At 62.8% G+C, this 107,025-nt stretch carries 94 protein-coding genes; 45 read left to right on the top strand and 49 right to left on the bottom strand.

All coding sequences use genetic code 11. The features are described 5' to 3' along the window. Positions 1–134: 134 nt before the first annotated feature. The 5 genes from ABDB81_RS19995 to ABDB81_RS19975 form a co-directional block, all read right to left on the bottom strand. Complete coding sequence (locus ABDB81_RS19995) at positions 135–1,100, bottom strand: tripartite tricarboxylate transporter substrate binding protein (protein WP_249359405.1); 966 nt, start codon at positions 1,098–1,100, stop codon at positions 135–137. Positions 1,101–1,245: 145 nt separating this feature from the next. Next, positions 1,246–2,739: an NAD(P)/FAD-dependent oxidoreductase gene (locus ABDB81_RS19990; protein ID WP_346813078.1), complete on the bottom strand. Its 1,494-nt coding sequence runs from the start codon at positions 2,737–2,739 to the stop codon at positions 1,246–1,248. After that, positions 2,736–3,044 (bottom strand): (2Fe-2S)-binding protein, encoded by a 309-nt coding sequence (locus tag ABDB81_RS19985; RefSeq protein ID WP_346813075.1) that lies wholly within the window; start codon positions 3,042–3,044, stop codon positions 2,736–2,738. Before ABDB81_RS19985 ends, ABDB81_RS19990 begins: the two co-directional genes overlap by 4 nt. After that, the gene (locus ABDB81_RS19980) at positions 3,028–4,170 is read right to left on the bottom strand and encodes an FAD-binding oxidoreductase (protein ID WP_346813072.1); all 1,143 of its coding nucleotides are present in this window, start codon (positions 4,168–4,170) and stop codon (positions 3,028–3,030) included. Before ABDB81_RS19980 ends, ABDB81_RS19985 begins: the two co-directional genes overlap by 17 nt. Before the next feature lie 177 nt (positions 4,171–4,347). Further along, entirely contained in the window at positions 4,348–5,244 is an 897-nt protein-coding gene (locus ABDB81_RS19975; protein WP_346813069.1) for a LysR substrate-binding domain-containing protein, read from the bottom strand. A 157-nt stretch (positions 5,245–5,401) separates the two neighbouring features. Between ABDB81_RS19975 and argH the strand changes: the two genes are divergently transcribed. Further along, positions 5,402–6,904: an argininosuccinate lyase gene (gene argH, locus ABDB81_RS19970; RefSeq protein ID WP_346813065.1), complete on the top strand. Its 1,503-nt coding sequence runs from the start codon at positions 5,402–5,404 to the stop codon at positions 6,902–6,904. Positions 6,905–6,920: 16 nt separating this feature from the next. Here the strand turns inward: argH and ABDB81_RS19965 are convergent, their stop codons facing one another. Next, the gene (locus tag ABDB81_RS19965) at positions 6,921–8,015 is read right to left on the bottom strand and encodes a hypothetical protein (RefSeq protein ID WP_346813062.1); all 1,095 of its coding nucleotides are present in this window, start codon (positions 8,013–8,015) and stop codon (positions 6,921–6,923) included. Between the two features lie 109 nt (positions 8,016–8,124). Here ABDB81_RS19965 and ABDB81_RS19960 point away from each other — a divergent pair, with 109 nt between their 5' ends. The 15 genes from ABDB81_RS19960 (at position 8,125) to ABDB81_RS19890 (ending at position 27,518) form a co-directional block, all read left to right on the top strand. Beyond that, positions 8,125–9,447, top strand: coding sequence for an FAD-binding oxidoreductase (locus ABDB81_RS19960; RefSeq protein WP_346813059.1), 1,323 nt, complete (start codon positions 8,125–8,127; stop codon positions 9,445–9,447). 230 nt (positions 9,448–9,677) lie between these two features. Continuing rightward, on the top strand, positions 9,678–12,359 hold the full coding sequence (gene tssI, locus ABDB81_RS19955) for a type VI secretion system tip protein TssI/VgrG (RefSeq protein WP_346813058.1): 2,682 nt from the start codon (positions 9,678–9,680) through the stop codon (positions 12,357–12,359). Between the two features lie 7 nt (positions 12,360–12,366). After that, positions 12,367–13,647, top strand: coding sequence for a hypothetical protein (locus ABDB81_RS19950; protein ID WP_137925563.1), 1,281 nt, complete (start codon positions 12,367–12,369; stop codon positions 13,645–13,647). A gap of 24 nt (positions 13,648–13,671) precedes the next feature. Further along, positions 13,672–14,946, top strand: a complete 1,275-nt coding sequence (locus tag ABDB81_RS19945; protein ID WP_346813054.1) for a type VI immunity family protein — start codon at positions 13,672–13,674, stop codon at positions 14,944–14,946. A 251-nt stretch (positions 14,947–15,197) separates the two neighbouring features. Then, positions 15,198–16,466 (top strand): MFS transporter, encoded by a 1,269-nt coding sequence (locus ABDB81_RS19940; protein WP_346813099.1) that lies wholly within the window; start codon positions 15,198–15,200, stop codon positions 16,464–16,466. A 264-nt stretch (positions 16,467–16,730) separates the two neighbouring features. Further along, positions 16,731–17,741, top strand: a complete 1,011-nt coding sequence (locus ABDB81_RS19935) for an ABC transporter substrate-binding protein (protein WP_160473828.1) — start codon at positions 16,731–16,733, stop codon at positions 17,739–17,741. A gap of 3 nt (positions 17,742–17,744) precedes the next feature. After that, positions 17,745–18,590: an ABC transporter permease gene (locus ABDB81_RS19930; RefSeq protein WP_346813050.1), complete on the top strand. Its 846-nt coding sequence runs from the start codon at positions 17,745–17,747 to the stop codon at positions 18,588–18,590. 3 nt (positions 18,591–18,593) lie between these two features. Continuing rightward, positions 18,594–19,415, top strand: a complete 822-nt coding sequence (locus ABDB81_RS19925; protein ID WP_137925568.1) for an ABC transporter ATP-binding protein — start codon at positions 18,594–18,596, stop codon at positions 19,413–19,415. Between the two features lie 2 nt (positions 19,416–19,417). Further along, positions 19,418–21,220: an allophanate hydrolase gene (gene atzF, locus ABDB81_RS19920; RefSeq protein WP_346813097.1), complete on the top strand. Its 1,803-nt coding sequence runs from the start codon at positions 19,418–19,420 to the stop codon at positions 21,218–21,220. A gap of 45 nt (positions 21,221–21,265) precedes the next feature. Further along, on the top strand, positions 21,266–22,363 hold the full coding sequence (locus ABDB81_RS19915; RefSeq protein ID WP_346813047.1) for a BMP family ABC transporter substrate-binding protein: 1,098 nt from the start codon (positions 21,266–21,268) through the stop codon (positions 22,361–22,363). 63 nt (positions 22,364–22,426) lie between these two features. Continuing rightward, positions 22,427–23,545: an ABC transporter permease gene (locus ABDB81_RS19910; protein ID WP_346813046.1), complete on the top strand. Its 1,119-nt coding sequence runs from the start codon at positions 22,427–22,429 to the stop codon at positions 23,543–23,545. Beyond that, positions 23,538–24,464 (top strand): ABC transporter permease, encoded by a 927-nt coding sequence (locus ABDB81_RS19905; RefSeq protein WP_346813044.1) that lies wholly within the window; start codon positions 23,538–23,540, stop codon positions 24,462–24,464. The genes ABDB81_RS19910 and ABDB81_RS19905 overlap by 8 nt, the downstream gene beginning before the upstream one ends. Before the next feature lie 29 nt (positions 24,465–24,493). Then, the gene (locus ABDB81_RS19900) at positions 24,494–25,183 is read left to right on the top strand and encodes an isochorismatase family cysteine hydrolase (protein ID WP_346813043.1); all 690 of its coding nucleotides are present in this window, start codon (positions 24,494–24,496) and stop codon (positions 25,181–25,183) included. 5 nt (positions 25,184–25,188) lie between these two features. After that, on the top strand, positions 25,189–26,787 hold the full coding sequence (locus ABDB81_RS19895; RefSeq protein WP_346813042.1) for an ABC transporter ATP-binding protein: 1,599 nt from the start codon (positions 25,189–25,191) through the stop codon (positions 26,785–26,787). Next, positions 26,784–27,518, top strand: coding sequence for a GntR family transcriptional regulator (locus ABDB81_RS19890; RefSeq protein WP_237380520.1), 735 nt, complete (start codon positions 26,784–26,786; stop codon positions 27,516–27,518). Before ABDB81_RS19895 ends, ABDB81_RS19890 begins: the two co-directional genes overlap by 4 nt. Before the next feature lie 23 nt (positions 27,519–27,541). On the opposite strand, the gene ABDB81_RS19885 is transcribed toward ABDB81_RS19890, so the two are convergent. From ABDB81_RS19885 to urtA, 9 genes are all read right to left on the bottom strand, one after another. Then, positions 27,542–28,873, bottom strand: coding sequence for a HipA domain-containing protein (locus ABDB81_RS19885; protein ID WP_346813039.1), 1,332 nt, complete (start codon positions 28,871–28,873; stop codon positions 27,542–27,544). Further along, a complete protein-coding gene (locus ABDB81_RS19880; protein ID WP_137925575.1) occupies positions 28,870–29,157 on the bottom strand; it encodes a helix-turn-helix transcriptional regulator in 288 nt (95 codons plus the stop codon). The genes ABDB81_RS19885 and ABDB81_RS19880 overlap by 4 nt, the downstream gene beginning before the upstream one ends. Before the next feature lie 146 nt (positions 29,158–29,303). Further along, positions 29,304–29,570: a zinc ribbon domain-containing protein gene (locus ABDB81_RS19875; protein ID WP_346813094.1), complete on the bottom strand. Its 267-nt coding sequence runs from the start codon at positions 29,568–29,570 to the stop codon at positions 29,304–29,306. A 75-nt stretch (positions 29,571–29,645) separates the two neighbouring features. Beyond that, positions 29,646–30,875, bottom strand: a complete 1,230-nt coding sequence (gene fmdA / locus ABDB81_RS19870; RefSeq protein ID WP_137925577.1) for a formamidase — start codon at positions 30,873–30,875, stop codon at positions 29,646–29,648. A 54-nt stretch (positions 30,876–30,929) separates the two neighbouring features. After that, positions 30,930–31,619, bottom strand: a complete 690-nt coding sequence (gene urtE / locus ABDB81_RS19865; protein WP_137925578.1) for an urea ABC transporter ATP-binding subunit UrtE — start codon at positions 31,617–31,619, stop codon at positions 30,930–30,932. Positions 31,620–31,649: 30 nt separating this feature from the next. Further along, positions 31,650–32,393 carry an urea ABC transporter ATP-binding protein UrtD gene (urtD, locus tag ABDB81_RS19860; RefSeq protein ID WP_346813034.1) on the bottom strand — a complete coding sequence of 248 codons (744 nt, stop codon included), beginning with the start codon at positions 32,391–32,393 and terminating at the stop codon, positions 31,650–31,652. Positions 32,394–32,401: 8 nt separating this feature from the next. After that, positions 32,402–33,541, bottom strand: coding sequence for an urea ABC transporter permease subunit UrtC (gene urtC / locus ABDB81_RS19855; protein WP_346813091.1), 1,140 nt, complete (start codon positions 33,539–33,541; stop codon positions 32,402–32,404). Between the two features lie 37 nt (positions 33,542–33,578). After that, positions 33,579–34,493 carry an urea ABC transporter permease subunit UrtB gene (gene urtB / locus ABDB81_RS19850; RefSeq protein WP_137925581.1) on the bottom strand — a complete coding sequence of 305 codons (915 nt, stop codon included), beginning with the start codon at positions 34,491–34,493 and terminating at the stop codon, positions 33,579–33,581. Positions 34,494–34,516: 23 nt separating this feature from the next. Then, positions 34,517–35,779 (bottom strand): urea ABC transporter substrate-binding protein, encoded by a 1,263-nt coding sequence (gene urtA, locus ABDB81_RS19845; protein ID WP_160473818.1) that lies wholly within the window; start codon positions 35,777–35,779, stop codon positions 34,517–34,519. A 106-nt stretch (positions 35,780–35,885) separates the two neighbouring features. Between urtA and ABDB81_RS19840 the strand changes: the two genes are divergently transcribed. The 5 genes from ABDB81_RS19840 (at position 35,886) to ABDB81_RS19820 (ending at position 45,801) form a co-directional block, all read left to right on the top strand. Beyond that, positions 35,886–39,275, top strand: a complete 3,390-nt coding sequence (locus ABDB81_RS19840; protein ID WP_346813029.1) for an ATP-binding protein — start codon at positions 35,886–35,888, stop codon at positions 39,273–39,275. Further along, entirely contained in the window at positions 39,259–40,206 is a 948-nt protein-coding gene (locus ABDB81_RS19835) for a response regulator (RefSeq protein WP_346813027.1), read from the top strand. Before ABDB81_RS19840 ends, ABDB81_RS19835 begins: the two co-directional genes overlap by 17 nt. Before the next feature lie 96 nt (positions 40,207–40,302). Then, positions 40,303–41,982, top strand: a complete 1,680-nt coding sequence (locus ABDB81_RS19830; protein WP_346813023.1) for a site-specific integrase — start codon at positions 40,303–40,305, stop codon at positions 41,980–41,982. A 102-nt stretch (positions 41,983–42,084) separates the two neighbouring features. Next, positions 42,085–42,963: a flagellar brake protein gene (locus ABDB81_RS19825; RefSeq protein ID WP_137925585.1), complete on the top strand. Its 879-nt coding sequence runs from the start codon at positions 42,085–42,087 to the stop codon at positions 42,961–42,963. Between the two features lie 228 nt (positions 42,964–43,191). Continuing rightward, positions 43,192–45,801, top strand: a complete 2,610-nt coding sequence (locus ABDB81_RS19820) for an autotransporter outer membrane beta-barrel domain-containing protein (RefSeq protein WP_346813019.1) — start codon at positions 43,192–43,194, stop codon at positions 45,799–45,801. Positions 45,802–45,809: 8 nt separating this feature from the next. Here the strand turns inward: ABDB81_RS19820 and ABDB81_RS19815 are convergent, their stop codons facing one another. Then, positions 45,810–46,403, bottom strand: coding sequence for a TetR/AcrR family transcriptional regulator (locus tag ABDB81_RS19815; RefSeq protein WP_346813016.1), 594 nt, complete (start codon positions 46,401–46,403; stop codon positions 45,810–45,812). A gap of 77 nt (positions 46,404–46,480) precedes the next feature. On the opposite strand from ABDB81_RS19815, the gene ABDB81_RS19810 reads away from it, so the two are divergent. From ABDB81_RS19810 to ABDB81_RS19800, 3 genes are all read left to right on the top strand, one after another. Next, positions 46,481–47,281 (top strand): SDR family NAD(P)-dependent oxidoreductase, encoded by an 801-nt coding sequence (locus ABDB81_RS19810; RefSeq protein WP_346813013.1) that lies wholly within the window; start codon positions 46,481–46,483, stop codon positions 47,279–47,281. A gap of 403 nt (positions 47,282–47,684) precedes the next feature. Then, entirely contained in the window at positions 47,685–48,068 is a 384-nt protein-coding gene (locus ABDB81_RS19805) for a hypothetical protein (protein WP_346813011.1), read from the top strand. Beyond that, positions 48,065–48,523, top strand: a complete 459-nt coding sequence (locus ABDB81_RS19800) for a DUF2846 domain-containing protein (protein WP_346813010.1) — start codon at positions 48,065–48,067, stop codon at positions 48,521–48,523. The genes ABDB81_RS19805 and ABDB81_RS19800 overlap by 4 nt, the downstream gene beginning before the upstream one ends. A 267-nt stretch (positions 48,524–48,790) precedes the next feature. On the opposite strand, the gene ABDB81_RS19795 is transcribed toward ABDB81_RS19800, so the two are convergent. Both ABDB81_RS19795 and ABDB81_RS19790 read right to left on the bottom strand, forming a co-directional pair. Next, positions 48,791–49,360 (bottom strand): hypothetical protein, encoded by a 570-nt coding sequence (locus ABDB81_RS19795; protein WP_346813009.1) that lies wholly within the window; start codon positions 49,358–49,360, stop codon positions 48,791–48,793. Between the two features lie 70 nt (positions 49,361–49,430). Then, positions 49,431–50,108: a VIT1/CCC1 transporter family protein gene (locus ABDB81_RS19790; protein ID WP_137924385.1), complete on the bottom strand. Its 678-nt coding sequence runs from the start codon at positions 50,106–50,108 to the stop codon at positions 49,431–49,433. 180 nt (positions 50,109–50,288) lie between these two features. On the opposite strand from ABDB81_RS19790, the gene ABDB81_RS19785 reads away from it, so the two are divergent. Continuing rightward, positions 50,289–51,800: a transporter substrate-binding domain-containing protein gene (locus ABDB81_RS19785; protein ID WP_346813008.1), complete on the top strand. Its 1,512-nt coding sequence runs from the start codon at positions 50,289–50,291 to the stop codon at positions 51,798–51,800. Positions 51,801–51,884: 84 nt separating this feature from the next. Here ABDB81_RS19785 and ABDB81_RS19780 read toward each other — a convergent pair whose 3' ends face one another. Continuing rightward, positions 51,885–53,276 carry an FAD-binding oxidoreductase gene (locus tag ABDB81_RS19780; RefSeq protein WP_346813007.1) on the bottom strand — a complete coding sequence of 464 codons (1,392 nt, stop codon included), beginning with the start codon at positions 53,274–53,276 and terminating at the stop codon, positions 51,885–51,887. A 321-nt stretch (positions 53,277–53,597) separates the two neighbouring features. On the opposite strand from ABDB81_RS19780, the gene ABDB81_RS19775 reads away from it, so the two are divergent. After that, positions 53,598–54,188 carry a cold shock and DUF1294 domain-containing protein gene (locus ABDB81_RS19775; RefSeq protein ID WP_160473807.1) on the top strand — a complete coding sequence of 197 codons (591 nt, stop codon included), beginning with the start codon at positions 53,598–53,600 and terminating at the stop codon, positions 54,186–54,188. Between the two features lie 474 nt (positions 54,189–54,662). Here ABDB81_RS19775 and ABDB81_RS19770 read toward each other — a convergent pair whose 3' ends face one another. The 8 genes from ABDB81_RS19770 to ABDB81_RS19735 form a co-directional block, all read right to left on the bottom strand. After that, the gene (locus ABDB81_RS19770; protein WP_137924383.1) at positions 54,663–55,754 is read right to left on the bottom strand and encodes a porin; all 1,092 of its coding nucleotides are present in this window, start codon (positions 55,752–55,754) and stop codon (positions 54,663–54,665) included. A gap of 149 nt (positions 55,755–55,903) precedes the next feature. Next, entirely contained in the window at positions 55,904–56,341 is a 438-nt protein-coding gene (locus tag ABDB81_RS19765; protein WP_137924382.1) for a nuclear transport factor 2 family protein, read from the bottom strand. A 24-nt stretch (positions 56,342–56,365) separates the two neighbouring features. Beyond that, positions 56,366–57,337, bottom strand: a complete 972-nt coding sequence (locus tag ABDB81_RS19760) for a tripartite tricarboxylate transporter substrate-binding protein (RefSeq protein WP_346813006.1) — start codon at positions 57,335–57,337, stop codon at positions 56,366–56,368. Between the two features lie 66 nt (positions 57,338–57,403). Continuing rightward, the gene (locus ABDB81_RS19755) at positions 57,404–57,973 is read right to left on the bottom strand and encodes an NADPH-dependent FMN reductase (protein WP_137924380.1); all 570 of its coding nucleotides are present in this window, start codon (positions 57,971–57,973) and stop codon (positions 57,404–57,406) included. 5 nt (positions 57,974–57,978) lie between these two features. Next, positions 57,979–58,848 (bottom strand): fumarylacetoacetate hydrolase family protein, encoded by an 870-nt coding sequence (locus ABDB81_RS19750; protein ID WP_346813005.1) that lies wholly within the window; start codon positions 58,846–58,848, stop codon positions 57,979–57,981. An 87-nt stretch (positions 58,849–58,935) separates the two neighbouring features. Continuing rightward, positions 58,936–59,397, bottom strand: a complete 462-nt coding sequence (locus ABDB81_RS19745) for a cupin domain-containing protein (protein ID WP_346813004.1) — start codon at positions 59,395–59,397, stop codon at positions 58,936–58,938. Further along, positions 59,394–60,068, bottom strand: a complete 675-nt coding sequence (locus ABDB81_RS19740; RefSeq protein WP_346813003.1) for a polysaccharide deacetylase family protein — start codon at positions 60,066–60,068, stop codon at positions 59,394–59,396. The genes ABDB81_RS19745 and ABDB81_RS19740 overlap by 4 nt, the downstream gene beginning before the upstream one ends. Further along, positions 60,065–60,757 carry an FCD domain-containing protein gene (locus ABDB81_RS19735; protein WP_346813002.1) on the bottom strand — a complete coding sequence of 231 codons (693 nt, stop codon included), beginning with the start codon at positions 60,755–60,757 and terminating at the stop codon, positions 60,065–60,067. Before ABDB81_RS19735 ends, ABDB81_RS19740 begins: the two co-directional genes overlap by 4 nt. Here ABDB81_RS19735 and ABDB81_RS19730 point away from each other — a divergent pair. From ABDB81_RS19730 to ABDB81_RS19715, 4 genes are all read left to right on the top strand, one after another. After that, entirely contained in the window at positions 60,756–61,040 is a 285-nt protein-coding gene (locus tag ABDB81_RS19730; protein ID WP_346813001.1) for a hypothetical protein, read from the top strand. The two genes, ABDB81_RS19735 and ABDB81_RS19730, sit on opposite strands and share 2 nt — an antisense overlap. A gap of 865 nt (positions 61,041–61,905) precedes the next feature. Further along, positions 61,906–62,190: a YMGG-like glycine zipper-containing protein gene (locus ABDB81_RS19725; protein ID WP_346813000.1), complete on the top strand. Its 285-nt coding sequence runs from the start codon at positions 61,906–61,908 to the stop codon at positions 62,188–62,190. A 647-nt stretch (positions 62,191–62,837) separates the two neighbouring features. Beyond that, positions 62,838–63,071 (top strand): hypothetical protein, encoded by a 234-nt coding sequence (locus ABDB81_RS19720; RefSeq protein WP_137924364.1) that lies wholly within the window; start codon positions 62,838–62,840, stop codon positions 63,069–63,071. A gap of 127 nt (positions 63,072–63,198) precedes the next feature. After that, positions 63,199–64,161, top strand: coding sequence for a MipA/OmpV family protein (locus ABDB81_RS19715; protein WP_346812999.1), 963 nt, complete (start codon positions 63,199–63,201; stop codon positions 64,159–64,161). Positions 64,162–64,219: 58 nt separating this feature from the next. Here ABDB81_RS19715 and ABDB81_RS19710 read toward each other — a convergent pair whose 3' ends face one another. Further along, the gene (locus tag ABDB81_RS19710; RefSeq protein ID WP_346812998.1) at positions 64,220–64,600 is read right to left on the bottom strand and encodes an EF-hand domain-containing protein; all 381 of its coding nucleotides are present in this window, start codon (positions 64,598–64,600) and stop codon (positions 64,220–64,222) included. 599 nt (positions 64,601–65,199) lie between these two features. Between ABDB81_RS19710 and ABDB81_RS19705 the strand changes: the two genes are divergently transcribed. Then, positions 65,200–66,534 carry a HAMP domain-containing sensor histidine kinase gene (locus tag ABDB81_RS19705; protein WP_346812997.1) on the top strand — a complete coding sequence of 445 codons (1,335 nt, stop codon included), beginning with the start codon at positions 65,200–65,202 and terminating at the stop codon, positions 66,532–66,534. A gap of 2 nt (positions 66,535–66,536) precedes the next feature. Next, complete coding sequence (locus tag ABDB81_RS19700) at positions 66,537–67,214, top strand: response regulator transcription factor (RefSeq protein ID WP_346812996.1); 678 nt, start codon at positions 66,537–66,539, stop codon at positions 67,212–67,214. A 386-nt stretch (positions 67,215–67,600) separates the two neighbouring features. On the opposite strand, the gene ABDB81_RS19695 is transcribed toward ABDB81_RS19700, so the two are convergent. From ABDB81_RS19695 to ABDB81_RS19685, 3 genes are all read right to left on the bottom strand, one after another. Beyond that, positions 67,601–69,028 (bottom strand): ISNCY family transposase, encoded by a 1,428-nt coding sequence (locus ABDB81_RS19695; protein ID WP_346812995.1) that lies wholly within the window; start codon positions 69,026–69,028, stop codon positions 67,601–67,603. Positions 69,029–69,216: 188 nt separating this feature from the next. Next, a complete protein-coding gene (locus ABDB81_RS19690; RefSeq protein ID WP_346813088.1) occupies positions 69,217–69,435 on the bottom strand; it encodes an FCD domain-containing protein in 219 nt (72 codons plus the stop codon). Next, entirely contained in the window at positions 69,432–70,397 is a 966-nt protein-coding gene (locus tag ABDB81_RS19685) for a LysR family transcriptional regulator (RefSeq protein ID WP_346812994.1), read from the bottom strand. The genes ABDB81_RS19690 and ABDB81_RS19685 overlap by 4 nt, the downstream gene beginning before the upstream one ends. Before the next feature lie 185 nt (positions 70,398–70,582). Here ABDB81_RS19685 and ABDB81_RS19680 point away from each other — a divergent pair, with 185 nt between their 5' ends. After that, positions 70,583–72,097: a CoA-acylating methylmalonate-semialdehyde dehydrogenase gene (locus ABDB81_RS19680; protein ID WP_346812993.1), complete on the top strand. Its 1,515-nt coding sequence runs from the start codon at positions 70,583–70,585 to the stop codon at positions 72,095–72,097. A gap of 88 nt (positions 72,098–72,185) precedes the next feature. Here the strand turns inward: ABDB81_RS19680 and ABDB81_RS19675 are convergent, their stop codons facing one another. Both ABDB81_RS19675 and ABDB81_RS19670 read right to left on the bottom strand, forming a co-directional pair. After that, the gene (locus ABDB81_RS19675) at positions 72,186–72,551 is read right to left on the bottom strand and encodes a cytochrome c (RefSeq protein ID WP_346812992.1); all 366 of its coding nucleotides are present in this window, start codon (positions 72,549–72,551) and stop codon (positions 72,186–72,188) included. A gap of 11 nt (positions 72,552–72,562) precedes the next feature. Further along, on the bottom strand, positions 72,563–73,735 hold the full coding sequence (locus ABDB81_RS19670) for a molybdopterin-dependent oxidoreductase (RefSeq protein ID WP_346813085.1): 1,173 nt from the start codon (positions 73,733–73,735) through the stop codon (positions 72,563–72,565). A gap of 290 nt (positions 73,736–74,025) precedes the next feature. Between ABDB81_RS19670 and ABDB81_RS19665 the strand changes: the two genes are divergently transcribed. Next, positions 74,026–74,538, top strand: a complete 513-nt coding sequence (locus ABDB81_RS19665; protein ID WP_137927208.1) for a cupin domain-containing protein — start codon at positions 74,026–74,028, stop codon at positions 74,536–74,538. Positions 74,539–74,630: 92 nt separating this feature from the next. On the opposite strand, the gene ABDB81_RS19660 is transcribed toward ABDB81_RS19665, so the two are convergent. After that, entirely contained in the window at positions 74,631–75,425 is a 795-nt protein-coding gene (locus ABDB81_RS19660) for an SDR family oxidoreductase (RefSeq protein ID WP_346812990.1), read from the bottom strand. A gap of 353 nt (positions 75,426–75,778) precedes the next feature. Between ABDB81_RS19660 and ABDB81_RS19655 the strand changes: the two genes are divergently transcribed. Continuing rightward, complete coding sequence (locus ABDB81_RS19655) at positions 75,779–78,421, top strand: EAL domain-containing protein (RefSeq protein ID WP_346812989.1); 2,643 nt, start codon at positions 75,779–75,781, stop codon at positions 78,419–78,421. An 88-nt stretch (positions 78,422–78,509) separates the two neighbouring features. On the opposite strand, the gene ABDB81_RS19650 is transcribed toward ABDB81_RS19655, so the two are convergent. The 6 genes from ABDB81_RS19650 to ABDB81_RS19625 form a co-directional block, all read right to left on the bottom strand. Beyond that, on the bottom strand, positions 78,510–79,547 hold the full coding sequence (locus tag ABDB81_RS19650; protein ID WP_346813082.1) for a porin: 1,038 nt from the start codon (positions 79,545–79,547) through the stop codon (positions 78,510–78,512). 128 nt (positions 79,548–79,675) lie between these two features. Next, the gene (locus ABDB81_RS19645) at positions 79,676–80,674 is read right to left on the bottom strand and encodes a tripartite tricarboxylate transporter substrate binding protein (RefSeq protein ID WP_137927211.1); all 999 of its coding nucleotides are present in this window, start codon (positions 80,672–80,674) and stop codon (positions 79,676–79,678) included. Positions 80,675–80,766: 92 nt separating this feature from the next. Further along, positions 80,767–81,936 carry an acyl-CoA dehydrogenase gene (locus ABDB81_RS19640; protein WP_346812988.1) on the bottom strand — a complete coding sequence of 390 codons (1,170 nt, stop codon included), beginning with the start codon at positions 81,934–81,936 and terminating at the stop codon, positions 80,767–80,769. 9 nt (positions 81,937–81,945) lie between these two features. Further along, positions 81,946–83,142: an acyl-CoA dehydrogenase family protein gene (locus ABDB81_RS19635; protein ID WP_346812987.1), complete on the bottom strand. Its 1,197-nt coding sequence runs from the start codon at positions 83,140–83,142 to the stop codon at positions 81,946–81,948. Then, the gene (locus ABDB81_RS19630; RefSeq protein WP_346812986.1) at positions 83,135–83,854 is read right to left on the bottom strand and encodes an enoyl-CoA hydratase/isomerase family protein; all 720 of its coding nucleotides are present in this window, start codon (positions 83,852–83,854) and stop codon (positions 83,135–83,137) included. Before ABDB81_RS19630 ends, ABDB81_RS19635 begins: the two co-directional genes overlap by 8 nt. Then, positions 83,851–85,080: a CoA transferase gene (locus ABDB81_RS19625; protein ID WP_346812984.1), complete on the bottom strand. Its 1,230-nt coding sequence runs from the start codon at positions 85,078–85,080 to the stop codon at positions 83,851–83,853. Before ABDB81_RS19625 ends, ABDB81_RS19630 begins: the two co-directional genes overlap by 4 nt. A 193-nt stretch (positions 85,081–85,273) precedes the next feature. Between ABDB81_RS19625 and ABDB81_RS19620 the strand changes: the two genes are divergently transcribed. The 4 genes from ABDB81_RS19620 to ABDB81_RS19605 all read left to right on the top strand — a co-directional run bounded on the left by ABDB81_RS19620 (position 85,274) and on the right by ABDB81_RS19605 (position 90,042). Further along, positions 85,274–86,230 carry a LysR substrate-binding domain-containing protein gene (locus ABDB81_RS19620; protein ID WP_137927215.1) on the top strand — a complete coding sequence of 319 codons (957 nt, stop codon included), beginning with the start codon at positions 85,274–85,276 and terminating at the stop codon, positions 86,228–86,230. Positions 86,231–86,430: 200 nt separating this feature from the next. Then, entirely contained in the window at positions 86,431–87,684 is a 1,254-nt protein-coding gene (locus tag ABDB81_RS19615) for an alkyl sulfatase dimerization domain-containing protein (protein WP_346812983.1), read from the top strand. Between the two features lie 7 nt (positions 87,685–87,691). Beyond that, positions 87,692–88,702 (top strand): tripartite tricarboxylate transporter substrate binding protein, encoded by a 1,011-nt coding sequence (locus tag ABDB81_RS19610; protein ID WP_346812982.1) that lies wholly within the window; start codon positions 87,692–87,694, stop codon positions 88,700–88,702. A 41-nt stretch (positions 88,703–88,743) separates the two neighbouring features. Continuing rightward, positions 88,744–90,042 carry a DUF1254 domain-containing protein gene (locus ABDB81_RS19605; RefSeq protein ID WP_346812981.1) on the top strand — a complete coding sequence of 433 codons (1,299 nt, stop codon included), beginning with the start codon at positions 88,744–88,746 and terminating at the stop codon, positions 90,040–90,042. A gap of 46 nt (positions 90,043–90,088) precedes the next feature. Here ABDB81_RS19605 and ABDB81_RS19600 read toward each other — a convergent pair whose 3' ends face one another. From ABDB81_RS19600 to ABDB81_RS19575, 6 genes are all read right to left on the bottom strand, one after another. Further along, complete coding sequence (locus tag ABDB81_RS19600) at positions 90,089–91,090, bottom strand: tripartite tricarboxylate transporter substrate binding protein (protein WP_346812980.1); 1,002 nt, start codon at positions 91,088–91,090, stop codon at positions 90,089–90,091. A 56-nt stretch (positions 91,091–91,146) separates the two neighbouring features. Continuing rightward, positions 91,147–92,010 carry an isocitrate lyase/PEP mutase family protein gene (locus ABDB81_RS19595; protein ID WP_346812979.1) on the bottom strand — a complete coding sequence of 288 codons (864 nt, stop codon included), beginning with the start codon at positions 92,008–92,010 and terminating at the stop codon, positions 91,147–91,149. Between the two features lie 46 nt (positions 92,011–92,056). Then, complete coding sequence (leuD, locus tag ABDB81_RS19590) at positions 92,057–92,662, bottom strand: 3-isopropylmalate dehydratase small subunit (RefSeq protein ID WP_346812977.1); 606 nt, start codon at positions 92,660–92,662, stop codon at positions 92,057–92,059. Further along, positions 92,659–94,062: a 3-isopropylmalate dehydratase large subunit gene (gene leuC / locus ABDB81_RS19585; protein WP_346812975.1), complete on the bottom strand. Its 1,404-nt coding sequence runs from the start codon at positions 94,060–94,062 to the stop codon at positions 92,659–92,661. Before leuC ends, leuD begins: the two co-directional genes overlap by 4 nt. A gap of 53 nt (positions 94,063–94,115) precedes the next feature. Then, positions 94,116–95,111 (bottom strand): tripartite tricarboxylate transporter substrate binding protein, encoded by a 996-nt coding sequence (locus ABDB81_RS19580; protein ID WP_346812974.1) that lies wholly within the window; start codon positions 95,109–95,111, stop codon positions 94,116–94,118. Positions 95,112–95,204: 93 nt separating this feature from the next. Further along, the gene (locus ABDB81_RS19575) at positions 95,205–96,179 is read right to left on the bottom strand and encodes a 3-hydroxyacyl-CoA dehydrogenase (protein WP_346812973.1); all 975 of its coding nucleotides are present in this window, start codon (positions 96,177–96,179) and stop codon (positions 95,205–95,207) included. 270 nt (positions 96,180–96,449) lie between these two features. Between ABDB81_RS19575 and ABDB81_RS19570 the strand changes: the two genes are divergently transcribed. From ABDB81_RS19570 to ABDB81_RS19550, 5 genes are read left to right on the top strand one after another with little or no spacing between them, the layout of a single operon-like run. Further along, positions 96,450–97,409 (top strand): tripartite tricarboxylate transporter substrate binding protein, encoded by a 960-nt coding sequence (locus ABDB81_RS19570; protein ID WP_346812972.1) that lies wholly within the window; start codon positions 96,450–96,452, stop codon positions 97,407–97,409. 11 nt (positions 97,410–97,420) lie between these two features. Beyond that, entirely contained in the window at positions 97,421–98,557 is a 1,137-nt protein-coding gene (locus ABDB81_RS19565) for a TauD/TfdA family dioxygenase (RefSeq protein ID WP_346812970.1), read from the top strand. Continuing rightward, a complete protein-coding gene (locus tag ABDB81_RS19560; protein ID WP_346812969.1) occupies positions 98,557–99,441 on the top strand; it encodes an isocitrate lyase/PEP mutase family protein in 885 nt (294 codons plus the stop codon). Before ABDB81_RS19565 ends, ABDB81_RS19560 begins: the two co-directional genes overlap by 1 nt. After that, entirely contained in the window at positions 99,438–100,664 is a 1,227-nt protein-coding gene (locus ABDB81_RS19555) for an MFS transporter (protein WP_346812967.1), read from the top strand. The genes ABDB81_RS19560 and ABDB81_RS19555 overlap by 4 nt, the downstream gene beginning before the upstream one ends. A 55-nt stretch (positions 100,665–100,719) precedes the next feature. After that, the gene (locus ABDB81_RS19550) at positions 100,720–101,511 is read left to right on the top strand and encodes a GntR family transcriptional regulator (protein ID WP_346812966.1); all 792 of its coding nucleotides are present in this window, start codon (positions 100,720–100,722) and stop codon (positions 101,509–101,511) included. Positions 101,512–101,524: 13 nt separating this feature from the next. Here ABDB81_RS19550 and ABDB81_RS19545 read toward each other — a convergent pair whose 3' ends face one another. Genes ABDB81_RS19545 through hisD form a run of 3 tightly spaced genes read right to left on the bottom strand, consistent with a single transcriptional unit; the run spans position 101,525 to position 104,672 of the window. Then, entirely contained in the window at positions 101,525–102,580 is a 1,056-nt protein-coding gene (locus tag ABDB81_RS19545) for a LacI family DNA-binding transcriptional regulator (protein ID WP_137927229.1), read from the bottom strand. Then, complete coding sequence (locus tag ABDB81_RS19540) at positions 102,577–103,347, bottom strand: SDR family oxidoreductase (RefSeq protein WP_249359612.1); 771 nt, start codon at positions 103,345–103,347, stop codon at positions 102,577–102,579. The genes ABDB81_RS19545 and ABDB81_RS19540 overlap by 4 nt, the downstream gene beginning before the upstream one ends. A 2-nt stretch (positions 103,348–103,349) precedes the next feature. Further along, complete coding sequence (hisD, locus tag ABDB81_RS19535) at positions 103,350–104,672, bottom strand: histidinol dehydrogenase (RefSeq protein ID WP_137927230.1); 1,323 nt, start codon at positions 104,670–104,672, stop codon at positions 103,350–103,352. Positions 104,673–104,903: 231 nt separating this feature from the next. Between hisD and ABDB81_RS19530 the strand changes: the two genes are divergently transcribed. Beyond that, positions 104,904–106,838 carry a kelch repeat-containing protein gene (locus ABDB81_RS19530; protein ID WP_346812964.1) on the top strand — a complete coding sequence of 645 codons (1,935 nt, stop codon included), beginning with the start codon at positions 104,904–104,906 and terminating at the stop codon, positions 106,836–106,838. Positions 106,839–107,025 lie beyond the last annotated feature (187 nt).

The following is a 107,025-nucleotide window of genomic DNA, read 5'->3' as shown; positions in this document are numbered from 1 at the left end:
GCTGGAGGCACTGGAATTGCGTAACCTGAAGATGCCGGAACGGATATTTGTGAGGAAGGTTGTGGGATCTTGAATACAGCGGGTAAAAAAGCGGGCGCCCTTCGGCGCCCGGATAGTACAGCCTCACAAATCACTCAGTCGAGCTTGATGCCGACGGTCTTCACCACCTTTTCCCATTTCTGCGAATCCTTGTTCACCATCTGAGAGAACTCGTTCGGCCCCAGCGCGCTGGGTTCCATGCCCTGCTTGGTGATGGTCTCGCGGATGTTGGGTTGCGCGAGTACGGCGGCAATCTCCTGCGCCAGACGATTGACCGTCGGCATGGGCGTGCCGCCCGTGGTAAACACGCCGTACCACGACACCACTTCATAGCCCGGCACGCCGGATTCCGCCACGGTGGGCACGTTCGGCATCGTCGCCACGCGCTTGGCGCTGGTCACGGCCAGGATGCGCACCTTGCCGCTATCCACACCGGCCTTGGCGGACGGCAGGCTCGCAAAGGTCATCTGGGCCTGGCCGGCCATCACGTCCTGCATCGCCGGGGCGTCGCCGCGATACGGGATGTGGGTGATGAAGACTCCAGCCATGCTCTTGAACAGTTCGGCGGACAGGTGCGAGATCGTGCCGTTGCCAGGCGAGGCCACGTTCAGTTCGCCGGGATGGGCCTTGGCATAGGCCAGCAACTCCTGCACGTTCTTGACCGGCAGCGCGGCGTTGACGACCAGCGCGTTGGCGGATTTCGCCACGAGCGACACGGGCTGCACCCCCTTGACCGGGTCGTAGGGCAGCTTGCTGTAGACGGATGGCGCGATGGCTTGTCCGCCTACCGAGCCCAGCAGCAGCACCGAACCATCGGGCTTGGCGCGCGCCATTTCGGCCGTGGCAATAGTGCTGCCGCCGCCGGGCTTGTTCTCCACCACCATCGTCGTCTTGGTGTTGATCTGGAACTGCGTGGCGACGGTGCGTGCGATGGCATCGTTGCCGCCGCCCGGCGCAAAGCCGACCAGCATGCGGATGGGGGCAGGGGGCAGTTCCTGCGACAGGGCCTGCGTGGCAAACAACGCCAGTGCAACAGCGGGAACGATCTTGTAAAACGACATGGTTGATCCTCGATGCAGATTGCAGATAAGTGGGAGAGTCCTCTCGGGGGTGTCGCTGTGCTGGATGGTGGGTGAGATGCCCGGGCGCTGCGTCAGGTCTTGTGCCTGGCTGTCACCGTCCGGGTCTCGCTTCAGTCTCCGTCCTTTATTTTTTGAAACGTACTACGGCTTCGCGCGATGCCTGCGTTTGCGGCAACGTTGCGATCTCGCCAAGCGTCACCGGCTTGGTCGGGAAACGCAGGCGGTAGTAACCAACGTCGCGCGGATGGCGCTGTTGCTCATCGGCGATCAGTTCGGTCACCGTCAGTCCGCAGAACCGGCCCTGGCAGGGGCCCATGCCGCAGCGCAGGAATGCCTTGAGCTGGTTCGGCCCCTGGCAACCCATGCGAGCGGCTTCTCGCACTTGCTCGGCGGTCGCCTCTTCGCAGCGGCAGACGATGGTGTTGCCCACCGGTCGCCGAAATTGCGGCTGCGGGCGATACAACACTTCGAAGAATTCGCGGCCACGCGTAGCGCGGGCGAGGGCGAGCCGATGTGGCGCGGCCTCGCGGTCGCGTGCTGCGCTGTCCAGGCGGCCCAGCGATGCGGCGGCCTGGATGGCGGCGAGTCGACCGCGATGCTCTGCAGCCATCGCACCCGCAATGCCCGCACCATCGCCGGCGATAGTCAGGTGCGGCACCGATGTGGCGCCCCATGCATCGACGGCAGGTTCCCAGCAGTCCTGGCGCTCGTTCCATGCATGTTCCGCACCCACGGCACGAGACAGATTCGTGTTGGGCACCACGCCCTGGTGCAGCAGCAACTGGTCGACGGCCATCGTGCGAGGTTGACCATCGGCCGTGTAGCGCAGTTCGGCTACCTGCCCGTTGGCACCGGCCACAGCTTCGAGCGCCGTCACGCCACTGATGATCGGCACGGCCTTGCGCACCGCGCGCAACATCTTCAAGCCCTTCCCGAGATAGGCCGAGCGCAGGAATCCCCAGGCGTGGGGCAGTGCCTGGAGCCACTGCGTGGAGGCCGTCGTTTCGAGGATCGCGTCGATCTTCACGCCGGCATTGAGGTACTGATAGGCCAGCAAATACAGCAGTGGGCCGCCACCGGCCAGCACCGTGCGGCCTTCGGGCACCACGCCGGATGTCTTCAGCAGGATTTGCGCGGCACCGGCCGTGATCACGCCGGGCAGCGTCCAACCGGGAATCGGGAAGGGGCGCTCCTGCGCACCAGTGGCCAGGATGATGTGGCGGCAGTGAAGCAGTCCCGCTTGCGGATCGGCACTGGCGCCGGTCACCGAGTAAGCCACTTCGAAACCCAGGCCATCGGCTTCTGCATCGCGCGGATTGATCGACCACACCGTGGCCGAAGCCAGGTATTGCGCGCCGCTGCGCTGGAATGGCGTTAGCAAGTCGAGCCCGTGCCAGTAATCGGCACCGAGAATGTTGCGCTCCTGCACTGGCGTCGTGCTGATGGCGCGATAGATCTGGCCACCCGGTGCGGGTTGTTCATCGAGCAGGATCGTGCTCAGTCCCAGTTCGGCGGCACGCGTGGCCGCAGCGAGACCGGCGGGTCCGGCACCGACGACGAGCAGGTCGCATTCGAGCATGTCAGATGTTTCGAGCGGAGGCAGGTTCGTCATGGTCATACGGCCACCTCGCGTGCGCCGAGTTGGCGTTCCACGCGCATGCCATCGCGCACGCGCGTCATGCAGGCTTGCGGGTTGGGACGGCCATCGATGCTGACGAGGCAGTCGTAGCAGACGCCCATCATGCAGAAGGGTCCGCGCGCAGCGCCCGATACGGCGGTGTCGCGACAGGCCGCAACGTTGGCGGCGAACAGGGCGGCGGCGACGGTATCGGTCTCGCGGCATTCCAGCGTGGCGCCGTCCACGGTGACGCGCACCGTGCGGCCGGCGGCCTGCGCGGCGGTGGCGTCAAGTCTTCTGAACATGGAATCTCCGGGTCGAAAAAATGTCCAGCTCCGGCGGCAGCGCGCCAGCGGCGATCATCGGGGCGAGGGTCTCTGCATGGGCGGCGGCCAGCGTCACGCCGCTATGGCAGGTGACGATGAACGCGCCGGGATGGCTGGTGGACTGCTCGTAGACCGGAAAGCCATCCTGTGCGCGTACGCGCAGCGCCGACCACGCTCGCACCGCGCGGACATCACGCAGGGCGGGCAACGTACGCACGGCACGGTCGGCCAGCGTAGCCAGGATCGGCAGCGTGGTGATCTGGTCGGCGTAGCCCGCATCCTCCTGCGAATCGCCAACCAGCCAGCTACCTTCGTCGTTCTGGCGCAGGGTCACCAGTGGTGTATCGAGCAGACGGCGCGTACGTTCGAGCACGAGGATCTGACCGCGCTGCGGCGCCATGGGCAGGTCGATGCCGACCATCGCACCCAGTTCGCCGTTGCGCAAACCCGAGGCCAGCACGATCTTGCGGGCGCGCACCGTGCCATTCGGCGTGCTCAGCGAGAACTCGCCCGATGACGACTGCACGATGGCGGTCACGCCGTGGAAAGGCAGGTACTGGACATCGCCCCGGCTAAACGCCGTATGAAAGGCGCGAAGCAGCTTGAGCGGATTGACGATGCCGTCGTGCGGCGTCCAGATGGCGCCGGTCACGTCTGGGCCGAGTCCGGGCACGAGCGATGCGGCTTGATGATGATCGAGCAGCTTCCACTCGTACGGTTCCACGCCGGGCTGGGCCATGAGTTTTTGGACCCAGGCGAGGCGCGCTTCCACTTCGTAGTCGCCCATCAGGGGCGTCAGGCCGCCTTTCTGTTCGAGCGCCACATCGATGCCGGTTTCCTTCTGCAAACGGTCTGCGAGTCCAGGCCAGAGACGCGTGGAACCAAGCGTCCAGCGGCTGTACGCACCCATGCCGAAGCCCTTGCTCTGCAGCCAGACCAACCCGAAATTGCCCCGCGAGGCACGCAGCGCAACGTCGCCCTCGTCGAGCACGGCGATGGAGCCGACGCGGTCGCGCAGTCCGTAGGCGATGGCCGAGCCGACCAGGCCACCGCCAACTACGGCAACGTCGAAGACCGGCAGGGCGGAAGTGGAGGCGCCGGCCATCAGTTGGACCTCCGGAGAAGGGGGAGCGGGTGAAGCGGGCTTTGGGCCCTGTTATGCGTCATGGGGGGACTCGTCGCAATCGTTCGGACGAGTATGCGGAGCCGCCCCGACTTGCGCAAATACGAGTCTGTCAGGCGTCCATACGAAAACCGTATGGGGGGAGGATCAACACAGGTTTCAGCCCGGCAGCGCGGCGGTTTCCGTGGCGAGGACTTCGATCATCCGCGCGTTGAATCGCTCCACCAGTACGTTGGCAGGCCGGTTGCGCGCCAGCAACAGGTAGCTGACAAACGGAATGCGGGGCGCAAAGGGGCGAATGACGAGGTCGTTGCCATGCATCCGCGCCACGAGCGGGTTGACGATGCCCACCCCCATGCCTAGCGCGACCATCCGGCAGATGGTGGCGCCATAAGGCGTCTCGAAGTGCATGATGCGCCGGTCGTCATCGGCAAACGCGGCGTCGATGGACGCACGCAGGCCGTCGCCATGCGTCATCGAGATAAAGGATTCCCCGGCCAGATCGGCCGGGGTGATCACGTCGAGACCCGCAAGCCGATGCCCGTGCGGCAGCACGCAACAACCCGCCACATCGGCGATGGGCTGGGCTTCGGTCACGGCCGCAGGCGGCAGGTAGGACACCAGGCCGAGGTCGCAATAGCGGCTCCCCACCCAGTCGGCCACCAGTTGCGTGCTGCCGGTTTCCATCGCCACGTAGACATCGGGATGATCGGCGTGAAAGCGCTGCAGCACGGTGGGCAACACCGTCATGGCCAGCGATGGCACCGTGGCAATCCGCAGCCGTCCCTTGCCGAATTGGCGGATATTGCGCGCTGCGTCCTTGAGCGCATTGAGACCAACGAAGGCGCGATCCACTTCGCGCAGGAACGCGAGTCCTTCCTCGGTCGGGGTCAGGCGACCCGCGCTTCGCGTGAACAGCGTCAGGCCGGTGGTAGTTTCGAGCTGCGCAATCAGGCGGCTGACATTCGGTTGCGACGTATAAAGCTCGCTCGCGGCGGCGGTCATGGAGCCCGAGCGCATGACTGCGCGAAAGGCGTCGATTTCCTTGAATTTCATACCGTTTGTGGGGTGGGGGCGTTCGGCAATCGTTCGGCAATGATGGGCCGATGGTATATCAAATCCGTATGGTCACCCGCGATATTGTGATTTGACGGTATGGGCTGCCGATTCCGATACTGGTTTCCATCGCACAAGACGAACAGGAAATCGCCCCATGGAATCGAAAGTCAGCCGTCGCCTGACCCAGCCAACTGCCCCCGAGGTCTGCCAATTCATCTACCAGCCGCGCCTTGACCGGGACTTCGCGCCAGGCTTCCGCTATCTCACGGATATCAACGCGGCGCATTTGCTGATGCTGGACGGCGCCGGGCTGATCCCGTCGGACGTGGCGGCGACACTCGCCCGCGCATTGCACCGTATGACGGAGGAAGGTCCGGAGACCGTGGCACTCGATCCGCAACGCGAGGACGCCTACTTCAACTACGAGGCTCGCCTGATGGAAGTAGCAGGTGCCGATGCAGGCGGACGCCTGCACGTAGCCCGCAGCCGCAACGATATCCTCGCGACGCTCGATCGACTGCGTGCCCGTGACGCCGTGCTCGAACTCTTGTCGACGATGCTCGACACACGCGAAACGATACTGGAGAAGGCCGCCGCCCATGCCGATACCGTGATGCCCGGCTACACGCATCTACAGGCGGCGCAGCCGATCACCTATGGCTATTACCTCTGCGGTATTGGCGAAGCGCTCGGTCGTGACATCGCCCGGCTGCACCGCGCGCTGGAATCGCTCGATGCCTGCCCGCTCGGCGCCGGCGCACTGGCCGGCACGGCGTTTCCGATCGATCGCCATGCCACGGCCCGCTGGCTAGGGTTCTCGCGTCCCGCCCCGAACGCGCTCGACGCCGTGGCCTCGCGCGACTTTGCCTGGGAGATTCTCTCCGCGATCACGATTGCCGCAGTCACCTGGGGCCGCGTCGCGCAAGACCTCTACGTCTGGGCCACGCCGGAATTCGGCCTGATCGATTTCCCCGACAGCGTGGCGGGAACATCGAGCATCATGCCGCAGAAGAAAAACCCGGTTGTTCTCGAATACCTGAAAGGCAAGGGAGGCCACATGCTGGGCCTGCTGACCGGCGCACTCGGCGCGCTGAAAGGCACCCATTTCACGCATTCCGGCGACGGCAACCGCGAAAGCATGCGCGGATTCTGGGACGCTGTGGAAGAAGGCAGGCGCTGCGCCAGCTTGTTGAAACTGGTGCTGGAGCATGCCGAACCGCAGCGCGTGAACATGCTGACAAAGGCGCGGCGCGATTTCTCATCCGCCACCGATCTCGCCGACATGCTCGTGCGTGACGCCGGCATGTCGTTCCGCGAGGCGCATCACGTAGTCGGTGCCGTAGTGCGCGAAGCACTCGATCGACACATCCCCGCCTGCGAAATCGACAGCGACATGGTGGACCGCGCAACGCTCAACGTCACTGGCCGTGCAGTGCGTGTGGAGGCGGAAGCGGTAACGCGCTGCCTCGATCCGGAGCAGGGGGTGGCGGCGCGCTTGTCGGAGGGTGGACCTGCTCCGATGCGGGTGCGCGAGCAGGTGGCGGTACAACGCGATGAACTGGCGCGGGATCGGTGCGCTATCGAAGTCGTGGTGAATCAGGTTGCTGCAGCACGGGAGGCGATGCAGGAGGCAATGGGGGCGCTTGGTGGCAAGTAAATCCGGTGGGAGGCGATTAGGGTCCGATGTACCGGCTGCAATCGGGCATTGGCGAATCCGGCGCATAAACTCCGCGATCGTCTAGCCGGAAGGTGCGTGTGAAGCTGCAGACGGGGTCGATGACGTTGGCGTCGGCGCCTTCGCGTTGATTGGTTGCCTTCGCTGTAGCACTCTCTGTTGGCAAGGGGCTGCCGGAATCCTTCGATGCTTCCGTGTCGTAGACCAGTTGCGGAAAGCCGGATTCCACATTGCGATCCAGTGTCAGTGTCGAAAAAAAGTAATGGTCCGGGCAGGCTTTCTTGCGCCGGTCCTCGGCACTATCCGATTTGCAGTCGGGAAATCTTCGTATGACCGCGCTGGGAAGCGTCAGGATTTCCCGGGACTGGAACGTTGTGCCGCGCCGTGTGATCCGGAAGAGATGCGTTTGCCAGGTGCGATCCCTCTTGTCCCACGTCACGTAAATGTCCGACGTGATGGCGCGCAAGCCCACCACGATGCTGTTGTCCTTGCTGTCTGTGCGAAGGACGGTAGCCCATGGCAAGGCCGACACTGCGCCTTTGCTCGTTGAAGCGGTGGGGAACTTGAACCGATACGTGGCGGGATTCGTCCCCGCATACCGGATCTCGACCCATTGCCATGCTTCGTCGAGATCTGCCTTGGGCGAAACGCGAACGCAGAGTTGCTGGTCTGGTGTACAGCCCTCCAGCAATGGTGCATCGGGTACACCTGAGCTGTTGTCGATCAAGGGCTCCATCCGGTTACCCGCACGATCGGTCTTCACGGCGAACTGAAAGCTCTGCAATTCGGCGATCCGCGCCTGGTAGAGCGCCTCCAGACACGCGACGTCCTGCCCACAGTGGCTCCGCTTCTCCATCCATTGCCACTCGGAGGATGGATCGAGGGCCGGGCCGAATACGCTTTCCGATGCCGCTTTACGAGCTTCGGCCATCTCGCGCTCAAGCTTGGGAAAATCTGCGGCGATGCAGGCTGCCTTTGCAGATTCCGACGGCTGCTTGTTGCAATCGATCCAGGCTGCGTGCGCGCCCAGTGAGAGGATCGAGAGCGCGCAACACGCACACGATAGAAGCAGTATTTTGAAGCGACGACGCATGACGATTTCGAAGGCAGGTTGTGGCACCGGCTGAAATCATAGGTCTATCGTCCGTGCAAGGCGGCCCCATCAGATCAAACAAAAACGCCGCCGCGCTAAAATCCCGCCCATGCATTCCATCCGCAAACGCCCCGCCATCGACGGCCAGCTTGGCTGGTTTGAGACTTCTGCCTCCCGTCACACTTCCATCGGCCAGCGCCTGACAGGTCAGCATCGGTTTGATTTCGCCGTGATTGGTGCCGGATTTACCGGTGTCGCGCTGGTGCGTCGGCTGGCCGAGTTGCATCCGCAGGCGCGTATCGCGTTGGTGGAGGCGCTGGAAGTGGGGCAGGGCGCGTCGGGGCGCAATGCCGGGTTCATCATCGATATTCCGCACAACGTGGATGGTGGCGACGCGGATGCCGCGTCGAGCCGCAAGCTGCATGCGCTGAACATGTTCGCGATTGACCGGCTGCGTGGGCTCAAGGATCGCTTTGGTATCGACTGCGCCTGGCAAGAAGCGGGCAAGTACATGTCGGCGCATGAATCCGCGCATATCGGCGCGCTTGAAACATTTGCGGAAGGGCTGAAGGCCGCGGGATTCTCGTACGAGTTCGTGGAAGGCGCGGCCCTTTCGCAGCGGCTCGGTACCGACTACTACAAGGCGGCGATCTACACGCCGGGCAATGTGCTGGTGAATCCTGCATCGTTGGTGCGAGGATTGGCGGCATCGTTGCCTGAGAACGTCAGTGTTTTCACGGGAAATCCGGTGACGGCTTGCCAGTACGGTGCGCCGCATGTGCTGGCGTTTGCCGATGGCACGCTGCGCGCGGACAAGCTCGTCCTCACAGTGGGCAGCTTCAGCGAGGCATTTGGCCGCGTGCGCAACCGGCTGGCTACGCTGTTTACCTATGCCAGCCTGACCGAGCCCTTGAGCGATGCCGAGCACGCCGCGCATTTTGCCGAGGTGAAACCATGGGGCAGCACCTCCGCGCATCCGGCTGGCACCACGGTGCGTTACACGCCGGATCGCCGCATCTTCGTGCGGAATACGTTCCACTACCGTCCGTCGCTGCATGCGAGCGATGCCGACCTGCGTGCCGCCGCCGCGCATCATCGCCAATCGTTCGAAGCGCGTTTTCCGATGCTGGCGCGCAAGCCATTTGCGTATACATGGGGCGGGTTGATCAGCATGACGCTGAACCACCATTCGGTGTTCCGCCGGGAATCGGACAACCTGTTCAGCGTGGTGGGATGCAACGGGGTGGGCGTGGCCAAGGGCACTTACCTCGGGCATTACATGGCCGAGTTCATGGCTGGCATGCCGAGCGCAGCCATCGATGACATCGCGGCCGGCAGCCATCCCAACTGGATTCCGCCCGAGCCCATTCGGGGGATCGGCGCGGCCATGCGGTTGCGGCGCGAACTGGCGGGGGCAGGCGGAGAGGTCTGATACCTGTCTGCGATCCGTCTGACATCGACTCGGAAATCAGCGGATGGCGTCGGGGCAACGGTTGGATTTCGCCGGTTGGCTCGCAATCTTTTGATCACGCAGATCGCGTCTTTTTTAGGATTTGTGTGATAGAAAACACGTCGCTTGCCGGGTAGCTTTCTTGCTGCCTCGCGAGCCATGAAACAGCTTTGCTGGTCTCGCGGTTGTGTTCAACCCGAGACGTGTCTTTCATGGTATCGCGCGACCAGTACTCCTTTTTTGCGGCGCGTCGCCGCACGGTAAGCCTCGTAAGCCGGGCATTGCCGCAGCTTCCCATCGATGATCCTTGTCTAACCTTTGTTCACCTGGAGGGTGAAGAAGCACTCGGGGCGGAGTACGCCTACGACATCTCCGCGCGTTCCCCGGACAATCCATTGGCGCTAGCGGCTGCCAGCAGCTTGAATTTGCAGGCGCTCGTTGGTACGGAACTGGGCGTCGCTATTGAGCTGGACGGGATTGGAACCGGGCTGTCAGGCGGGATAGGCGCGGGAACGCGCCACTTGAGTGGCGTCGTCACGCAAGCACGACGCGTCCACAGTGACGAGCGTCACATCACCTATCAGTTTCGTATCGAGCCGTGGCTGGTGATAGCCAAACGCGCCAGTCACTATCGGCGTTTTCACGGCAGTACCGCACCGCAGATTATCGAAGCAGTGCTGTCGGACTACATCTTTCCGGTGGAGTACCGTCTCTCCGAGATCTATCCCGTTCGCGACTATCAGTGCCAATACGGCGAGACCGACTACGACTTTGTGGTCCGGCTGATGCAGGAATGGGGAATCACGCACTATTGGGAGCACGGTCTCGACCGTCACCGGCTGGTACTGGTCGATGGCATGGGCGCTTTTCGGCGGAATGACAGCGCTGCCTACCACACGCTACGCATGTACCCACCGGGTGTGCGTATCGATGAAGAACATCTGAACCGATTCGCGCTGACGGAGACGCTGCGATCCGGCGAGTGGGTAACGAGCGACTATGACTTTACGCGTCCCAAGGCCGATCTGACCACGCGCGATGGCGCCCCGCGTGACACGTCGCGCGCCAGCTATCCGCGCTATGAATGGCCCGGCGATTATCTGAACGCTGGCGATGAAGATGGTGGGATGCGCGCCCGGATGCGCATGCAGGCGCAGCGCTGTCTTGGGCAGCGAGCCAATGCCTGCGGCAATCTGCGAGGCGTCACCACCGGTACGACGTTCCTGCTGGCGGGTCATCCGATGGACAGTCATAACGGCGAATACCTTGTGACCCGAAGCCGCACCGAATTACGTGAAACGGGCGAAGAATCCGGTGCTGCCGATTCGTGGCTGTGTCATGTCGAGTTCGAGGTGCAGCGCACGTCCGAGGTGTTCCGGCCTCAACGCACCCTTGAAAAGCCGCGCGCAAGAGGGCCGGTGCCAGCTACCGTGGTCGGACCCGAGTCGGCGGCGGAACATTGGACCGACCAGTACGGACGGATCAAGGTGCAATTCCCGTGGGACCGTGTGGGAACGTTCGATGCCGATTCGTCGCCCTGGATGCGGGTCAACTACTCGAATGCCGGGAATGGTTTCGGCGCCGTGGAAGTGCCGCGCATCGGTCAGGAGGTCATGGTTGCCTTCTATAGCGACGATCCGGATCGTCCCGTGGTGGTGGGTCGCGCCTACAACGCACTCAATATGCCGCCGTGGGAGCTGCCCAACGAGGCGGTGCTATCCGGCATGCGCTCGAAGGAAGTCGGCGGTAGCCGCGCTGGTCATCTGCTATTCGACGACACGCAGCAGCGCATTCAGACGCAACTCTCCTCGGACCACCTGCTGTCGCAAATCAATCTGGGGCATATCCGCCGTGTCTCTGATCAGAGCGGAAGGCAGGAAAAGCGCGGCGAAGGGCTGGAAGCCCGCACCGACGGTCATGCCGCAGTGCGGGCGGCGCTTGGCCTGTTGCTGACAACTTTCTCGCGCGCCCAAGCAGAGGGCGAGATGATGAACGTGCGGGATATCGTTCATCAGATGCAGCAGGCACTGGATGTGACAACGACACTCGCAGAGAGCGCTGACGCCGCGCAGGCACAAGCCGGCGAGCAGCAGGACATCGCAAGGACGCTCAAGCAGCAAATTGCCGAGATCGAAGGCGGCGGCGAGCTTCAGGATTTCAGCGTTCCGCATGTCGTTGCAGCCAGCCCGGCAGGGGTCGTTTGCACCGCTGGCACATCTACCCACATTCATAGCGCTGACCACACGCAACTTACGACGGGTAAGCACCTGTCGGTCAGTACCGGCAAGAGCCTGTTCGCCAGTGTTGCGGACACCGTGCGCGTAATGGTGCACCGAGGCGGAATGAAATGGTTCGCCCGGCGAGGCAAGGTTCAGATCCAGGCACAGGATGACGCCATCGAGTTGATCGCAAGAAAGGTGATTCAAATCACGTCCACAGACGACTGGGTGGAGGTGATGGCGCGCAAGGGCATTCGCCTGCATGTCCAGGGCACCGAGATCTGCATTACCCAGGAAGGCATCCAGAACATCATCACGGGTCAGTGGATTGTCTTTGCGGCGGATAGGGATTGGGAGGGGCCCAAAAAAGCGGCCGGCGAACTGCCGACCTTGCCAGTGACAGGCAAGCATCAAGAGTACGTCGTGCTGCGTGATGCGGATACCGGCAAACCGCTGGCGAACTACCCGTATCAGATCACCACGCCGGATGGCGCCACATTGACTGGCAGATCGGACGCCGCGGGAAAAACGAGCGTCGTCCGTACCGATGATCCGCAGCCCGTGCGTGCAGAGCCGTTACCCAATCCGGATCTGCTGGAGATCGTCGAGGGTTGCTATTGGGATCAGGGCACTGCCCATCCGCTGGATTTTGTGAAACCCAGAAAGACTATCTGAACCTCCTATGGCGAAACAACCGAAGAAAACCGGAGAGCCTGCCCTTCCCGGCATCAATACGACGACGAAACCGAAAGCGCAGGGAGAAATCCTGCCGGTCACTGACCCAATTGACCTTTGGTATCTGTGCGAGAAGTGCAGCTATGCGCAGCAACACCCGTTACGCAACAAGAACGGCGTGGCGATGTATCAACGGTCCGTCACGCGATGGGTGCGCAAGGATGCCAGGAATTTCGATTTCCGCTTCCCGTATCACGGCGAGGTCGGCTTCGACATGACCCAATCGCCACCGAGGGCGATCATGAGCAAGACCGAAAGCTGGAGACCATCGATGTTTCCGCTATCGCGCTATTCGGAAATCCGGCGCGGCTATCTGCCCTTGAACGGTATCGACGTGCCGACCGAGTTTCGGACTGAAGAGGCACTGGTATCGAAGGACGAACTGGAGCGGACGCTGGACCCGAGAATCCGAGAGGGGAAGATGGTGAGGGTCAATGGCATGTCTCAACCGCTTCTGCGCATTCCGGATGTGCTGCGGGTCAAGGACGTCAATAGGACAGGCGCTGAAAAGTATCGACAGGACAATCTCGAGTTCGTCATCGAGATCAAGTTTCCAGGCGATCGATTCAGGGAAGGCCAATTGAGGGCCTACCGGCAAATTGCAGGCCCAAAGCATGCCACCACCCTGCGACTGCTCGATCCCCGCGTCTGCTCAATGCGGCGGCGTAAGGCGCGTGACTGGATTCGAACCAGCCAGCGCGAGCCCGTCTACAAGCCGCTGTCCAGAGTCATGGAACAGGTCGAGCAGCGGCGCAATAGCCTGGCATTTATCCCGGAATACCAATTGCTGATCGACGCAATTGACCGGGAGCACGAGGAAGTTCGGCGCATTCTGACGCCAGCGCCCATGCCAGCCGATACACCGGTCATAAAACCCATCTATCCCATTCCGTCATATGAGTTGGACCGGCGCGAGCGACAGTTCAGAAAACAGATGGAGATGACGCTTGCTGCGCCATTTATGGTCGCCGGGGCCATGACGTTTGCTGTGGGCGCGACGGGATTGCTGGCGGCCGACGCGCAGATCGGCCTTGCCCTGGGTGCGGCGCGCAACGCGGCTGGTCAGGCCGCCAGGATCATTCCATTCCCACGTGTGTTGCGGCCCATAGCGGCCGGCAGCGCCGCAGCCGCTGCCACGGAAAAGCTGGCGGCGCAGGTACAGCGCAACCGATCGGCGCGGGAGACGGAACGTGAAGTACAGGTGCAGTACCTGTACTGGCCGGACTAAACGGAAAACGAGGAGCTGAATATCATGGATTTTTTCGAACAATTCGACGATGCAAGCTGGGAGTTCACCATCGGGGATCACCATGAACCCGAGAAAAACGTGCTCCAGGTGGGGCTGGTGGGGGTGTTCTTTATCGAGATGGGGCAGTCGCTCGCCGACAAGCGGTACGGCATGCGACACGTCATCGAGCGGTACTGCCAGTTGTACGGGGATAACCTGCGCTGGGGCATCGTCCACGATAGCAACAGTAATACCTCGTATGACTACGAGGGGCAACGCGAAGCGGCCGACTATCTGGACATCGTGACGCAGCAAATGGATGCCGCCATGATGTTGAAGTGGATGTCAGGACCCGGTGATTCTTATGCCGATAGTGAACTCATTTCGGTTTATTCGGATGCGGACTGGTATCAAAAAGTGCATCGAACCATGTCGAGCATCTGCTTCTTCCTGCCGATTGAACGGCTCAAGGGCGGTGGCAAGTCGACATTCGAGCGCTTCCTGACCGAGATCTGCGATGCCGTGCAGCCCTTGCATGGCTATGCCGGGCTGGGAGTACAAGGCAGCAACGAACAGTACAACTATCAGCATTTGGAGTTTGGCATCGCCCGTGATTTTCTCGGTCTGGATGCGGCTCCGCGTATGTCGTTCCTGCTGGCCGAAGAGTTTCTGAAGGCGGGCTTCAAGACGATCAACTGGTACACCTTCCTCGACAAGAAGTGGGTCGATCAACTGGGTGGCGTGGAACAACTCCGCTCTCAACTGGACGATCCGCGCATTGTCTTTCTGCCCAATCGGCACGGCCTGGGCATCCGCGCGGGTGACTGGCCGGAACTCGGGTGGGTCCAGCGCAATCCGTATCCAGAGTTGTATGTCAAGGTCAATGGCGCACTCGAACCGGTGCGCGCGCCGGAGGTCGGTGGCTTCGCGTTTGGTTCAATCGGGGGAGAAACGCGCTTTACACATGAGACCAGCAATCTCTGGATGCGTCGTTTCGATGCGCCGGGCATCTGGCCGCCGCCCTGGTTGCAGTCTGGTAGCGACGCGTCACAAGTGCCGGCGGTTCTCGCCGCGGTGCCAACGCCGTCAGAGGAATCTGATACTGACTCGGCAAATCAGGAGAGGGTGCTGCCGGTTCATGCCGGTCAACCGTGTCCGCGCACGGGATGGTGGTTGGCCCGTGCCCTGTCGGCCAGGAGGGAGTTTGTAGAGGTCGGAGAGGTCATGCCGGGACCGGCAGCCAGCGCGGGGGGCAATCAGGTGATCTGGTACTGGTTGGGTATGACCCAGCAGAACTAGGACAACGAGCAGGATACAAGTGGCGAGGTTTGACGTTTCTCAGCAATCCCGCCAGCGTCCGGGCCGGATTCCCCGGGATTCCTTTGAAGCAGCGCAAAAACTGCGCATGACGCCGCAGAATCTCACTGTTTTTTGGCAGGCGGATTGAATACCATCGGGACCTTTCGTGGCAGGGGCGGTTCGCCTCTTCCTACGCATTGCCCATACCCAGCACCGAAGGAGTCCCCTTGCACCACGCCACATCTCCGGCCATCGCCCCTGAACCTGCGCCTGCCCGCGTGACATCCCATTCATGGCGTGTGATTGCCGCGGCTTCCATCGGCAATGCGCTGGAATGGTTCGATCTGGTGGTCTACGGTTTCTTTGCTGTCACCATTGCCACGCTGTTTTTTCCGGCGGAGAGCGACACCGTTTCCTTGTTGATGACGCTTGGCACGTTCGGTGTGTCGTTCTTCATGCGTCCGCTCGGTGCTGTCGTGCTTGGTGTGTATGCCGACAAGGCGGGGCGCAAGGCAGCCCTCACGTTGTCGATCCTGCTGATGATGGTGGGTACGCTGATGATCGCGGTGATGCCGACGTATGCCTCGATTGGTGTGCTGGCGCCGGTGGGCATCGTGATCGCACGCATGATCCAGGGCTTCTCTGCAGGCGGCGAGTTTGGTAGTGCCACGGCCTTTCTGGCCGAGCATGGCGCGTCGCGACGCGGCTTCTTCTCAAGCTGGCAGGCGTCCAGCCAGGGACTGACCACGGTGCTGGCCGCATGCTTTGGCGCGTTCCTGACTTCGGCACTCACAGCCGAGCAGATGCTCGATTGGGGTTGGCGGATTCCGTTTTTCTTTGGCCTGCTGATTGGTCCGGTGGCGTTCTATATCCGCAGGAACATCGACGAAACGCCTGAGTTCCTGGCCACGGAAACCTCGCAGCGTCCGTTGTCCGATACCTTCTCCAACCAACCGGAGCGTCTGCTGCTGGCGATAGGCGCGGTGGTGGTCGGCACGGTGGCGTCGTACCTGATTCTCTATATGCCGACTTACGCGGTGAAGCAGCTTGGCATCCCGCCCTCGGCGGCATTTGCCGCGACCATCGCCACGGGCGTGGTGCAAATGATTGGCGCGCCCATCTTCGGTCATTGGTCGGATCGCGTGGGCCGCACCGGCATCATGCTCGGCGCGGCGCTGTTGTTCCTGGTGCTGGCGTATCCGGCCTATGCGCTGCTGGCGGCATATCCGACGTTCGGCATGATGATCGGCGTGCAACTGTGCATCGGCGCCATCATCAGCGCGTATTTCGGCGTACTGCCGGCGCTGCTGACCGAGTTGTTCCCCACGGCGACGCGTACCACAGGGATGTCCCTCGGCTATAACATCGCGGCCACGCTGTTCGGTGGTTTCGCACCATTCATCGTGACCGGGCTGATCAGCGTAACCGGCAACCCGCTCGCCCCAAGCTTCTACCTGAGCGCCGCCGCAGCCATCAGCGTTGCAACCTTGCTCTTGATCAGGCAGCTCGGCTTGCGCTAGTTGGTGCGCAACCTGCACCAGCGTCGGGCCGCGCGCTGCGGCGGTGCATCAAAGCCGGCGCGATGCGTGAGTTCGATGTCATGTAAAAAACCTCCAGTACTGCTGGAGGTTTTTTATTTAGTGGGTTGATTTTCAAGGAGATTTGCTTTCCTTGGCTGTTCGTGACGGACGGCGAATGTTCCATGGCACAGCCTTTGCTGTACTCGCACAAACCATCTTGTATTCAAGATTGGATGCGAGTCGAACATTCACGAGGAAATGCCCATGTCCAAGCTGCCCCCTTTCCGTTCCGAGGTTTCCGCCACGCGCCGACGCCTGCTCAAGACGTCTGTCGCCGCTGCCGCTGCACTGTCCGCACCGGCCATCGTCCGCGCACAGGGCACCCCGAAACTGCGCGTCGGATTCTGGCCCGTGGCGTCGGCATTGCCGTTCTTCGCAGCCATCGAAAAGGGCTATTTCAAGGAAGCCGGGCTCGATGTGGAACCGCTCAAGTTCGCCAGCGCGCAACAGGTGATCGAGGCGATGATCGCTGGCCGTTGCGACGGTAGCGCCAATGGCACCGCCTCGGCGGCGCTGGCACTGGGCGAGATCGCGCAACCGGGCCTGCTCAAGATTTTCTGCACGAACCCCACCAACGCCAAGTTCGTGCTCGAAGAGTTCATCGTGGCCAAGGACAGCCCGATCAAGTCCGTGGCCGAGTTCAAGGGCAAGCGCGTGGCGTGCGGCCCCGGCGTGCAGAACGTGGTGCTCGCCAAGACCATGCTGGAACGCGCGGGAGCAGGGCAGATGAGCGTGACCGAACTGCCGATCGGTCAGCACGTGGCGGCACTGGCCGCTGGCCAGGTCGATGGCATCTACACGCTGGAGCCCACCGGCACGGTGGGGCGCCTCAAGGGCGTGACGCGCACGCTGGAAGCCGGCGTGGTGGCGCGCTACATCCTCGGTGACCCGATGGCGCCGTGGCATGGCGGCTCGGCCAGCCTGACGGCCGAATTCCTCGCCAAGCAGCCCGATGTCGCCAAGCGCTACATGGCGGCCTATCGGCGCGGTGTGAACCTCGTGAAGCAGCAGCCGCAGGAGGCACGCCCCTTCCTCAAGGGTTACACGGCCATCGAAGGTCCGCTCACGACCGAGGTGCCGATGTCCGATTACCTGTTCTACGACGAGTTCAAGGCCAGCGACGTCGCCTACTTCCAGCAGTTCTACAACCTGTTCTCGGACAAGGGCATCTTCTCGCGCAAGGTGGATGTCAGCACCATGCTCTACAAGGGGTAAGTCATGTCCGAAGCCTCCACTTCCAAGGTGCCCGCTGCGGGCATCGCCCAGCAGCCGTGGTCGCCGCCGGCGTCAGCCGATGCCGCACCGCGCCGGCCTTTCACGGATCGTTTGCTTCCCGCTGTGGGCCCGCTGGTGTTGCTGATCATCTGGGATGCCGTGGTGCGTCTGGGCTGGATCAAGGCCATTCTGCTGCCGAGTCCTGCTGACACGATTGCCGCGTTGATGACCGGCCTGGCCGGTGGTCCGCTGCTGACCGATTTTGTGGTCACGGTGTCGCGCACGTTGCAGGCGTTTGCGATTGCCGCCGTGATTGGCATGCCGCTGGGCGTGCTGCTGGGCAGCAATGAACGCGCCTATCGCAGCGTGGAGTTCGTGATCGATTTCTTCCGATCCACGCCGTCGTCCGCGCTGATTCCGCTGTTCCTGCTGATCTTCGGTGTCAGCGATATCAACAAGATTGCCATTGCAGCATTCGGCGCCATGCTGATCGTGGTGTTCAACAGTGCCTACGGTGTCATCAACGCCCGCAAGCAGCGCGTCATGGCGGCGCGTGTCATGGGCGCCTCGCGCTGGCGCGTGTTCCGCGACGTGCTGATCTGGGAAAGCCTGCAGCCGAGCTTTGTGGGTTTGCGTTCGGCGGTGTCGATGGCACTGGTGATCGTCATCGTGGCCGAGATGTTCATCGGCTCGGAGAACGGTCTGGGCCACGCCATCATCGACGCGCAGCAGGTGCTGAACGTCAAGACGATGTACGCCGCGATTCTGGCCGCAGGTGCGCTGGGCTATCTGCTCAATATCGTGTTTCTTGTTGTGGAACGACGCATCGTCCATTGGAGCGGGAGGTAAATCATGAGCGCAATCCAGACACCTGCCCGTCATGTCGACGTTCCCGTGCCGGCGTTCCGGCCGGGGCCGCCGGGCACCCACATCACCATTCGCGGACTCACCAAATACTTCGCGGGCTGGCCGCTGTACGAGAACTTCGATCTCGATATTCCGAAGGGCCGCATTGTCTCGGTGTTCGGTCCCAACGGCTGCGGCAAAAGCACGCTGATCAACATGATTGCCGGCCTGATCCCGATCGATCGCGGCGAGATCCTGTTCGATGGCAAGACGCTCAAGGACACGCGCATCGGCTACGTGTTCCAGAACTACCGCGAGGCACTGTTCCCGTGGATGCGCACCATCGACAACATCGCCTATCCGCTGCTGCTCGAAGGATGCAGCAAGGTAGAGGTGGATCGCCGCATGGCCGAACTGGTGGCGTCCTTCGACGTCAAGTTCGACCTGAACCGCTATCCGTATGAACTGTCGGGCGGACAGCAGCAGACCGCGTCGATCATGCGCGCGCTGGCGCCCCGGCCCGAAGTGCTGTTCTTGGACGAGCCGTTCTCCGCGCTCGATTTCGAGATGACGCTGTTCATTCGCGAGAAGCTGCAAGAGGTGTTCATGCAGACCGGCACCACGATGCTGCTGGTCTCGCACGATCTGGAAGAAGCGGTGTATCTGGCCGACCAGATCCTGCTGCTGACCAAGCGCCCCACGCGCGTGGCGGAAATCCTTGACTACACCGACGCGCGGCCACGTACCGTCGATACGCTATCCCAAGCCAGCTTTGTTGAAGCCAAGCGACAAAGCCTGGAGATTTTCCAGCGCGAGGTGCGCCGATGATGATGACGATTGCCGATTTGCACGCGCGCTATGCGCGAGGCACGCTCGATCCGATGGCGTGCGCCACGGAAGTGTTGCGCCAGATCGAGTCATTCGACCGCCCCGAGGTATGGATCCATCGCGTGCCGGTCGAAACGCTGATGGCGAAGGCGCAAGCCTTGAAGGCGATGCTCGACCAGGAAGGCGAGGCCATCCTGCAGCGCCTGCCGCTGTTCGGCGTGCCGTTCGCGGTCAAGGACAACATCGACGTGGCGGGGCTGCCGACTACGGCAGCGTGCCCCGCGTTCACCTACGTGCCTCAATCGACGGCGTTCGCCGTTCAGCGACTGCTCGACGCCGGCGCGCTTCTGGTCGGCAAGACCAACCTCGATCAGTTCGCTACCGGGCTGGTGGGCACGCGTTCGCCTTACGGCGCGGTGCGGCACAGCACGTCGCCCGCGTATGTCTCGGGAGGCTCCAGTTCGGGATCGGCGGTGGCTGTGGCGGGCAACTGCGTGGCGTTCTCGCTCGGCACTGACACCGCAGGATCGGGACGTGTGCCGGCTGGCATGAACGGACTCGTCGGTTTGAAGCCGTCGCTGGGTCTGGTGAGCAAGCGCGGCGTGGTGCCCGCGTGCCGCACGCTCGATACGATTTCAGTGTTCGCGCATGATGTGGCCGATGCCTGGCGCGTGCTGGAGCAGATCGGGGCTTACGATGCCGCGGATAGCTACTCGTCACGCGTGCCGATGCTGGGACTGCCGCGTGCGTGGCGCGTGGGCTTGCCCGATGCATTGAGCTTCGAGAACGATGCGCAGGCCGAACAGGCGTTCATGGCCACGCTCGACCGATTCGGTTCGCGGCTCGGTATCCAGACCGAAACCATCGATTTCACGCCGCTGGCGCAGACATCCGCGCTGCTCTACGACGGCCCATGGGTGGCCGAGCGTCGTGCTGCGGTGGGCGATTTTCTGGTCACGCATCGCGATGCAATGGATGCAACCGTCGTGACCGTGATCGAAAAGGCCAACCAGTTCAGTGCTGCCGATGCGTTCAACGCGCAGTACCAGTTGGCCGATCTGAAGCGCCAGGCCGAGGGGCTGTTCGCTCGGATCGATGTGCTGGTAGTGCCAACCGCGCCGACGCATCCGACCATCGCCGCCGTGCAGGCCGATCCCGTGGTCGAGAACAGCAAGCTCGGGCGCTATACGAACTTCGTGAACCTGCTCGACCTGTGCGCGCTGGCGATCCCCGGTCTGCCGCGCGCCGATGGGCTGCCTGCTGGCATCACGCTGATCGGGCCTGCTGGTGCGGATCATCGATTGGCGGTGCTGGGTGCAAAGATCGAAGCGAGCCTGCGCGGCACCGCAGACGTTCTGCCGGAACCGCTGCCGCTCAACGAGCCATCCGTGGCGCTGGCCGTGGTAGGCGCACATCTGCGCGGTCAGCCGCTGAACTGGCAACTGCAGGAAGCGGGCGCCCGATTCATGGAATCGACAACCACATCGCCAAGCTATCGGCTCCATGCACTGGCCGGAACGGTGCCACCCAAGCCAGGACTGGTGCGTGACGATGCTGGCGCGGCCATCGAAGTGGAAGTCTGGGACGTACCCCTGCGCCAGTTCGGCAAGTTCGTGGCCGATGTGCCCGCCCCACTTGGTATCGGCTCGGTCGTGCTGGCCGATGGGCGGCAGGTCAAGGGCTTCATTTGCGAGCCCTTTGCCGTGGCGGCTGGCAGCGGCGCACGAGACATCACCGCGTTTGGCGGCTGGCGGGCGTATCTGCGCAGCGTCGAAGCTGCCGAGCCAGCCGTTGCCGCAAGCTGAATTGCCACATCGCACTTCTCTCCATCCTATCCATCGGACCTTGCCATGACCCAACGTCGTGATTTTCTGAAACAGGCCAGCGCGCTGACGCTTGGCTCCATCCTGCCGTTTGAATCGCTGCTGGCCGCCGAGAACGTGACGGTGGGTGTGCTGTACGTCGGCGCGCGCGGCGACTTCGGCTACAACCAGGCGCAGGCCACGGCCACCAGCGTGATTCGCAAGCTGCCCAACGTGAAGCTGGTGGAGGAAGAGAACGTGCCCGAGACCATCGCGGCGCAGAAGACCATGGAGGCCATGATCCAGCAGGACGGGGTCTCGCTGATCTTTGCTACCTCGTTCGGTTATTTCGATCCGCACGTGCTGAAGGTCGCGGCCAAGTACCCCAAGGTGCGGTTCGCGCACTGCGGGGGACTGTGGAAGGCCGGCAACCCGGCAAATATCGCCAGCTACTTCGGCTACATCGACGAATGCCAGTATCTGGACGGGGTGATCGCCGGGCACATGAGCAAGTCGAAGAAGCTTGGCTTCGTGGCGGCCAAGCCGATTCCGCAGGTGCTGCGCAACATCAACGCGTTCACGCTTGGCGCGCAGTCCGTCGATCCGTCCATCACGACGCGGGTGATCTTCACGGGTGACTGGTCGATGCCGGTCAAGGAAGCCGAGGCAGCCAATAGCCTGATCGACCAGGGCTGCGACGTGCTGACCTGCCATGTCGATGGTCCGAAGGTCATCGTCGAGACCGCCGAGAAGCGCGGCGTCATGAGCTGTGGGTATCACGCCAGCCAGGCAGCGCTGGCACCCAAAGGCTATCTGACCGGCGCCGAATGGGATTGGGCCACGCCCTACAAGGCGATTGTTGCCAATGCCCAGGCCGGCAAGGTACAGCCCAATCTGCTGCGCGGCGGGCTCAAGGAAGGCTACGTGAAGATGTCGCCGTACGGGGCAGGGGTCAGCACGGCAGCGAAGCAGAGCGCGGATGCCATCAAGGCGAAGATGGTGGCCGGCGACTTTGTGATTTTCAAGGGGCCGCTGAAGGACAACAAGGGTGGCGTCGCAGTGCCCGCCGGCACCAGGCTGGTTCAGACGGACTACGCGCTCGAATCCATGAACTACCTGGTGGCGGGCGTGGTGGGGCAGGGCTGACGAACGACGAACCCCGCCGAACCCCGCCGAATCCGTGGATCGACGTTGCCTCAGGAGCTTCCCATGCGCATCCCCGCCAGCACTGCCACGCTGACGCTGGCCGTCCTGCCCGCGTTGCCTACCTTGCTGGCCGTGGCCAGCGCGTTGTTGCTGTTCTCGTTGTTCCTGCTGCTGCAGGGGGCGCCGGTGCTGGAGGCGATGCAACTGATCTTCCAGGGCGCGTTCGGCACGCCGTTTGCCTGGCAGAGCACGCTCACGCGCGCTGCGCCGCTGATGCTGACCGCGCTATGCGTGGCGTTGCCGGCGCAGGTCGGCCTGATCGTGATCGGCGGCGAAGGCGCGTTGGCGCTCGGCGGCCTGGCCGCCGCGCTGGTGCCCCAGTACGTGCCTGCGGTTACCCCGTGGTGGATCGTCATGCCAGCGATGGCCGCTGCGGGCATGCTGGCAGGAGGTTGCTGGATCGGTGCAGCCGGTGCACTGCGGCAACGGCGCGGAGTCAATGAAACCATCAGCAGCCTGCTGCTGGCTTACATCGCCATCGCCGTATTCAAGCATCTGGTAGAGGGGCCATTGCGCGATCCCGCCAGCCTGAACAAGCCCTCCACCGTACCCGTTCCGGATGCATGGATGGTCGGCACGCTGCCGGGCATCGACGTGCACTGGGGCTTGCTGGCTGGCGTGTTGGCCTGCGCGGCGGCGTGGCTGATGGTGCGGCGCTCGACGTTCGGATTTGCCATGCGGGTGACGGGCGGCAACGCCCGGGCCGCCCGGCTGGTAGGGCTGCCGGTGGGCCGTCTCACGCTGGCGGCCTGCGTGCTGGGCGGTGCGGCAGCGGGCCTGGCAGGCATGTTCGAGGTGGCGGCAGTACAGGGCAGCGCCAACGTGGCACTGCTGGCGGGGTACGGGTACAGCGGCATCCTGGTGGCGTTCGCGGCCCGGCAGAATCCGCTGGCCATCGTTGCCTGCGCACTGATGATCGGCGGCATCGAGAACAGCGGCAGCCTGCTGCAGCGGCGGCTGCATCTGCCCGATGCCACCACGTTTGTACTGCAGGGCCTGCTGTTTGCCAACCTGCTGGCGTGGGAAGCCATGGGCGGTGCGCTTTCCAGCTGGCGCGTGAAATTGCAGGACATCGCCCTGGCCGGCAAGGTGCCGGCAGAACTGGAGACCCGCCATGCATGAGGCTTCGTCGACGTGGCTCGTGCTGATACTGTCGCTGGTCACGGGCGCGATCCGCGTCAGCACGCCGTACTTGTTCGTGAGCCTGGGAGAGTGCCTGACCGAGAAGGGCGGGCGCGTCAACCTGGGGCTGGAAGGCATTCTCGTGTCGGGCGCCATGAGCGGCTACGCGGTGTCCTACCTGTCCGGCTCCCCGTGGCTGGGTGTGCTGGCCGCCGCAGGCGTGGGCCTGCTGCTGGGTGGCCTGCATGGGCTGGTGTGTTCGCTGCCCCGCGTGTCTGACATCGCCTTCGGCATCGCGCTGATGTTGCTGGGAACCGGGCTGGCGTTCTTCCTCGGCAAGCCGTTCATTGCACCGCAGGCGCCCGGCCTGCCATCGATCGAGCTGGGTGCCTGGTCGGCCTCGCTGCAGGTGCAGCAACTCCTGCGCATCAACGTGCTGTTCCTGATCGGCGTGGCGCTGGCTTTCGCGCTGCAATGGGGCATGCGTGCCACGCGCTGGGGGATGGTGCTGCGGCTGGTTGGCGATCACGGCGAGACCGCGCGCGCCATGGGCTACCCGCTAACACGCATCCGCATTGCGGCCACGGCCGTGGGCGGCTTGCTGGCCGGCGTGGGCGGCGCCTACCTGTCGCTGGTCTATCCGGGAAGCTGGAACGAGGGACTGTCCAGCGGGCAGGGGCTCATGGCCGTGGCGCTGGTCATCTTCGCGCGCTGGCAGCCCATGCGTTGCCTGTGGGCGGCGCTGCTGTTCGGTGCGGCTGGCGCGCTGGGCCCGGCACTGCAGGCCATCGGCATCACTGGCGGCTACTACCTGTTCAATGCGGCGCCGTATGTATTGACGCTCGCGATCATGACCATCAGCTGCCGCCCCAACCGTGCACTGGCCGGGGCGCCGGGCGAACTGAGCCTGACCCGCTGACCCGCCGACTCAATTCCATCAAGGACAACATGAACCGAACCATCGACGCCAGGCCATATCCCTGGCCCTATGACGGCAACCTTCGCGCCGACAACACGGCACTGGTCATCATCGACATGCAGACCGATTTCTGCGGTTTCGGCGGCTATGTAGACCGCATGGGCTACGACCTGTCCATGACCCGCGCCCCGATCGAGCCCATCCGCCGTGTGCTGGCCACGATGCGCGCCCAGGACTTCACGATCATCCATACGCGCGAAGGACACCGGCCGGACCTGTCGGACCTGCCCGCCAACAAGCGCTGGCGCAGCCGGCAGGTAGGTATCGGCGGCGTGGGCATTGGCGACGAGGGCCCCTGCGGCAAGATCCTGGTCCGGGGCGAACCGGGCTGGGAAATCATCGACGAACTGGCACCGCTGCCCGGAGAAATCGTGATCGACAAGCCCGGCAAGGGCTCGTTCTGCGCCACAGATCTGGAATTGATCCTGCGCACGCGCGGCATCGTGAACCTGATACTGACCGGTATCACGACCGATGTCTGCGTGCACACGACAATGCGGGAAGCGAACGACCGGGGCTTCGAGTGCACGATTCTGGCGGATTGCTGCGGGGCGACCGATCAGGGCAACCATGATGCGGCGCTCCACATGGTCACCATGCAGGGTGGCGTGTTCGGTACGGTATCGAACTCGCAGGCCCTGCTGGCCACGCTGGGTTAGCCGCCATGGCTGGCGAGGCACTTGGACTGGAAGTCATCGGCGCCACGAAATCGTTTGGCGCGTTCCGGGCGCTCGATGACGTATCGCTCAAGATCGCGCCCGGCACCATTCACGCATTGCTTGGCGAGAACGGCGCGGGCAAGAGTACGCTCGTAAAAGGGCTGGTCGGCTATGCGCCGCTGGATGCCGGGCAACTTGTTGCCGACCGGCGCGAGGTCCGTATCGATTCCCCGCGCGCCGCGCAGGCGCTGGGCATCGGCATGGTCTACCAGCATTTCACGTTGGCCGAAGGGATGTCCGTCGAGGAGAATCTGCTGCTCGCACGCGGGTCGCTGCCATGGAAGCTGGACTGGGCCGCCGAACGGGCCGCGCTAGACGCCTTCATGCAGGAAATGCCGTTCCGGCTGCCTCTGGACCGCCGGGTACGGACACTGGCCGCCGGCGAAAAGCAGAAGCTGGAAATCCTCAAGCAGCTCTATCTGCGGCAGCGTTTCCTGATCCTGGACGAGCCCACCTCCGTGCTGACCCCGCATGAGGCCGACGAAGTCCTCGGGCTGATGCGGACGCTGACGTCGCGCGGCGAACTGACCGTGCTGATGATCACCCACAAGTTCCGCGAGGTCACCGCCTACGCCGATGACGTGACAGTGCTGCGCAAGGGGCGCAGGGCCGGCGGCAGCGCCGTAGCCGATACCAACGTCGGGCAGCTTGCGGGGTGGATGATGGGCGCGGGCGATCTGGCCGGTACCGTTGTGGATACCGAAGCGTCAGCGGCAGCCGGCGCACGCCGCGTGACGCGGACACCAACTGAAGCCGACGCGGCGGTGCGCTTGCGGGTAACCGGGATGACCGTCAGCGACGATCGCGGCCATGCCGCCGTGCGGGATCTCGCTCTGGCAGTCAGGGCAGGCGAGATTCTTGGTATCGCGGGCGTATCGGGCAACGGCCAGCGCGAACTGGTGGATGCACTGGTTGGCCAGCGGCCGCTGGCAGCGGGCACGATGGAGGTATCCGGACTGCCGTATCGCGCCACGCGTGCGGAGATGACCGCGCGGCGGTTGTTCGCGATTCCCGAGGAGCCACTCAGGAACGCCTGCGTAGCGGGCATGAGCGTCGCGGAGAACCTGGCGCTGCGAACGTTCGACCGTGCACCGTTGCGGCGCCTGGGTGGCTGGCTGGACCGTGGCGCCATGCGCACGCGGGCGGTGGATCTGATCACCCAGTTCAATGTCCGTCCACCGCGTCCCGAACAGCAGATCGGGACCCTGTCCGGCGGCAACGTCCAGCGCGCGGTGCTCGCGCGCGAGCTTGGCCAGCCGGTGGACGTTCTGATCGTGGCCAACCCGGTCTTTGGGCTGGACTTTGCTTCGGTAGCCGATATCCACGCCCGGCTGCTGGCCGCGCGCAACGCCGGCGCCGCCGTGCTGCTGATCAGCGAGGACCTGGACGAACTGCTTGAACTGGCCGACCGCATCGCGGTGATGGCCGAAGGCACCATCGTGCACGAAGGTCCGGCCGACGCTGCAGACAGGACGGAACTGGGCCGGCACATGGCCGGACACGCAAGCCTGATTGATATCCCTACGGTCGCGGGCGCACAATGACGGCCATCGCAACGATTTCCGACCCACAACGTATGGACGCAACGTCGAATGCGCCGAACGCGATGGCGGAGCAGGTTTACCTGCGCATCAAGCAGGATATCTTCAACTTCCTGCTCTGCCCCGGTGACCGCTTCGCCGAACTGGCGATTGCCGCGCACTACGGCGTATCGCGTACGCCGATGCGCGATGCGCTGTTTCGCCTGCAACGCGAAGGCTATCTGGAAGTTGGTTTTCGGCGTGGCTGGAAGGTCTTGCCGGTGAACTTCGATCAGCTCGACCAGCTTTACGATTTGCGGATCGTGCTGGAGTTGGCCGCTATCGAGCGTATCCAGCATGTGGAGGGTGGGCAGGCAGCCATCGACGCACTGCGCGCTATCTGGTGCGTGCCGGAAGATCAGCGGGAGAGCGATCCGGCGACGATGTTCGAGATGGACGAGGATTTCCATCGTCGGCTCGTCGCCGCCATCGGCAACAACGAGATGCTGCGCGTCCATAACGACGTGACGGAGCGCATCCGCATCATGCGCCGGCTCGACTTCCTGAAACCGAAGCGCACCAGCGCCACCTACGAGGAACACAGCACGCTGCTGGAACTGCTGACGCGGAATCGCCACGCCGAGGCGGCAATCCTGCTGCGTGCGCACATCACGCAAAGCAAGCTTGAAGTGCGCAAGATCACGCTGTCGATGCTCGCCGATGCGCGCAATCAAAAGCTTGCATTTGTCAGCTGAGGCGGTGCGGTGCATCACGCGCATCACGACGCCTTCTTCCCGGCTCTCCCGACCTTGGCGAGCGGCAGGTTTGCCAGCCGTTCGGTGATCACATCGCGCACCGCTTGCGACGCATCCATGGTCTTCAGAAGATCCGGCCAATGGGTCTGGGCCATGGAGACGGCTTCCTTGACGGCTGCCGTAGCGATCCGCTTCGGGATACCGGCCTTGTCCGCGATCACTTCATAGAGTTCCAGCGTTTCCTTGCGCTGGAACTCGTCAATCGCCACGTTCTGGCCGTAGGACGTGAAGTTGGGCAGGGCGGAGACACACACGATGTCGTAGGCGGGCGAAAGCTCGGGCAGCTTCCGATCGTGGTAGATCACCGAGAAGTTCTTGAGATGCGCGTCGCTATTGCCGATCAGCGTATTGACCGCCTGACGCGTGAAGAACTGTCGAATGTTCTCCAGTCCGTTCGGACTCAGCCGGTACAGGGCCGCCACGAGCCGGATGTACTCCTCAACCTTGGCGTACTTCCTGCTGGGCATCCGGGCGAGCAATTGACAGCCGTCCTCCGCATGGATGCAGGCACCGTCGCCGGTGCGATCGAAGCGTTCCACGGCGAGGTAGTGCAGGCCCTGGCCCATCGAGTCCGCGAGGTCCGGTACATCGATGCTCGACATCGGAAGCACCTGGATCGGGGCGATGTTCACACCGGCTGCCGCTGCGAGGTGCATCGACACGTATTCATTGAGCACCTGGGAGTCGTCGTTCTTCGCTGGCAGCTTGGCGATGATGTCCGATATCCTGGTCTTGGTCGGCAGGGTGTAGCGCTCGCCCTTTCGCATGGTCGAAAGCGCCAGCTTGTTCTGCACGCCCGAGACCGACGCCGCGCCTTCCGTGGCGCCTTCGACGACAGCGATTTCAAGGTTGTCCGCACCGCCTGTCACGCCGTAAGTGCGCACGTATTCGGGCAGCGCGCGCGTGTCGGCAGGTTTCACCACGATGGCGCCCGGCAAATCGTTGCCAGCGGAGGCCAGCACGCCGAAATCGTCTTTGTCCTCGGGGTTCTTTCGCGTGGCTTCCAGACGCTTGCGCAGTTCGCCTTCGGGCAGCAGGCCGGCAAAGTACGGCGGGAGTTCGCCGCCCGTGTTGTAGATCGCGGGGTGGAACGCGTTGTCGAAGACTTCCGACGTGGCTTCACGCCCAAGGTCGGTCGGCAGCGTAATGGACAGGCTGAGCGTGTCGCGGTCGTTGTTGCCCCGGTATTCCTCCGTGGGGACGAAGCGCGTATTCCCGCCCGCCTCACAGAGAAAGCCGCAGAGCCGATCATGAAGATGAACCTCCAGGTAGCGGGGGTGCAGTTCAAAGCTCATGATTGGCCCAGCAGGTGGTCTATCGTGGAGCGGGCCGTGCGGTCGGGGCCGCTGCCTTTGCCATCGAGAACCTGGCGCACTTCGGTCAGTTTCTCCTTGGGCACCATGACCCATTCGGCATCCATCGCCCCCGCCAGAGACTCGAAAGTCGAGGCACGGCTGTCTTTCTCACCGCGAAGGATGGCAGACAGGTTCTGATGCGCCATACCGATCAGGCGTGCCAGATTGGAGATCGAGATCTGGCGGCGACTGCGCATCGCCTGGGACTCAGAGAGTAATGACATAGCATGCATCCGCAGCAAAATAGCTGCGATAGTATGCATCACGCCCTGAGTGCATTCAAGTCGTATCGCATGTTATCGCATGTATTTTTATAAAAAGTAATGCGATAAAATGCAGTTTGGCGCGGAAGTCTACGCTTCGCGGGCACTTAGTGACTGATCATCCACGGCCTGCCGCTGGGCTGTTTGATTGCGTTGGGGGAGGTCGGCAGCTTGACCGGGCTGCAACACCCGCATCCCGCACCGTGCAAACGACTCTCTTTGGGCGCCGCCGCGCTGCGCTCGTTGGTGGCATGCGCGGCGCGCGAAGCCGTACTCAAGGTGCCGAGCGACGGCGCCGCCACCAGCGCCCGGGCCGCCGCCGCGCCGCAGTCGGGACAAGCCGCTGGCTCGTCCCGCCGCGACATCGGGCGCATCACGGTGAACACACCACATCCGTGGCATCGGTAATCATAGGTGGGCATGGCGGCTCCGGTGACTCGCGATGTGGATTAAAGATCGGGCGAGAGCGGCAGGTCCACCGTGCCCTGGATCATCTTGGTCGGGCCGCTCGCGCTGGGGCGGATGTCGAAGTCGAAGATCTGCGTTGGCAGCCAGAGCGTGGCGCATGCGTTCGGCACATCGACCACACCGCTGATATGACCCTGCACCGGCGCTGTGCCGAGGATCGAGTACGCCTGCGCACGGGAGTAGCCGAACTTCGTCATGTATTCGATGGCGTTAAGGCACGCCTGGCGATATGCAACATTCACGTCGAGGAAATGCTGCTTGCCCGATTCATCGACCGAGATGCCTTCGAAAATCAGGTAGTCGTTGTAGTGCGGCGTGATGGGGCTGGGCTTGAAGATCGGGTTCTTGACGCCGTACTTCGCCATGCCGTCCTTGATCAGCGTGACGCGCATATGCACCCAGCCGGCCATTTCGATGGCGCCGCAGAACGTGATTTCGCCATCGCCCTGGGAGAAGTGCAGATCGCCCACGGACAGGCCGGCACCATCCACATACACCGGGAAGTACACCTTGGCACCGCGCGACAGATCCTTGATGTCGCAGTTGCCGCCGTGTTCGCGCGGCGGCACGGTGCGTGCGCCCGTGGCCGCGGCCTCGTTGCGCGCATCGCCTTGCAGTTTGCCCATGTGCGCCGTGGCCGCAAACGGCGGGTTGGCCAGTGCGGGGACGCGGTTCGGGTCGGTCGCCAGCAAATCGGCTTCGCGCTGATTCCACGTCTCCAGCATTGCCTTGTCCGGCAGGCAGCCGATCAGGCCCGGATGGATCAGGCCCGCAAAGTTCACGCCGGGAATATGGCGCGACGACGTGAACATGCCGTGGAAATCCCAGATCGACTTCTGCGCCTGCGGGAAATGATCGGTCAGGAAGCCGCCGCCGTTCTGCTTCGAGAAGAAGCCATTGAAGCCCCATTGGCTCTCGGGTTTGGCGCCGATGTCGAGCAGGTCCACCACGAGCAGGTCGCCCGGTTCCGCGCCTTCCACGCCGACGGGTCCGGACAGAAAGTGAACGATGGACAGGTCGATGTCGCGCACGTCATCGGCGGAATCGTTGTTCTTGATGAAGCCGCCCGTCCAGTCGTAGGTCTCCAGGATGAAATCGTCGCCGGGTTTGACCCAGCAGGCCATGGGGATGTCGGGGTGCCAGCGGTTGTGGACGTTCGGGTTCTCGTACGGCGACTGGGCCAGATCGACCTGGATCAGGGTATCGGTCATGAGATTGACTCCTGGATGCGTGCAGGGGTGGTGATGAAAACGAGTGAGGGATGGCTAGACGGAGAGGTATTCGCGGATGTGCGCGACATCGGTGCTATGACGCTGCGTTTCGTGGACAAAGCGCCCGCCCTCGATGACGAACAGGCGATCCGCCACCTCCATTGCGAAGCTCAGTACCTGTTCGGAGAAAACGATCGTGATGTCGCGCGTGCGGCGGATCTCGTTCAGCGCGCGCGCGATGTCCTTGATGATCGACGGCTGGATACCTTCGGTCGGTTCATCCAGCAGCAGCACCTTGGGGTTTGACACCAGCGCCCGGGCAATGGCCAGTTGCTGTTGCTGCCCGCCGGACAGGTTGCCGCCCTTGCGGCGCCGCATATCGAACAGCACGGGAAACATGGCGAAGATCTCGTCGGGAATGCGCCGCGTCTTGCCCTGTTCCATGCCAGTGAGGATGTTCTCTTCAACGGTCAGGTGCGAAAAGATCATGCGGCCCTGCGGCACATAGGCAATGCCGGCACGCACGCGGCGGTAGCTCTCGTCGTGCGACACGTCCTGGCCATTGACGCAGACCTGTCCGGCGCGCAGCGGCAGCATGCCGATCATCGCCTTGAACAGCGTGGTCTTGCCCATGCCGTTGCGGCCCATGATGGCGACGGTCTCGCCCTGTGCGGCGGCGAACGACACGCCGTGCAGCGCCTCGCTCTGGCCATAGTTCACCACCACGTTATCGACGGTCAGCATGCGATGTGCTCCTTAGCTGTGGCTCGGGGCTCAGTGGCCCAGGTAGACGTCGATGACGCGCGGGTCTTTCTGTACTTGCGCCATCGATCCTTCGGCCAGGATCTTTCCCTGGTGCATGACGGTGACCTTGTCTGCGATCTGCTGCACGAAATCCATGTCGTGCTCGATCACGATGACGGCGCGTCCCTTGCTGATGCGCTTGAGCAGTTCGGCTGTCAGCTCGCGTTCGCGCACGCTCATGCCGGCAATGGGCTCGTCGAGCATCAGCAGTTGCGGTTCCTGCATCAACAACATGCCGATCTCCAGCCATTGCTTCTGCCCGTGCGACAACTGCGCGGCTTCGCGTTCCAGCGTATCGGCCAGTCCGATTTCCGTAGCGACATCGGTGACGCGCTGACGTACCTCGTCGTCGGTACGAAAGGCGAGGGCGCCGAACACACCACGTCCGCGCGGGAACGACACGGCCAGGTTCTGGAACACGCTGAGGTTTTCGTAGATCGAAGGCGTCTGGAACTTGCGCCCCACGCCGGCGCGCACGATCTCGTATTCGGGCAGGCCGGTCATCTCGCGATTGACAAACTTGATGCTGCCGCCGCTGGCGCGTGTCTTGCCACACACCAGATCGAGCAGCGTGGTCTTGCCTGCGCCATTTGGGCCGATGATCACGCGCAGTTCATCGCGGTCCACGTACAGCGTCAGGTTGTCGATGGCCTTGAAACCATCGAACGACACGGACAAGTCCTCTACGGCCAGCATGAAATCGGTATTGCTCATGGTCGCTCCTATGCTGTCTTGCCGGGGACGTTGCTGGCCGCCTCGCCGGACTCACTGCCACGACGGCGCCGGGCCATGAACTTGTGATAGAGACCCGCGAGACCTTCGGGGAAGGCCACCACCACGCCGATAAACAGCGCGGCCATCAGGAACAGCCACAAGTCGGGGAAGCTCTCCGAGAAGTACGTCTTGCCCGCATTGACCAGTAACGTGCCCCACACCGCACCGACGAGACTCATGCGTCCACCCACTGCGGCAAAGATCACCATTTCGATCGATGGCACGATGCCGACAAACGACGGCGACATGAAACCCACCTGCAGCGTGAACATTGCACCGCCTACCGCAGCGAGCGCCGCCGCCAGGCAGAACACGAAGACCTTGAACATCGCCACGTCATAGCCGGAGAAGCGCACGCGGTCTTCCTTGTCGCGCATCGCCAACAGCAGCACGCCAAGCTTGGTGCGCTGAATCCAGCGGCACAGCAGCATCGTGCCGAACAGCAGCGCCACGTTGACGAAGTAGAGAATCATCTTTGCGCTGTCGGTACGGATATCCCAGCCGAGCATGGTCTTGAGATCGGTGATGCCGTTCACGCCACCTGTATAGCCTTGCTGGCCGATGATCAGCACGGAGAGAATCAGCGCCACGGCCTGCGTGATGATCGCGAAATACACGCCGCCAACGCGGCGCCGGAACATGGCGAAGCTGACGACGAAGGCCAGCAGCACCGGCACGGCGATCACGCCGATCAGCGCGAACGGCAAGTGCCGGAACGGCTCCCACCACCATGGCAGTGCGGTGAGCTGGTTCCAGTCCATGAAATCGGGAATGCCGGGCGTGGACTGGATGGCCGTACTCTTCGGGTCCGAGGCTTCGAGCTTCAGGAACATGGCCATCGCGTAGCCGCCCAGCCCGAAGAACACGCCTTGCCCAAGACTCAGTACGCCGCCGTAGCCCCACAGCATGACGAGTCCCACGGCCACGAATGCGTAGCTCAGGTACTTGCCGATGAGGTTCAGGCGGAAGACGTCGAGCGCGAGCGGCAGCACGACGACCAGCGTCAGCCCGAGCAGCGCATAACCGGCCCATTCGCCGCCCAGGGCGCGCAGCCGTTGCGGTAGCGGTAGCGTTTTTGTGGGAGACATCATCGAACTCCGTGATCAAGCAGGTAAGCCGGGGACATCAACGTCGCACCGCCGGTGCAAACAGTCCCTGCGGACGAATCATCAGGATCGACACGATCAGCAGCAGCGTCAGCACGCGTGCCATCGAACCCGTGAGGAAGAACTCGCTGATCGATTGCATTTGCGCGATGCCGAAGGCAGACGCCACGGTGCCCGCCAGACTTGCCGCACCGCCAAACGTCACCACCAGGAAGGAATCGACGATATAGAGCGCGCCGCTCGTAGGGCCGGTGGAACCAATCGTCGTGAACGCCGCGCCGGCCACGCCTGCAATGCCGCAGCCGATGGCAAAGGTCAGTCGATCCGTGCGCTTGGTGTTGATGCCCGCCGCATTGGCCATGGCGCGATTGGCCGTGGTGGCGCGTACACGCAAGCCCCATCGTGAGCGATACAGTGCCAGCCACACCAGCCCGGCCACGGCCAGCGTCAATGCCATTACGAACAAGCCGTTGATCGGAATATCGAGTCCGGGGGCGGGTGCCCACGAACCCATCAGCCATTCGGGCAGCGTGGGGCTGACTTCCTTCGGCCCGAAGGTCGAGCGGAACAGCTGCTGCATGCCGAGCGAGAGACCCCATGTCGCCAGCAAGGTATCGAGCGGACGCTTGTATAGATGCCGGATCAGCGCCCACTCGGCCAGCCATCCCGCAGCGAACGCGAACACGAAGGCCGCGCCGATTGCCAGCGGGAAATACCAGCCCATCCATGACGGCGCCAGGCGTTCCACCGTGGTGGAGGCCAGGTAGATCGTGTAGGCGCCGATGGTCATGAACTCGCCATGGGCCATGTTGATGACGCCCATCTGCCCAAAGATGATTGCCAGTCCCAATGCCATCAGCAGCAGGACCGAGAACAGGCTGAGGCCGGCAAAGCCTTGCATCAGGCCAATATTCAGCATGTCGGAGAGATTCATGACCGTGCTCCCGCGTGGATGGATTACTGGTAGCCCTTGGGGAACGGGTTCGGCGGAATCAGTTGCGGCGATTCCGCTACCACCTTGAACTGGCCGTCAAGCTGCGCCAGTCCCACGCGCGTCTTGCTCCAGAGGTGATGGTTCGTATCGACCTTCACGTAGCCCTCGGGCGCGGTCTTGAGTTCGATGCCGGGCGATGCCGCCACTACCTTGTCGATATCGAAACTGCCAGCCTTTTCCACGGCGGCCTTCCACAACCATGGGCCAAGGTAGCCTGCCTGCGTCACATCGCCGATCACGGACTTTGCGCCGTACTTGGCCTTGAAGGCATCCACGAACTGCTTGTTGTTGGGGTTGTCCAGCGACTGGAAGTACTTCATGGCCGCGTAGAAGCCAGCGATGTTCTCGCCGCCGATGCCCAGCACTTCGTCTTCGGTCACGGAGATCGTGAGCAGGAACTGCTTGTCCGCCGTGATACCCGCTGCCTTGAGTTGCTTGTAGAACGCCACGTTCGAGCCGCCCACCACGATGGCGTAGATGCAATCGGGCTTGGCGATCTTGATCTTGTTGATCAGCGAGTTGAAGTTGGTATGACCCAGCGGGTAGTACTCCTCGCCCACCACCTTGGCCTTCTGGAAATTCTCGATGTGCTTGCGCGCGATCTTGTTCGACGTGCGCGGCCAGATGTAGTCCGAACCAATCAGGAAGAAGCTCTTGGCGTTCTTCTGCTTGGCGGCCCAGTCCAGACCCCAGATGATCTGCTGCGTGGCTTCCTGACCCGTGTAGATAACGTTCTTCGACTGTTCCAGCCCTTCATAGAACGTCGGGTAGTACAGCAGGCCGTTCTCTTTCTCGAAGACCGGCAGCACGGCTTTGCGCGATGCCGACGTCCAGCAGCCGAACACGGCGGCCACGCGATCGTTGACGAGCAGCTTCTTCGATTTCTCGGCGAAGGTGGGCCAGTCCGAGGCACCGTCTTCCTTGATCACCTTGATCTTGCGGCCGAGAACGCCGCCTGCTGCGTTGATCTGATCGATGGCAAGTTGCTCGGCCTGGATCGAACCCGTTTCAGAAATCGCCATCGTCCCCGTGGCGGAATGAAGCTGGCCGACGATGACTTCGGTATCGGTCACGGCGAGCTTGGTTGTATTGACCGCGGAGGTCGGCAGGTTGGCGCCGTGCGCCTGCGCAGTCATGCCAGCGAGCGGCAGTGCGGGCAGGGCGGCCAGCCCTTGCATCAGGCGGCGGCGATTCGACGATAGCGGCTGGTCTTTGTTGTCACGCATGTTCAACGCTCCTTGGCGGCAGGTGAGGGTGGGTGCTGCGTTGAGCGGATCATGCGGCGCACCTGCGTAGCGCGATATACGTCATTCAACGTACGCACGGCAAGGCATGCGTCTTGCATCCCCGGTCGGGTTCGACCTTGTCCGCCTCCACGCCATGCCGATTGCCTCCCAGCCCGTTCAGCGCATCAGCAAGATCCGGCGCGACTACAACCGCTGGGTTGCCGACGAGACGCTGGAGGACTACGCCCTGCGCTATGCACCACGGTCGTTCCGGAAGTGGAGCGCGTTTCGGGTGGCCAATACCGCTTTTGGTGCAGTGGCGTTCCTGGCGCTGGAAGCGATTGGTGCGGCCATCACGCTGAGCTATGGCTTTACCAATGCCATGTGGGCGATTGCCGCCGTGAGCCTGGTGATCTTCCTGACCGGCCTGCCCATCTCCTACTACGCCGCGCGCGATGGTCTGGACATGGATCTGCTGGCGCGCGGCGCGGGCTTCGGATATCTCGGCTCCACGATTACCTCGCTGATCTATGCGAGCTTCACATTCATCTTCTTCGCGCTGGAAGCGGCCATCATGGCGCAGGCATTCGAGCTGCTGTTCGACATGCCACGCTGGCTCGGCTACCTGCTGTCATCGGTGATCGTGATTCCGCTGGTGATGCATGGCGTGACGCTGCTGTCGCGCATCCAGCTCTGGACGCAACCGTTGTGGCTGTTGTTGCTGGTGCTGCCTTACGCATTGATCCTCTGGCGCGAGCCGCAGCACTACAGTGCGTTCCTGACACTGAACGGACGGCTGGCCGATGCGGATGGCTTCTCATGGCCCGCCTTCGGTGCGGCTGCAACCGTTGCGGCCGCATTGATCGGCCAGATTGCCGAACAGGTGGACTTCCTGCGCTTCATGCCGCCGCTCACGCGCAGCAATCGCGTGCGCTGGTGGAGCGCGTTGATTGCAGCAGGCCCGGGCTGGATTGTGCTGGGTGCGGCCAAGATGGCGGGTGGTGCGTTCCTCGCGTTCATCGTGCTGCAGGCGGAATTGCCGATCGCGCATGCGCTGGAACCCACGCAGATGTATCTCGCCGGTTTCGCGCGCGGATTGGGCGAAGGCTGGCCCGCGTGGCTGCCCGTGGTGCTGACGGGCCTGCTGGTGCTGGTCTCGCAAACCAAGATCAACATCACCAATGCGTACGCCGGATCGCTGGCCTGGTCCAACGTGTTCGCGCGGCTGACGCATAGCCATCCGGGCCGCGTGGTGTGGCTGGCGTTCAATGTGCTGATTGCCGTGATGCTGATGGTGATGGGCGTCTTCGAGGCCATGGAACAGGTGCTGGCGTTGTATGCGCATCTTGCCGTGGCGTGGGTGGGTGCGATCTTCGGCGATCTGGTGATCAGCAAGCCGTTGGGGCTGTCGCCGCGTCATGTCGAGTTCCGGCGTGCGTACCTGTTCGATATCAACCCGGCGGGATTTGGCAGCATGGCGCTGGCGTCGGCGTTGTCCTTGTTGATGCACCTGGGCGTCTTCGGCGATACGCTGCGGCCCGCGTCAATTGGTCTGGCATTGTTGCTGTCAACGGTGCTTCCGCCGCTCATCGCACTGGTTACGCAACGCCGCTTCTTCATGGCGCGCGTGCCAGTGGATTTCGGCGCACGCCACGCGGTGATCCGCTGCATCATCTGTCGCAATCGTTTCGAACGAGAGGACATGGCCGGTTGCCCGGCGTATCGCGGCCCGATCTGTTCCCTGTGCTGCACGCTCGATGCGCGATGTGGAGACCGTTGCAAGCCGGGAGCGAGTGCGCCCGAGCAGATTGCCACGGCACTCGCGCGGCTGCTTCCGGCCGGCACGCCACCCGTGACGGCGCGGCGTATCGGCCAGTTCGTACTGGTGCTCGCCGGGATGGTGTTCGCGTTTGGCACATTGCTATGGCTGTTCTATACGCAGGAACAGTTGTCGAACCCGCTGGCGATGGCGGGCACTAACGGCGGTGCGCTGTTCCTCAAGATTGGCGCGGGACTCACGTTGTTCGCGGCAGTGGCGGCATGGTGGCTGGTGCTGGTCAACGAGAGCCGCACGGTGGCGCAGGAGGAATCGGAGCGCCAGAACGTGCTGCTGCAGAAGGAAATCGATGCGCACCGTCAGACCGATGCCTTGCTGCAGCATGCGAAGGAAGTGGCGGAAAAAGCCAACGTGGCCAAGAGCCGCTTCATTACCGGCATGAGCCATGAGATGCGCGCCGGTTTGAACTCGATTCTCGGCTATTCACAGTTGCTCTTGCGGGCACCTTCACTACCAGGAACATATCGTGAGGATGTGCGCACGATTGGCCGTGCGGGCGAACACCTGTCCAGTCTGGTGGACGGATTGCTGGAGCTGTCGCGCATCGAGGCGGGCAAGCTGCGGCTCGAACAGGAAGCCGTCTCGCTTGAATCCCTGTTCGGCGATCTCGTGCGCATGTTCCGTCCATTGGCCGCTGCGCGTGGCCTCGCGTTTCACTACCGCGTGGTGGGCAAGCTGCCGCCGCATGTGCATGGCGATTCCAAGCGGCTGCGGCAGATCGTCATCAACCTCGTCAGCAACGCGATAAAGTTCACTGATCACGGCTCGGTGACGCTGACCGTGCAGCATCAACGCGAACTCGCCACGATTCGCGTCAGCGATACCGGAGCGGGAATCCCGCCCGAGGATCAGGCGCGGATCTTCGATCCATTCGAACGTGGCACGCCGCATGACGACCGCGAAGGTATCGGTCTGGGGCTGGCCATCGTGCGGCTGCTGGCGGACCTGATGGGCGGAGACATTCGCGTGCATAGCCATCCGGGCGAAGGCAGCGAGTTCCGCGTGCGTCTCTATCTGCCAGCCGTCGCGGCGGTGGTAAGGCCACGCAAGGCCATGCCGTCCGAACCGTTGCCTGCGGATGCGCGCGTGCTGATCGTCGACGATCGCGCCGCCCATCGCGCCGTGCTGCGCGGCTTTCTCGCGCCATTTGGATTGACGGTGCAGGAACTGGATGAGGGCGCAGCCGTGTTGTCCGTGGTTCGTGAATGGCGACCGCATCTTGTATTGCTCGATCTGAATTTGCCCGATGCGTCGGGCTGGGATCTGTGCCGACTGATTCGCGCCGAACAGCCGCCGCCCCAGGTGGTGATCGTTTCCGCCAATGCGCACGAGAACACCGAGGAAGCGCGGCAGTTGCATGGCTACCTCGGCTTTGTCAGCAAGCCGGTGCGCGAGGCGGAACTGATCGAGATCGTGCATCGCGCGCTGACAGCGGTGCCAACGCTGTCGTCGGTGCCGCCAGCGCCCGACACGTTACGCGAACTGCTGGCGATGGGCGCCACGGGGCGCCTGCGCGCGGCGGAAGCATATCTCACGGAACTAGTGGAAGGCGGCGGCAACGTGGCCGTGTGGGCGCAGCAGATGCTGACGCTCGCACGCACCGATGCGGCGGCACTGACTGCATCTCTTGGCGAGGCTCTTCATGCAAATCGAACCTGATCTCCAACTTGCTTCGAACGCCGTCGAAACGCGTGTGCTGGTGGTGGACGACAGTCCGGACGCGCGCGGCTTTCTCACCCGCGCGCTCGGTGCGGAATCCATGCTTGTGCATGAAGCATCGAGCGGCAACGCAGCACTCGATGCACTGTCGTTCTTCGCACCCGATGCGGTACTACTCGATGTGGACATGCCGGGCATGGATGGCTTCGCCACGTGCGAGGCGCTGATGGATCGTCACGCAGACCTGCCAGTGATCTTCATGACGGGCCTGGGCGATACGGGACACATCGTGCGAGGCTTTGAAGTCGGCGCCTGCGACTACGTCACCAAACCCATCGCCATTGCTGAGGTCATTGCGCGGGTGCGTGCCCACAGCAGCAAGGCAAGGTTGGCGCGCAGTGCGCGCGAGGCGCTGATGCGCAGCGAGACACCCATGTTCGCAGCGGGCTCCGATGGCCGCTGGCTCTGGAGCAATGCGAAAGCCACGCAGCTTCTGACTGCGCAAGGCTGGCAGACGCCGGCGCCGGGCATGGCGTTGCCGCCGCCTCTGATCGACGTGATGCAGACGCTCAAAGGCACGGGGCAGTGCGAGATCGACCATCTGCATCTGCGCCGTCTGACGGGAGAAACTTCCGAATGGACGGTGGTGGAACTTGGCAACCCCACCGCGACAGGCACCGAACCGTCGCCGGCATCCGCACCATCGCTCACCACGCGCGAGGCCGAAGTCATGGCCTGGGTGGCACGCGGCAAGACCAACCGCGACGTGGCCGAAATACTCGGCATGAGTCCGCGCACTGTTAACAAGCACTTGGAGCACATCTACGAAAAGCTCGGCGTGGAAACACGCACGGCAGCCGTGGCGGCAGCGCAGCGGCAGGTGCGGCCGATTGGGGTATCGATCGAGCGGGACACTCAGGCTTTTTCCTGAAGCGCTTCCGTGCGCGACGAGTTGTCAGCGATGGCAAGCATATTGCGATAAGAAAAGTTATCGCAATACATATGGTCGGGTGATAATATCCGGCGGATGCAAAGCCGCCCAAATCCCCATCCATTCGATTTCCCCGACGCTGCCGAACTGGCGATGCTGCGCGCCTGGCATGCCGGGTTGTCCACGCGGGCGGCGGTGGCGCAGTATCTGGATGCGGATCGGCTTCAGGGGCAGTCTTCGCGCGGGATTCTCGGCGGTATTCGTCGGCAGCTTGCCGCGTATGCGCGATACCGGCTGCGCGAGGATCTGGCGGTGCTGTTCGAGATGTCGGCGTCGGAGCGATCGGAGAAGGGCAGGGCTGCCAATCAGGCGATCGAGACCTTGCGCAAACTGCCGCCGCCGCTGCCGGCGATCTCCGACGATATCGGGCTGTGGCTCGCGTCGGCTGCTGTGGAGGCGCTGCGTGCGCAGGACATTCATACGCTGGCGGACCTGACTGTCCGCATTCCACGCCGCAGGCAGTGGTGGGCCACGATTCCGGGGCTGGGGCCGAATGGCGCGCGACGTATCGAAGCGTTTTTTGCCGATCATCCCGAGTTGACTGCGCGGGCACGCGCGATGATTGCCGCCGAACCACGCGGGATGATCGTGCCGTGGGAGCAGATGGGGCGTCTGCCGCATGAAGTGGATGGTTCGCTGGGCCAGTTCCGCGCGCCGCGCGAAACCTCTTCGCTCTCTGCGGACAACGATTACGCGGCGGTGCAGGCATGGCTGGCCTTGCACGAATCGCCGGCCACGCAGCGCGCGTATCGCAAGGAAGCCGAGCGGCTGATTCTGTGGGCCATCATCGAGAAAGGCCGTCCGCTTTCATCGTTGACGACAGAAGATGCCACCGCTTATCGGAATTTCCTGCGTGAACCGTCGCCACGCGAGCGCTGGGTGGGACCGGCCCGGCCACGTAGCGCGGCGGACTGGAAACCGTTCACCGATGCCGTGTCACCGCGATCCGCTGCCTATGCGCTGCAAGTCATCGGCGCGTTATTCCGATGGCTCGTTCAGCAACGCTATGTGCTGGCCAATCCGTTCGCCGGCCTGAAAGTGCGCGGTGGCGCCAAGACCGCCGCACTCGACGTCTCGCATGCGTTTTCCGAAGGCGAGTGGATGATCACGCGCAGCATTGCCGATGGGTTGGAGTGGTCGTACGGTTGGGATGCACCGGCTGCGCAGCGGCTGCGTTTTATCCTGGACTTCACGTATGCCACGGGGTTGCGCGCCAGCGAACTGGTGGGGGCCACATTGCGCGGTATCGAAACCGATGTGCATGGCGATCACTGGCTGCATCTGGTCGGCAAGGGGGCCAAGGCCGGCCGCGTGGCGCTGCCGCCGTTGGCGCGCAATGCGCTGGATCGCTACCTCGTCGAGCGGCAACTCCCGGTCACCCGGGCGTTGTGGGAGCCCGCTACGCCGTTGGTCAGCAGCCTCGGTCCCGATGAAAGCGGCGGCATCACCGGTGCGCGCTTGTGGATGGTCATGAAGCGCTTTTTCGCCACGGCGGCGGAGCAGCTCGAAGCCGAGCGCCCGGCTACTGCCGAGAAACTGCGCAAGGCCAGCCCGCACTGGTTGCGCCACACCCACGCCACCCATGCACTGGCACGTGGTGCGGAACTGACGACGGTGCGCGACAATCTGCGCCACGCCTCGGTCTCCACGACCTCGCTGTATCTGCACGGCGACAGCGTCAAGCGTGCGCGCCAGATGGAATCGGCGTTCGGCTGATTAAAACGCGCGGCATATCAGCGTTAACCAGCGCGTACCTGACAAAGACACAAAGACTATCTAAAGTAGCGAATTATTCGAAAGGGATGAAAAGTGCATCCAATGCGCAGGGAAGTGCAGGCCGGGGATATCGAACTGGGCAGTCCGCTGAAGTCGGCGCTGGTCGATGAATTGGGTTTTCCCGTGGCCGATGAAGGCACGGTATTCCGCACAGCCGAGGAACTTGTTCTGGTGCTCCAGGCTGGCCGCTGCTTCTGGGCCGGCGATATGGCGCCCCTGCGTGCCGACGCACCCAGCGCCCAGTGGCACGATGGCTATGGACTGCTGATTGGCACGCTGCTGCACGTGAAACGCCCGGCCGACCCAAATCGCGCTGCGGTCAGCCGCCTGATCGGTTTCCATGATGGCGCGATTTTTATCGGATGGCCGAGTTTGTCCGGTAATCCCGTCCCGGAAATCCCCGATGGCGAAACGGTGCTGTTCCGTGGATTCTCGGGCACCAGCATTCATAGTTTCTCCGCCCGCATTCAGGCAACGTCCCGGTCGCCATTCCCCTATTGGATGCTTGGCGATATTCAGCACCTCGACGCGCGCGAAATGCGCGGCAGTATCCGCGTGCCCGTGCGACTGGTGGGCGCATTATCCGCTGCCGATGGCACAGGCTCGCCGCAAACCGTGCTGATTACCGACCTGAGCCTGGGCGGCGCGTCCGTTTCCACCGCATCGAGCGAACTCGGCCAGCCCGGCGTACAGGTCAGGCTGGAATTCACGCTACGCGCCGCCGGCCTCAAAAAGAAGTTCTCGGTGGAAGGCTGCACCCGCGAAGATCCCGACGCGGACCCCGCCGACCCCTTCCACCATGTCGGCGTGGCCTTCGATGCGTACGGTGAGCGTGAGGCGCTGCTGCTGCATTCGTATATCCACGAGCAGTTGCTGGAGAATGCGACGATGCGGCCGGGGGGAAAGCCGGGCGGGCTGTAGCGACAGCGAGGTGTGGCAAAAACCACAGTAAATGTAGCGATTTAGATACGTTTGCGACATTAGCGCTTACCATGCGGGCTCTCTCCCGGCTGTACACAAGCGATGTCGATTCATAACAAGAAAGCCCCCGCATCCCCCGCATCCCCCGCATTCCCCGTTTGTCCCGCATTTCCTTCGTCTTCTGATCTTCCACGGCGTTCTCCCGTTGCAAAGGGCGTCTCGCTGCTGATGGCGGCTGCCGCGCTGTCGGGATCGGGCGCGGCGCTGGGTGCGGACATCGTCTTCCGGGGCAGCACGCTGGCTGCATGGTCGGCCACCGGGTCGTGGACGGGCGGCGCAGCGCCCGGGCGCAACGACCGCGCGATTCTTGGCGGCACTTCCGCCACCCGGATCAACTTCCTGAATGGCCCTGCCATAGAAATCGGCTCCGTATGGATTCGCGATGGCAGTGTGGTGTCACGTTTCGACAATGAGGCGATGCCGGAGGTGCATCTGTACGGCACCGATGGCGTGGGCGTGCAGAACGACAGCGCCATCACGATGCAGACATTCTTCCGCCGCACCGTGCTCGAGAACGACATTTCCATTCGCGCGACCAACGTCAACGGCGGTGGGTACACGATGCCGAATGGCCTCACCGTGGCCGGGCTGTGGAAGGGCATCGATCTCAATGGCCATACATTGACCTTCGATATGGTGAACGCCGTCAATCGCACGGATCTGGGTGTTGCGATCAGAGGGCAGGGTGATGTCGTCAAGATAGGCGCTGGCGTATTCGCCACGACGGCGGCGCATGAGTACATCGGCCGGCTGTTCGTCGATGCCGGCAGTGTCGTGCTGACCGGTGGCGGCTCCTTCGCCAACGCGAGCGAGGTCAACGTCAAGTCCGGCGCCGTGTTCGATGCATCGGGCGTGGCGCCAGGCAGTGCGACCATCCAGAGCTTGTCTGGGGACGGTCGTGTAGTGATGGGCAACAAGCGGCTGGACATCACCAATGGTTCGGCTACCGTGTTCGGCGGCAACATCGAGAGCACGGGCGGCCTCGGCATCGTCGGCGGCACACAGGTGCTCTCGGGCGCCAACACATATGCTGGCGGCACAACGATTGCATCGGGTGCCACGCTGCAACTCGGCAACAGCGGCAGCGGGGGCAGCATCACGGGCGATGTGACCGCCAATGGCACACTCGCCTTCCAACGCGCCGATAGCTGGACTTTCGACAGCTCGGTGAGCGGCAACGGCGCCGTTGTCCAGCGAGGCACAGGCAAGACCGTGATGACGGGCGACAGCGCCGCCTTCACCGGAAGCACCACCGTCCAGTCCGGCACACTGGCTGTCAACGGACGCCTGGGCGGATCGATGGATGTGCTGAGCGCGGCGCGGCTCCAGGGCAGCGGCATCATCGGCAACACCACCAATGCGGGGACCATTGCCCCTGGCAACTCGCTCGGTACGCTGACGGTGGCCGGCAACTACGCGGGCAACGGCGGCGCGCTGGAGATCGAGTCGGTACTGGGCGGGGACAACAGCGCAACGGACAAGCTGGTGGTCACGGGGAACACCAGCGGCAGCACTAACGTGCGGGTGATCAACGTGGGCGGCGGCGGGGCGCAAACCGTCGAGGGCATCAAGGTCATTGATGTCGGCGGCACGTCGGCCGGCAGCTTCACGCTGGTCGGCGGCGACTACACGTTCCGGGGCAGGCAGGCTGTCGTGGCAGGCGCCTACGCCTATACCTTGCAGAAGAACGGCAACAGTACGCCGACGGATGGCGACTGGTATCTGCGCTCGACCGTGGCGGAGGTGGCTCCCAGCGACAGCGCCTCGACCCAGCCGCCATCGGATACGACGCAGACAGTCTCTGCCGTCCAGCCGCTGTACCAACCCGGTGTGCCCGTCTACGAAGCCTACGCGCAAAGCCTGCAGGCCATCACGCGCTTGCCCACGCTTCAGCAGCGGGTGGGCAGCCGCCAGTGGACCGAAGGTGGCCTCGCAGGCGGCACGGGTGCATGGGCACGTACCGAAGGCGAGTTGCGTGGCTCATCGTCGAAGCACTCCACCAGCGGCACGGCGGTGGACACCGACGTCTGGCGAGTGCAGGCGGGGGCTGACCACGCGCTGTGGCAGGCGCGCGATGGGGGTGCGCTGGTGGCTGGCCTGGCTGCGACCTACGTCCGGGGCAACGCGCGGGCACGCTCCCCCAGCGGCGATGGCCGCGTCAATACGGACGGATACGGCCTGGGCGGCACGATGACCTGGTATGGCGCGAATGGCGTGTATGCCGATGCGCAGGCACAGTTCACGTGGTATCGCAGTGACCTGAATTCCGATCTGGCTGGCCGCATGGCCAGTGGCAATCACGGCGACGGTAAGGCGTTCAGCCTGGAACTGGGCAAGCGCACCGAAGTCGGCAACGCGCTGACGTTGACGCCGCAGGCGCAACTGATGTGGTCACAGACCAGCTTCGATGACTTTACCGACCGCTTCGGCGCGCGGGTGTCCTCGCAGAACGGCAAGAGCCTGCTGGGTCGCGCCGGAATTTCCATCGATCACAAGAACCGCTGGCAGGAAACGTCCACGCAATCGCGCAGCCGGAACGTGTACGGCATCTTCAACCTGAACTACGAGTTCCTCGATGCCGCCCGCGTCAATGTGGCAGACGTTGCCTTCCTGCGGCGCGACAACCGCCTTTGGACGGGGGCAGGCGTGGGCGGCAGCTATGCCTGGAACAACGACCGAACCATGGTCTATGCCGAAGCATCGGTCAACACGCCACTGCGCAACTTCGGCGATAGCTACAGCGTGCAGTTGATGGCTGGATTGCGCGCCAGGTTCTGAGGCGGGAGCTACGCGCTGCGCGGGCCATCCATGATGAGCAACTCAAATACCGCTTCCAGTCTTGCTGCCAACTGATTGGAGTCGGCCTGCGTCAACGCGGCCAGTTCGACTATTTGCCGCATGACCTGGAAGCCGGCAATGACGGACAAGAACATCGCGGCCCGTTGACCCGCGTCTTTGCCCGGCAGCAGCAAGGCGAGCGGTTTGGCGAAATGCGTTTCGAATTTCCTGCGCAGGATGTCCGTGGCCAGCTTGTTGTTCGCGGATCGCAGCATGATCAGGAATCCATCCATCGGCGTCAGGTCTGGCGCCGTCTTCGCCACCAGGGCGGCAGCAGCCTCGCGGCATAGCGTCGATACATCGGGCGCGCGCTCCATGACATCCCCCGTGAGAATGCCCGGCGTCGACAGGACCACGTCCACCACTTCCTCGAACAGTTCCTCCTTCGATCCGAAATAGCGATTGACCAGCATCGCGGTCACCCCCGCTTTCTCCGCGATATCTCGTACGCCAATGTCATAGCCCGATTCCGTGAACGCCTGGCGCGCTGACGTGAGGATGGCCTGACGCGTGGCAGCCCCTTTCTTGCCGAGTGTCTTCATAAATCAAACAGTCGTAGATTTTTTGATTTGTGAAGTATACACTCGTAGAACTTTGGTGTCATCGAGGAATCATCCACATGGATCTTCAACTGAAAGGAAAGCGCGCCCTGGTCACGGGATCGACTGCCGGACTGGGCGAGGCGATTGCGAAGTTTCTGGCGGCGGAGGGCGCGACCGTGATCGTCAATGGCCGCAGCAACGATCGTGCAAAGGCCGTTGCGGCAGACATTGCGGAGGCGGGTGGTCTGGTTGAAATCGCCTTGGGCGACCTGGCGACAGATGCTGGTGCCGACGCCGTGGCCGCCACGGCGCAAGAGGGCGGTCATGTCGACATCCTGGTCAACAACGCGGGCTACTACCATCATCTGAACTGGAGCACGGCCTCGCCCGACAAGTGGATCGAGACCTATGACGTCAACGTCTTGTCCGCCGTGCGCATGATTCAGCGACTGGTGCCTGCCATGCGCGAAGCCCGATGGGGCCGCGTGATCCAGATCGGCGGAGGACTCGCCGGTCAGCCGATCCCGATGCAGCCTGACTACAACGCTTCGCTCGCTGCGCGACACAACCTGGCCGTCTCGCTGGCGCGCGATCTCAAGGATTCCGGCGTGACGTCGAACATCGTGGCGCCCGGCGCGATTCTGGTGCCAGCGGTCCGGGAGCTGCTGGAGACAATCGCGCCGCAGCACGGATGGGGCGATACATGGGAGGACATCGAGCGTGGCTGTGTGCGTGACATGGTCCCGAACGACATCGGCCGTCTGGGCCGTCCCGACGAGATCGCGGCAGCAGTCGCCTACCTGGCAAGTCCCTATGCCGACTACATGAGCGGCGCCACGATCCGCGTCGATGGTGGCACGATTCGTTCCGTGTTCTGACGTACGGCCTCCCATCGTCGATGAGCAGAAGCGGTGGGGCAGGCGGTGAGAGCGTTAGCCAACCCTGCTTCGGAAGGGGACGCTGAAGAAAGGACAAAATGCGTGCAGCCTAGGAATTGCCTTCATAAGAAACATATATCGGCGTCATGGCGGGATATCTTTAGATCGAGGGGCGCCATAAGCCTTTTACGCACGGTCTATGCCTGCCTGTGGCGATTTATGCTTGAAAGCGCTCGCAAATAGAGTGTGCCTGCTCAGGCTCGGCACGCGTTGCGCTTTTCATACGAATTCCGTCGGTTGGAGGTGACGGCATTTTATGCAGTGGTGCGATTTGCTATCTTCACCGGCATGCCAATGACATACACCTGCGCAATCTGTCGCAGGACACCACGGTAGCCGATCGATGAAGATGCGAATTCTATTGCTCGCCCTGCTGGCACTGGCGGGTTGTGCCCCGATGGTCCAGACCGCCCCAGTGCAACTCAAACCGCTCGCCGATGGCGCATCCGTGCGAGCCGTCCGCTTTGAAAGCAACGCGGAAGTTCGTCTCGATACCGGCTACACGCGCACCCTTGCGCAGAGCTCGGTCTGGAAACCGGCCGGGCGCTTGGCGCAGGGAACCGTGTATCGGCCCGCAGACACAGTGTTCACGATCGAAGGCCGGCAGGTCCACGAGGCGTATCTCGTCATTCAGGACAAACGGCTTGTCGGTTTCTACCTTCCGGGTGAGCAGAGCTACTCACCCCTTTCCACTGCAGTTCCCATTACAACAGGAGAAATACAATGAAACGGGTCGCACGCATGATGTTTGCCGCAGTAGCCGTTACGTCGCTGCTGGCTGGCTGTGCCTCTGGAGTCAAGCATAGCGAGATGGCTGCATCGATGCCGACGGTGAAGGCGGGAGAAGGGCGCGTCTACTTCATGCGCTCCGCATCGATGTTCGGCGCTGCCATTCAGCCCGAAATCCGTCTGAACAACGAAGTCGTTGGCGAATCCAAGCCAGGTGGCTTTTTCTTCGTCGATCGTCCGGCTGGCAAGTATGTTGCCGCGGCTGCCACGGAAACCGAGAAGACGCTCAGCTTCGTGCTCGATGCCGGCGAAACCAAATACGTGCGTAGCTCGCCCTCGATGGGCCTGATGGTGGGCCGTGTCGTGCTCGAACTCGAGACGCCCGAAAAAGCGAAGGAAGAACTGTCTTCGCTGAGCTATACCGGTACGCCGGTCAAGACCGCAGCCAAGTAAGTTACAGGCGCGGGTTTCGGGAGCGGGGCTTGGTGGCTTTCCTCCCGATCCAGCATCCACGAGGACTCGTACACGTCCTATAGCAATGTCGGCTGCCTAACGCGATCGTCGTATCAGACTGACATGGTCCCGGAGCCAACGAGTTCAACGTCCTTCAACATGGCTTGCTGCTACCTTTCGCAGCAACGCACCTAAAGCCGCTACCAACAGATTCGGTCTTTTCCACATCTTGCATGTCTGACTGTGCTTGCGGCGTGGATATTGCCGTTAAAACGCCAGGCTCACGGCAGCGATGACCACTTGGTCCTGGGATGCCGGGTTGAACCAATAGACGCTGCCTGTGACTTTGCCGAACGTGAGTTGCAGCAATCCGCCGCGCTGGAATTCGCGATCTCCTCCATAGATTCGCGTGCGCTGTGCAACGAGCCCTAAGCGCAGCCACGGCAAGGGGCGGTATCCGAGTTCGCTCCAGGCATAGGTGTAGGGCGTGGTGGAGCCTGTGCCGGGCAGATACTCGGCTTCGATGTAGTAATCGAATTTGCTGATCGCCAGGCTTGCTTCCGCGCCGACGATGGGGCCGTGCGCGCTGCCTGCGACAAAGCCGACGATGGGAGTGATTTTGTACTGCACGGTCTCGCCACCGGAAAACGACCAGCCGATAAAGGCCGATTGGGCATGTATCGCTTCGTAGTTGACGCGTGCCTCCAGATGAAGCGAACCATGATCGGCAGTGAAGATGCCCGAGCCGTAGCTACCCTCATGTCGTGGCATGTTCCAGAAGCCAGTGGCCAAGAAGCTCCAGGCCGGCGGTGGCGCGCTGGCATCCGCCTGGGCCACGTCGATTTCCTGGGCGTATGCGCACTGGAAAACCAGGCCAATCGCAGCGCCTGCCAACAATGCACGCACGTCATCCCCCTAATGCGATGACCGCCGCAGTCAGGGCAACACCGAGCGCCATCATGCCGAGGCCGGCACGCCACGGGCTGATGCCGCCGTAATGTCCCAATGCCGCGCCACTAGCGAAGAGCATGATCAGGGTCAGAACCCGGGAAACGACGAGGGCCGTTGTGACGTCGTCCCAAATGACAAAGGGTAATGCGACGGGGAAGGTCGCCAGCACGACGATACAGAAGATCCGAAAGGCTGCCAGCAAGTCGCCACTCCGCAACCTGGGACGCGCGGGCACTGCCGCGCCGTTGAGGAACCGCCGCCGCAACGGTTCGAGATCCTCATCAGAAACATGGGCATTCATGGCTGGCGGCAGGGCGTCTCGAATCGCATCGATGCCGGATGCAGGATCGTCGCGTCTGGTAATGACGACGAGCTTCTGCAGCATGCCGCGTCCTGCCAGCGTCCGCACCAGGTACATGATGGCATCGACCAGTCCCCAGGCGAGGTTGCAACCTATGGCTGTGCTCAACATGGTGCGGCCGGCATCGGGGCCGGCGGTAGCGGAGGAAACTGCGCCGACGAATGTCAGCGCCATGAAGAGCCCGAAGCACGTCTCGGATACGCGATCGACGATATCGAGAGTCGGCCCTCGCTTTTCAGCGGACTCCTCTTGCGACGAATTGACAGACGACATGCAAGTTCTCCCTCTCTGCCTGCAGAATCGCCGTCACAATTGACGTGTTTCTGGAAAGTAGACCCAAGCATGTCCGTCATCCATTGGACCAATGGCCTATTCTGTAAATGAGTCGCCGCCAGTGCCGCCATTCTCATAAGAACGCGTTTAATAAATTTCGGCCGGCAGGACTCCAACCGAATGGTGCATGTGATGCAATCTGCGCGCGCGTGGCTTGGGACCGGCCTTCTCTCGGTGGCTTTGTGGTTATCGGGCGCGCTTGTCGGAACGGTATGGTGCGCGCCTCCCTCCGCACCTGCGTCAGCACCGCCTGCAGCAGACCCTGCCAGGAAACTGGACCTCACGGTGAAGCCCTGGCGCGGCGACTTCGACGCGATGCTGGAACGACGCGTGATTCGGGTGCTCGTGCCATTCAGCCGCACGTTGTACTTCAATGACCGGGGGCAGGAGCGCGGCCTGACTGCGGATTTCGTGCGCGACTTCGAGCGGTACATCAACAAGACATACGCGAGCAGGCTAGACAAGCGTCCCGTGACCGTGGTGATGATCCCGACGACGCGTGACCGCTTGCTACCGGCCCTCAACGATGGCCTCGGCGATATCGCCGCCGGTAATCTGACGGTCACCGATGAGCGACTGAAACAGGTCGACTTCGTGACCGCCAGCGCGCGGAAGCCCTCCCGGGAGCTGGTCCTGACGGGGCCAAAGTCACCGGCACTCTCAAACCTCGACGATCTGAGCGGGAAGACGGTGCACGTTCGCCGCTACAGCAGCTATTACGAGAGCCTGAACGCGCTCAATGGCCGCTTCCGCCAGGCGGCCAAGCCGCCCATGAAGATCGTGCTGCTGCCAGACGCGCTGGAGGACGAGGATGCGATGGAGATGATGAATGTTGGCCTCCTGCAGATCATCGTCGTGGACGACTGGAAGGCGCGCATGTGGGCGCAGATGCTGCCGAATGTCACGGTCCACGAGAGCATTTCCGTGCGCGAAGGGGGCCATGTTGGCTGGGCCATGCGAAAGCAAAGTCCCCAGTTGCAGGCGGCTCTCAGCAACTTCTATGACAACTACATCAAGAAACAGAGCATCGCGGAGATACGTCTGAAGCAGTACATGCAGGGAATCAAGCAGATCCATAGCAACGCAGAAAGCACCGAACTCAAGCGGTTTGCGCAGACCGTGACGATATTCGAGAAATATGGCCAACAGTACAGTTTCGATCCGCTAATGCTCGCTGCGCAAGGCTTTCAGGAATCCCAACTCAAACAGGATGCCAAGAGCCGGGTTGGCGCAATCGGGATCATGCAATTGATGCCCGCAACGGGCAAGGAACTCAATGTAGGTGACATCAGGTTGGCCGAGTCAAACATCCACGCGGGCACCAAATACCTGGATCAGCTCATGACACGCTACTTTCAGGATGCGAGGTTTTCCGACGTTGACCGGCCGCTGTTCGCGTTTGCCAGCTATAACGCGGGACCCGGAAACATAGCAAAAATGCGCAGGCTCGCGACGGAGCGTGGATTGAATCCCGACGTATGGTTCAACAACGTTGAGATTGTCGTGGCGGAAAAGATTGGAACGGAGACCACAACTTACGTACGGAATATCTACAAGTACTACGTATCCTATCGGCTGCTGAAGGATGCCGAGGCCCAGCGCCAACGCGCAGTCCAACAGATCAACCGTTGACTGCGGTGGTGGGAAATGTGAAAGTCGTCGGCCATGCGAGGCATCCATGGCAACGCATGGCGCGACGGTGTGTGCCGGCACGCGTCACGGCGCCGGCTTGATGTTCTGGTTCGTGCAGAACAGGTTTTGCGGGTCGTAGATGCGCTTGGCCTTGGCCAACCGGTCGAAGTTGTGTCCATACGCGGCGTTGACGCGCGCGGTCTCGTCCTCCGTCATGAAATTCACGTAGACGCCACCCGTGGCATACGGCGCCGCCGCGTTGAAAAAGTCGCGCGCCCAGCCGATGCAGGCGGCATCCTCGTCGGTCCGGTCCCAGCGCGAATGCACATTCATCACATATCGCGCGTCGCGGTGGTGGTACGCCGTGGCATCGGGCGACACGCGGTTGGCCACCCCGCCCACCTGGCCGATGAAGATCTCGGCATTGGCCGACGGCCCGCGCGCGGCGAAGTCGGTCATCAGGTCGATGGCCGCGTCGTCGAGCCGTGCGAAGTTGTGAGATTTCCAGTAGTTGCGCGCGCCCGGCGTCAGCAGCGGATCGAATGCCTGCTGCCACGCCGCGTAGGGCACCGGGCCCACGTGCTCGCCCACGGCCTGGCCAAACGTGCGAAGTGGCGCGATGTCCTTGTCGGCGGTAGCCGCGTCGCCCGTGTGGAAGACGGCCAGCACCACCACATTGGCGCCATGCGCCGACGACGGCAGGAAAGGCAGCGGCGGTGCACGGCGCAATACCACCCAGACGTTCATGTTGTCGGGCATCGACGTTTCCGTAAAGGCACGGTACTGGCGCAGTACCGACTTGCCTTCCGCCGCCGGGAACACGATCAGCCCGGCCGTGACCATCGGGCCCACCTGATGCAACCGGAACTGGAACAGCGTCACCACGCCAAAATTGCCGGCACCACCTCGCACCGCCCAGAACAGCTCCGGCTCGTGCGTGGTATCGGCCCAATGGCGCTGGCCGTCGGCCGTGACCACTTCGCAGCCCAGCAGGTTGTCGACGGTCATGCCGTACTGCCGCGTGAGCCAGCCAAACCCACCGCCCAGCGTCAGTCCGGCCACGCCCGTGGTGGAATTGATGCCGAGCGGCGTGGCCAGGCCCAATGCCTGCGCCTCGTGGTCGAAATCGCCCAGTGTGGCGCCCGGGCTGACCCAGGCCACACGGTCCCGGGGATCGATATGGACGCTGCGCAGCTGCGACAGGTCCACCACCAGCCCGTCGTTGCAGATGGCGCTGCCGGCGATGTTGTGCCCGCCGCCGCGCACGGCAATCGACAAGCCATGATCGCGCGCGAAATTGACGGCCTGCATGACGTCCGCCGTACCGGTGCACTGCACAATGACCGCCGGCCGGCGGTCGACGGTTGCATTCCAGACGGTACGCGCGATGTCGTATCCAGGGTCGTTCGGCAACAGCACCTTGCCGCGCACGGCGTGGCGCAGCATGTCGACATGATCGGCGGCTAGCGTGGGCATGATGGGCTCCCCATTTCTGTATCGAAGATCGCTGACAGTAGAGAGACTCATGCAAGGCACGCGCCAGCGTCCACCAAGCCGCCCCGGCGCGAAGGTCGGCGCGATGTTGTACCTGCTGAGGGAGTGGGGGCCGACGCAATCGGTTGCATCGGTGAGGCGGCGCACGCGAGACTTGGCGCCGCCGGCGAGCCTGGCCTTTCACCCACAAACCGTGCGATTTCGACTTATATAGCTTTCGATCGATTTACGTGGGGACACGTCACCAAAAGCGTACACTGCGTGCCTCCAGCAATACCAACCCAAAACACCAAGCCAAAGAACATGAAGAGAGCAGGGCGGATCAAATCCTGGCATGCCGACAGGGGCTATGGCTTCATCGACATCCACGCGGATCTCAAGGACGTGTTCTTTCATGTGACTGCGCTGCGCACGCGCGCTGTTCAGCCGAAGGTGGGCGACCGCGTGAGCTTCGAACTTGCCAAAGGCAAGGATGGTCGAATGCAGGCGCTAAACGTCGCCATCGCGGGCGCCCCAAAGTCAGGCAGTGGCGCCGGGGCGAACTGGATACCGGCGCTAGTCGGAGTAATGGCGTTGGTCGCAATCGTCCTGGGAGCACTGGGCGGCTATCTTCCTCGATTCGTCGGCATTGTCAGCGTGACGGCCAGTGTCATCGCCTTCATCGCGTACGCTGACGACAAGGCCCGGGCAAATCGGAAGGCCTGGCGTATTCCGGAGGCCAATCTGCATCTCGTTGCACTATGCGGAGGATGGCCAGGCGCGCTGGCTGCGCAACACCTGCTTCGGCATAAGAATCGGAAGCAGGCATTTCAGATGGTCTTCTGGGCGACAGTGGTCCTGAACATTGGCGCGCTCGTGCTGTGGAAAACAGTCGTTGATTTCACGACGGCCTAGCGTGTCTCACGGCGTTAGGTCTTGCCAGAGGACATTCTGATCTGGCTGGAAGCGGACATTCTGGTTTGGCCCTTACAACCTTGTCCAGGCTGTCCTCAAATGTCGCAGGGCTGGCCATTTTCAGATGTCGGCACGGGCGTACGGTTTGTGCGGGGTGGCATCCTTGACCTGGGGTTGAGGGTGGGGCGGTGGTGCTGGCCGGTAGCGGTCGAGTCCGGAAGCAGGGTGGGGCGCATGCAGATCGGCTCCGCGGCAACCGGCGTCGAGGGATAGCTGATAGCTACCAGGGCCTTGGCGGGGGACCGGGTGCCGGAGTCGTCCGACGCCGTGACCGTCGCAGAACGACCCAACACGGACTATCGGCGGGCTAAATTAAAGGTCCGTTCATTGTTCGTAAACAGTCGCGCGAGAGACGGAAGCGTGGAAATTTTTCGAATTGCCCCAGGCTTTTAAAGCGTCACGTAGCCCAGTGTGTCAGAACACATGCTTCAATCCCACCATCGTCCCGAACTGGTTGCCCCCGGGCGTCGGGGATGTGTTGGTGTTGTCGCCGCTGCTTACCGACAACGCCAGATCGCCACGGTTATCGATGAAACCCGCTGTCACATACGCCGACGTGCGCTTTGAGAACGAATAGGTCACGCGCACCGCTTCCAGCCATGCCTTGTTCGGGCTATGGCTGTAGCGTAGCCAATAGATCTGCGCCGCGAGGTTAAGTGCCGGCGTGAGGTCATATGCTGCGCCGACGTAATAGAGCTGGCTATGCGGCGTCGTACTGCCGTCGTTGTCGCGAATCGTTCCTCCTATGCCCACCTTGACGTTGTTCATCAGCGAATATGCGCCGAAGATAAGCCGGTTGTCCTTGAGCCCGCTGCTCGTGAGTCCACCGGTGGCGTCCGCGCCGCCGCGCAACGACTCGTAGGCTGTGGAAACGCCCCACGTGTTCGTGTCGTAGGCAATCATCGCCGACCATCCGCGGCAGGCTTGGTTGTCTGCAGGGTTCTCGCCCGCGCAGTTGGCGCCTGCAGGTGCACTGACAACATCACGCCCAAGACTGTAGGTACCGGCGATGGTGATGTTGCCAAACTTTCCGCGGTAGCCAATAGCATTGTCAGCGCGAGGGTTCGCCCGATAGGAATCCACCACGTTGCCGCCGTACACGTTCGAGGTCAGGATGTCGGAGTCGAGCGTCGCCCAGAACTGCATCGTGAACTGTCTGCCAAACGTGAGCTGGCCCCAGCGATCGCTGCTCAGGCCCACGTACGCCTGGCGGCCAAACAGACGTCCGCCCTGGGCAGATGTTCCGGACTCCGGTGCAAATCCGGACTCCAGTACGAACATGGACTTGATTCCTCTCCCGAGATCTTCCGTGCCGCGCATGCCCCAGCGCGAGGGCACCGTGCCCGTAAATTTGGGCATCCGTACCACGCCAGTACTTGCCGCGCCTACGTGGTTGATGTACTCGACGCCGTTATCGATCAGCCCGTAGAGCGTGACCGACGATTGTGCAGACGCGACGCTGGGCAGAACCGCCAGCGCGCCGAAAATCCATTTCGAACCTTGCATGGTCTCCTCCATTTTTATGTAATTTTTTCTGCAATCGGCTGCGTTCGGACGAACGCAGTCGTCGCGAGCACGCGACAGGGTCGTGGCGCGAATGGGGTGCTTCAGTCGTGGGATTTACGCAGGTGGAGGCGCGACCTCGCACCTCGAAGTCAAGAGGACCGGGTATCGGCTTGCAATGTCACGCGACGGTGCGAAATGCGCCAGTGACCATCGTCGCAACGACGAAAGCTGTCTTCGTAATCGGCGAGCAGCAGTTGAGGGAGCACCGTCAGGGGGAACGTGACAGGTGCCATGGCCTTTACGACGACGCCTATTGACGTCGCAGTAGCATGCTCCACATCGCTTACATCGACCACGATGTTCGAAATGATGTGTCGCGAGTAGTTTTGCGGCCGCGCCACATAGAACGCGCGCAGCGCCGCATGCCCTTTTACGGCTTGCCCATCGGGGCGCAGCCAGATCCCGTCGGGGGTAAAGGCGTCGAGAAACGCGTCAACGTCGTTACCGTCGGCCGCTTTCGCGTATCTGTGAATGGCCTTCGTGCAGCTCCACTCGGCCAGCATGATCGCCATCGTTGCATCATCCATAAGCGCTCCCTGTGTGTTCTGCAGTTAGTCGAGGCGGATGTTCCTGGCCTTGATCAATTGCGCCCACCTCACCGATTCACGCTTGATCTCGGCGGCCATGTCTTCGGGCGTCGACGTCACCGGCTCCGCATACGCGATCCGGATTTTCTCGATCAGTTCGGGGTTTCGACTGGCCTTCGTGATCTCCTGATTCAGGCGCATGACGATATCGCGTGGTGTACCAGCCGGTGCCCAGAATCCTTGAAAGCTCCCCACATCCGTGCCGAGAACCAACTCGGCGATGTTCGGCACGGTTGGTGTCGCTGGATTGCGTTTTCCATAGCCCCACACTGCGAGTGCCTGGACGCGTCCCTCGCGGATGAATGGCACGGCGTTCGCCGCAGGCTCCCAGACCATCGGCACCGAGCCGCCCACCACCTCCTGCAGCGCGCCCCCTTTGTAAGGGACGTGCACCATGTCCATGCGTTCCTGGTTAAGCACAAGCTCCATCACCAGATGCGGAAAGCCGCCGATCCCGTAGGAGGCGTAGTTGTACTTGCCAGGATGAGCGCGTACGAGTGCGGCGAGATCCGGCACGGTCTTGGCGGGAAAGTCCTTGCTCGTGACCAGATAGAGGCCATTGCGCACCGTCTGAGCAACCGGCACGAAATCCGTGTCCACGCGGAACGGTAGTTTCTTGAAGGCAAACGGGTTGCTCACGAACGAGTTCGATACGGCGTACAACAGTGTGTATCCGTCCCCCGGCGCTTTCGCTACCACGTCCTGGGCGATGTTGCCCGTGGCTCCAGGCTTGTTGTCGACGACTACTGGCTGTCCCAGTGCCTTGGAAAGCTTCTCGCAGTAGAGCCTGGCAATGACGTCAGCGGCAATTCCGGCGGGCACGCCGATCACGACCTTGACAGGTCTGGCAGGCCACACTTGTGCGAGCGCTACCGCGCTGGCACAGGCGAGGGACGCCGCCACAATGAGCTTACGAACAACAATAGCGGGTTTCATATGGTCTCCGAGCGCCGGTCGGGCCGGCTGTCTGTTTTTGATACTTGTTGTCGGGCCGCCCGCGGGTCATGGCGACCGGTTGCGGCCGATCAAATGTGTCCAGTCGCGGAAGGAACTGCACCAGCGTGCAAGAAACTGCGCAACGGCTTCGTCCGTTACGAGGCCGTCGTCCCGGAGCAGTCCTGGCCTGGCATGTATATAGGCTTCCTGATGGGCCATCACTGCCATATCCAACGCGGCAAGAATGTTTCGCAGATGCTGCTGGGCCATGCACGTTCCGAGTACACCTGGAGACGCACCGATGACCGCGCAGGGCAACCCCTTCCAGACACTGTTGTCCTTGGGTCGGGAACCGTAATCGATGGCGTTCTTAAGAACGCCAGGGATTGACCGGTTGTACTCCGGCGTGACGAAGATGAACGCGTCGGCCGCACTGCAAGCGCTTCGGAACGTCAGTACGTCAGGGTCTGCCCGCGATTCATCGTCCTCGTTGTAGTGTGGAAGGGCTCCGATTTCCACGATGGCACAGTCCATGTCCGGCGCGAGCAGGTTCATCAACGCCGTTGCAAGGCGGCGATTGATCGAGGATTCGCGCAGGCTACCGACTAGCAGCTTGACTTGAAGCCGTTCGGCCATGGCGACTATTCCTCGTCGGCCACAGCGTTACGCAGCAGGCCGACACCTTCCACTTCGACTTCGGCGATATCTCCAGGCTTCATGTACAGCGGAGGCTTGCGCGCAAGGCCGACGCCGGCCGGCGTGCCCATCAGGATGGTGTCGCCAGGCGCCAGTGACATTGCCTCGCTGACAAGCGAGATGACCGTCGCCGTGTCGAAGACCATGTCCGAAGTATTTGACGATTGCACCGTCTTTCCATTGAGTCGCGTTTCGATTCTCAGCCCGGCGCCGCCCAGGGGCACTTCATCTGCGGAAACGAACTCGGGCCCAATCGAGCCGGACCTATCGAAGTTCTTGCCTACCGTCCACTGCGGCGATTTGAATTGATAGTCGCGCACCGACCCTTCATTTGACACCGAGTATCCGGCGACATGATCAAGCGCCGCCGATTTCGGGATGTGCTTGCCTGCCTTCCCAATGAACGCGACCAGTTCTCCTTCGTAGTCGAACTGCTCGGAGCACCTGGGTCTGATCAGTGCGTCGTCATGCCCAACAAAGCTTGAAGCGACACGAAGAAAAAGGGTGGGGTAGGCGGGTTGCTCGAAGTTGCTTTCCTTCGTGTGGTCCAGGTAGTTAAGGCCCACGCAGATGATCTTTGCCGGTGCGAGTATCGGGGAGAGGTAGACGATCTGGTCCATGTCGACCGGCTCGCCCAACTGCGCGATGACTGCAGCCGCCTCGCGCATTGCGGAGGGGCCGAGGGCGAGTAACGTCTGGAGACATTGGGGGACGCGAGGGGCGTCGAAACCATTGAGGGCGCGCAAGCCTTCCGGAGTACGCACGGCAAGGGACGGTCGAGCATTTGTGCGTGTCTTGAAAGTGACGAATCGCATGAGCTTTCCTATTTTCTGGGCGTGAGTTTCCCCGCCCGGACACACGAGCAGTGCCTCCGGGTTGCGGGAATTAAATCGTGAGGAGGATTAGTGCGAGGCCGGGAAGTGGGTGTCGTGCTTCTCGCTGATTTGCGCGATATTTGCGCCAGCGAAGCCTGTTCCGGCCAGGTTGGAAATCTCGGTGAAGTAACGATCCTGTCCGCCTGGAACACTCCAGTCGAGCATTCGGGCAACTGTCGTACCGACATTCTTGAAGCTGTGCACAACACCGCGCGGCAGGTACACGATCGTGCCGGGTCCGACCGTGCGCGTGACGTCTCCCGCTGTCAGTTCATAGGTGCCTTCGACAATGAAGAAACACTCTTCCTGCATGTGATGCAGGTGGTCGGGAGGGCCCTCACCGGGCTTGTGGGATGCCATGATGACCGAGATCGTGCCGCCGGTGGCTTCGCTACTTAGCAGTACGCGCATATCAAGGCCGAACGGCTGGATGGGCGTCGCCTCATCGGGCGTCACGATGATTCCGCCCGTCATTTGTTCGGTGCTCATTGATGATCTCCTTCGGTGGCTCGCACCGGCGTACAGACAAATGAATCCATGGGAAGCATCCGGACACCCCGGTGCATCGGCACACAGGCAGGTGGGAATGCCTGCTGGAACGAGTCACCTCTTTCGAGTGCCCGTACGATGAAGCGCTCGAGAATGCGCATCGCACCGGTTTCGTAGTCGTGGAGGACCGTTAGAGCGTTTTCAAGGTGCGCGCATTGCTGCAGAGCGGTGTCCACCCATCCGTCCGGATCCTCCCAGTCACGTGAAATCGAATTCCAGAGCACGCAGGTGTAGCCGCCTGCTTCGAGATACGTGCAGGCAGCCCGACTCAGCAAATGCGGTCCGAGGATGCCGCCGCCGCCGAAAGGCCGGAACAACTTGTCAGGATGTGCAGCGCCGCCGATCAACGATTGCGTCCTGCCGATCTCGTCGTCGCAGGCGGACTCGACGGTGGACTTTCCCAGCGGCACCTCGTGCGTGAAGGTGTGATTGCCGATCCAGTGTCCTTCTTCGCGTGCCCTGTGCATCAGGGCACGATTGCTCGGCTCTACGATGTTCTTGCCGAGCACGAAGAACGTGGATCGGATGTCGTACTTCGCGAGTACATCCAGTACCCAAGGCGTGACGGCTTCGGTCGGACCGTTGTCGAAGGTGAGCGTTATCTGGCTCATTTAACATCCTTCGCCCGTTGTTCCATCGCCGCGGTAACCACGTTGGCGGTCTCGCGGAAATGGGCGGCCACGAGTTCGTTGACCTTGTCGACGTTGCGCTCCAACGCGGCGTCCATCAGGGCACGGTGTTCGGCGTTCACATCGCGCGGCCCCACGGGATGCGAGACGGAAAGCATGCGATATCGCTCTGACTGGTCGAACATGATCTCCCGGAAGCGCTCCAGCCAATCCGATCCGGCAGCACTCACAAGCGCGTTATGGAACCTGCGATGAAGGACAGCCCATGGAAGCATGGTGCCTTGCAACTCCGCCACGGCAACGGGCGTCGACCTCGACAGTTCGTGGTAGGCCGCCAGTACGCGCGCCTCCCAGGCGGCATCCCCTCGCTCGATCGACCGGCGTAGAGACACGCATTCCATCTCGATCCGCGATTCGGTCAGGTCATGGAGGTCGGCAATTGAGACAGGTGCAACCCGAAAACCTTTCTGGTCCAGCGCAATCGCCAACCCGTCGGCGACGAGGCGGGACAACGCCTCTCGCACCGCGCTTTGACTCACACCGTAACGATCCACCAGCGATGCCACGTGCAGCCGACTCCCCGGCTCCACGCGGGCATCCAGGATTTCTCCACGAATCGATTCGAAGACGGCCAGCGTCTGACTTTTGGGGCTAAGGCTTGTAGTGGACATGGAATATTCTGTGCCAAACGATGTAGTCTATTTTGGCGACAAAATATCAAAAAGTCGAGATTTATATGGCATGGGGTTTACCCGCGTGCCTGCTCTTCAGGGGCGTGTCGTCAGTGTGAAGACAGGAGCAGTTAAATTCCATGACGCAAAGATTCGTGCCTTGCTCAGATCCTTGCAGACGGGACGTGGTGCCGGCATCTACATGGGCGTCGAGCAAAACCGCGCGCCGATGTCGTGCCCGCCAGACGATTTCATTTCGGTGATGGGATCTGGAAACGCTTGAAGAAACAAGGCGAATCGTGGTTGGACGACCGGAGGGCATTGCATGGGCTCACGCCCACTGAATGCCCCCTTGGCAACACTATTCCCTTTTTTCGCTAGACATCCGATAGCGAAGTCGTCGAACGCTGCCACTGCCTAAAGCAATAGATTGCCGACCGTTTCAAAGGGCGAATTTTTCCAGAGATTGAGGGCAGAAATGGGCCGGGTTCCGGCCGTCCGTCACCCAACATGGCAGTGTCGCCTTCTGGCCGAACTGAGACATCGAATTGCTGCAGCGGGCATGTTGGCATCTTACTCCCGCCGTAGTCCGCTACCGGCCAGAAGCGGTCTCTGGCCAAAACGGTACCGAATGGCGGATTGGTGACCAACAGCGGACATTAGATTATCCCAAGGATCTCTCATCCAGAGCCCCCCACGAACGCACCGGGGATTCCTGATGCGACCGACTCCGTGACACAACAGCACGCACCTGGCCCAGGCGGGGCTAAGTGCGTGCTTGGACGTCTGCGGAGGTATTCCGGGGTCAGGACGATGTCGTTGACGCCGCGGCGGATGGCCTCGCCGAAGTCGCGCATGACCTACCGGTTCGGCTGGGAGCCATCATTTTTCGACGCATCCAGCGTTTGTGCCGGCTCAGTCGACGCGCGTCTTCCGGCTACTTCTCTCGGAATACGCGCTGCACACGCTAGTGCCTCACGCGTTGGAGCGCATCTAGGCCTAGGCCACTGGGATCCGCATCGAACGCTCATCAACTCTCCGTCCTCGCGCAATGTTAAGGCAACGTTCTGCCGCTAAATTGCCTACGAAGCCGCATCGGTTTGGTCCTTTAAGGTGGAATTACAAAGGCCTGATGCGGTCGGCAACTTATGTGCGGATCATTGAGACGCCAACTATTGGGAGAGTTCATGAAGGCGTTGTATGCAATAGCTATCGCCGTCGGCTTGCTATCGGGATGTGCGGTTGATCGCCATGAAGCGAGGGCCGGTGTCAAAGGGGCGTTGATTGGTGCGGCGGGTGGCGCCGCCCTTAGTGCTCTCGCTGGGGGAGATCCGGCGAAAGGAGCTGCGATTGGAGCGGCTGCAGGCGCCACGGTCGGAGTTGTTAGTGCTGACTCAGATCGTCACGATCGACGCGGTGACCATCGTTGGTAGTTCCAGTTAACGCTGGCAGTCTCACTCTCTAAGCGTGCGTCCGGAACCAGCGTGGACACATCGTTCGTGCAAAGGCCAACTCGTCCGGACACGCGCCTGATCCTAGAAGTATCCGAACAGCCTTGGCCCACGTTGCTCAATGTCCGCCGTCGTGCCGGCACGGCGATCGACTCGCAACTCACCTTGTTGTTGGCGTTCAATCAGCCCTGCGGATCTCGACGAGTTGCTTTCGCTCTGGCTGCACGGGGTGGAAGTTCGCTGCAGAGGAATGTCCTCAATCACTCGTCCCTAACCTGCTCATTCTCGACGGGCATGTTCCTTTGCGTCAGATTCAGCGACCTCCTGGCGTGATGGGAGAGGAAGTCTACTCTGGCGCTTAGGCTGCTGAAGAGCAACTGAGTTAGCCGTTACTTAGATCGCGGTGTGCCGCAGTGATTAGTCGCCACACCAAGGGTAAGTCCTATCAAGTTTGACGGAGATGCACTGTCCGAGCTACCTCTGAACAGCGAGCGAGTCGTGCGTAGCATGTGAGCTATCTGAAAGTGTGAGTCGGGGGTAATGTTCCGGCAATGTCCTTGATTGAAGATGCCTGACAGGATCGCACTGATCTACACCCCGTCACATTTTCAAAAAAAGTAGGAACTACGATGTCCGCCCGGATTATGCGGCAAGTGGCAGATCTTGCGTCTGCCATCGAACCAGACCAGAGCGTAGTATTTCGCTGGATTACTGATAGCAAAATAGACAGCCTGAGCGGAAGAACGCCTTTTGAAGCTGTCATGGATGGCGAGGGGGCGCTGGTCCTGTCCTTTCTCGATAATGTGCTGCAGGAAGGTCGAGCCGTCGTGACACGTATCTACAGCAACGCGTCGAGATGCTGAAAGCGACACCGACGTATGCACGCGGATCTGTGGTCTTCCACGAAGGCTCGCAGTTTCCGCCCCGGCCTCCGCGGTTCTCCGACAGCAGAACTAATCCCGATCTAGTACTCCCCGTATTGTGAATACATTGGCTGCATTCGACAAATGCACGCAATGGCTGGCAATGTTTACACAATGTTCAGGATGCATGCTTGGGCTCACGCCTATCGTTAAAGGGCCATGTGTCAATGGCGATAGTGAGAATTACCAGCTCAATTTTCCGGAACATCCCAATATGAATGGTTGGCATAAGAAGACCGCAGCCGCGTTCGTTATCTCCTCGTTCGTAGGCTTCGCCCCCTACGTGCATGCCTCCGAGCAACAACCCGCAGTCGCAGATGATGCTTGGCATGGCAGTATTGGCCTAGGCGGAATTTCGACGCCAAGATACCCCGGCGCTGACAGTCAACGTGCGCTTGTAGTTCCAGTCATAAGCGCCACCAAGGGACGGTTTCTCCTGGGCGCTGTGGATACCGTGCCCACCGTGCCATTTGGAATCGGTTGGCGCCTCTATCGAGGCGATAATCTTCAGGTCGTTGTTGCTGGATCGTATGACCTCTACAGTCTTCGCAAAGAGTCGTTGGATCCGCGACTGGCTGGTCTGGGAGATATTGAAAAGACGGCTCGTGCGGCCCTAGCCGTAAGATACACGATCGATAGATACTCGGCGTTTGGCACTGTAACTTCCGATGTCGGCGGAAAACACCAGGGTAGCCAGTTCCGTATCGGGGCAGACGCCAGATTTTCGCCATTCGCCAAGACCATCATCACCATTGGTCCGAGCGCAACATGGGGTACGAGTCAGGCAAATCAGACAATGTTCGGTATCAACGATTCGCAACATTTGAATTCAGGACGTCCGCTGTTTTCTCCAGGGTCTGGACTGACTGAGGTAGGCTTCTCCGTCGGTGCCATATACACCATTTCCTCAAATTGGAGTCTAGCTGCGCGGGCATCAGTTTCGCGTCTGTCAGATAAAGTCTCGGAAAGCCCTATAGTGGCAAACCAAAACCAGTTTAGCGGCGCATTGCTAGCGTCGTATAGCTTCTAAGACGCTGGTATTCAGTGGGGAGCAGCCCGCGTATTAAACATACCAGGCCGCTCTTCCCCTATTTCGTATTTTTTAGCTCATTCAACTGAGCGGCGCGAATCGTCGCCCGCAATTCTTGCTTGGACACTTGTCCATCACGATCGACGTCGATCTCGTCGAAATGCTCCGCTAGGTGGGGATTAACTTTCGCCTCATCTCTGCTGATGAATCCGTCACCGTTGGCATCAGCGACGGAAAAAGCCCGATCGAACAAGGTTGATTGTTTATCCAAGCGAGCCTTCATTGCGGCAGAGAATTCCGTACGGCTTATGCTTCCATTCTTGTTCGTGTCCATGGCAGCGAATGCACTATCGATAAATGAGCTGTGGTCGCTCGTTAATGCATTCGCCGATGCTGTGACGATAGACGATATAGCTAGAAAAAGAAGTTTTACTTTCATTGGCTCTATCAGATTGAGGGAGAGATAATGCGAACGTCGATGCGTTAGCCAAAAACCAAGGCGTTAGTATCGATGCCGTGGTCGATAACCTGGATGCCATGATTCATGTGGACCATGGTCTTGATGGAATCTAGAGGGGCGAGGCCGCTCGGGCGTCGTTATGTTTCCAATCGTCCCGCCAGCTACCGCGCCGCCTGCGGTTGCCCAGAGGTCACCGCCGGAGACAAGTGCACCTCCTAGTGCGCCAATCGCTGCTCCAACAACCGTCCGACGCTCAGATTCGGTCATTGCTGTCGCGGATTGTGACGCAACCGTGAATATGCCGCCGACTGCAGCGGCCAGCAGCAAACGCATGGCTGCTGTGCTCGAAAATGTACTCATGTGCCGAGTTTGATGTGTTGAGTTGCTGAGACGAATAAATGAGGCGACGTATCACATCGTGCGACGCTCATCAAACAGAGTCATCGTAAATTGCCGACATTGCCGCTACATTGCGCACGGGAAAAATTTCTCGTCGTGGAGATTGAACCAAGCCTATGGTAATGTCATGACATTCCGAGAATATTAGTTATTTTGGGTCAAAGTTAGTCCGATTGAAAATGAAATTAAGCCCGTATTTGAGTGTGCGCCTTGCCGCACAGGTATCTTTGGCTCAGGCATTAGTATTTGCGACAGCAATGCTATTAATGTGCATTATCCTCGTCGATAAGTCGGTATACAGAATGTCAGAATCCGTGGCTGACGATGTTGCATCCGCAATACACGAGGATGGTGGTGAAATCGTGTTCGATCAAGATGCGGCGCCGGCGGAGTTCACTCAAAGCAGGAGCGCTTGGTTAATCGCCGTAGACGATAAGCATCGCACCGTGGAATTTGGACCCGTGCCGAATGCATATCGGGTGTTGGGGGCGACGCTGAATAACCTGGGGCAGTTGGAAGTGAGCACAAAAATGAACTCATTCGACCTGGCTAGCCGACTTGTCGTCAAAGAACACTCGTGGGGCACTACACATACGTTGGTGGGAGGCGTGCCACAAGGCGGGTTTCTTGAAATCTACTACTTTCTCCTTCGGTTTTTCGGCGGTTGGATTGGCATGCCTCTTTTCATAACTATAGGGGTCGTTACGCCATGGATCATTCATCGAAGCTTACGTGGCACACGGGCGATTGCCAAAGAGGCATTGACTATTGACCTTTCACGAAAGGGTAAGACTCTGGACACTTCCACGGTTCCTGCCGAGATTCAGCCGTTGGTCTCCGCCTTTAACGAGGCTTTGCAGAGACTGTGGCAAGCGGCTGATGAGAGAGAACGTTTTTTGGCCGATGCCGCTCATGAGTTGCGGATGCCAATCGCAGTACTTGGCACAAGGCTTAGCAGCTTTCCGCCAAGCGAGGGTAAGAACCGTCTGAAGCTAGATTTGTCCAGACTCGAGAATTTGGCAGAGCAGTTGCTCGACCTTCAACGAATAGGACGGACCCTCCGAGATCGGAAGATCGTAGATCTGACTGAGATTTGTAGGGAGGTTGCCTCCGATATGGCTCCGCTTATTGTCGAAGCGGGTTACTTATTCTCCGTGGAAATCCATGACAAAGCGATCTGTGTTCTTGCAGATTCGGGCTCATTGAGGAGGCTCATGATCAGTCTTCTCCATAACGCGATGATACATGGCGGTGGAACTGGCGAGATTACAATCGGCATCGACAAGTTCGGGGTCATTCGAGTTTTGGATTGCGGCCCAGGTATTCCGCCTGCGGAAAGGACGAACGTTTTTCAGCCCTTCTACCGGCTCAATGCGACAGGCGGCGGGAGCGGTCTCGGATTGCATCTCGCTCGCGAAACTGTCTTGCTGCTGGGAGGCACAATACGAATCTCTGACGCGCCGAAGGGGGGTGCGGCGTTTATTGTTAGCTTGCCGGTTGCAAAGGAGTTCTAGAAATGCGTCTCCTGGTGGTAGAAGACGACCCGGATATGGCAGATGCTCTGGCCACAAATTTACGGGACCAGGGCATGGTTGTCGACATCGTTGGATCAAGAGTTTTAGCGAGGGCCGCGCTTGAAATCAATAGTTATCGAATGATCCTGCTGGATAGACAGTTGCCAGATGGCGATGGCGCGGAACTTATTCCATTTGCTCGAGGTCTTTATCCCGACCTACCCATCATCATGTTGACTGCAAAGCAAGCCGTCGCCGATCGTGTCGTCGGCCTGGATCTCGGAGCGGATGATTATCTTACTAAGCCATTTGCGATGGACGAGTTGCTCGCTCGTATCCGAGCAATTGCAAGGCGACCGGCTCAGATTCCGATGGCGACCCTCACGGTTGGTAATCTTTCGTTTGATTTCGTTGCACGCCAAGCCTTTGTCGACGAGCAACGATTGCCTTTGCCTCGCAGACAATTGCTTGTTCTGGAGACGTTGGCGCTGCGTGTCGGACGGACTGTCACGAGGGAGAAGTTATTTGAGTCCGTATATGGATTTGACGAACATATCCAATCGAATGCTATGGATGCTCATATTTCTAAACTCAGGAAATCCCTGCATGCAGCCGGTGCGCGCGTGGAGATACACGTCATTCGCGGCCTCGGATATTTGATGCAAGCGATTGAATCGTAGTAGCGGTCTTTTTTCCTGTCGAACATTGCGACAACATTGCGTCGATACGATGGAATTGGCCCTACTGAGTGGTAGTTCTCAAGCGCCGCCGTCAATCAGTATAGTTTTAGCAGTTGTAAGCCACCCCTGCTTACGACTTTCCCGCCAGTTGAGGCCCGTTGTCTTCGAGGCCCGTTATCCTCGGGAATGACGGGTCATTTTTTTGATGCTGAGTCATTAGCATATGGCGATTGGGTAGGCCGTAAGGCACTATCTTCGCGACCGTATTGATCGAGCATGAGGATCTGAAGATTTTGTTGCCGCGAATGCGGATTGGACAACTCGATCTTCTTGTCGAGGGCCGTTGGCGGGCAAACGAGCGACCGAGAAGGGTCGGAAAGCGCCATCTAAGTCGTGGGCGGCCTGGGAGGGCCATCGACTGAGTCGTCGTTCGATGCAAAGAGAGGATGGTTTCGCATCGCCTGTTCGAGGTCGAGCCGGTTTACCAATCGCTGTCGCTTGATGTTCAGCGGCACCTTGGCGGGCCGCGGTGGCTCGCCGTGCAGCGTCCGTGAGGGGGCTGCGAAGCGGCGGTTGTCACGCAACGACTGAACCTCCGCTGCGATAGCCAGTGTCCGGCCCAACCGCTTGTTGTCGACGATCGCGCCCTGGTCGACCTCCGGAAAGCGATCGTAAGTGGTGTAGGGGAGGGGGCCGCCATTCGCCCACAACTCGACATGCCCATCGGGATACTCGGCGACCTCGATATAGTGGTGGATCAACCCCCGGTGCTCGGGAAGATCCTCAAGCATGTACAACACCTTGGCGTACTGCAGCGTCAGGCTCTGTGACACCTTGCGCCACTCCCGCCAACTGAAGATCCGTGCCAGATTCTCATCGCCGCGCAACGGCCGGTGCGCATCGAACTCACTGCGCGGCGTTTTGCCAAAGCGAGCGTTGAAGTCGGCCATGAAGATGGGCGCGAACCTGTTCGCCGCCTCCATCGAATTGATACGGTGCAGCCGCAGTTCCTTGACCAGACGGTCCTGCAGGGTACCGTTCATCCGTTCGACACGGCCCTTTGCCTGACTTGTGTTGGCGCACAGAATATCGATGTTGAGTTCGTACAACGCCCGGCCGAACTGTGTATAGCCGCGGCCTTCGGCATTGTCCTTCGCATTGACCCGAAAGACGCCAGCCTTGTCGGAATAGAACGCTTGGGGCTTGCCATGGCGCTCGAGGTAAGCGCGTGTGGCGGCGAAATAGGCCAGCGTCGACTCTGTCGGCACGAACAGCAATTGCAGCAGGCGGCCCGTGGCATCGTCCACGAAGACCAGCAGCGTGCAGGCCGGCGCCCGGTCCTCGAACCACGCGTGATCGCTGCCGTCGATCTGCACCAGTTCGCCCAGACAGGACCGGCGATTGCGCGGTTGATGGATCCTGGGCGGCCGTTGCCTGCGTGGCACCCAGAAGCCCGCGTCGATCATGATCCGGCGTACCGTCTCCTTGGCCAGGTGGATGCCGTGCCGTTCACGCAGCTTTTCGGCGGCGAGCGTCGGGCCAAAGTCGGCATAGCTGTCACGGATCAGGCCGCGCCCGCGAGCCTCGACGCCTTGCGGGAGCTGGTTGTGACCAGATTGGCCCCAGCGGCGGGAGACCAGACCCTGTGGGCCGTCCAGCCGGTACCGCTGCGCCAGCCGCTCCACCTGGCGCCGGCTGAGCCCGAGCTTCTCGGCGGCGCGCCAGACCATCAGGCCGTCCCGCACGACGGCCTCGATGACCTTGCAGCGATCCAGTTCCCGCAGGCTCATGGTGATGGTGTCCGGTCGTGTCATGTCGCGCTCCAACGAAGCCTTGGGGTACGACATCTCAATCTAGCTCAGGCACGACATTACAACTTGGCCGCGACACCTGTTGTGAGCATAATTAGTGTTATGTTAAATAACAGTTTTCGTTTTTTCGTAATTTCAGGATTGGCTGGTCGAACAAGGAAGACAGGAAGAAGCCGCTGAATCCGCCTACTTCACAGAGGCAAGCTCAAGGCGACACCGGCATTTCCTGTCACGTCCTGCAAGGACATTGTGCCAATGGCGCTTTGCGAGATGTATTCGGTGACGCGTTTGCGCGCGAGATTGGTATGCGATGCACCGAGTTGCTCTGCCCGGTCAGCGTCGCGTCGCACAATGGCATCCAGAATCTGGCGATGCTCGTGCTGTCCGCTACTTGTTTCTGCATGGTTCAGATCAGCGCCGGTGGCGTGGATGCAAAACCATCCGAAAAGACCTCCCGGAGGTAATCCACAAACACCTGCGACACCCTTGAGGCGTGGGCGGAATAAGGGCGAATGGCGTACAACCAATCGCCAAATGCCCCTGTCGATCGCCACTGCGGCAACACTTCGACCAGGCGGCCGGTCTCCAGAGCGGATTGGGCGCTGAAGTCCGGAAGCAATGCGATGCCCACCCCTTCGATCGCTGCATCACGCAATGCTTCACTGTTGTTCACGGTCAGCGGCCCGGTGACTGGGACGGTTACCGGATCGGCATGCTTCGACCCCGGACTTGCCACCGAAGGCACGAACGTCCAGGTTGTCGCCCCTTGCCGCCTCGGATAGTGCAAACAGGCGTGGTCAACCAAGGCTTGCGGCGTTTCGGGAGACCCTCGGCTGCGCAGGTACGCCCTGCTCGCGACCAGAATTGCGCGCGTCGATGACAGCGTCCAGGCGACGTGGGTTTCCGGCGGGGCTGACGTATGACGGACTGCGATGTCAAAGCCCTCTTGCGCCAGCGGCCGCAGGCGATCCGACATATCCAGTTCCAACTGGATCTGGGGATACTTCCGCAGGAACTCCGGAAGACGAGGCACAAGCTGTTGTCTGGCAAATGCCACGGGAGCGGTCACGCGCAGAAATCCCCTTGGCGCCCCGGCCAGGTCTCGAACATTGGCGTAGCCCGTGGCAATTTGCTCGAAGGCGCCACGCATCGACTCCACCAATTGCCGACCAGCATCGGTCAGGCTCGCGCTGCGCGTTGTCCTTTGAACCAGCGCGATGCCGGCGGCCTTCTCCAGATCCGTGATGTGCTGGCTCATGGACGCCTTGCTGACTCCGAGACGCGCGGCGGCTTTGCTGAAACTGCCTTGCTGCTGCAGAACAACCAGCCAATGCAGGTGTTCCCAGAGTTCTTCGACGTTCTCTTTGCGCATCCCCATGATCCCTAATCCGCACATATTTGGTTGATATTTCGTAGCCGTAGCATGCCACCGGATCAAATTCCTGAACAGTAAGTTCGGCGCCACCGGACTACCGAGGGCTCAGGGCGGTCCATACACTGCAGGCATCCACAACGCGGAGGACGATTCCTCCCGCCCCGCACTGACAGGAGATGCCCATGACTGCGCCCTATACCAATACGTCCGAGGTCATTCATTTCATTTCCGGCGAGCCGTATGCAGGCAATGGCAAGCGGTCGCAGGCCGTCTTCAATCCCGCCACCGGCGCGGTAGCACGGCAGGTTCGCCTGGGGACCGTTGAAGACGTTGACGCTGCAGTGGCCTCGGCAGTCGCGGCATTTCCCAAGTGGGCAGATACGCCGCCCATTCGACGCGCCCGGGTGATGCTGAAGTTTTTGGAGCTTATGAATCAGCACAAAGACGAGCTTGCGGCGATCATCACCGCCGAGCACGGCAAGGTGCTGAGTGATGCCGCAGGCGAAGTCAGCCGTGGCATCGACATCATCGAATTCGCCTGCGGCGTGCCTCAGCTTCTGAAGGGCGACTTTACGGATCAGGTATCGACCGGCATGGATAACTGGACGCTGCGCCAGCCGCTCGGCGTGGTTGCAGGTATCACCCCGTTCAACTTCCCGTGCATGGTCCCGTGCTGGATGTTCCCGGTTGCGATCGCAACGGGCAATTGCTTCATCCTCAAGCCGAGCGAACGCGATCCCTCCGCATCGCTTTTCATGGCTCGCCTGCTCAAGGAAGCGGGACTGCCCGACGGCGTGTTCAATGTCGTCCAAGGTGACAAGACCGTGGTGGATGCCCTCCTCCATCACGAAGACGTCAAGGCGGTCAGCTTCGTGGGCTCCACCCCGATTGCGAACTACATCTACGAAACGGGCGCGAAGCTTGGCAAGCGCGTCCAGGCACTAGGCGGCGCGAAGAACCACATGGTGGTGATGCCCGATGCAGACATCGACCAGGCCGTGGACGGATTGATCGGCGCTGCCTACGGTTCCGCTGGCGAGCGCTGCATGGCGATTTCCGTTGCGGTGCTCGTTGGCGATGTGGCCGACAAGATCATGCCGAAGCTGGAAGCCCGCGCACGCGAACTGATCATCAAGAACGGCATGGAGGCCGACGCCGAAATGGGCCCGGTTGTCACCGGGCAAGCGCTTGAACGGATCGAGAACTACATTGCGCTTGGCGTCGAAGAAGGCGCGAAGCTCGTCGTCGATGGCCGGAACTACAAGGTTCCCGGCCATGAACAAGGCTTCTTCACTGGCGGCACGCTCTTCGACAACGTCACGCCCGAGATGCGCATCTACAAGGAAGAGATCTTCGGCCCGGTGCTGTCATGCGTGCGCGTGGATGATTTCACGGAAGCGGTGAAGCTGGTCAACGCACACGAATTCGGCAACGGCGTCGCATGCTATACGCGTGATGGTCAGGTGGCTCGTGAGTTTGGTCGCCGCATCGAAGTGGGGATGGTCGGTATCAACGTGCCCATTCCTGTCCCGATGGCATGGCACGGCTTTGGAGGCTGGAAGCGCTCGTTGTTCGGGGACATGCACGCATACGGCGAAGAAGGCGTGCGGTTCTACACCCGCCAGAAGAGCATCATGCAACGGTGGCCGAACGACACGGCGCGCGGCGCGGAATTCGCCATGCCCACTGCCAAGTAACATCGTGGAGGACGAGGCCGCGCTGTTCTGCGCGCCTCGTCCAGGCAAGGATTTTTATCTTGAGTAGCCACGCGATCTGGCCACCGTATTAGTGCGGGGTGGCTGCAGACGCCTCCTTGGCTGCCGTCTTCTTCGCCTCCGCACCATATGTCTTGACGAGGTAGTCCACGATGGGCTCGACGTCCTCATCCTTCAGCGGCGCACCGAAAGGCTTCTTCATCTTCTTTACCGTTGCATCCCAATAGGCGCGGGGTGAAGTGGATGGCTGTGTACTGACGTACTGCGCCGAATGGCAAGTCATGCAGTTTTGCAATGCGAGGTTGTAACCTGGCAGGGTGCTCGGCTTGTAAATGGCAGTCTCCTGCGGCAACTTGATTTCTTTAGGCGCGGCCCAGGCCAAGGAACTGGCGAGCGCTGCGGCGGCGATGGCAATGACGACTCGAGTTGTTTTCATCGCGCGCTCCCTCAGATCACCACAACCTGCGTGACTTCCACGACATTGCGCATATAGCCGGCGGGGTTCCAGCGCGGCGTCATGGGCTGGATCTCTCCCGCCCGGCTGCGGGCTCTCACGCAGAGCTCGAGATTGCCCTTCCTGGAGGGCCGATAATCGATGCGCCACTCCCGAAATGAGTACTTTCCCAGATCCTTCCCGAGCGTTGTCGGGTGCCACGTCTTGCCCCCGTCGTCGGAAAGCGAAACCTCCGCGATGCCGCTACCACCGTCGAACGCGATGCCTTTGATCGTGGTCTTCGCATCCGCGCGCAGGGTCTGGTTGTGGCCGTGGCTGGTGATGAACGATCGGACGTTGAATCGGCCAATCGGCACGGTCTCGCTGGGCGTCGTCCCTGGCTCCACGCAAGCGCAGTCATTCTTCGGGATGCGGTACGCCGACTTGACCCAGAACCCGTCGAACGGCTTGTCGAGGACTTCAATATGGGAGAGGTGCTTGACCCAGTAAGTCCCGTAGTAGCCTGGCACCACCAGACGCAGGGGATAGCCGTTGAGGAACGGCAAGTCCTTGCCATTCATCTGCCATGCGAGCATGACTTCTCCGTCCATCGCATGGTCCAGCGTCAATGCCTTCATGAAATCGGGTCCGCCTTCCAGTGGCGGCCGGTCGAGCCCGTCGAACGACACCGCCACTGCGCCTGATTTCACCCCCGCCTTTTCCAGCACCGTACGAAGGGGAATTCCTGTCCAACGCGCGTTTCCCATGGCACCGTTACCCAACTGGCCGCCATTCACGCGAGGTGAGAAGAAACCGCGACTGTTTCCCGAGCACTGGTTTACGGCGACAACTTCAACCGTCTTGCCCATCTTGCGCAATTCGCCGAGACTCAATTCCAGGGGTCGTCCGACATGCCCGTCAATCTTGAGCCGATACGTCGCAGCATCGATGGACGTCGGGATGCCGCTCCAGTGGTAGCGCACGAAAAAGGCATCGTTCGGGGTAATTGGCCCTTCATTGAAAATCTCGAAAGGCGTTTCCAACTGCGGCGGTCGATTCGTCAGCAGGATCAGTGGCCGCTTCTGGGGAAATGCGACAAGTTCACGGTGCCCGTTCTCAAAGGGCATGTCCCGTCCGAGCTGCGCGGCGAGAATTGACCTGCCATGGGCGCCCAACAGGCCTCCCATGGCCAATGCGGCACCGCGCGCCAGAAAGTGCCGGCGCCGTGGAACGCTGGTCACCGGTTGGGAGTGAGTTTTCATAGGGTGTCTCCTGTGGTCTTACCTGCTTATCCATATGGAGCGTAACGGCGAAAGCACGTGTGGGTCTAACTTGCTTTTCTTGTATGCCTGATCGATTTCTTTAATAATGCCGCGCCTCCACATCCCTGCAATTCCGGTGAGGGCGTTCTCGGCTTTCTCGGCTTTCTCGGCTTTGGGCAGCTATGATGGCTGCCTTCCCGGTTCGCATATTCAAGATGTCAGACACTCCGCAACAGCGCCTGATTGCGCAGCTTGGCCTGGTGCCGCACCCCGAGGGCGGCTTTTACCGTGAGACTTATCGTGACGAGGCGCGCGTGACGCGTACCGTTGATGGTGAAGCGCGTTCAGCGTCCACGGCGATCTACTACCTGCTTTGCGATGCGGCGTATTCAGCGTGGCACCGTATTCGCTCGGATGAGATCTGGCACTTCTACGCTGGTGATCCGCTTCATGTGCACTGGCTGGATTCGGCCGGAACGCTGGTCACGCATCGGCTCGGGAATCCGTTGGTGGATCCGGATACGGTCTTTCAGGCCGTGGTGCCCGCTGGCTGCTGGTTTGCCGCGGAACGTGTGCCGGGTGCCAGCGGCGGCGCTGGCTATTCCTTGGCGGGTTGTACGGTGGCGCCCGGGTTCGAGTTCAGTGAGTTCGAGCTTGCGGATGTCGCGTCGATCACGACAGCGCATCCCGGGCATGCGGAGGTTCTGAGGCGGCTGATCCGCTGTTAGGTCACGCATTGGCCCGGATACGCGCGCCCTGCTCTGCCGCGTTGTAACGGGCTGACCGGATTTGCCGTCGCCCGTGTTCAGACCGCAAACGTTCAGACCACAAGCGGTGTGGTGGCACCATCGATCGAAAGTATGGCGCCGGAGATGTAGCTGGCGCGCGCCGATGCGAGGAACAGCACGGCATCTGCGATTTCCTCGGGCTTCGCCAGCCTTCCCGGCCCGGTGCGGTCATTGGCTTTGCGCAGCGCCTCTTCGATGGTCGTGCCGGCCAGTTTCGCTTCGGCCTCCAGCCCCTGGTTGAGTCTTTCCGTACGGGTGACGGAAGGATTGACCGCATTGACCCGCACGCCAGATCGTCCGTAGGCGTTTGCCAGCCCTGCCGTCGCCAGCATCAGGGCGGCGTTGGCTGCGCCACCCGGCAAATGGGTTGGGCTGGGGACCTTGCCACCCATCCCCACAATGTTGACGATCGCGCCACTGCCTGCCTGTCCCATCCGCTTGATGACCGGATCGATGACATTGATGTAGCTGAAATACTTCGCATCCATGGCATCGCGCCATGCTTGTGGGGTGAGATCCGTGAAAGGGGTCCGACGCGCGCCGCCCGCCGATGTCACGAGGATATCGATACCGCCTAGCGCGGCCACAACGTCATCCACCGCACGCTCCGCGCTTTTCGCGTCGATGAGGTCGGCGGACGCGGACACCACGTTAGCGGCTGGAAAATCGCCAGCCAGTGTGGTCAGCGCTGCCGAAAGATTTGTCTCGCTACGTCCGACAATCGCAACCTTTGCGCCCTCGCGCAGGAAGGCTCTGGCGCAGGCCAGGCCGATGCCACGACTGCCCCCGGTAATCAACACACGCTTGCCGCCAAGGTCCAGGTCCATGTTTGCCTCCAGATTGTCATGGGCGAACCCTAGCACGATGACGGCCAATCGTCAGAGCCCCCCCTCGCCTGGCACTCGCCTCGTTCAGGCGGTCATTCTGCTGGCGATAACGGATTGCCTAAATTTCGCCAGGGGATGGCCGTTGAACTTCCTGATTCAACGCTATCACCGCTTTCAGCCCCGCAGGCAGGAAACATACAGTTGAAAAAGGACGGTGACGTGATGTTTTCGACGCAGGAAAGTCGACTTCACGCGAGGACGTCCAGGCCGCGGCGGTAATGCTTGTCGGCTTGGCTCACCTCGACTAGCCTGCTATCGACAACGATTCTTCGCAGCGCGGCAAGACCCATTTGATGCCAGAACGTTCGACCATCCTGAATGGCAAAGCCCTTCATCGACTACGTCAGATATTTTCCCCGTTGAATCTGGCGGCGGCGGCATGGTTGATCGCAACATGGGCGTTTGCGACGTTCCAGCTCGTGAACGAGCGGGACCGCTTGCTGCGCGATGCCGCTACACGCACGCAAGCGGAAGCGGTGGCCTTTGGCGCGTACTCGAAATCCAGCATCCTGAGGCTCTCGGAATTCCTTCTTGCGTTGCGGGCCGGTTGGCTGGTGGGCGAGACGGGGTTCGTCAACATGGTGCGCGAGCGGCAGAACCTGGTCGTGGACCTGTCGTTCCAGGTAGCAGTGATCGACAAGCACGGGCTGCTCATCTACTCGTCCATCGCTCCGCCGACTGCTGGCGAGAGGGTCGATCTCAGCGACCGCGAGCATTTCCGGTTTCATCAGAACGCGGGTGGGCGGGACACGCTATTCATCAGCGATCCGGTGAAGGGCAAAGTCTCGCGCAAGTGGTCGATCCAGTTTACGCGCCCTATCCTGCGCGACGGCCGCTTCGATGGCGTCATCGTGGTCTCCGTCAGTCCGGAGCAGTTCGCAAGCTTTGCGCAGACGTTCACAAACCGCGAGGGTGAGGTGGCGTCGGTTATCAAGAATTCCGGCCAGATTCTTGCGCGCTTGCCGGCGCTGGAGGGTTCGCTTGCCAGGGCGGTCAGCAACCGGCCCTACCTTGCGAGCGATTCGCCCCAGTCCGGCAGCTTCCGCGCGGTGTCGGCCTCGGAGAACATCGAACGGGTCTTCGGATACTCTCGCGTGCCGGAGTTCGAGCTCAATTTCGTGGTGGGTCAGTCGGTGGATCTGGTGCTGGCGCCATACAAGGTCTATCGGCGCGTGGCATTTGCCGGTGCGATTGCTTCCACACTGCTGCTTGGCCTGCTGTACTACAGCCTGCGCCGCTCCATGGCCGAGCGACGGCGCCATCTGGAGGAGATGCGGCTGGCCTCCATCGTCTATTCATCCAGCAGCGAGGCCATGGTAGTGACGTCGCTCGACGGCACCATTATCGATGTGAATCCGGCCTTTGCCACGGCCACGGGCTATGCCGCCGAAGAGATCAGGGGCCGCCCAGGGTATTGCCTCAACGGCACTGCCAATGCGGCCGGGCTGGTCGAACGCCTGCGGGCCTCGCTAAAAGCCAAGGGCAGTTGGAGCGGCGAATTTTCGATTCGTTGCAAGGACGGCAGCGAGTTTCCTGCCTACCTGACCGTGGACACCTATCTGCACCACGCGTATGGGGAGCGCCGTCGCGTCGCGCTGATCCATGACATCACCGAGAAACGCCAGGCGGAGGAAGTCATCCGGCATCAGGCAAACTTCGACGCGCTGACGGACCTCCCCAACCGCCGCCTGTTTTTCGGACGCCTGGAGCAAGAGATCGAGCGTTCGCGCGGCACGCAGAATGTGCTGGCCCTGTTGTTCATCGACCTGGATCGGTTCAAGGAAGTGAACGATACCCTTGGCCACGATCAGGGCGACCTCCTGCTGCTTGAGGCGGCGCGACGCATTGCCGGATCGGTGCGCGCATCGGACACCGTCGCGCGGCTGGCCGGCGACGAGTTCACGGTGATCCTGCCCGAGGTGGGCGACGCCGGCGTTGCCGCGAACATCGCCGAGGCAATCCTCAAGCAGATCGCAGCGCCCTATCGCCTGGCCGGCGAGCTTGTGGAGGTGTCCGCGAGCATTGGCGTGGCAACGTTCCCAAAGGATGCCGACGATGCCGAGGCCCTGCTGGTGTACGCCGACCACGCGATGTTTGCCGCCAAGGAGGAAGGCCGCAATCGCTGGAAGGTGTTCACCCAATCCCTGCTGCAAGCCGAGCGGGAGCGTCTGCGCATCACACAGGACCTCCGTACGGCGCTCGCGTCGAACCAGTTCGCGCTGCATTACCAGCCCATCGTCGATTTGCGCACAGGCAAGGTCTGCAAGGCGGAAGCCCTCATTCGCTGGAACCACCCGCTGCGTGGACCCATCCCTCCGGCGGACTTCATCGCGGTTGCGGAGGAGTCCGGCCTCATTATCGATATTGGCCGCTGGGTACTGGCGGAGGCCGTGGATCAGCTCGCGCGCTGGCAGGCGCTGCTGGGCAAGGACTTCCAGATATCGGTCAACAAATCCCCTATCGAGTTCCGCGCGCCGGCGAGCGGCCCCGAGTCCTGGTCCAGCATGATCGAGCGCCGGAAGGTGCCGGTGGGCGGTCTTGTCATCGAGATTACCGAAGGCTCGCTGATGGAGCAAAGCAACGATGCCATGGATCAGCTCTCTCGCTTCCAGGCCGCGGGCATCGAGATCGCGCTCGACGACTTTGGGACGGGCTATTCGTCCTTGTCGTACCTGCGCCGCCTGGATATCGACTACATCAAGATCGACCGGTCCTTCATCCGTTCACTGACGCGCGGTCCGGACGATGTGGCCCTGTGCCGGGCCATCATCAGCATGGCGCATGCGCTGCGTATCCGCGTGATTGCCGAGGGCGTGGAAACCGAGTCGCAGCGCGACATCCTGGTGGCTGCCGGCTGCGACTACGGTCAAGGCTACTTCTTCTGTCCGCCGGTGGAAGCCAGCGCCTTCGAGGCATTCGTGAGTGCCGTAACTTGAGCCAATGCCTCGCTGGCGCAGTCACTGGCGGTCCCCTTCCCGCCGAACGCCTCCAGCAACGCGGCCGGGATGGCTCGCCAGCCGTCGGTCAGAACCGGTGACGCAGGCCCACGCTGATCGAGCGTGCATCGTCGCCGCTGCCGGGATCGATGGCGATGCTGTTGTTGGTCACGCTGCCCCCAGGACTGTTATGCACGTAGACCGCGCGCAGGTAGGCGGTGGTGCGCTTGCTGAGATCGTGGTCCCAGCCGATGGTCATGCTCCAGGGACGCTCGCCGCCACCCAGTATCTGCCGCTTGATCGCCACGGCCTTGAACGTGTCTTTCTGCGTGACGTTCCAGCTGAACGTGATGCCGTAGTGCCGCGCCACCCGTGTCGCGGCGAGCTTGCTGCTGGCCTGCGCGAGCAGCAATCCGACCTCTACGGGCTTGAAACGGTACGAGCCACCCAGGAAGTGGTTCGACGTCAGCACGGTGGGCACCTGCGGCAGGTTGGTGCCGGTGTACATGCCCTGGTAGCTGTAGAACGCATATGCGTTGCCGGCTTCATACGTCGCGTTCATGCCGAAGTTGGTGCCCGAGCGCGGATTGCCCGGTACCTCGCCCGGCGCCACGGCCGCACCGAACGCGAAGCCACCCCAGTTGGGCGAGAAGTACTGCACGGCATTGTCGAAGCGCGCGCCATACGCCACGTGGCCGGTGCCCTGCGACGCCGTGGCGCTCAACAGGTTGAATGGCGACACCATCCCGTTCAGCAGGAACGGGTCCAGCCGCAGCAATGCATAGAACGACGGCGTGTACTGCCTGCCCAGCCGGATTTCGCCCCAGGTGTTGTTGGACAGTCCCATCCACGACTGGCGGCCGAACAGGCGGCCATTGCCGAAGAACTCGGCGCCGGTATCGATGTTGAAACCGGACTCGACCAGGAAGTTGGCCTTGGTGCCACCGCCCAGGTCCTCGATGCCACGCAGCCCCCAACGGGACGCCGCCTGCTGGCCCTCACGCATCCGTACCACGCTTTGCGAACCCTTCGCATACTCGATCGACGCGTCGGCCACGCCGAACAACTGCACCGTCATGGCCGTGGCCCCGCCGCTGGCTAGTGCCAGGCAAGTGCCGAGGCCCAGGCTTGTACCGAGCGCCGCGCCAGACAACCATTGGCTTCCGTTCTTCTCTCTCACGCTGCTGTCTCCCGTTCTGTGTTTTGTGTTTTGTGTTTTGTGTTCTGTGTTTTGTGTCCTGCGTATTCGTATCGCTACTGCGGCGTGACGCCCGCGATCTTCACCACATCGCCCCAGGCGGCCAGATCGGCGCGTACGAGCTGGCCGAGATCGTCGGGCGTGGAGGGCTTGCCTGGCTTCAGGTACATCGACGCAAAGCGCTGCTGTTCCTCGCGCGATTGCAGGATGCGATTCACCTCGGCATTCAGACGCGAAACGATGGGTGTGGGCAGACCCTTGGGCCCGAACAGCGCCAGCCAGCTCGCCTGTTCGAAGGGCACGCCCTGCTCGCCCATGGTGGGCACATTGGGCGCGGGCAACAGGCGTTCGGGACCAGACACGGCCACGCCGCGAATGCGCCCCGACTTCAGATGCGGAAGGGCCGACATGGAATCCGTGAACGCAATGGTCACGTGCCCGGCCGCCAGGTCATTGGTGCACTGGACGGCTGTCTTGTACGGTACGTGGCGCACCCGGATGCCGGTCTTGGCTTTCAGATACTCCATCGCCAGATGGCCACCCGATCCCACGCCCCACGAGCAGTACGCCAGCTCCGTGGGGCTCGCCTTGACGTAGGCGATCAGTTCCTTGAGGTTGTGCACCGGCACGGTGGACGTGACCGCCAGCAGGTTGCCGCCCGGAGCGCTGGGCCGCGCAATCGGGGTGAAGTCCTTTACCGGGTCATAGGGCAGGCTCGCCGTGGTCCACGGGTTCACGGTCATCGTGGCCGAGTAGGTGAACAGCAGCGTGTACCCGTCGGGCTCGGCGCGCGCCACCATCTCGCTGGCGATGATGCCGTTGGCGCCGGGACGGTTGTCCACCACCACCGGTTTCTTCAGCGCCACCGAGAGCCGCTCCGCCACCAGCCGGGCAGTCTGGTCGGTCACGCTGCCCGCGCCGGATGGCACGAGCACACGGATCGGACGATTGGGATAAGGTGCGGTGTCGGCATGGGCTGCACCGGCTCCGGCACACACCAGCGCCGCTGCAATGGCCGGCAAGGCCATGCGGGCGCCAGGTTTCTGGCTATGCATGTTGCTGTCTCCGTCACGGCGCATTGGCCGCTCATGCCGGTACATGGCCGGCGTATCGTGAACAGGCGTCCGCCCGCCTGGTGTGACGCGGCTCAGGCAGGCGCCCGGGCCGCGGATTCGATGGCGGCGAGCCGCGCCAGATGCCACGCGGCATCGCCGAACAGATTGGCCTGCGCGGCCAGCCGCTTGTAGCAGTGCCCCACTTCCACCTCGTCGGTCATGCCGATGGCGCCGTGCAACTGCACGGCCTGCTCGCCCAGTGCGCGGCCAGCATCCGAGACAAAAGCCTTGGCATACGACACCGCGCGCGAGCGTGCGACGGGATCGGCGTCCAGCGCGGCGGCCGCGGCCTCGGTGATGGCGCGCGCCTGTTCGATGCTGACGTACAGGTCCACCAGCCGGTGGCGCACCACCTGGTTGGCACTGAGGGCACGGCCAAACTGACGGCGGGTCATCACGTATTCGCGTGTCAGGTCGAACGCGCGCGTCATGGCGCCCACGGCATCGGCGCAGGCCATGACCGTGGCGCGGTCGAGTGCCGCTTCCACCATCGGCCATGCCTCACTGACGGGGCCGATCCGCGCATCATCGCCAACGGATATGCGCCGCAGCGTCACGGTGGCGGTCTGCCGTCCGTCGTAGGTCGGATAGCCCTGGATGCTCACGCCGCGCGTACTGGCGGGCACCGCGAACAATGTCAGGCCATGTCGTTCGCGCTGCCCGCCGTCCGTGCGTGCCAGCACGAGCAGGATGTCGGCGCAGCCTCCGCCGAGTACCAGCGTCTTGCTGCCATCGATCTGCCATGTGCCGTCGGGCCGCTGGCGGGCATGCGTGGCGATGTCGAACGCGTCGTGGCGTCCCTGCAATTCGTGACACGCCAGCGCGGCGAAGGTGTGCCCTTCGGCAATCTCCTGCGCCGTCGCAAGGTGGGCTGGCTGACCCGAGCCGGCCAGCAGCGGCGCGCATAACGCGGTGTTGGAGATCCAGGGTTCCACAGGCAAGGCGCGTCCCAGTGCTTCGGCCATTGCTGCCTGATCCATCGCGCTGCCCATGCCGCCGCATGCTTCCGGCAGGCCGAGCGACAACCATCCCATCTCCGCGAACTGGCGCCAGGCCGATTGCGAGAAACCGTGCGGCTCCGCCATGGCAGCCTTGCGCTGTACAAAGCCATAGTCGCGTTCCACAAAGCGCGCCACGCTGTCCAGCAATATGCGACGTGCCTCGATATCGTCGTCTTCAGGCATGAATGTGTGTGTCGTCATCGTTGGACCTCAAAGCCCGAGCACCTGCTTGGCCAGCAGCTCGTGCTGGATCTCGCTGGTGCCGCCGGCAATCGTGTAGCCGCGCGTCACAAAGCGCCGCGCGGAGGCTGCCGCCGCGTAGGGTGACCGGCCCGGTTCGAGATCTGCGGGTTCGAAGTGCGCCACGCGGTCGTAGGCCAGGGTGTCGGGGCCCAGCGCGTCGACCGCCAGGTTCTCGATGTCCTGAATCAACTGGCTACCCAGCAGTTTCAGCATTCCGGTCTCGGGACCGAGCGCCCCGCCCTGCCGCTCCAGATGGCGGAAGCGCAGCACCGTGGCCGCCAGGGTTTCCAGTCGCACCTCCAGCGCATGAAACCGTTGGGCAAACCACGGGCGATTCCGCAGCGGTTCCCCGGCTTCCATGACTTCGTTGCCGATGGCCCGCACCTTTGCCAGACGACGGCGGTTCTCGGCCACGCGCGAGAGGTTCAGACGCTCGTGCTCGAGCAGCGATTTGGCAATCGACCAGCCTGCGTTTTCCTCGCCGACGCGCATCTCCACCGGCACTTCCACATCGTCCAGAAACACCTGGTTGAACAACTGCCAGCCATGGATGCCGATCAGCGGTCGTACGCTGACGCCGGGGCTGCGCATGTCGATCAGCAGGAAGCTGATGCCCTCCTGTGCGCGGGCTTCGGTATCGGTGCGCACAAGGCAAAAGATCCAGTCGGCGTACTGCGCGTACGACGTCCAGATCTTGCTGCCGTTGACGCGGTAGAAAGTCGATCCGTCCGCACGGGTGTGGCGCTCGGCACGCGTGGTCAGAGAAGCCAGGTCCGAGCCCGCGTTCGGCTCCGAGTACCCCTGGCACCACCAGTGCTCCTGGTTCAGGATGCGCGGCAGGAAATACTGCTGCTGCGCTGGCGTGCCGTGATGGATCAGGATCGGGCCGATCATCTCGATTGAAATCCCGCCCGTCTCGGGCGCGTGGGCCAGCACCAGTTCCTCCTGCAGCACCGCGCGCCGCGCTGCGCTCCATCCCTGGCCCTGCCACGCTTCCGGCCAATGCGGCGCCAGCCAGCCGCGCTCCGCGAGCCGACGTTGCCAGTCCACCATTTCCTCCTTGCTGACTTCGAGCCCCAGCCGCACTTTCTCGCGTACCCGTGCTGGCAGGGCTTCGGCGATGAATGCGCGCACGTCGTGGCGCAGCGTGGCGAATTCATCCATGCTGGACCTCCACGGGTTCGGCATTGCGGCAAGCGTCGAACCAGTGGGCCGCCGCCATGCGCGCGCTGGCGGCGCGCAGCGTGCCTTTGACGGCCTGCACCGTCGCTGCCGGAAAGCCGCCCACCTGTGCTGCCATGTCCCGTGCGCGCGCCAGCACGTCGCCATCGGCAACGACTTCCGTGGCAACACCGAGCCGCAGCAATTCCGTCGCGGGCACGCGTTCGCCGAGCAGGCACAGCCGCGCGGCCACTGCCTCGCCGTGCCGCAAGGCCAGCCAGGCAATGTTGCGCGGTGCGTTCATGCCGATGCGGATTTCGGCAATCTGCATGAAGGCGCCCTCCCCGCACACCAGCAGGTCGGCCGCCAGTGCCAGTGCGGCGCCGCCATTCACGGCGTGGCGTTCGAGTGCCACGATCCACACCTTGCGGCTGGCGATCAGTGCGGCGTGCACGCGATCCCAGCGCACCGCGAATCCGGCGAGGCCCTCCGCATGGCCCTTGATGGCCTGCAGGTCCAGGCCGGAGCAGAACGCGCCGTTTGCGCCGTGCAGGACGATGGCCCGGACCGTGGCGTCGGCCTCCAGCGCGAGAATCGCGTCCGCGAGGGCTTCCGCCGTGGCCATGTCGATGGCGTTGCGCGTTGCGGGACGGTTCAGCGTGAGATCGGCCCAGCCATCGTGGCGGGATATCAGGACTGCGGATGCGTCTGTCATGCCTGCGCTCCTTCTTCACATGCGGAGTCGATGCCGATGGCTCCGTTCCGCGTCATGGCGGCGATGGATTCATCGTCATAGCCAAGTTCGCGCAGCACTTGCGCCGTATGCTCGCCGAGCCGAGGTACCACTGGCGTCGAAGCCTGCGCCGCTGCTCCCATGCGGAACGGCAGTCCCGGCAACACGATCTCGCCGCCCAGGCCATCGCCCACCGCCATGAGCAGCGCATTGGCCCGCACGTCGGCGCTGGCCTCCACCTGTCGGTAGTCGCGCACCACGCCCACCACCACCTGATGCCGCTCCAGCAAGGCACGCGCATCCTCTCCGGCGAAATCTCGCAATGCGTCCTGCAGAATCGCCAGCATGGCCGGCCGGTTCTGTACACGCAGTGCGTTGCTTGCGAAGCGCGAATCGCCGGCCAGCGCGGGCTGGCCAATTGCCGTGCAAAGCCGTGCCCAGTGTTCGTCAAGGTAGGCAGAGAGCACGATGTGACCATCGGCTACCTCGATCACGTCGGCGGCCGGCGCCGCCTTGGGCTGGCTGTTGCCGCTGCGTACCGGCAGCGCGCCGGAGCACTGGTACTCGGCCCAGAGCTGCGCCTGCAGATGTACGCCCACGGTCAGGAGCGATGTCTCGATGGTGTCGCCATGCCCCGTGCGGAAACGTCGGAATAGTGCAACCACGATGGCGTTGGCGGTGGCCAGTGCCGTGGCGGCATCGATCAGCGCGAAGCCCGCTTTCAGCGGCGGGCCGCCGGCCTCGCCTGTCACGGACATCATGCCGCTCTCGGCCTGTGCCGCGATATCCAGTCCCGGCCGCAGGCGCGACGGCCCTTGTGTGCCGAAGCCGGTCACGCTGGCATGCACCAGTTCCGGTTTGGCATCGCGCAATGTGGCGGCGTCCAGCCCGAGCGATTCCATCGAGCCGGGACGCGCGTTATGCAGGACCACATCGCACGACAGCGCCAGCTTGCGGGCGGCCTGCAGCCCTGACGCCGTGCGCAGGTCCAGTGCAATGGCGCGCTTGCCGCGGTTGTAGGCCAGGAACATCGGGCTCTGCGCGCTCGTGCCGTCGAAGCGCCGCGCACTGTCTCCACGCAGCGGCTCCACCTTGATGACGTCGGCGCCAAGATCCGCCAGCAACATCGCCGCACCCGGCGCCGCGATGAACTGGCCGAACTCCACCACGCGAATGCCGGCGAGCGGCAGGTCTTTCTGGGTCTGCATCCTGTTTCCGTGTGCATGCCTGGAACGGCATCGATGAAACGGATCTTGCGGCACCTGGTTCGGGCGCGGCAGCCTCCCAGATCGCTGCGGCGTGAACCAGCGGTTATCACCGGGGGTAATCCCGTAGCCGGATGGTTGGCGCTATGCTGGCGGACAGGGCGTCGCCATGAACGCCCGCGACAGGAGACAAACCATGCGACTGAGCCAGGTTCAGGACTTCATCGCTGTAGCCGAGCACGGCAGCATCCGTGCCGGCGCCAAGGCGCGCGACGTATCGGCGCCGGCCATCACCAAGAGCATCCGGATGCTGGAGGAAGAGCTCCATGTGCCGCTGCTGACCCGCACCACGCGCGGCGTTGTGCTCTCCCGCTATGGCGAGGCATTCCTGCGGCGCGCCCAGCTGATTGCCAGCGAGGCGCGCAAGGCGGCCGACGAGATGGCGCAGATGCTGGGCACACGCAACGGCGTGGTGCGCATTGGCGCAACCGGCGGGCCGGCCCATCTGCTGCTGCCAGCCGTGCTCAAGCGCTTTCGCGCCCAGCATCCCGACGTGCAGGTGTGCATCGAGAGCGGCGTATATCCAGCCCATCTGACCGACCTTCGGGCCGGCGTCATGGACATGGCCGTGAGCCCGATCCCGGACGAGGGCATCGAGCGCGAATTCGTCTGCGAGCCCTTGTACAACAACGATTCGGTGGTGGTGGCGCATCGGGATCACCCGCTGCGCAACGCCCGGACCCTGCGTGAACTGGTGGGCTCGGACTGGGTACTGACCGGGCAGCGCATGCACGGGCCCGGCGCCGCGATCATGGATGCCTTCCGCGCCCGCGATCTGCCGCTACCCCGCGTGGCGGTGCGGTGCGACACCATCGGCATGATCCAGACCCTGCTGGAAGACCGCTCGCTGCTGTGCCTGCTGCCGCGTCAACTGGTGCCCGGACGGCTGGCCAGTGCCAACCTGGTGGCGCTGCCCATCGAGGACCCCCTGCCCAGCCACGCCGTCAGCCTGATCTATCGGGCCGATTCGCCGATGACCCCGGTGGCCGAGCAGTTTGCGAAACTGCTGCGCCGCGAAGTGCACTACCTGAGCAAGATGCCCGACAGCCCGCTGCGCCGCCAGGTGCCGCGCAAGCCGGAAACGGTCGGCTAGCGCGGCCCCGCGCTGGCGGGAACTCCTTGCCAGCCACGGGTGATAACCGCTGGTTCACACCTGAAAATCTTCACCACCCGCCAGGGCGCGCCAGCATTGCCCGCGCGGCTGCGGCGGCGGGCTGCGCAGGGACTTTCCCCACTGCATATAGTCCCGTTTCTGCGCGTGAATATCCCTTCGCCAACTGGGAGGGAGAACACATGAACGCAATCGAGGATCGCCCCGCCGCATTGATTACCGGGCGTGGCATCGATGCCATCGGGGACGGCATCTGGCTGCTGCACGGGCAGGGCCAGAGTTTCGTGGCCGATGTGGGCGGCGGGCTGCTGGTGATCGACAGCGGTCCTGGTGGCGGCGTAACAGCCGGGATGATCGAAGCACTGCGCACGCAGACCCAACTGCCGGTGCTGGCGCTTTGTTACAGCCATGGCCATCTGGGCTACAACGCGGGCGTGAAGCAGTGGCTCGACCATGCCGCGCAGCGCGGCGAGCCGGCACCCCGCGTGATGGCACACGCCAACGTACTGGCGCGTCAGCGCCGCTACCGCGACACGCAGCGCATGCAGGAGCGCATGGCGGAGATCCAGTTCCGTCATGCCAGTGGCGCACTGGCCGGAAAACTGCGGCATATCCCGCCCACCGAGACGTTTCATGATGGCATCGCGGTCGGTCATGGAGCGCGGCGTGCAGAGATCCTGTGGGCGCCATCGGAGACGGACGATGCGGTGGCCGTGTGGCTGCCGGGCAGCCGTCTGCTATACGGCGGCCCCGCCGTCATCGACTCCATCCCGAACATCGGCACGCCGTTTCGCACGATGCGCGACACGGTACGCTGGGCGGAAACGCTGGAACGCCTGGCCGGCCTGCAGCCCGAGACCGTGGTCCGCGAGTTCGGCGCCACGCTGCACGGCGCGGACACCTGCCAGCAAGTGCTGCTGCACACCGCAGCGGCGCTGCGCTGGATGCGTGAGGAAGTGGTGCGGCTGATGAACGCGGGCTGCAACGAGCGCGAGATGCTTGCCGCGCTGCAGCCGCCCGCCGATCTCTTCGAGCAGCCGTGGATGCAGCCGACCTACGGCGATCCCACCTACATTGCGCGCGATATCTACCGCTCCGAGAACGGCTGGTGGGACCGCAATGCCACTACGCTGCATCCGGCCGCGCCCGACGCCGTAGCGCGCGAAATCGCAGCGGCCATTGGCGATCACGGCGCCGTCGTGCGGCACGCGCGGGCACTGGCCGAACGCGGGGAGACCCAGCTCGCGCTGCATGTGATCGACCTGCTGGCGCAGGCACCCGCTGATAACCCCCATGCGGTGGAGGCACGCCAGCTCAAGGCCGAATGGTTGCGCGCCCGTGCGAAAGAGGTGCGCAGCTACGTATCGCGCAGCCTCTACGTGGCGGCGGCGATGGTGCTGGAAGACCGCCCGGACGACACCTTCGGCATCCACTGAGCGCGCGATGACCCATCCTCTCCTCTCCGCCCCCTTGTCCGACCGTAGCCGCCGCGACGCCCTGCGGCTGCTGGCCGCGCTCGGTCTGGGCTCAGTCCTGCGCCCCGCCAACGCCGCCACATGGCCGTCGCGTCCCATCCGCCTCGTCGTGCCCGCTTCGGCCGGCAGCGGCCCGGACCTGTTCGCGCGCCCGCTGGCCGAGGTCATCGGCAGGAAACTGGGCCAGTCGTTCGTGATCGACAACAAGCCTGGCGCCACGGGCATCATCGGCAACGACATCGTCGCCAAAGCCTCGCCTGACGGCCAGACGCTGCTCTTCACCTATGCGGCCACCGTGGTGATCAACCAGACACTGCAGCCGAAAATGCCCTATGACGGTTTGCGCGACCTGCTGCCCGTGGCGCAGGTCGGTGCGGGCGGCAATTTCCTGGTGGTGGTGCCGGAGTTTCCGGCACGCAGTCTCAAGGAGTTCGTCGCGCATGTGCGCGCGCGGCCCGATGTCTATGACTACGCGTCATGGGGAATCGGGTCTGGCGGGCACCTCACCATGGAAGCGCTGCGGATGCAGAGCGGCATCCGCATCCGGCATGTGCCATACAAGACCGTGCCGCAGATCCTGAACGACATGCAGGGGGGCATCGTCAAGGTGGGATGGGTCGACACATCGTCGTCGCTGCCATTGATCCGTGCCGGCAAGCTCCGCGCGCTGGCCATCAGCGGCACGCGCCGCGGATCGGCCACGCCCGACGTGCCCACCATGACGGAGCAAGGCTATCCGTTCGATACCAATAGCTGGTACGGCCTCTTCGCACCGGCCGGGACGCCCGATGCCATCGTCCGTCGACTCAACGCGGAAGTGAACCTCGCGCTGGCCAGCGCGGACATGCGCGAGCGATTCGTGCAGATGAACATGGCGGATCCGCCCATCAAGACGCCTGAGGCATTCGCGCAAACCGTACGCGACGACGTGGCGGCGTGGGGCAACGTGATTCGCACCAACCACATCACCGTCGACTGAACACAACATCGAGAAGTTGGAGCAAATTCGGAGCAATCGGCATGACCACAGACCACGCAACACTGGATCAACGCATCCGCGACGCCTTTATCTACACCTTTCCGCTGCACGACCTGGCGCGCACGCGCTGGCGCTTCACCCAGACCGACCCCGCGCATGGCAAGCCCGCCAACCAGTTGCACCACAACCGGCACCTGCTGGACGACCGTGCCCGACAGGTGACGATGCCGAACAACGACACGCTGTACTCCCTGGCGTGGCTCGACCTGTCCGGCGGCCCCGCCGCGCTGGAAATGCCCGACATGGGAAGCCGTTACTACAGCGTGGCGCTGATGGACGCCTTCACCAACAACTTCGCCTGCCTGGGACCGCGCACCAACGGTGCCGGCGCCCATGTGTTCGTCATCGCCGGACCGAACCATCACGTCAGCGCGCAGGCGGATCTGCCGGACGGCGCCGTATTGGTTCGCGCCCCGTGCAATGACGTCTGGATGCTGGCGCGCGTGCTGGTCGATGGGCCGGACGACCTGCCGGCGGTGCATGCAATGCAGGATCAGATGCGCCTCCGCACGAGCAACGTACCGCCCGCGCCCTTCGCGGCCACACCCGACGAGACCCGCCCCGACACCTACCTGAGGCTCGTCAACGAGGCACTGGCGCGCAACGGCGTGCCGACGCATGAACAGGAAATGGTGGACGGGTTCGCCGACCTCGGTGTCCGCGCCGGTGAGCCAGGCGCGTGGGATACGCTTCCCGAGCCGACCCGTGACGCATGGCAGCGGCTATGGCCGACCCTGCGCCATGATCTGGAGCATCCGCCCAAGGGGAGCATCCGACGGCATGGGCCGCGCGGGTCGTGGTTCAGCGGACTGGACCACATCGGCAACTTTGGTGCCGACTATGTGTATCGCGCCTATATCGCGCTGGTCGGACTCGGTGCACTGGAGCGTCAGGAAGCCATCTACGCGAGCGCCCTGACCGACGGCGCCGGCCAGACGCTGGATGGTGCCCATCGCTACCGGCTGCGTGTGCCGGCGCAGATGCCCGTCAATGCGTTCTGGTCGCTGTCGATGTACGAGTTCGAGCCCGATGGCCGCCGCTTCTTCACCGCGAATCCAATCCAGCGGTATGCGATCGGCGACCGTACACCGGGTCTGGTACGCAATGCCGATGGCTCGCTCGATCTTCACATCCAGTGCGATGAGCCCGGCGAGGGCAGCGCAAACTGGCTACCCGCGCCAAAGGGCCGGTTTGCGCTGGCGCTGCGCTATTACCATCCGCAGGCGGAACTGATCGAGCACCGATTCGTCATGCCGGATACCGAGCGACTCTCGGCATAGGCCGCTAGCGGGCATCGCGGCCCACGCGTGGCAGGGCCGCGACGCCTCAGTTCAGCGGAAAGCGTTTCGCCAGCGCCGTGAAGCGTTCGTCTTCCTTGCGAACCTGCGCGGCGAATTCCTCCGGGGTATTCACCAGCGGCTCGGCGCCCGCCGATGCAATCGCCTTCTGCAACTCGGGATGTCGCATGGCCTCGCGCACGGCGGCGTAGATGCTTTGCGTGACCGCCGGCGGGGTGCCTTTCGGCGCGAAGAGGCCGAACCATGTGGTGTAGGCGTACTGGGGCATGCCGGTCTCCACTACCGTGCGGACATCGGGTGCGGCACTGAAGCGATGGTTGCCCTGATTGGCCACGATCTTCAGCGTGCCAGCCTTTTGGTGCGGAAGCGCCGAGGCCACGCCGGTCACGGCAAAGTTCACGTTGTTGGCGATCATGTCCGTGATGATGGCTGCCGTGCCCTTGTAGTTCACCACGATCAGGTTGGGTAGCACTTCAGCCTTCAACTGCTGGCCGAACAGCTTGGCCACGTTTTCACCGGTGCCCATCGAGCATGGCGTGGATGCCGTCTTGCAATACTGGATCAGCTCCGGCAGCGACGTCGCCGGAAACTTGCCGTTTGCCACGATAACGCCGGGCGATTGCGCGATGTTGGTGATGGGCACCAGCGTAGCCAGCGGGTCCGTGCCGGTGAACGATGGTGCATGTTTGGTTAGCACGATGGCAGGCGTCTGCAGCAGCAACGTGTAGCCGTCAGGCTTGGCCTCGGCCACCTTGCGCGTGCCGATCAGGCCATCGGCGCCGGGCAGGTTCGACACCAGCACGGGCTGGCCCCACTGCTCCCCGAGCAGCTTGGCCGTGGCGCGCGCGGAGGCATCCGTGCCGCCGCCTGGTACATACGGTACGACGATCGTCACGGGACGATCGGGCTTCCACTCCGCTTGCGCCAGCGCGCTCGCAGGGGCTGCCAGCGCTGCGGCGGACAGCGCCGTGGCCAAAAGGTGTGTGCCGCGCGGAGTCCGGCGGCATTCAATGTTGCGGGTCATCGGCATGTTGGTCTCCTCCAGTCGATCTCTTATGGTCGTATGGCTTTTTGGACGTCGCGGTATCAGCGCGCCCAGCGTTTCTCGAAGTCCCAGACTTCCTCGAAGCCGATCAGGCGGCAGAACTCGTTGAAGTCGGCCATGGGGATGTCCGGCGAAAGACTGGTGCCGGCTTCCTTGAGATGGCGCAGCGATGCCTCCATCGCGGCAGCCGCCACCAGGCTCGTCATGGCCGGGAAGATCGCCAGCGAGAAACCGATTTCCTTGAGCACATGCGCCGGCAGGATGGGCGTCTTGCCGCCATCGGCCATGTTGGCCATCATCGGCAGGTCGAACGCCTCGCAGGCGCGCCGCATCTCTTCCTCCGACTGCGGCGCCTCGAAGAACAGGATGTCGGCGCCGGCGCGGGCATAGGCTTCCATGCGCCGCATGGCGTCATCCACGCCCAGGCTGGCGCGTGCGTCCGTGCGGGCGATGATGAGGAAGTTCTCCTTGTCCTGACGCGCTTCCGAGGCAACCTTGATCTTCTCGACCATGTCCTCCACAGGCACGCAGCGCTTGAACGGGGTGTGGCCGCATTTCTTCGGAAACTCCTGGTCTTCGATCTGGATGGCGGTGACACCGGCCTCTTCATACCCGCGCACCGTGTGGTGCACGTTGAGCAGCCCGCCATAGCCCGTGTCCGCGTCGGCGATCAGCGCCGCCTTCGAAGTGCGCGTGATCGTGCGCATGCGGTCCACCATCTGGGTGTAGGTGGCAATGCCAGCATCGGGCAGCCCCAGGCTGGAGGCGGTGAGCCAGTAGCCCGAGCCATAGATGACGTCGAAGCCCACCTTGGTGGTCATGACGGTGGCGATCATGTCCTGTACGCCGGGGATGACGATAAACTCGCCGGCCGCAAGTTTCTGTCGAAGGATGGGATTTGCCATGACGGCTCCTTAAAGCAAGACAGCAATCAATCGGAAAAAAGTGGGATCAGTCCATCGACGCCAGCCACGGCTGGTCGCGCTGCACGCGTGCCTCGTACTCGCGCAGTGCCGCGTCGTGGCGCAGCGTGCGGTCAACCTCGTCCTCGGCGGAGAGCAGTTGTTCCGCGTGCCCATCGGCCAGCGTCACGCCGATGACACTGCCATCGGGCAACTGGAGGCTGCGGTCGGCCACTGTCAGATGCAGCGGCGCGTCGGGCGCGGCGGCCAGCGCTGCCAGCAGCCGCGCATGATTGGCGGGCGTCACGGTGGCGGCCACCACGCCGTTCTTCACGCAGTTGTTGCGGAAGATGTCGCCGAAGGACAGCGCGACCACGGCCTGCACGCCGTAGTCCGCCAGGGCCCAGACCGCATGCTCGCGCGAGGACCCGCAGCCGAAGTTCTGCAGGGCCACCAGCAGGCGCGGCGGCGAGGACGCCTTCATGAACGCAACCTCGGAGCGGCCTTCCGCGAGCCAGTCCGCGAACAGGTGCGCACCCATGCCCGTGCGTTGCACCAGCCGCAGGAAACGGCCTGGAAAGATCGCATCGGTGTCGATGTCGTCCCGTTGCATGACCGCCGCGCGGCCTTCCACTTCTGCAATGACGGCTTTCATGCGAGGTACTCCCGGGGATCGGTCAGGCGCCCTTGCAGGGCGGACGCGGCGACGGCGGCCGGGCTCATCAGGTGGGTACGTCCCCCTTGCCCTTGCCGGTTCTCGAAATTGCGGTTGGAGGTGGATGCGCAGCGCTCCTGCGGCGCCAGGCTGTCGCCGTTCATGCCGATGCACATCGAGCAGCCCGCCTCGCGCCATTCGAATCCTGCATCGACAAACACCTGCGCCAGGCCCTCTGCCTCGGCTGCACGCTTGACGCTGCCCGATCCGGGGACCACCAGCGCCCGCACGCCCGACGCCACGCGGCGGCCACGCACAACGTCGGCGGCTGCGCGCAGGTCTTCCAGGCGGCCGTTGGTGCAGGAGCCGATGAAGGCCGTGTCGATCGCCACCGACGACAGCGCCTGCCCGATCTCCAGGCCCATGTAGGCCAGGTTCTCTTCCAGGCGGCCACGCTCGGCGGGGTCGTCCAGCCGCGCGCCATCGCCCACCCTGCCGGAGATGGCGGCGCTATCGGCCGGCGTGGTGCCCCAGGTCACGAGCGGCGCTACGGTGGACGCATCGAACGCGACGCTGCGGTCGTAGTCCGCCGGGTCGTCGGTGCGCAGCGTGCGCCAGGCCTCCACCGCCTGCTCGAAATGTTCGCGCGCCGCACCCTGCACGCGCTCACGCAAGTATTCGCAAGTGGTGGCGTCCGGGGCGATCAGGCCGAAGCGCGAACCCGCCTCGATGGTCATGTTGCAAAGGGTCATCCGTGCTTCCATCGACACCCCCTGCACCGTCGGACCCAGATACTCGACGCCAAACCCGTTGCCGCCGCTGGTGCCGATGTGGTGGATGATGGCCAGCGCCAGATCCTTGGCGTAAACGCCCCGGGCCAGCGCGCCCGAAATGGCGATGCCCATCGTGCGCGGCTTGCGCATCCACAGGCTCTGCGTGCTCATGACGTGCGCCACTTCCGAGGTGCCGATGCCCCAGGCCAGCGCACCCATCGCACCCAGCGTGGCGCTGTGCGAGTCGCCGCAGACCACGGTGCTGCCGGGCAGCACATAGCCAAGTTCGGGCGCGATGACGTGGACGATGCCCTGCAGCGGGTGATCCAGGTCGAACAGTCGCATCCCTGTGGCCTGGGTATTGCGCCGCAACGTGGCAATCTGCTCGCGACTTTCCGCATTGGGGATATTTGTCAGCCGGTCAGCCGTAGTGGGAACGTTGTGATCCTGAACCGCGATATGGCGTGGCGACGAGCGCAGCGTGTGGCCGGATTCGGCCATGCTGGCAAATGCCTGCGGGCTCGATACCTCCTGCACGAGGTGCCGGTCGATATAGACCAGATCCTCGCCAGCGTCGTTGTGGGCGACCGCGTGGGCCGCCCAGATCTTGTCGAATAGCGTTGTCATGATGTGAGGGTGTCCTGCGTCAGACTCAATCCAGCTTGCTCAGTCCAGCTTGCTCAGTCCAGCTTGATCTGGGCGGCCTTGACGATGACCTTGTTCTTTGCCAGATCGCGCACGATCTCGCGTCCGTACGCGTCGGGCGTGCCCGGCGTGGCGACGATCCCCAGGGATGACAGCCGCTCGCGCATGGCCGGGTCGTTCAGCACCTTCTGCAGCGCGACGCTGAGTTTGTCGATGATGGGCTTGGGCGTGCCGGTGGGCGCCATCAGGCCGACCCACGAATTGATCTCGAAGTCTTTCATGCCGGCTTCGATCAGCGTCGGCACGTTCGGCAGCGACGGCGCACGCTCGCGCGAGGTCACGGCCACCGCATCGACCTGCCCGCTCTTGATGAACGGCATGGCGCCGGTCACCGCCGCAAACGTCACGGGCAACGTGCCGCCCACCACGTCCAGCAGGGCCTGTCCGCCACCCTTGTACGGCACGTGGGTCATCGGCATCCCGGTGCGCTGGTGAAACATTTCACCGGCAAGGTGGGTCGTGCTGCCGTTGCCCGCGCTGCCGTAGGACACGCCTCCCGGCACGGTCTTGGCGTACTTCTGCAAGTCCGCCACGTTCTTGATGCCCAGCTTCGGGTTGGCGGCGATGAGCAGCAGCGCATCCCCAATCTTGCCGATGGGCACGAAATCCTTGACCGGATCGAACGGCACCTTGGCATACACGTTGGGATTGATCACCAGCGTGCCGTCGTAACCGAGCAGCAGCGTATAGCCATCGGGCTCGGCCTTGGCCACCATCTGCGTGCCGATATTGCCGCCGGCCCCGGGCTTGTTGTCCACCACGATCTGCTGGCCAAGCTCCTGGCCGAGCTTCTCGGCAACGATGCGGGCACTGGTATCGGTCACGCCCGCGTTGGCGAACGGCACCACCAGCCGGATCGGCTTGTTAGGGTAGTTGTTCTGCGCGTAGACGGCGGACGTGCCGAAGGCGGTCAGGGCCAGGGCCATGCCAAGCAGGCGACGGCGCGTGAGTTGGGGGGAACGTTGTTGCATGATGAGGCGTCTCCAGTCTTGTAAAGGGGAAGGCATCTGCGTGCCTTTCTTGCGATGTCGATATGGATGTCGATGTCGTCGGCGTTGCGGCGTTCAGCCCGGCGGCGTGGCAGCGCGTCGCGTGGCGGCAATCGCCATGAGGCGTTCATCGCGCCAGGCGCGCCGCGTTTCGAGATCGGTCTGCGAGAGATGCTGGCGCCGATCCGTTTCCACCTGTCCGATCAGCGCGGCATCCCACGGCGTGTCGTGCTGCCGCGATTGCGCAATGCGCTGGTACAGCGGTCCGAGCCGCACGGCGTAGTCGGCCACGCCACCCGGCGCGTTGAGGTCGATGGTTTCGAAGGGACCCATGAAGGACCAGCGCCAGCCGAGTCCGTCGCGCACGGTCTTGTCCACGTCCTCGCAACTCGCCACGCCTTCCTGCACCAGCGCCCAGGCTTCGCGCAGCAGCACGGCCTGCAAACGGTTCAGGACGAAGCCTTCCACTTCCTTGCGCACATGCACCACGGTCTGGCCCACCGCGCGCATCCATGCGTCAGCGAAATCGACGGTCTGCGCGGCCGTTACCGGCGACGGCACCAGTTCGACGACCGGCACGAGATACGGCGGATTGACCGGATGGACGATCAGCACGCGCGGCGACATCGACAGGCCCAGCGCGAATGCCGATCCCGGAATGCCAGAGGTGGAACTGCCCACCACCGTATCGGGTGCGACCAGCGCATCGAGATCCACCATCAACTGGCGTTTCACATCCACGCGTTCGAGCACGGATTCCTGCACGTAGATCGCGCCGTCCACAGCTTCGGCCAGTGTGGCGACGGGCGCGATGCGGGCCAGCACGTCAGCTGGCGCCTCGTCGATCAACCCGTGTTGGCGCAGGCCATCGAGTTGCGTTGCAATCAACGGCACGGCGCGGCGCGTGATGTCGGGATTGGCGTCGAACATCTTCACGTGCAACCCCGCACGGGCGAACACGATGGCCCAGCCCGCGCCCACCAGGCCGGCGCCGACGATGGCGACGTGGCGTCCGCCAGAGAGTGCGTGTACATCGAAGGAATCGGTCATTTCGTCCTGCTTTTTCTGGGGGTGGGTGATGCATACGTATGCAGGCTAACTTTCATGCATTCGTATGCAAACTCAAGGTTTTCCCCTAGCTACTGTCGATATTTGCGCGCTACGGGAAACCCCCAACGCGCTACGCCTTGCAGGCTCAGGATCGGCTTCCTATGCTTGTCTCACGATTTGTCCGGACAAAATAACCAATGCGGACAAAACGTCGCCAGTCTGGCCGCAGAGCCGGGCCATCACACCTCGCAGGAAAGAGGAGACAAACGCATGTTCGCCCCCCACAAACTCACGCTGCTGGCGCTTGGCCTGGCGGTGTTCGCCCTACCCGCCCGAGCCGAATTCCCGGACAAGCCAGTCAGGATCGTCGTGCCGTATTCGGCAGGCGGCGGCACCGACATCGTGGCGCGCCGGCTGGCCGAGCGGCTGACGCCGCGGCTCAAGCAACCGGTCATGGTGGAGAACCGCCCCGGCGCCAACGGCATCATCGGCACCGATGTCGTGGCCAAGTCCGCGCCGGACGGCCATACCTACGTGCTGGTGGTGAACACGCACCTGCTGAACCCCATCCTCTACAAGAAGATGCCCTACGACACGTTCACCGATTTGATCGGCGTGACGATGGTGTGCAAGTCGCCGCTGGTGTTTGTCACGCAGAGCACCTTCCCGGCCATGAACGCGGTGGAGTTCGCCAAACACGTCAAGGCGAAGCCGGACAAGTACTCGTACGGCAGCTCCGAGAACATGACCCGGCTGGTCGGCGAGATGTACAACAAGTACCAGCACCTGGACATGGTCAATGTGTCCTACAAGGGCGGCTCGCCGCTGATGACCGACGTGATCGGCGGCGTGACCACGGTGGGCGTGACCAGCGTGCTCACAGCCAAGCCGTTCATCACGTCCGGCAAGTTGCGCCCGCTGGCCCAGACCGGCGCGCAGCGCTCCCCTGTCCTGCCCAACGTGCCAACCATGATCGAATCGGGCATGAAGGATTTCGAGGTCTATACCTCGTACAGCCTCTATGCCCCGGCCAAGACGCCAAAAGCGGCGCTGGAGCGCATGCAGAAGGAAGTGCACGACATCGTCATGGCGCCGGACATGAAGGAGATCCTGGCCGAACAGGCCGCCACGCCCGTGGCCCAGTCGGTGGACGAGTTCAACGTCCAGGTGAAGAAGGATTTCGAGGCCTGGCAGCGCCTGGCCAGGGAAGTCAACCTGCAAGCGGAGTGAGACAAGCGGATATGGATACGACCACGAACGAAACGCCCTCCATCGACACGATCCGCCCCGTGCCGGGTGGCTGGACCCGCGCCGACATGGAACGCGACCAGCGCTGGATCCATGTGTTCGATGCCGATGAGATTGCCGCGCTCGAACACGCGTTGCGCCACGCGCTGGGTACCGGCAAGGACATGTTCGACATGTCCATCGAGGATTTCCCGCTCGACGCCCGCGTGCGCCGCCGGCTGGTGGCGCTGATCGACGAGACGCAGGGCGGCTTTGGCCTCAAGCTGCTGCGCGGCTTTCCGGTTGATCGCTGGGATGCCGATGCGTTGCGCAAACTATTCTGGGGGATCGGCCTGCTGCTGGGCGTGCCGCGCCCACAGGGCAAGTCAAGCCAGTTCGTGTCGGACGTGCGCGATGCGGGCGGCACCTATCGCTCCGGTACGGGCCGTGGCTACAACACGCGCTCGGGCCTGGACTTCCATGCCGACGGCAGCGACATGGTGGGCCTGTTCTGCGTGCGCACCGCCAAGGCGGGCGGTTCCAGCCTGATCACCAGTTCGATTGCTGCGCACAACGAGATGGTGCGCCTGCGTCCGGACCTGGCTCTTGAACTCTACAAGCCGCTGGTCTTCAGCCGGCAAGGCGAGCAGGCACCCGAGGAAACGCCGTGGTATGCCGCGCCGGTTTTTGGCGTGCGCGACGGGCATTTTGCGTGCCGCCATATCCGCAATCACATCAAGGGCGCGCAGGCCACCTTTCCCGATGTGCCGCGCTTGTCCGCCGAGCAGACCGAGGCGCTGGACCTGTTCGATACGCTGCTCGCACGGGAAGACCTGTGCTACGACATGGACCTGCAGCCGGGCGATATCCAGTTGCTGAACAACCATATCGTCCTGCACTCGCGCACCGAGTACGAAGATCACCCTGAACCCGAGCGCAAGCGGCATCTGTTCCGCCTGTGGCTCTCGCTGCCGCAGGCCCAGCCGCTGCCGCTGGGATGGCTCGATGCCTACAAGGATGTGGATGCGGCCTGCGTGCGCGGCGGATTTCGCGGCATCGGCATCACGCCGCAAATTCGCGCATTCGAGGCCCGCTTGGCCAACGCCCATGGTATGAAGCTCCGTATCTATCCCGTCAAGGAAGCCGCCTGATGAACACCACTCCCTCCCAGGGCACCGCCCGTCCGTCGATGCGCGAACTGCTGGCACGCAAGCGCCTGATTGCCGCACCCGGCGTGTTCGACATGGTCTCGGTGCGCATTGCCACGCGCATGGGATTCGACTGCCTGTACATGACCGGCTATGGCACGGTGGCGTCGTACCTGGGCTTGCCCGATGCAGGCCTGGCCACCTACACCGACATGGTCAACCGCGTGGGCGCCTTCTGCTCCGCCGCCACCGTGCCAATGATCTGCGACGGCGATACCGGCTACGGTGGCCTGCTCAACGTCGCACATACCGTGCGGGGCTACGAGCGCGCCGGTGCCAGCGTGATCCAGCTCGAAGACCAGGAATTCCCGAAGAAATGCGGCCATACGCCGGGACGGCGCGTGATTCCGATGGAAGACATGGTCAAGAAGATCCAGGTGGCCGTGGAAGCGCGCGAAAGCCGCGACTTCATGATCCTGGCCCGCACCGATGCGCGCACGACGCTGGGACTCGACGAAGCGCTGCGCCGCGCCGAAGCGTATGCAAAAGCCGGGGCCGACATCCTCTTCGTGGAATCGCCCGAATCGGAGAAAGAGCTGGAAATCATCGGCCGCACCTTCGACCTGCCGCTGCTGGTCAATGTGGTGGAGACCGGCCGCACGCCAGTACTCCCCGCCGAGACGCTGGAACAGATGGGCTTCGCCATCGCGATCTATCCGGCCGTCGGTTTCCTGGCGATGGGTAAGGCGCTGGAGGATGTCTACGGCCACCTGCAGGCCAACCGCACGTCGCTGGGCATCGGGGACAAGCTCTATGACTTCCCGCGCTTCAACACGCTGATGGATTTCGAATCCGTGTGGGACTTCGACAAGCGTCACGCTTCATGACCCTTGGCCAGTCTTCGCCCGGTCGTCCGGCACTCACACTGGCCAGCACGCTGGCCATCCAGATGCTGGCGACTGCCGCCACGCTGGCCTTTGCCGTGCTGGCACCCGTGATGCCGGGCGTGGCACTGGCCAGCGTCGGTCTGTTCCTGTCACTGGTCTACCTGGGCGGCATGGCCGGCAGCCTGGCGGGTGCGGGCATCGTCGAGGCGTGGGGGCCGGTGCGCGCCTCGCAGCTTGGCCTGCTGGCCCAGGCGGCGGCGCTTGGCATGCTGGCCACCGGCGTGCCGGAACTGCGGCCGCTGGCCGCGCTCGTCAGCGGGCTGGGCTACGGCCCGATCACGCCCGCCAGTTCGCAGATCCTGGCGCGCACCACGTCGGCCAGCCGCATGGGGTTTGTCTTTTCGCTCAAGCAGACCGGCGTACCGCTCGGGGGCCTGCTGGCTGGCGCGCTGCTGCCGCTGCTGGCCGCCTTCCTCTCCTGGCAGGCCGCCTTTGGCGCGCTGGCTGCGGCGGCGCTTGCCATCGCCATCCTGAGTCAGCCATTGCGCACCATGTACGACGATGCCGCGACCGGCCGTTTTATCGTGGCGGCGAACCTGCGCCAGATGTTCCGCGATGTGCTGGGCGACAGCCGCCTGCGTTCGATGGCAGCGGTCTCGGTGCTGTTTTCGGCGTGCCAGCTATCGGTCAGCGGCTATCTGATGGTGTATCTGACGACCGAGATCGGCATCGGGCTGACGCAGGCCGGACTGATCTATGCGATTACGCAGGGCGCAGGCATTGCGGGCCGCATCGCCTGGGGCCATCTTGCCGACCGCGCAGGCGCGCCGCGCGGCGTGCTGATCCTGCTGGCCGTGCTGATGTGCGCGGCCACCGTGGCAACCGGCCTCTTTACGGCGCAGTGGACGCTGGTGCCGCTTTGTCTCGTGGCTGCCCTGCTCGGCGCGACGGCGATCGGCTGGAACGGCGTCTATCTGGGCGAGGTTGCGCGACTGGCGCCCCCTGGGCGGGTGGCTTCGGTCACCGGCGGCGCGCTGTTCTGCACGTATTTTGGCGTGGTATCCGGCCCGGCCGCCTTCGGCTATTTCGCGCAGCGCGTAAACAGCCTGAGTCTGGCTTATCTGGCACTGGCGGGTGTGCCGGTGCTGGCGGCCGGGCTCTTGTTCTGGGGCGACCGTGCGAAGCCCGTCGCCACGGCCAATGACAGCGCTTGCCCGCCATGACGCGTCCCGGCTATGCTCCACTCCCATCCCTCACCTGACGCTGCCCACGCGATTCATGGAACAAGGCCGCCCCCTCCCCGATGACTTTGCCGACGCGGTCCCGCACGAGCGCACCGACGCCAGCCCGCGCTATCTCGCGCTCGCGCGGAGCCTGCGCGCGGAAATCGAATCGGGAAAATATCCGGTAGGCAGCAAGCTCCCGACCGAAATGGAGTTGTGCAAGCAGTTCGGCGCAAGCCGCCATACGGTGCGCGCGGCCATCGAGCGTCTGGTCCGGCTCGAACTGATCAAGCGCACGCCGCGCATCGGCACGGTGGTCACGGCGGCGCGTGCCAAGCAGGGCTATGAACTGGCCGTCGGCCAGGTGGGCGACCTGCTGCAATACGCTGCCACCACGCGCATGCGGGTGTTGTCGCGCGACCTGCGAGAGGTGGGCAACGATGCCGACCCCGCGCTGCAGCCGTACCACGGGCAGCTATGGCTCGTGATCCGGGGGGTGCGCACCGGCGACGATGCCGATACGCCCATCTGCTACAACGAGGTGTGGGTGCATCCGGACTATCGGGGTGTACGTGGGGCCGAACAGGACATCGAGGCTTCCGTCTTTCACCTGATCGAGAAGCAGTTCCAGGTATCGGTCTCGCGCATCGAGCAGGTGATCCACGCCGCGGCACTGCCCGCCGAGATTGCCGAACTGCTCGACATGCCGCCCGGTGCGGCCGGCCTGTGGATCAACCGCCAGTATCGCGATGCCAGCGGCAACCTGATCGAGATGGCCTGGTCGATCCATCCGGCCGAGCGTTTCTCGTACCGGATGGTGCTGGACCGGACGTGGCGCAGTGCGTGACCACGACAATGCATCAAGGCGTCTTGCGGGACTTGGTTGGCTTCCGTCCAGCCTGACCGTCCCGCACGCCTACCGTGCCTCGTTCCACCAGCACGCAGGGCACATCCACGCTGCGCGCCATGATCTGCCCGCCCATCTGGTCGAATAGCAGGTTGCGCGTGGCATCCACCATTTCGTCGATGTTCTGCTGGACGGTCGTGAGATGGAACGACGGCCAGGCCGCCTGAGGGACGTTGTCGAACCCGACTACCGATACGTCGCGCGGCACCTCCAGCCCGAGTTCGGTGCGCAGGGTCTCAAGCGCCGCGATGGCCATGTGGTCGTTGGCGGAGAACAAGGCGTCGGGGCGATTGGCCGGGTCTTTGAACATCGCCAGCACGGCGCGGCGGGCTTCGGCAAAGTCATAGTGGCCCACGGCGCGCGCGTGCAGCGGCATTCCGGCCGCTTCCAGCGCATCGCGCAATCCCGCTTCGCGATCCCGGCTGGTGGACGCATTCTCCGCGCCGGCCAGCCAGGCAATGCGCCGATGCCCAGTGCGCAGCAACAGTTCTCCCACCATGCGGCCACCATCCCGGTTTTGCGATGTCACCGAACTGGTGGCGTATGCGCCCATCGCACCCATCTGCGCTACCCGGTTGAACAGCACCACGGGGATGCCGGCGTTCTGGCAGTCGCTGGCAAGCGCTGACGAGAGCGAGGTCGAGGCCATGACGATGCCATCCACCTGGTACTGCAGGATGTCCGTCAGCACCTCGTCGGCGTCTTCGGTCTGGCTGATAAAGAGCAGCACGTGATAGCCGTCCTGCTGCAGCGCCTGGCAGAGCCGCTCGATGACCACCGGATAGAACTGGTTCTCCAGATAGCTCATCACCAGGCCGATGATGCGGCTGCGCCGGGTGATCAGGCTGCGTGCGATGGCGTTGGGCCGATACCCGAGCTTGCGCGCGGCTTTCTCGATACGCTCGCGCGTGTCCGGTGCCACGCTCGCGCCCGGCGTAAACGTGCGGCTGACCGCTGACTGCGAAACCTCCGCGAGCCGGGCTACGTCATGGGCCGTGACTTTCTTCATGCCGCGGTCCACCCGCCGTCGAGCATCAGCGCGCTCCCGGTCATCAGGCTAGATGCGTCGCTGGCGAGGAACACCACCGGCCCCATCACTTCGTCGATGCGCCCCAGGCGTCCGAGCGCGATCTTCTCCAGCACGAAGTTGCGGAACGTCCGGTCCTCGAACATCGGCGCGGTCAGCGTGGTCTCGATGAACGTCGGGCACAACGTGTTGACGCGGATACCCGCCGGGCCCAGTTCCCAGGCCAGTGCCTTGGTCATGCCCTCCATCGCATGCTTGCTCGCGCAATAGAGCGTGCGGCGCGGGCTGCCCACATGCCCCATCTGCGACGAGACATTGATGATGGAGCCCGGCAGGCCCGCCGCCTGCAGGCTGCGCGCCACCTCGCGGCAGACGTAGAACGTGGCCTTCACATTCAGCGCGAAGACCGCATCGATGTCCTCGTCCGGCGTCTCGGTGAGCAGGCGGGGACGATTCATGCCCGCGTTATTGACGAGGATCTGGTACGGCGGACGGTTGGCGATTTCCCGCGCCACGGCGCGCGAGTCAGTGACGTCGAGCACCATGGCGTCGGCATGGCCGCCCTGCGCGCGGATGGCCGCGCAGGCTGCCTCCAGCTCGTCGCCCGAACGCGCGGCAAGCGTGACCGCCGCACCCGCCTGGGCCAGCGCCACCCCGGCGGCGAGGCCGAGGCCCCGCCCGCCGCCCGTGACCAGCGCCCGCTTGCCGTCGAGGCGAAACCCGCCGAAGGTTGGCAGTGCGGACGTCACGATTACGCCTCCAGTGCCGGAACCGGCTCGTACCAGGGCACTTCCGGACGATTGCCGTAGCGGCGCACGCGGATATTGGCCTGTTCACCGTGACCGGCGAAGTTTTCCATATGGCAGAGACGCGAGCAGTACTCGCCGATCTCGGCGCTGGCCGCATCGGTCGTGACGCGCTGGAAGGTGCAGGTCTTCAGGAACTTGCCCACCCAGAGGCCGCCCGTATAGCGCGCTGCCTTGTTGGTCGGCAACGTGTGGTTGGTGCCGATGACCTTGTCGCCAAAGGCCACGTTGGTACGCGGGCCCAGGAACAGCGCACCGTAGTTGCTCATGTTGTTCAGGAACCAGTCCGGATCGCGGGTCATGACCTGCACGTGCTCGGAGGCAATCTCGTCAGCCTTCTGCAGCATTTCCTCGCGCGAGTCGCACACGATGACTTCACCAAAATCCGCCCACGCCTTGGCCGCGATGCCTGCGGTCGGCAGGATCTTGAGCTGGCGTTCCACCTCGGCCATCGTGGCATGCGCCAGTGCTTCGCTGTCGGTGAGGAGCACCGCTGGCGAGGTCAGGCCATGCTCGGCCTGGCCCAGCAGGTCCACCGCGCAGATTTCGCCATCGACCGAATCGTCGGCGATCACCAGGGTTTCGGTCGGGCCTGCAAACAGGTCGATGCCGACGCGGCCAAACAGTTGGCGCTTGGCCTCTGCCACGAACATATTGCCCGGACCCACCAGCATGTCCACCGGCGCGATGGATGGCGTACCCACGGCCATGGCCACCACGGCCTGCACGCCGCCGAGCACCAGGATTTCATCGGCGCCCGCCATGTGCATGGCCGCGACGATGGCCGGGTGCGGTTCGCCATGGAACGGCGGCGCCGTGGCCACCACGCGCTTGACGCCCGCCACCTTGGCCGTCAGCACGCTCATGTGCGCGGAGGCCAGCAGCGGATACTTGCCGCCGGGGATGTAGCAGCCCACGGCGTTGATCGGTACGTGGCGATGACCGAGGAACACGCCCGGACGCGTCTCTACCTCGACGTCGAGCATGGAATCGCGCTGGATCTGGGCGAAGTTGCGGACCTGGGCCTGTGCAAAGCGGATGTCTTCCAGCTCGCGCGCCGACAGGCTCTTCATCGCGCGCTCGATGGCGGCCTGCGACAGCCGGAAGTCCTGTGGCTCCCAGTTGTCGAACTTCTTGCTGTACTCGCGCACGGCAGCATCGCCACGCGACTCGATATCGCGAATGATGCCTTCGACCGTATTGCGCACGGCGGTGTCGTCTTCGGCACGCGCTTGCACGTCGCGGCCACGCTTGAGGTAACGAATCATGAGGATTTCCGTTGTGGGGTTTGCATACGTATGCAGACTAACTTTCTTGCATTCGTATGCAAACTCAGCGTTTTCCCTGATACGTCGTTAGCCCCTTTGTACCGTCGCTCGAAATAGGGACGCGGCGGTTCGCGCACACCGCTACAATCGCGCGCAAGTCCCAGCATTGCGGACGGCCGCCCTCGCAGATCGCGACGGGACGGTACACATTGATAAATCCGGGTACGGTCCATGTCTTGCCACTTCGCCTCATTTCCCACCGCCTGCCGCGAGCGTCTGTTCGCCCTGCTGCTCTCGTTGATGTTCGCGTGCTTTCTCACGGGTTGCGGCGATGACGACGCGGCGCCGCCTCCTCCCGCCGGCCTGACCTACAGCATGACGTCTGCCTCCTATCAGGTAGGCACCGCGATTGTGGAAAATCGTCCCACGGCGAGCGGTGGCGCCGTCGAGCGCTATACGATCACGCCCGCACTACCCGCTGGCCTTTCGATCGATGCTGCCACGGGCGTTATCAGCGGCACACCGACTGCGGCGAGCCTCTCTGCCATCTATACGGTGGCGGCGCAGAACGCTGGGGGCACCGCCACCGCACGTGTGCAGATTGAAGTGCGCGGCGTGGCGTCCGCGCCGGCTGCGCTGACCTATCGCGAAGCCACGGTCACCTACTCCACCGGCGCGGCCATCACCGCCAACACGCCGACGAGTGGCGGCGGCCCGATCACCACCTACAGTGTCACCCCGGCGTTGCCGGCCGGCCTCTTGCTCGACGCGCAGACCGGGGCCATCACCGGCACGCCTACCGCTATCACGCCCGCTGCCGCCTACGTTGTCACGGGAAGCAATGCGGCCGGAAGCACCACCGCCACGCTGCAGATTACGGTGCAGGCCGCCCTGGTTGCACCCGCGAGCCTGACGTTCACCACGACGTCCGCCCTCTATGTCACGACCGAACCGATTACGCCGAATGCCCCAGTGGCCACCGGCGGGCCCATCGGCACGTTCAGCGTATCGCCCTCCCTTCCTGCCGGGCTGAGCCTCAACACCGCGACGGGCGTCATCAGTGGCACGCCTTCTGCCGTGCAGTCGATGGGCGTCTACACCATTACCGGCAGCAACGCGGCAGGCAGCGTACAGGCGCAGGTGCGGATCACGGTCACCTCGCGGGGGACGTGGAGCACTGCAGCGCCGCTGCTCGTGCCTGCGCATTACTTCACGGCCACCCGCCTGAACGACGGACGCGTGCTTGTAGCCGGCGGGTTCCAAGGCGGTGGCAGTACGGCGAGGGCCGAGATCTACGATCCGGCAATCAATACGTGGATACTCACTGGCGCAATGCAGTCCGCGCGCAGCGGGCACACTGCCACGCTGTTGCCCGATGGCCGCGTGCTTGTCGTGGGCGGCGAGGCCGTCTTTTCTATCGCTGTGAACAGCGCCGAATTGTACGATCCGGCCACAGGCATCTGGACGCCCGCCGGCAACATGAGCGAGACACGCGAGAACCACACTGCCACGCTGCTGCAAAACGGCAAGGTTCTGATTGCAGGTGGCTATGACGGGAACGGCGGCACCGTCTTCCGGAACAGCATCGAGCTTTTCGATCCCGTTGCCAATGCGTGGACACGGATGACCACGACATCGGCAGTTCCTCGTGCGCAGCATGCTGCGGGCCTGCTCCCCGGTGGCAACGTATTGCTCATGGGGGGCGTGAACGGGAGCGGCTTTGTCAATACCGCCGAGCGTATCGCCATTGACGATAGCGGCACGACGCCCGAGGCGTTTCCCATCCTGGGCAACGTGACCCTATCCGCTCGGCTGGCGGATGGCTCGTTTCTCGTCATGGCCGACGGCTCGACCAGCGCCCAGCGCTACACCCCGTCCACATCCACCTGGACCGCCAGCACGATGCAGGAGCGGCGCACCATACCGACAGTCACGACGCTCGCTGACGGACGCGTGCTGGTTGCGGGCGGCGCCACATCGGGCGGTGTCCGCGCGACGTCGACCGAGATCTACAACCCCGACACCAATACGTGGACTGCCGGCACGCCGATGTCTGACGGCCGCGGTGCGGGCCAGGCCGTGTTGCTTGTCGACGGCAGCGTGCTGATGATCAGTGGCTACAGCGGCAGCGGTGAAGTGCCGTCTGTCGAACGCTTTCAGCCGTAGTTTTTTGTGGTCTGCTGAAGCCGACGCCAGTGGCTATGGGCTCCCCTCTCCCATGAAGTGGGAGAGGGGTGGGGGTGAGGGGGCCGGGCGTCGCTATGTTGAAGCATCTATCGCAGCGTGAAGCGCTTGCCCTCAACCCCATCCCCTCTCCCGCATGTATAGCCCGGACACATAGGTAACACCTGTT

Origin of the sequence: Cupriavidus sp. DL-D2, from assembly GCF_039710735.1 — a bacterium.
GTDB lineage: Bacteria > Pseudomonadota > Gammaproteobacteria > Burkholderiales > Burkholderiaceae > Cupriavidus.
This window is presented reverse-complemented; position numbering and strand designations above follow the sequence as displayed.

Coding starts and splice junctions, on each gene's coding strand:
- urtE (WP_137925578.1), bottom strand. CDS start 31,619: ATGCTGACCGTCGATAACGTGGTGGTGAACTATGGCCAGAGCGAGGCG.
- ABDB81_RS19770 (WP_137924383.1), bottom strand. CDS start 55,754: ATGCAAGGTTCGAAATGGATTTTCGGCGCGCTGGCGGTTCTGCCCAGC.
- leuD (WP_346812977.1), bottom strand. CDS start 92,662: ATGAAAGCCGTCATTGCAGAAGTGGAAGGCCGCGCGGCGGTCATGCAA.
- ABDB81_RS19530 (WP_346812964.1), top strand. CDS start 104,904: ATGTCTTGCCACTTCGCCTCATTTCCCACCGCCTGCCGCGAGCGTCTG.
- ABDB81_RS19745 (WP_346813004.1), bottom strand. CDS start 59,397: ATGAGCACCGAACAAATGACGGGCGGAATCATCGTGACGCCCGATGAG.
- ABDB81_RS19670 (WP_346813085.1), bottom strand. CDS start 73,735: ATGGGAGGCCTGTTGGGCGCCCATGGCAGGTCAATTCTCGCCGCGCAG.
- ABDB81_RS19840 (WP_346813029.1), top strand. CDS start 35,886: ATGCGTCTTGCATCCCCGGTCGGGTTCGACCTTGTCCGCCTCCACGCC.
- ABDB81_RS19815 (WP_346813016.1), bottom strand. CDS start 46,403: ATGAAGACACTCGGCAAGAAAGGGGCTGCCACGCGTCAGGCCATCCTC.
- ABDB81_RS19570 (WP_346812972.1), top strand. CDS start 96,450: ATGTTCGCCCCCCACAAACTCACGCTGCTGGCGCTTGGCCTGGCGGTG.
- ABDB81_RS19580 (WP_346812974.1), bottom strand. CDS start 95,111: ATGCAACAACGTTCCCCCCAACTCACGCGCCGTCGCCTGCTTGGCATG.
- ABDB81_RS19635 (WP_346812987.1), bottom strand. CDS start 83,142: ATGGATGAATTCGCCACGCTGCGCCACGACGTGCGCGCATTCATCGCC.
- ABDB81_RS19705 (WP_346812997.1), top strand. CDS start 65,200: ATGAAATTAAGCCCGTATTTGAGTGTGCGCCTTGCCGCACAGGTATCT.
- ABDB81_RS19810 (WP_346813013.1), top strand. CDS start 46,481: ATGGATCTTCAACTGAAAGGAAAGCGCGCCCTGGTCACGGGATCGACT.
- ABDB81_RS19960 (WP_346813059.1), top strand. CDS start 8,125: ATGCATTCCATCCGCAAACGCCCCGCCATCGACGGCCAGCTTGGCTGG.
- ABDB81_RS19775 (WP_160473807.1), top strand. CDS start 53,598: ATGAAGAGAGCAGGGCGGATCAAATCCTGGCATGCCGACAGGGGCTAT.
- argH (WP_346813065.1), top strand. CDS start 5,402: ATGGAATCGAAAGTCAGCCGTCGCCTGACCCAGCCAACTGCCCCCGAG.
- fmdA (WP_137925577.1), bottom strand. CDS start 30,875: ATGACCGATACCCTGATCCAGGTCGATCTGGCCCAGTCGCCGTACGAG.
- ABDB81_RS19825 (WP_137925585.1), top strand. CDS start 42,085: ATGCGCAGGGAAGTGCAGGCCGGGGATATCGAACTGGGCAGTCCGCTG.
- ABDB81_RS19685 (WP_346812994.1), bottom strand. CDS start 70,397: ATGCGCAAAGAGAACGTCGAAGAACTCTGGGAACACCTGCATTGGCTG.
- ABDB81_RS19575 (WP_346812973.1), bottom strand. CDS start 96,179: ATGACCGATTCCTTCGATGTACACGCACTCTCTGGCGGACGCCACGTC.
- ABDB81_RS19980 (WP_346813072.1), bottom strand. CDS start 4,170: ATGGCCGGCGCCTCCACTTCCGCCCTGCCGGTCTTCGACGTTGCCGTA.
- ABDB81_RS19935 (WP_160473828.1), top strand. CDS start 16,731: ATGTCCAAGCTGCCCCCTTTCCGTTCCGAGGTTTCCGCCACGCGCCGA.
- ABDB81_RS19740 (WP_346813003.1), bottom strand. CDS start 60,068: ATGAGCCAGATAACGCTCACCTTCGACAACGGTCCGACCGAAGCCGTC.
- ABDB81_RS19750 (WP_346813005.1), bottom strand. CDS start 58,848: ATGCGATTCGTCACTTTCAAGACACGCACAAATGCTCGACCGTCCCTT.
- ABDB81_RS19615 (WP_346812983.1), top strand. CDS start 86,431: ATGAACGCAATCGAGGATCGCCCCGCCGCATTGATTACCGGGCGTGGC.
- ABDB81_RS19595 (WP_346812979.1), bottom strand. CDS start 92,010: ATGGCAAATCCCATCCTTCGACAGAAACTTGCGGCCGGCGAGTTTATC.
- urtA (WP_160473818.1), bottom strand. CDS start 35,779: ATGCGTGACAACAAAGACCAGCCGCTATCGTCGAATCGCCGCCGCCTG.
- urtB (WP_137925581.1), bottom strand. CDS start 34,493: ATGAATCTCTCCGACATGCTGAATATTGGCCTGATGCAAGGCTTTGCC.
- ABDB81_RS19880 (WP_137925575.1), bottom strand. CDS start 29,157: ATGTCATTACTCTCTGAGTCCCAGGCGATGCGCAGTCGCCGCCAGATC.
- atzF (WP_346813097.1), top strand. CDS start 19,418: ATGACGATTGCCGATTTGCACGCGCGCTATGCGCGAGGCACGCTCGAT.
- ABDB81_RS19965 (WP_346813062.1), bottom strand. CDS start 8,015: ATGCGTCGTCGCTTCAAAATACTGCTTCTATCGTGTGCGTGTTGCGCG.
- ABDB81_RS19640 (WP_346812988.1), bottom strand. CDS start 81,936: ATGACGACACACACATTCATGCCTGAAGACGACGATATCGAGGCACGT.
- ABDB81_RS19910 (WP_346813046.1), top strand. CDS start 22,427: ATGCGCATCCCCGCCAGCACTGCCACGCTGACGCTGGCCGTCCTGCCC.
- tssI (WP_346813058.1), top strand. CDS start 9,678: ATGGTATCGCGCGACCAGTACTCCTTTTTTGCGGCGCGTCGCCGCACG.
- ABDB81_RS19805 (WP_346813011.1), top strand. CDS start 47,685: ATGAAGATGCGAATTCTATTGCTCGCCCTGCTGGCACTGGCGGGTTGT.
- ABDB81_RS19735 (WP_346813002.1), bottom strand. CDS start 60,757: ATGTCCACTACAAGCCTTAGCCCCAAAAGTCAGACGCTGGCCGTCTTC.
- ABDB81_RS19765 (WP_137924382.1), bottom strand. CDS start 56,341: ATGGATGATGCAACGATGGCGATCATGCTGGCCGAGTGGAGCTGCACG.
- ABDB81_RS19675 (WP_346812992.1), bottom strand. CDS start 72,551: ATGAAAACAACTCGAGTCGTCATTGCCATCGCCGCCGCAGCGCTCGCC.
- ABDB81_RS19625 (WP_346812984.1), bottom strand. CDS start 85,080: ATGCAGACCCAGAAAGACCTGCCGCTCGCCGGCATTCGCGTGGTGGAG.
- ABDB81_RS19995 (WP_249359405.1), bottom strand. CDS start 1,100: ATGTCGTTTTACAAGATCGTTCCCGCTGTTGCACTGGCGTTGTTTGCC.
- urtC (WP_346813091.1), bottom strand. CDS start 33,541: ATGTCTCCCACAAAAACGCTACCGCTACCGCAACGGCTGCGCGCCCTG.
- ABDB81_RS19905 (WP_346813044.1), top strand. CDS start 23,538: ATGCATGAGGCTTCGTCGACGTGGCTCGTGCTGATACTGTCGCTGGTC.
- ABDB81_RS19945 (WP_346813054.1), top strand. CDS start 13,672: ATGGATTTTTTCGAACAATTCGACGATGCAAGCTGGGAGTTCACCATC.
- ABDB81_RS19550 (WP_346812966.1), top strand. CDS start 100,720: ATGGAACAAGGCCGCCCCCTCCCCGATGACTTTGCCGACGCGGTCCCG.
- ABDB81_RS19695 (WP_346812995.1), bottom strand. CDS start 69,028: ATGACACGACCGGACACCATCACCATGAGCCTGCGGGAACTGGATCGC.
- ABDB81_RS19925 (WP_137925568.1), top strand. CDS start 18,594: ATGAGCGCAATCCAGACACCTGCCCGTCATGTCGACGTTCCCGTGCCG.
- ABDB81_RS19915 (WP_346813047.1), top strand. CDS start 21,266: ATGACCCAACGTCGTGATTTTCTGAAACAGGCCAGCGCGCTGACGCTT.
- ABDB81_RS19895 (WP_346813042.1), top strand. CDS start 25,189: ATGGCTGGCGAGGCACTTGGACTGGAAGTCATCGGCGCCACGAAATCG.
- ABDB81_RS19990 (WP_346813078.1), bottom strand. CDS start 2,739: ATGACCATGACGAACCTGCCTCCGCTCGAAACATCTGACATGCTCGAA.
- ABDB81_RS19820 (WP_346813019.1), top strand. CDS start 43,192: ATGGCGGCTGCCGCGCTGTCGGGATCGGGCGCGGCGCTGGGTGCGGAC.
- ABDB81_RS19565 (WP_346812970.1), top strand. CDS start 97,421: ATGGATACGACCACGAACGAAACGCCCTCCATCGACACGATCCGCCCC.
- ABDB81_RS19555 (WP_346812967.1), top strand. CDS start 99,438: ATGACCCTTGGCCAGTCTTCGCCCGGTCGTCCGGCACTCACACTGGCC.
- ABDB81_RS19890 (WP_237380520.1), top strand. CDS start 26,784: ATGACGGCCATCGCAACGATTTCCGACCCACAACGTATGGACGCAACG.
- ABDB81_RS19755 (WP_137924380.1), bottom strand. CDS start 57,973: ATGGCCGAACGGCTTCAAGTCAAGCTGCTAGTCGGTAGCCTGCGCGAA.
- ABDB81_RS19885 (WP_346813039.1), bottom strand. CDS start 28,873: ATGAGCTTTGAACTGCACCCCCGCTACCTGGAGGTTCATCTTCATGAT.
- ABDB81_RS19655 (WP_346812989.1), top strand. CDS start 75,779: ATGCCAGAACGTTCGACCATCCTGAATGGCAAAGCCCTTCATCGACTA.
- ABDB81_RS19730 (WP_346813001.1), top strand. CDS start 60,756: ATGGAATATTCTGTGCCAAACGATGTAGTCTATTTTGGCGACAAAATA.
- ABDB81_RS19660 (WP_346812990.1), bottom strand. CDS start 75,425: ATGGACCTGGACCTTGGCGGCAAGCGTGTGTTGATTACCGGGGGCAGT.
- ABDB81_RS19545 (WP_137927229.1), bottom strand. CDS start 102,580: ATGAAGAAAGTCACGGCCCATGACGTAGCCCGGCTCGCGGAGGTTTCG.
- ABDB81_RS19930 (WP_346813050.1), top strand. CDS start 17,745: ATGTCCGAAGCCTCCACTTCCAAGGTGCCCGCTGCGGGCATCGCCCAG.
- ABDB81_RS19665 (WP_137927208.1), top strand. CDS start 74,026: ATGTCAGACACTCCGCAACAGCGCCTGATTGCGCAGCTTGGCCTGGTG.
- ABDB81_RS19560 (WP_346812969.1), top strand. CDS start 98,557: ATGAACACCACTCCCTCCCAGGGCACCGCCCGTCCGTCGATGCGCGAA.
- ABDB81_RS19605 (WP_346812981.1), top strand. CDS start 88,744: ATGACCACAGACCACGCAACACTGGATCAACGCATCCGCGACGCCTTT.
- ABDB81_RS19790 (WP_137924385.1), bottom strand. CDS start 50,108: ATGTCGTCTGTCAATTCGTCGCAAGAGGAGTCCGCTGAAAAGCGAGGG.
- ABDB81_RS19785 (WP_346813008.1), top strand. CDS start 50,289: ATGGTGCATGTGATGCAATCTGCGCGCGCGTGGCTTGGGACCGGCCTT.
- ABDB81_RS19600 (WP_346812980.1), bottom strand. CDS start 91,090: ATGCCGATGACCCGCAACATTGAATGCCGCCGGACTCCGCGCGGCACA.
- ABDB81_RS19710 (WP_346812998.1), bottom strand. CDS start 64,600: ATGAAAGTAAAACTTCTTTTTCTAGCTATATCGTCTATCGTCACAGCA.
- ABDB81_RS19900 (WP_346813043.1), top strand. CDS start 24,494: ATGAACCGAACCATCGACGCCAGGCCATATCCCTGGCCCTATGACGGC.
- ABDB81_RS19725 (WP_346813000.1), top strand. CDS start 61,906: ATGTGCGGATCATTGAGACGCCAACTATTGGGAGAGTTCATGAAGGCG.
- urtD (WP_346813034.1), bottom strand. CDS start 32,393: ATGAGCAATACCGATTTCATGCTGGCCGTAGAGGACTTGTCCGTGTCG.
- ABDB81_RS19645 (WP_137927211.1), bottom strand. CDS start 80,674: ATGCATAGCCAGAAACCTGGCGCCCGCATGGCCTTGCCGGCCATTGCA.
- ABDB81_RS19780 (WP_346813007.1), bottom strand. CDS start 53,276: ATGCCCACGCTAGCCGCCGATCATGTCGACATGCTGCGCCACGCCGTG.
- hisD (WP_137927230.1), bottom strand. CDS start 104,672: ATGATTCGTTACCTCAAGCGTGGCCGCGACGTGCAAGCGCGTGCCGAA.
- ABDB81_RS19760 (WP_346813006.1), bottom strand. CDS start 57,337: ATGAAACCCGCTATTGTTGTTCGTAAGCTCATTGTGGCGGCGTCCCTC.
- ABDB81_RS19610 (WP_346812982.1), top strand. CDS start 87,692: ATGACCCATCCTCTCCTCTCCGCCCCCTTGTCCGACCGTAGCCGCCGC.
- ABDB81_RS19975 (WP_346813069.1), bottom strand. CDS start 5,244: ATGAAATTCAAGGAAATCGACGCCTTTCGCGCAGTCATGCGCTCGGGC.
- ABDB81_RS19630 (WP_346812986.1), bottom strand. CDS start 83,854: ATGACAGACGCATCCGCAGTCCTGATATCCCGCCACGATGGCTGGGCC.
- ABDB81_RS19985 (WP_346813075.1), bottom strand. CDS start 3,044: ATGTTCAGAAGACTTGACGCCACCGCCGCGCAGGCCGCCGGCCGCACG.
- ABDB81_RS19620 (WP_137927215.1), top strand. CDS start 85,274: ATGCGACTGAGCCAGGTTCAGGACTTCATCGCTGTAGCCGAGCACGGC.
- ABDB81_RS19950 (WP_137925563.1), top strand. CDS start 12,367: ATGGCGAAACAACCGAAGAAAACCGGAGAGCCTGCCCTTCCCGGCATC.
- ABDB81_RS19720 (WP_137924364.1), top strand. CDS start 62,838: ATGTCCGCCCGGATTATGCGGCAAGTGGCAGATCTTGCGTCTGCCATC.
- ABDB81_RS19700 (WP_346812996.1), top strand. CDS start 66,537: ATGCGTCTCCTGGTGGTAGAAGACGACCCGGATATGGCAGATGCTCTG.
- ABDB81_RS19835 (WP_346813027.1), top strand. CDS start 39,259: ATGCAAATCGAACCTGATCTCCAACTTGCTTCGAACGCCGTCGAAACG.
- leuC (WP_346812975.1), bottom strand. CDS start 94,062: ATGACAACGCTATTCGACAAGATCTGGGCGGCCCACGCGGTCGCCCAC.
- ABDB81_RS19680 (WP_346812993.1), top strand. CDS start 70,583: ATGACTGCGCCCTATACCAATACGTCCGAGGTCATTCATTTCATTTCC.
- ABDB81_RS19830 (WP_346813023.1), top strand. CDS start 40,303: ATGCAAAGCCGCCCAAATCCCCATCCATTCGATTTCCCCGACGCTGCC.
- ABDB81_RS19800 (WP_346813010.1), top strand. CDS start 48,065: ATGAAACGGGTCGCACGCATGATGTTTGCCGCAGTAGCCGTTACGTCG.
- ABDB81_RS19875 (WP_346813094.1), bottom strand. CDS start 29,570: ATGCGCCCGATGTCGCGGCGGGACGAGCCAGCGGCTTGTCCCGACTGC.